A 115,343-nucleotide genomic window follows, 5' to 3' on the forward strand; every position below is an offset into this window, starting at 1 on the left:
TTCATGAACAGCTCCCCAAAGAACGTCTGGAAATTGTCATTAACAGGCTAAATGGAAATGAGAGAAAACTGACATTTTCACCAAAGGGCGCACGATACGATATTCTTTGTAAGGAGCTAAGTGAATATGACAATACTTGCGATTGATACATCCAATTTAACACTTGGAATTGCTTTAGTGAGAGATGGAAAAGTGATAGCTGAACATCTCTCACATCTGAAAAAAAACCACTCCATTAGAGCAATGCCAGCAATTGTTGAATTGCTTAAGGAGTGCGGCTTACAAACAGCTGATTTAACTAAAATTGTTGTGGCTAAAGGTCCTGGATCTTATACAGGCGTACGGATCGGTGTCACAATTGCAAAAACGCTGGCATGGTCTTTGCAGCTTCCGGTTGCAGCCGTTTCCAGCCTTGAAGTGTTAGCCGCAAACGGTCGTTATTTTTCTGGTCTGCTTTGTCCGCTTTTCGATGCAAGGCGCGGGCTAGTTTATACAGGATTATACCATTATGAGGAAAGCAACAAGTTGATTGCTTTAGAAAACGACCAAAATATTTTGTTTGAAGCTTGGCTACAAAAGCTTAAAAAAATAGACAAGCAAGTGTTGTTTCTCGGTCATGATACAGAAATCTATAAGGAAATGATTGAACAAATTCTCGGTCAACAAGCGATGATTGCAGAACCTGCTCTTCAGCTTCCTCGTCCATCTGAACTAGCTTTAATTGGAGAGCTTAAAGAACCTGAACCCGTACATGGCCTCGTTCCTAACTATCTTCGTTTGGCTGAAGCTGAAGCTTTATGGCTGGAAAAACAAAAGTAACGGGTGAAGTGATATGATTATAAGGGATATGAGCACGAAAGATTTAGATCAAGTCATTAAAATTGAACAGCACTCGTTTCCAACCCCGTGGAAAAAGGAATCGTTTTATCATGAGCTTCATCATAATATATATGCTCATTACCTTGTCATTGAAATCGAAGAGCAAGTCATCGGTTATTGCGGAATTTGGATTGTGTTGGATGATGCACAAATTACGAACATTGCCATCACACCCGCATATCGAGGGCGCTCCTATGGAGAGACTCTTTTAATGGCTGCTATGAATCGGTGTCGAATAGAAAAGGCGGAACAGCTTTCTCTTGAAGTCAGGGTGTCCAATCATATTGCACAAAGATTATATCGAAAACTCGGTTTTCAACCCGGGGGAATTCGTAAAAACTATTATAGCGATAATGGAGAAGATGCTTTATTAATGTGGGTGAATTTGAATGAATCATAAAAAAGACTTATATGTACTTGGAATTGAAACTAGCTGTGATGAAACTGCTGTTGCGATTGTAAAAAACGGCACGGAAATCATTACGAATGTCGTTGCATCACAAATTGAAAGCCATAAACGTTTTGGAGGAGTAGTGCCAGAAATTGCTTCAAGACACCATGTAGAACAAATCACCATTGTGCTTGAGGAAGCTCTATTAAAATCAGGGATGTCCTTTAATGAGATCGATGCGATCGCGGTAACAGAAGGACCTGGGCTTGTCGGTGCGTTATTGATTGGGGTAAACGCTGCGAAAGCACTTAGTTTTGCCCACAATATTCCACTGGTAGGTGTTCATCATATCGCAGGCCATATTTATGCTAATCGCCTTGTAAAGGAACTATGTTTCCCTGCACTGGCTTTAGTTGTCTCAGGAGGGCATACTGAACTTGTTTATATGAAAGAACACGGATCATTTGAAGTAATTGGGGAAACGCTTGATGATGCTGCAGGTGAAGCATATGATAAAGTGGCTAGGACGATGGGGCTACCTTATCCTGGCGGTCCCCATATTGATAAATTAGCTCAACAAGGAACTGCAAATGTACCATTGCCTCGGGCTTGGCTTGAAGAAGGCAGTTATCATTTCAGCTTCAGTGGATTAAAATCGGCGGTGATCAATACGCTTCACAATGCATCACAAAAAGGGGAGACAATCTCACCAGAGGACTTGTCGGCTAGTTTTCAAGAAAGCGTCATTGAAGTGCTCGTCACCAAAACGGAACGCGCTGCAAAAGCATTTCATGTCAAACAGATTTTGCTTGCCGGGGGAGTCGCTGCAAATAAAGGGTTAAGAACAGCGCTTGATCAGACATTTTCCAAATACACGGATATTGAGTTATTAATTCCGCCCCTTTCATTATGCACAGACAATGCGGCTATGATTGCAGCTGCAGGTGCTGTGGCGTTTGAAAAAGGAATAAGAGGAAAATATGATATGAATGGCCACCCTGGCTTGGAATTGTTTTCTTACTAGACTTTACAGCTGATAAAAGTAATTAACATTTTATTCACATCTATCCACAGACCTGTGTATAACATTAAATAACCTGTTATATAGACCTTTTTAACCTGTTGATAATGTGCATAAATATTATATTTTTTGTGGATAATGTGGGTAAATCGTTTTCATTCTTGTAAATAGAGCTTTTGTTTTGTGGATAACAAAAAACCGCTTCGGAATGTATGAAGCGGTTTTTTGAATTAATCTGTTGAAAGTCCTTCCCATTCAGCTAATAACTGATCAAGTTCCTCATTCAGCTGTTCATTTTCGGAATTGATTTCTTGAACCTTTTTATGATCTTGAAATACATCTGAATCACATAACAATTGTTCATTTTTCTCAATTTGTTCCTCAAGGTTGGTGATTGTTGATTCGATTTCTTCAATGCGACGTTGCCGTTGTCGTTCTTTTCTCTTCCACTCTTTCTCTTCTTCATAACTTCGTTTTGAACTAGTTTTTTCGGTACTCGTTTGTTTGTGGACATCTGTCTTTTGTTTTTCAAACTCTTCGAGTTCAAGCTGTTGGGCTTTTTTTTCTGTGTAATAATCATAGTCTCCTAAGTATTCTTCTGCTTTTTCAGATGAAAGCTCAAATACCTTTGTCGCGATACGGTTGATAAAATAACGGTCATGGGACACGAATAAAATTGTACCAGGGTAATCAATCAGAGCATTCTCTAATACTTCTTTACTGTCTAAATCAAGGTGGTTTGTCGGCTCATCCAGAATAAGAAAATTAGCTTTTTGAAGCATGAGTTTTGAAAGAGCAAGCCTAGCTTTTTCTCCACCACTTAAAGCATGCACTGGCTTTAATACATCATCCCCAGAAAACAGAAAATTCCCTAAACATGTTCGAATATCTTTTTCATTTAACTCAGGATAATCATCCCAAAGCTCGTCCAACACACGTTTTGAAGAAGTAAGTGCAGCTTGTTCTTGATCATAATAGCCGATTGAGACATGTGAACCTGTTGAAATTGTTCCTGAGACAGGTTTTAGTCTTTGAATCAGTGTTTTTAAAAGAGTTGATTTACCAATACCGTTCGGACCGACGAGTGCCACGCTTTCTCCGCGGGTAATATGAAAGTTTAATGAGCGAAGGATCGGCGGCTGATTTTGATAACTGACTGTTAAATCTTGAACTCTTAAAACATCGTTTCCGCTTTGTTTAGAAATTTCAAATTGAAAGGATGCTGATTTTTCATCGCCGAGCGGTTTCTCCATCACATCCATTCGTTCGAGCTGTTTTCTCCTACTTTGTGCTCGTTTTGTTGTTGAAGCTCTGGCTAAATTCCGCTCAACGAAATGTTGGAGTTTGGCAATCTCGTCATGTTGTTTTTCATACAACTTCATTTCCCTTTCAAGCTGTTCGGCCTTAAATTGCAGATAAGAGCTATAGTTTCCTTGATATTTTTTGCTTTGTGTACGGGAAATCTCGTAAACTTGTGTAACGACTTTATCAAGAAAATACCTGTCATGAGAAACGATTAAAATGGCGCCGCTATAGTTTTGTAAATATTGTTCCAACCATGTTAATGTATCAATGTCCAAATGGTTTGTCGGTTCATCGAGAATAAGGAGCTCGGGTTTTGTTAAAAGCATTTTCCCAAGCGCAAGCCTTGTTTTCTGTCCGCCGCTTAAATCCTGAACTCGAGCAGAGTCATCAAATCCGGCAAAGCCAAGTCCATGAATGATAGACCTGACCTCAGCTTCATATTGATAACCACCTTTATCTTTAAATTCCTGCTGGAGTCTGTCATATGTTTTCATTAAACTTTCTAGCTTTTGGGAGTCGACCGCTGCCATTTGCTCTTCAATCGAACGCATCTCTTTTTCTATTGCTTTCAAAAATTCAAATACTGTTAGCAGTTCTTCTTTTAGAGTCAGCTTCGAATCGAGTCCTGAGTGTTGGTCAAGATAACCTATTGTGAGATCTTTAGGCTTGACCATGTCGCCTTCATCATAAGACATTTGACCAGCGATCATTTTTAACAAAGTTGATTTACCAGCTCCATTCCGGCCAACGATCGCAATTCGATCCCGAGATCTGACTTCCAGTTTTATATTTGTTAAAATTTTATCGGCTCCAAACGATTTTGAGAGCTGATTAACTTGTAAGATCATCATGATATTCACCTCTTGTTTGCTAATTTAAGTGTAGCTTATCGGAAAGCTGTCAGCAAACAATTAAAAGAAGTCTGGAAGAATTTAACCAAAAGAAACAGACAGAATGAAAAAAATAGTGTAAAATCGTTATGAGGAGAGTTATAGATATGAATGAATTTACACATTTCAATGAACAAGGCAGAGCCAGGATGGTTGACATAAGTGAAAAGGAAGCTTCGGTTCGCATCGCTGTAGCTGTTTCAAGTGTAACAATGAGCAAATCGGTTTATGAAAGTATTACCAATCAGCAAATTGGAAAAGGCGATGTTTTAGCTGTAGCCCAAGTAGCCGGTATTATGGCTGCGAAACAAACATCTGATATGATTCCCATGTGCCATCCAATTGCACTAAAAGGAGTCGATATTTCCTTTCAGTGGGAAGAGCAAGAAGTGAAAAGCATTCTGCACATACGATCTATGGTGAAGACAAAGGGAAGTACAGGTGTTGAAATGGAAGCGTTAACTTCAGTTAGTGTGTGTGCGCTGACCGTTTATGACATGTGTAAAGCTGTGGATAAGGGAATGGTAATAGGTCCTACCGCTCTTCTTGAGAAGACGGGTGGAAAAAGTGGTGATTTTAAAAGGGGAAAAGTCGGTATAAATACGGAGGATCACTTATGAACATGGATCATTCAAAAATTCCGCAAGCGACAGCGAAACGATTGCCGTTATATTATCGTTTTTTGAAAAACCTTCATGCATCAGGGAAGCAGCGTGTTTCATCTGCTGAGTTAAGTGATGCAGTAAAAGTCGATTCCGCCACAATTCGCAGGGATTTTTCCTATTTTGGCGCACTGGGTAAAAAGGGTTATGGTTACAATGTCAACTACTTATTGTCTTTTTTTAGAAAAACACTTGATCAGGACGAAATGACAGATGTGATTTTGATTGGTGTAGGGAATTTAGGGACAGCCTTTTTGAATTACAATTTTATTAAAAACAATAATACAAGAATTGCAATGGCTTTTGATATCAATAAGGATAAGATCGGAACGGAGATTGGCGGTGTTCCTGTCTATGATCTGAACAAGCTTGAGGAACATATGGGGGATAACATTCCTGTTGCCATTTTAACTGTTCCTGCTCAAGCTGCTCAATCCATTACAGATCGGCTGGTGGAACTCGGTATTAGAGGAATTCTCAATTTTACGCCGGCTCGTTTGAATGTGCCGGAGCATATTCGAACTCATCATATAGATTTAGCGGTTGAACTTCAGTCACTGGTGTATTTTCTAAAACATTATTCAATGAAAGAGGGAAGCGTAAAATAAAGGAAAGGGGGCTCATTTTTTATGCCGACAATCGGTCCTGGAAGCTTTATTTTAATCGTTGTGGTGGCGCTGTTAATATTCGGTCCGAAAAAACTTCCTGAACTAGGAAAAGCGGCGGGTAACACGTTGCGCGAATTTAAAAATGCAACCAAAGGGTTAGCGGATGATGATACTGATAAAAAGAAAGAGAATCAGTAGGTTAGGGTGACATTAATGAAAGAAAAAGAAATGTCACTTGCACAGCACATCACAGAACTTCGCAGACGTCTATTGTTTATGATTGTCTTTTTTGTCTTGTTTGTCACAATAGGCTTTTTTCTTGCAAAGCCGGTTATCATTTACTTGCAACAGACAGATGAAGCAAAACGGCTTACCCTTAATGCCTTTAAGCTGACAGACCCCTTATTTGTGTATGTGCAGTTTGCATTCATCATTGGCGCAGTATTAACATCACCGTTGTTTTTTTATCAAATATGGGCTTTCATCAGTCCAGGTCTTTATGAAAAAGAACGAAAAGTGACGTTAAACTATATTCCAATTTCGATTATACTTTTTCTGGGCGGGATTGCCTTTTCTTACTTTATTTTGTTTCCGTTTGTTGTTGATTTTATGACAAATATCACCGAGGATCTCCATGTTAATCAAGTCATTGGCATACATGAGTACTTTCAATTTTTATTGCAATTAACATTGCCTTTTGGCCTTTTATTTCAGATGCCTGTGGTCATCATGTTTTTCACAAGGCTCGGGCTGTTGACACCGATGTTTTTAGGAAAGATCAGAAAGTATGCCTATTTCGTTCTCTTTGTCATTGCAGCATTGATTACACCTCCTGATCTTATGTCTCATTTAATGGTATCAGTGCCTTTATTAATTCTTTATGAAGTCAGTATTGCAATTTCAAGAGTATCTTACCGACAGGCTCAAAAAACTGTCATACAGGAAGAAAATCAATCGTTTGCCAATCGTCAAACAAAATAAAGAGCCATCAGTGGCTCTTTATTTTTTACGGTTCAGTTTACTTGATAAGACGAACATTTTAATGGAAATGCTGATATTATAAGCGGCAAACAACATGAGAAGAACTGTGTAGAAAGACCACATATCCCCTGGTGAAGTTGCAGCTAAATAAGTAAACAGCACACCTGTTAACAAATAAATCAATCCCCAAAACATCGGGCTTCTCATCATAAAAATCCTCCAATAATTAATTGCATGTTATCAGCACGTTGTAAAAAATCTTCAATAGGTTCCCGAAACACTTGAACGAGCACGACAAGTGTATTCATGGCAACATGGGCAAAAATAGGAACAATAATTCTGTTTGTTCTAACGTATAAAAAGGCGAAAGTAAAGCCCATCGCTGTATAAATTAAAATGTGGGTAAAATCGAAATGCACAAGTGAAAACATGAAAGAACTGAACAAAGCAGCAATGAAAAAGTTTGTCTTTTCATAGATCACCCCAAACGCAATCTTTCTAAAAATAATTTCTTCCAAAATAGGACCGAGCAAAGAAGAGACGATAACCATTAGCGGCAATGTTTGGATGACTTCCATAATTTTTTGTGTATTTTTCGATTCAGGACTAACACCGAATAAATTCATTTCAATCATTGCAGCAATTGATTGGGCAAACAGGGCGAGGAAAACACCGCCGATCGCCCATAATATTGAAACTCCAGGTGATGCTTTTGGGCGCTTTCTGAGCGTTGTCTTCGGCAACGTCCTCATGATAAGTAGAACGATCACAAGACAGAGTGAAAAGGAGATGACAGACCAGACACCTACCCATGTAAGGTACGTTTTCTGAGACATCTGACCTTTCCCTACTAGCCAGCTAGAAACGAGAAAGGTTATGAATTGCATGCCGACATATGTCAAAATAATATACCAATATTGTTTTCGCAAGCCGTATGTACTCCTTTTTTAAAGTATTAAAACAAACTATTTTTTTATTGTAACACACTCTTTTTAAATTATAGGCTAATAAAGAACACTAAGAAAATTGGCATTATGAAAATTTTTCATGCTTATCACTTGAAATTGCCTGAGAGATTATTTATTATAAGAGTTGTGTTAGCACTCATTGGGTGTGAGTGCTAAAATTACATATGAAAATATTGAGGAGGTTGTTTCATTGTTAAAGCCATTAGGTGATCGCGTTGTCATTGAGCTCGTTGAGTCTGAAGAAAAAACTGCTAGCGGAATCGTACTTCCTGACTCCGCAAAAGAAAAGCCCCAAGAGGGTAAAGTGGTTGCTGCCGGTTCAGGCCGTGTATTAGAGAGCGGAGAGCGCGTTGCGTTAGAAGTCAAAACAGGCGACCGCATTATCTTCTCAAAATATGCTGGTACCGAAGTGAAATATGAAGGTGCTGATTACTTGATTTTACGTGAAAGCGACATTTTAGCTGTTATTGGCTAAGCCATAAATAAATCTTTACACAATCTTGAGGAGGTTTGAAAAACATGGCAAAAGATATTAAGTTTAGCGAAGAAGCACGCCGTTCAATGCTCAGAGGTGTAGATGCATTAGCGGATGCTGTAAAAGTGACTTTAGGACCAAAAGGACGCAATGTTGTTCTTGAGAAAAAATTCGGTTCTCCATTAATCACAAATGACGGTGTAACAATTGCCAAAGAAATCGAACTAGAAGATGCTTTTGAAAACATGGGTGCGAAGCTAGTTGCTGAAGTTGCCAGCAAAACGAACGATGTTGCCGGTGACGGAACAACAACAGCAACAGTTCTTGCTCAAGCGATGATTCGCGAAGGCTTGAAAAACGTAACAGCTGGTGCTAACCCTGTGGGCGTACGTAAAGGGATTGAGCAAGCTGTTTCTGTAGCAATTGAAAACTTGAAAGAAATTTCTAAACCGATCGAAGGCAAGGAATCAATTGCTCAAGTTGCTGCAATTTCTGCAGCTGATGAAGAAGTTGGCAGTCTGATTGCTGAAGCGATGGAACGCGTTGGAAACGACGGTGTGATCACAATTGAAGAATCAAAAGGATTTACAACTGAACTTGAAGTTGTGGAAGGTATGCAATTCGACCGTGGCTATGCTTCACCTTACATGGTAACTGATTCTGATAAGATGGAAGCAGTTCTTGATAATCCTTATATCTTAGTAACAGACAAGAAAATCACCAATATTCAAGAAATCCTGCCAGTACTTGAACAGGTCGTTCAACAAGGAAAACCATTGCTTCTGATTGCCGAAGATGTTGAAGGTGAAGCTCTTGCAACACTTGTTGTCAACAAATTGCGTGGAACATTCAATGCAGTTGCTGTAAAAGCTCCTGGATTCGGTGACCGTCGTAAAGCGATGCTTGAAGACATCTCTATTTTGACTGGTGCAGAAGTGATTACAGAGGATTTAGGTTTAGATCTTAAATCAACTGAAATCAGCCAATTAGGACGCGCTTCTAAAGTTGTTGTTACGAAAGAAAACACAACAATTGTTGAAGGTGCTGGCGAATCGGAAAAAATTGCGGCTCGCGTCAACCAAATCCGTGCTCAAGTTGAAGAAACAACTTCTGAGTTCGACAAAGAAAAATTACAAGAGCGCCTTGCAAAACTTGCTGGCGGCGTAGCTGTCATCAAAGTTGGTGCTGCAACTGAAACAGAACTAAAAGAACGCAAACTTCGCATTGAAGATGCCCTTAACTCTACTCGGGCTGCAGTAGAAGAAGGAATCGTATCTGGCGGTGGTACAGCGCTTGTTAATGTATACAAAAAAGTAGCTGATCTAAATGCTGAAGGTGACGAACTAACAGGTGTGAACATCGTTCTTCGCGCCCTTGAAGAACCAATTCGTCAAATCGCACACAATGCTGGACTTGAAGGCTCTGTTATCGTTGAGCGCCTCAAAAAGGAACAAGTCGGAATCGGCTACAATGCAGCAACTGGCGAATGGGTAAACATGATCGAAAATGGTATTGTAGACCCTACAAAAGTAACACGCTCAGCTCTACAAAACGCAGCTTCTGTAGCAGCGATGTTCTTAACAACTGAAGCGGTTGTCGCTGACAAGCCAGAAGAAAAAGGTGCTGCCGGTGCCGGAATGCCTGATATGGGCGGCATGGGTGGAATGGGCGGCATGATGTAAATAGGGTTTTAAAACCTTGTTATATTAAGGTTTTCTAATCCTATAAAGTATTATTGCCCACTTTTTGCCCACAGTGGAAATATTTAAGTAAGCTTCTCATGAGTTTAGCAAACTTGTGGGAAGCTTCTTTTTTTGGCTTAGTAATATGCAGATAGATCAAGCGATCTTAGTTTATTCTGGAATAAGCTAGTCTCAAAGAATGTGGAGGAGTGAGTTAAGAGTTTAAACCTGAATCTTTTCATGGTTTGTGAAGAACCTCTAAATGATTGCCTTCCTTATCTAAAGCGCCATTAATATAGCGACTACATGACTGAATAAATCCTGAACCAGCTTTTATTTTTGTATCTGTGATATCAAGTATGTAAAAACCAAAGGCACAGTCATTCGGACGGTGCTTCTTTTTATTGCATTGGTGAACCAGACTTTGATGATGTTCGGAAAGGGTGCTCTGCCAATTAGTGAGGATCAAGTCAACACGGTAGCAGATGCTTTGTATTTGGTCGGTTCTACAGTGTTTACGATCGTTACGGCAGTTGTGGCTTGGTATAAGAACAACTATGTGACTAGTAAAGGTAAGCAACAAAAAGAAGTGTTAAAACAAAACGGATTAACAAAATGAGAGGGCTGCCGGTTGGCAGCCTCTTTTAATGGTTGAAAATAAAAAATAGAGGTGACTTACAATGGCGGTATCACTAGAAAACTTGATTGATCGCTCTGTTCGGAATATGGGTTCTGGAATCCATCCAGTTGTAAAAGAAACAGCAATCGAAGTCATCAAAAGGACATATAAAGAGAAAATTTATGTGCAAATGACATCTGGCTATCGTTCTTTTGCGGAACAAAATAAGCTGTATGCGAAAGGACGTACTGCACCAGGGGAGATTGTGACTCATGCTAGAGCTGGACAGTCTAACCACAATTACGGTTTAGCCGTAGATTATGTTTTATTATCCTCAGATGGCAAAACAACGAGCTGGACAGTTAATTCCAAATGGAAAAGAGTCGCTCAAATCGCAAAAGCTTTAGGGTTTGCATGGGGAGGGGATTGGAACAGCTTTAAAGATTACCCACATTTAGAGATGACGGGCGGTTTAACTTTAAGGCAATTACAAGCTGGTAAACGTCCGGTTCTCGTATCAAAAGTAAACAATAAAACACCTGCCATTCCTACATCAACTAAGAAGCAGTCTTCAAAGAAGTCATCTTCCAGTGGCGGTCGTGCGATTGTTAGAACGATTCAGAGTACGTTAAATAAACGCTATAAGTTAAATATTAAGGTAGACGGTTATCAAGGTCCTGAAACATACAAAGCTCTGCTTAAGGGCTTCCAGACCGAATTAAATAAGCAATTTCATGCAGGTCTTGTCGTAGATGGGGAATGGGGACCGAAAACTCGTGCGGCAGTCGTAAATGTTCGTAAGGGAGCGAAAGGAAATATCACTTGGATTCTTCAAGCGTTGTTGATCTGTAAGGGATATGATGTGAATGGGCTTGATTCTATCTTTGGTCATGGACTTGAGAAGGCTGTGAGAGATTTTCAAAAGGCGAATGGTCTGGCTGTGGATGGGATTGCTGGGAGAGTTACTTGGACAAGGTTGTTTGCATGAAAAAAGGCCCTTTAATGGGCCTTTTTATTAGGTATTATTCCTCTTCATCCTCATATAAACTATCAAGAAATTCATTAAAATTGTTAGCTAAAAAAAATACATTATCCATATACTCGCCTTCTTCTATATCATGCATCCATATATATATTTTTCCAAAATAGTTACCTGATATACCTATGCAAATCTGGTTTCCTCCTGAATCATCACCAATTGATAGCAGTTCTTGAGGTAATTCACCTTCTAAAGAATCAAACACACTTGATAACTCATCATATTCAGCGCTTATATTCAGCCCATATAAAGTATTTAATGCACTTTCTCCTTGCTCATCAGAAATCTTAAAAACATTTGGATTAACATCCCCACCATTATATTCAAGTAAAAAATTTTTATATTCTTCTGGTAAAGTTACATTATAGTCATCTTCAAATGTTTTTATATTTTCTAAAGATACCTTCTCATTTTCACTAGTCACTGTAGCCATAATATTTTATTACCTCCCGTGATACTTATTTTTACCATTAATTGTTGATTGTCCTCCAATGTGTCTAAAATCAAGATGTATATCTTTTCTAACAAGAATCATTGTCTTCCCATCTTCATGGTGATGCCATGTATATCCTTTTGGTGGTTGATTTGATTTAGGGACTGGTGGAATTGAATCTTTACTTAAACCAGCCTTCTTGTTAGCAGCTTTAAAATCGTCTTGAGGATTTTTTGGCTTTGCAACTTCTATTTCAACAGGTTTTACAGTTGGATGAAAATACTTTGAGAAATCAGGATATCCATTTGGATAACTTACTGATTCTCCTTTTTTATTAGTATAAGTCCAAGTTCCATCACTATCAATAGAGATATCCCCACCCTTTTTATACCATTTTTCAGGTACTGGTGAGTTCATGGGTTTAGTCTCCATAATTTCTTTAGTAAAGTCATCTAACTTTAACTTTTCACCATTTTTATTAGGCTCATGCTTCTTCGGCTTAGAAGACTCATGAGGATGCTTACCAGAAACGGTTCCAGCACCTTTAGTAGACTCGTGAGGCTTTTCCACCTTGTGACCAGCTTCGTGTGGTTTTGATTTTGGTTGATGCGGAGTTTTGGGATCACCGTCACCATGCTTGCCTTTTTGAACATTCTTGCCTTCGTGTTTTTCGGTCTGGCTGTGGATGGGATTGCTGGGAGAGCTACTTGGACAAGGTTGTTTGCATAATAATACACCCCTTGTCTTCAAGGGGTGTATAGTACTAAATAATATAAATAACTTGTTAAGCTATTCTAGAGGAGACAGGTCATACAAGAGAAATCTACTTTAGATCTATTCAATCTCTATATAATTAGCGTTTTTAATCTTTTCAGACCATACTATTTTTAATTCTTCAGTCTCCTCTATCAAAGTAGCTACGTATCCTGTAATATCTACATGTACTTCATCAGAATCATCTGGTTCGGGATTACCTGGATAGGAATGAACTTCTAGAGTATAGCCTTTTTCCCCTCCAAAACCTTGAATTACTGCTTCAAGCCCTAAAATTGGGGGATTAATGTAGACAGCAGGTACTTCCTCGTAAATATAATCGTCTAAGCCTCCAAATGGTAGTCCTCCAAATAGTTTATCAGATATTATTTTTGCTACTTCGTGTATGTCTTTGTTTGATTTAATCGGAAGTAAACATTTAAAATACGGAAATTTTTTCATTTTAATTCTCCTATTCATCTTCAATTATTCTAGTCCCATTTTTATACTTGGAATTAAATTCTTTCTGTGTGTATATTCGAAAGGTGAATTTATCTGGTCTCCCTCTTTTATCTACTCTTCTTAATCCATCTAAATTGTTTTTCAGTACTTTATCTATTTCTTTTTGCATCGCACTTACATTTTTAATTTCACTACCTGACCTCCATACTGTATCTGGTTCAAACTTTGAAGCTAATTTATCACTAACAATAAAAGCATCGATATCAAAGTCTGTCGGATCAAAAGGAGCATTTCCTTTATGAGGACCTTTTTTCCCTGTAGCTAATGAGCCTCTGTACCCAACTTTAGCATCAGGATCAATCTCTTTTATTTTCTTGACAACAGGACTCATTGTTTTTTTAACAGTGTTCATAATTTCTGTTCTAGTCTGAGGTGTCTTTGGTTTAGAAACTCCTTGAGTATCTTTAGGATGCTTACCAGAAACGGTTCCAGCATTTTTATTAGACTCGTGAGGCTTATCCACCTTGTGACCAGCTTCGTGTGGTTTTGATTTTGGTTGATGCGGAGTTTTGGCATCTCCATCACCATGCTTGCCTTTTTGAACATTCTTGCCTTCGTGTTTTTCGGTCACTTTTCCAGTGCTTTTGGTAGCTTCTTTATTCTTCTCAACCTTTTGAATCTGCTCATGTGACTTCGGTTTTTGTTTATGTGGAACTTTAGGTTCTCCGACATGGTCACCTTTCGGAGTCTTCTTAATGCCGTGCCCACCATGAGCTTTTCCACCTTTAGGACTTGTAAAATGATCAAACGACTTCTTGATGAACTGAATCAGCTCGTGTCCAGACTGCCGTAAAGTAAGTGCATGTATAGGAATTCCTTCTGCTGTGAGGAGTTTCCGAGCAACTGGGTTAGGTAAGTCTCCTATTTTTATGAGTCCTTTTTTGATTAGTTCTCCAACTTCCTTGAGATCCTTAACGACTCTGTTTCCTACGACTATCCCAACGTGTCCAGTACCTTTTGCGACTTTTTTGATTGCCGTTTTTCCAGCGCCTTTTATTCCTTGTTTGATAGCTGCTTTTCCAAACTGGCTTGCTCCTTTTTCAGCGATAACTCCAGCTCTTCCAACTCTAGTAGCCGTAGACGCCCCCTTTGCTGGAAGACCACCTGGCAGGAACATACTAACCAGATTTAATTTAACATATTCAGCATAATGCGTTCGTGAATACAAATCTCCATGTACAAAGTTTTTATCCCATTTTTCTTTTACTTCATCCCAAGAAGCATTCCAGGCTTTTTTATAGGGGAATTCGTATGCCGCTATTGTAGTTTTAATTGGACGCAAAGTAGAATTAGACGCATATTTCCCTAGTGTTAGTACCCCTTGACCAGTATCAATTAAAAAATCAAGTTTGGCCTTTTCTTTGGCAGTAGTGATCTGATATAAAGGATACAAGACACCTAAATATTTTTTAGCTCCCTTATCTAAAGTGGCTTTTGTTGTTGTCTCCTTTACAGCCTCTAAACCTGCTATTATACGGTCGAAGGTTTTGTCAGTTTCATCAGCAATTTTCTCTTTTAACTCATATGCACCAACAGCTGCACCTTTTAACCCTTCACCAACGTTTCCTAAAACAGTCGCCGAACCTGCTACAAAGTTTTTTCCAGCCTCTACTGTATTTTGAACTCCTTGGCCAATCATATCTCCTGCTTTATTTAAAGTGCCTAAAAACGGATTATCCCAAAATTCCTTATCTTCTTTAATTTCTGTTAAACGTTCCTGTTGTTCTGGTGAAAGGTTGTTATAACCAATTTCTTTAGCCATTTTAACATATTCATCAGGGTCAGATACATTTGCAAGCTTCTCTTGCAACTCTGCAATTCTGCGGGCTTCTGCTTGCTCTTTTTTCGCATTAATATATGTAGTCGCTTGTTTGTCGGTTTTAATTGCTTCTTTATATAACTTATTCGAGTGAAAAGCCTTCTTATCAAAATACATAGGAGAAGCGCTTTTTCCATTACTTGTGGCTTCCATCAATGCTGATAATTTTTTGGAGACACTTTCAGCTTCAGCCAATGCTTGTGTGTATTCGCCTGTCAAAGATTCATCCAGATCGTCTACAGCATCAATTGCATTTTCCCGAGTTGTTTGTGCTTTTGACATCTCTACTGTGTAATTGTGGTCAGTCCACTTATCCAGATCAACGATGTCGCTCACTCGGTCTATGATCCGATCCATGCTACTCTTGAGAGAGTCAACGATTTGATCGGATTTTTTATCTGCATTTTTTAATTCAGTCTTTAAAAAAGACATTTCAATGTACGAATCGGGCAATTTTTTCGCTTCGATATCACCAGAAACCCCATTAAAAAACGAGATCTGCATATCGGCAAGAGTGATCCAACTGTCGACAACCTCAGCCTGTCCTCTAAAAAACTCTTTAATGTTATCTGCGCCTTTTCCTGTGAAATCATCACCTAAATCTGCCACTCCAAGACAGGCTGTTTTTAGCGTCTGAAGTTTCTCTTTTAGGTTTTTATAATCTTTTTTACGTTGATCGGCTCTTTCAACTAAAGTACTGGCTTCAAAAACTTTAGCTGAACTGTCTAACTCTTTGTCTTTCTTTTTCTTGTCCGCCATCACATTTTCCTTTCAGATAGTTATTTTTTTAAACAACATCATAAAAATACAATCAGTTAAAATTTTATCATGTTAATGAAAAGGGTGGCGGTGAAATATTGCTATTCTAAGAAAATGAATCTTTAGGATTAGGATATTATTCCTATTATAATTGGTTGGAATTTTTAGAGATTTCTAACGTATTATCATCAAATAGACGGTCATATTTCCAAAAGATCAATCATTGTTCATCAAATCAATGAAGGTTTTATTCGAGCGTATTGTTTTAAGAGCCGACAAACAAGGACGTTTACAACTGAAAATATCCTTGCTGTTTCTCCTGCGGTTCAGAAAAAAGTTGTTTGGAGAGTTTCTTAGGAGCAGGGGATCACTTACTTGTAAAGTTGATTTTGGCGGGCTAGCTCATTGCAAAAAAACGTACTTTGCATTACCATAAAGACATAATTAGGATTATCTTCTAAAGAAATTAGAAATTACTAAAATAAAAAAGAAGACCTGACTACTGGAACAGTCGAGTCCAGTGTACAAAGTGGCCCATCAAAGGGCTGACTCAAAAGTTTGGTTTTAAAAATAGACCTTTCCCTTAGAGTTCTGGGTGCTAGTATTCTAAGTTACAATAATAATGCCAATGTAAAGGGCGCTAAAATTAGAGTTTTAAGAAACCCTTTTAACTGCGGAAAGATACCGTTATTGGGAAATAAAGGGAGATGTTTTATGAAGCTGTTAAAAATATCTCTAGTTATAATCTCTTTGGTAGGTATTTCAATTAGTATCTATACATTATTTTTTGATTCATCTCATTCTACTGGACATATTACATTTCCCTTGATGGGGTTACTGTTGGTAATATTAATAGCTATGATTATAAAGAATAAGAAAATGCAGTAAGTAGTAAAATTAAAAGCCTGTAAGGGCTCTTTTTTTGTTTTATTTTAGAGTCTTGAATTGGTTCGGCGGTCTGTGAACGGTAAGCGGACCGAAGGGAGCATTAAGGAGTTGATAGACTCACACACCCGCTCTTGGCACTGAACAAACAACCGTTTAGAGGCTCGAGGGAAGGTCTATTTATCTTTCTTTGACAACACGGCAATCAACATGCCGAAAGCAATCATTAATGAGATTGTTTCAAATGTTGCCATGGTATCCCCCTTTCCAAGGGTAGGGGATGAGCCAGCTTTCTTTGAGTGAGCCAAGACTTTGTACATTGAATATTTTTTACCCATCATTTAATTTGGTCACAAAATCGGTCACGTTTTAGTAATTCTATTATGTATATCTCCGAAATCAAATTACAGTTAGAGACAATTTATTACGAGAAAGATTAGTTTTCGAATAAGAACATAGGTTCGTGAGTATTCTCAATCTATGGGCGGCATGATGTAATTAAACGGATAAACCCCTTGATCTACCAAGGGTTTGACCGTTGATTTCATCTGAAATGCTCAAAAAAATAACATTTCTTTATGAAATCCCGATATTGAGGATGTTTCCGAAAGTCTTCTGGACTTTTTGTGAAGCATCTTCTTTCATTTTTGCCGTAACATGTGTGTAAATTTTCATTGTGGTTTTCATATCATCGTGTCCCACTTTTTTCATGATGGTTGCTAAATCAACACCGGCTTCAGTCAACATACTAATGTGTGTGTGTCTAAAAATATGGGTTGTTACATGCTTCTTAATAGATGTTTTTTCAAGTATTCTTTCCATACGTACAACTATGTTTTTTTGTAAGAATGGATAGCCATTTTTTCTTGCAAAAACAAAATTTCCATCGTAATATTCTTCTTTGATACATGATCGCTTTCTTTTCTTTTGTTTCACTTGAAATCTTTTTAGCATTTCTATGACTTGTTTTTCGACTTCAATTTTACGAATTGAACCAGCAGTTTTAGGAGGAGTCAATTCATATTCTTTCATATTGTTACTTTCTGAATAGATGGTTTTGGTTATCCGAATTTCTTTTGTTTGAAAATTTATATCTGACCATTTGAGGGCACATAACTCACCTGAACGCATGCCGAAAAATGCAAGTAATATTGGTAATTCAACTATTGGATTTCGATCATTTCTTTCGGCAGGAAGGAAAGGATTAAATTTACCCTTGTTGGAAAACATAGGATCAATCAAGAAATTTTGACCGCCGTATTTTACAGTTAATGTAGGATTTCGTATTTGCTGAATACTCATTTCTTGCTCTTGTTAATTGAGAAGCATTTTGCTCTTCTAATGGTTGGGTCTCCTGAGGGCTTCCGCAAGTAGCTAATAAGGCACTCATCAGAAGCGCTGTCATTGTAAACATAAATGTCTTTTTAAATTTCTTCATATTAATAAAACTTCATTTCATAAATTTAATAACTATTTTTCATTTAAATACACAACATAATGAAACGAATTGTCTCTTCTTCTATGTTCTGCATCGGCTGAATAATAAAACCACCAGCAGCTTGAATCGTAAAGTTCGGATTTACTTGTACACCTACAGCAACAGTGAGGGGACTTGATCTGAATGCAGCAGGCGAGAGGTAAAATCCTCACTGTTTTCACCCGATGCAAGGGGAACCTAGCAAAACAGCCATGCATGTGCATGGAAAATGAAACATAATCTCTCACTTTTCCCTAGCATTTGCATCAACCAGGATGGTCCCAATTAATCCGCCGCCATTCAATTTTTCTCTTTTTTGCATAGAGCCAAGTATAACTCCTGCTGTCATAGAACGTCCTAGAACCACAGAAACAACTGGTAGCATATCGTGTCGGCGTCTTACTTCTTCTATTGTTTTTGATGTAATTGCAGCATATGCGCACACTTTGTTTATTGTGAGCAATGGCTTTTACTAAATAGTCTTTCATCTTGATTTCTTTCTATAATAATGTTAATCTTTTGTTTTTAATTTACGAACTTTTTCAGGTGTTACATCATTTAAATGAGGATCCACTATCTTCATTCCTGAAAAAGTTTGGAGAACTTGTCCTCGGATGGCACTTAAATAATCTTCACGAAGCCTTTGTTGCTCGACTTTTTCTGCATATGTTAACCCTTCTTCACGCTGCTTTTTCGCTAATATATTAATTCGTTGTAACAAGTCCAACACGTTTTTTTCACCGTCCTAATTGATTTTAAATTTATTCAATAATTTGAGTATGGAAGCAACGTTTCATATGGTTTAACATTGTTTTTCCCAGGTCAGTAAATGTTGCTACCCCTCGTTTATGAATGGCTGTTTTGAATCCTTCTGCGTCTGCTCCTGCAACTGTTAAAAAGTCACAAATATCAGTCGTTACCCCAACAGTATGGACCTTTCCTACTCCTAAACTTTTTAAAGTTTCAGCCAAATCCGTTTTGAAAAATGCATTATAGTTCGTTTTAGGTTTATAAAATACATTTTCATGATTCTTATTATCTTGAAACCAATCATATAAATCTCCGTACAATTGTTGCCCGTCTGTACCTACAATATTGTGAGGTGGCCACAATTCAAAATGTGGGTCATTTTGTTGGTGTGCATCCATTGATACGACAACTACATTTCCCTCAGCTAAAAAACTTGTTGCCAAATCCTTAATATAAGGCACTATGTCTTGTGCTGGCTTACGAACCGTTAATGTTCCATTATCAGATACAAAATCATTACTCATATCAACAATTAATAAAGCTTCTTTTGCCATTTTAAATCGACTCCCAAAATTAATTATTTTGAAACTACCTTCAGAGCCATTAAATCTACTTTATCTAAACATAAAATATATTTTCCTCTTATAAGGGTACAGTTTTTCGATTGTGTTTTTTTACTTTTTCTATATTTTTCATTTTGTTGTTCCAGCAGACCTGACTTAAACTCACAGGATAATCAGCTGGATTTAAAGTACGTTTATACTCTTCCCATAAAAGGTCTAATTGTTGTTGGGCAAAGGATTGAATCTCTTGGACTCTTGGGCATTCATACACAAGTGTGCCATGGTTGAAAATAACTTTGTGTAAGTCCTTGACCGTAAAATTAGTGACAAATTTTCCAATATACGTGTGTACAGGATGAAACATGTGAAGTTTTCTTCGTATAATTGTTGATAATGCGGTATACCCTCTTTAATCCTGGTGTGGTTACTTTTTCCGGGCTTGCCGAGATTTTAATCGTATCGGCCATCTTTCCGTTGTCATCTTCAATGGAGACCAATTTGTACACGGCACCTAATGCCGGTTGATCAAAGGCGGTTATGGCTTTAGTACCGATTCCATATGCATCAATTTTGGCTCCTTGCGCGTTTAAGTTCATAATGGTAAATTCGTTGAGATCGTTATAAGCATATATTTTTGTATCAACAAATCCTGCTTGATCTAATAACTTTCTTGCTTCTTTGGAAAGGTAAGCCAAATCCCCACTATCTAGACGAATACCTGCAAAATTTATGGCGTATTGGCTACTTTGATTGCCGTAGGAACACCTGATTTTAGCGTGTCATAGGTATCCACTAAGAAGACACAATTTTTGTGCTATTTTGCATATTTATGGAAAGTGGTGTATTCATCACCATAAGCTTGAACAAAGGAATGGGCATGTGTTCCGGAGACAGGAAGCCCGAATAGTTTTTCCGCCCGAACATTGTTTGTGCTAGAGAAACCTCCAATATAGGCAGCTCTTGTACCCCATAATGCAGCATCAAATTCGTGGGCACGCCTTGTACCGAATTCTAAGATGGGTTGGTCACCCGCGACTTGTTTGATTCTAGAAGCTTTGGTTGCAATGAGTGTTTGATAGTTTACGATATTTAATAAGGTCGTCTCAATGAGTTGTGCTTCGATACGAAGAATTGGTTCGTTGCCAAATACAACTTCCCCTTCTTTCATAGCATGAACTGTTCCTGTAAAACGTAAAGTTTGCAAAAAGTCAATATAGTCTTCTTTATAGCCAAATTCTTTTAAATAATCTAAATCGCTTTGAGAAAAATGAAACGTTTGCAGATATTCAATGATTCGTTCCAATCCAGCAAATATTGCATACCCGTTCCTAAAGGGTAGTTTTAATACAGCTTTTTTAGTATGAATGTTGTCTTCCAAATAGGCTTCTGCCATATTGATTTGGTACAAATCCGTGTGTAGAGCGAAGCTATCATCCCTAAACTTGTTCATAACACTTTTCCTCCTAAGCCAACAAAATTCATTTGGACTTGTTCACGATAAGTAGATAATCACGAATTAGTTTCACTACTTTTACGTAAGAGATCTTTTGCAAAGGCCACAAGTCGATGCGCTTCTTCAGTCCGAAGAAAATTCACATCTAAAGCATCAGGACCCAGACGGAAGCGATCCAGTGCATCAGCATCCTTGAAAATCTGATATAGCAGCACGACCCGTTCACTTAAACTAGATGACTTTTTAATCTCTGACAAACCAAGCGAATCATCTTGATCATGATAATAGGTGATGTAGTAGATCCCTGCGTCATAAGGTAAATCGTGCTCACGGCAATAATCTTTGTAATACTCTGCCGCACGACTACCATGTCCTTTATCAATCCCAATAGATTTATCAGCAATGACATCTGGAATGTAAAGCTCTCTCCCTTTATTAAAGGTAATATAGGTAGCATTTTCTTCCGAGTTAGTTAAATTCATAAACGGGGCTTTAATCAATTGATTTCTTGCACCTACGCCTAATTCCAGTAGGACTAATTTCTTACCATTAGCATTCTCGATAAAATTTCTATAAGCCTGAAAGCTGGCTTGCCATGCCTGGCCCTTTAGAAAATTCTGATCGACTTCGACATGAACTTGCATGGTGCCACCACATTCTGGGCATTTAGGAATAAGGTTTGAAGGAACTTTTCCATTTTCTTGGTTTTGGGCCATTTTGCTCAATATTTCGTCGCCTTGGTAAATTTGATTATGGCAACCATTAGAACATTGCAAATACCGACTATTGCCCTATCTCTATGTAACATATGCATGCATAAGTAAAAAACCACGCTGATTGTATTAGCGTGGTTGTTGATAGAGTTCAAAGATAACTGGAAACAGAATTATGGGAAATAATCCTCCGACAAATGATACCCTTGAGAAACTTTAACCAGCAACAAACATTCCAATAATGTCTCCTCCAAAGTACCATCAAAGCTGATTATAATTTATTAATCTGTGTATATGCACTGCAAGATAGGCTAATTCCTCTTTCGGAATGGCTTTTCCGTTAACTTGTTCGATATAGTCCTTAATTTTAAAAGCACCAGACATTGCCTCTGGATATAAGTTAGCTAAATGCTCGAAAAGCAGATTATCTTTTTCATCTAACATTTTATCTGAATAAAAACGTTCTACGAAAAATTTCACATGAGTTATAAAACGGGTATAATGAATGTTTTCATTATCCGTGTTGATATTGAAAGTATATCGTACCAAATTAACAATACTTCCAATCATTTTAGCATATCTCATGGCATCTTTAGATGATTCAGCTTGTTGCCCCTGAGCATTAATTAAATGGAAAGCGATATTTGCTGCTTCTTCAATTGGTAAATTAATTTTAAGTTTTTCGTTCATTAAGTTTAATGCGAACTCACCTATTTTAAATTCTTCAGAATAATAATTTTTGATTTCCCAATAAACCCGATTGGTGATATTTATGGTTTTATTATATCTTTCTACGGCAAAATTCAAATGGTCCATTAACATAAAATAGATACTTGTATTAAGCTTCGTATTAAGTTTTTCCTCCGCATAAGTTACGATTTGCTGGGTGAGTTCTGCAAATACTGGAGGAATAGCATCCAGTAATCCTAGAAACTCTTTAGCTTTTATATTTTCAATAGGTATAAACATTTGATCAACTTGGTGTTCTTTAATGATATTACCCGTCTTTTGACCATAACCAATCCCTTTACCAATAAGAATGAACTCTTTTTTTTGTTCATCCTCTACTAATACAACGCTAGAATTTAGCACTTTTTTGATTTTACGCAACGTAATCACCTTTCTTCCTACGTAAAAATTTTTCAATATATTTGTTTGTTACTTTATATTTAGGAAAAATAAGAAATCACTCATCCAGCTTTATGAATTAAATAATAATAACGAAAGGTACATAAAAATTAAAAAAATAAGAAGTGAAAATAAAATAGAAACAAATAATATAGAATGATTAGACGGAATAAACAGTCCCTCCTGAATTTCCTTTCTTTTCCTTGTGTATTGGATAGTTGACAAGACACAAGTTATAAAACCAATAATACAAGCAAAAATTCCTAGAAATATCGCTAGAGTATTTATAGCAGAATCAGTACTGATTCTAATTGTAAAATGTAAAGAAGTTGTTAAAAAACCAACGCCCGTTATTGATATAGCGGTTCGAATCCATGCTAAATAAGTTCTTTCATTTGCCAAATGCTGCTGTGCAAATTTTACACTTTTTTCTGCTTGGTCATTGCTTATTTTTAAAGCGTTCATAAGCAAGTAATACCTCCTTTTTTAAGGCGACTTTCAAAAAATAAAGTTTTCTTTTTATAAAGGAAAAAATGTAGCCACTAACCAAGTAAAAAAACCCGAACTAGTAGCTACATAGCCAATCATATTATTCTAGGTCTTCCCCATTGGTTTCAATGACTTTTTTATACCAATAAAAAGAATCTTTTTTAATTCGTTTAAAGGTTCCTTTTCCATTATCATCTACATCTACAAAGATAAAACCGTATCTTTTTTTCATTTCACCTGTACTAGCAGCAATTAAATCAATCGGTCCCCACATTGTATAGCCCATAACAGGAATTCCGTCAATAACAATTGCTTTCTTTATCTCTTTAATATGCTCTCGTAAATATTCAATACGATAATGGTCATGGATACTTCCGTCATCTTCTACCTTATCAACTGCTCCTAATCCGTTTTCTACGATCATTAAAGGAATCTGATAGCGGTCATATAAAAGATTTAATGCATAACGTAGTCCCATGGAGTCAATGGTCCATCCCCAGTCAGTAGTTGGAAGATAAGGGTTTTGGTAGCCTGTCTTCACACCATTTAACCCTTCAAAATTTAAATTAGTTTTCTTTCCAATCACGTGAGTTGCATAATAACTAAATGATAAGAAATCTACTTTTCCTCTTAGCAATTCATCTAAATCACCGTCTTGAATAGGTAGGACGATTTCTCTTCGTTCAAATTCTTTTAGTTTATATGCTGGATAGTAACCACGACATTGAACATCACAATAAAACAGCATTTTGTGCATAAAATCAGTAACTGTCTGCATATCTTCCGGGTCAGGACTATTTGGGTATGCAACGTGTCCAGCATACATCATTCCTACCTTATTGTTTGGATCAATTTCATGAGCCAGGAGTACAGCTTTAGCACTAGCCAAAAATTGATGGTAGGCAGCAGTCATCCTCGTCTGTTCATCATTTGACTGGATTCCACCAGCCATCCAAGGCTTTGTAGACATGACGTTAATCTCATTAAAAGTTAGCCAATATTTTACTTTGCCTTTATATCGGTTATACAGAGTTTGACAGTAACGGATATAGAAATCAACAACTTTTCTATTTTCCCATGAGCCATACTTCAGTAAACCTAATGGTGTCTCAAAATGCGAAATGGTTACTAAAGGCTCAATCCCATATTGGTGGCACTTATCAAAAACCTCATCATAAAATCTTAATCCTTCTTCATTTGGTACGTCCTCATCCCCGTTTGGAAAAATCCGTGACCAGTTGATTGATAACCGATAACATTTAAAACCCATTTCAGCAAACAATGCGATATCTTCCTGAAAGCGATGGTAATGATCAATCGCATTGTGACTAGGATAGTATTTCCCTTCTACCACACCATCTGTAATTTCTCTAGGAACACCATGTTCACCTGTTGTCATTACATCTGCTGTACTTAGTCCTTTACCTCCACTGAGATAAGCACCTTCAACTTGATTTGCAGCAGTTGCACCACCCCATAAAAAGTCCTCCGGAAATCTTTTTGTCATCTCTCTAATCTCCTCCAATTTAATTTCTTATCGAGCTGTTATGAGCAATAACGCATCATCCATACCAACATTATCTAAATTAGTTACTTCTACTGTGTATTGATCATGATTGGTAACTACGACTACCGTCGTTGGGTCAAATCCTTCTTCAACAATCTTATCTAAATCATATTTAATTAGTAAATCTCCGGCCTTTACCTCATCTCCAACCTTCACTAGAGATTCAAAATGCTTGCCGCCTAGTTTGACTGTATTTATGCCAATATGGAATAATATTTCTGCTCCATTCGCTGTTTCCAAACCTAATGCATGATTAGTATTAAAGACCATTTTAATTTTTCCATCAACCGGTGCATATAATTCCCCTTTAGCAGGAATGACTGCAAAACCATCACCCATTACCTTACTAGAAAATACCTCATCTTTCACTTCTGTTAGAGGGATTGCTTTACCGTTTACAGGTTGTTGAATCGCAACAGCACCGTTCACTTGTTTTGTTTCATATTCATCATTTCCCGGTTCTACACTTGACTGCTTCCAGAAAAAGAAAGTAAGAACAAATGATGTAACAAACGAGATTACTAGTCCAATAAGAGCGTAAATAACATTCATTCCGTTATTTGGATCAATGAACATAGAGATACTTGCAATACCTGGTGTTACTAAAGTGAAACCAGCTAATCCAAAGAAACCGACAAAAAGACCACCAATTAAACTAGAAGCAATAACAGTTCCTAACACTCTTTTATTTTGCAAGGTAATACCATATAAAGCTGGTTCGGTAATCCCAAAAAATGCGGAAATTCCACCTGAAAGAGCTACTGATTTCTGTTCTGAATTCTTTGTACGAAGTGCTACTGCTAGTGAAGCACCACTTTCAGACATATTGTGAGCTAATAATGCAGGTAACATTAAAGCTTCCTTACCTAAACTAGCTAACGAAGAAACTGCATAAGGTGTTGTTGCTTTATGCATTCCGATTGCTACCATAAATGGTAATGATGTTGCTAGTAAGCCTACTGCAATCCAACCTACGTTATTGAATAAGAATAAAATAAGATTAGTAAACCATACTCCTAAAGTAAAGCCAATTGGTCCTAGTACTAGCAATGTAATCGGTACAGTGAAAAGAAATGACATCATTGGTATAAAGAATACTCTAATTGCTTTTGGTGAGTACTTAGTGAAAAACTTTTCCATAAATGAATAAAATATAACACCTAAAATTGAAGGAAACATTTGTGACGAATAATTTACATTAGTTATATCGAATGACAAGAAAGTTGCACCTTCAGCCATTAAAGTGATCATATTCGGGAATAACAGAATACTCATCGCAGAGGCTGCAACAATCGTATTTACTTTCAATTTCATTGCAGCTGTTATAGCTACTAAGATAGGAAGGAAATAATAAACAGAATCACTAATATACCGTAGAACTAAATAAACATGACCTTCTGGACTCATCAATTTTAAAGCAGTTAATAAAAATAGGATTGACTTTAAAATACCTGCACCCGCCATTGCTGGAATTAGTGGTTGGAATACGCTTACAATAAAATCCAATACAGTAGCACCGATTTTACGTTTATCTTTTGGTTTATTATTAGTTGAACTGCTTGAACCGAAATTACCCATTTGATTTAACTGATCATATGCTTCAACTACATCACTACCTATAATAACTTGAGTTTGTCCGCCTGATACTACAACCTTCAGTACGCCCTCAGTTCCTTCTAATTTCTCAATTTGTACTTTTTTATCATCTTGTATTGTAAAACGTAATCTTGTTGCACAATGTCCTAAGTGAACCACATTCTTATTACCGCCAACATATTTTAAAATGTCAGTTGCTAGCTTTTTGTAATCCATTTTAGATTCTCCTTTATATGATTTAATGCGCTTACATTTCGGCCGAAAATATAAGCAACAAAAAAGACAGGACCCCTAAAAAACAATATAATATATTGCCTTTTATGGATCCTGCCTGCATGACCAGTAACATGTCCGGTTATAATTATTTACTTGTTAACCTGATTATATTACCTAAAATAATAAATTACAAGAAAAAATTAATAAAAATCCTAAGGATATATTTGCTAATTCTAACTCCGTTAATATATTAAAGCTATTGAATAATAATTTTACAAAGCTCCAAATAAATTTATTTTTTAATTTAAGCCTTTATTTGTCGAATGATGTCATGAACATCTACAAAAGATCTTTGCTCAATAATTTTTCCTTCAGAAATACGTAAAAGTATCATAAGAGAAAATCTAGCTTCTTTTCCAGTTGTAGGGACACCGGCAAATGAAATACCAGTATGTTTTCCTTCAAAGATAAAATAAGCGGCTACAAGATCTCCTTCAGCTACCATTTCTACAATCGGCATTTTAAATCCTGGGAACGCATCAAAGTTTTTCTTTTCTGATTCTATAAGACCTTCTACACCTGGAAACGGGGTATCAATTTGTGGATAAAATACATAGTCTTCATGGCAGAAATCTTTAAGTGCATCATAGTTCTCTTCTTCTATCGTTTCAAAAAAACGGCGAACTAATTCTTTATTCGCTTCAACTGACATAATAATCTCTCCTTACGATTGTCCGTTTTCACCTAAAATGTGTACGATTCACCGTCATCCGGTACTAACACATTAGACATTCCTTTTTCATTGATAAAACTCTTTAATTCTTCTCTGGACAATCCCCAATGGTTTACTGCTTCCATATGAACTGCAATGATTTTGGAGTTAGGAGTAGCCTTAACCAACTCATACACATCTTCTTTTCCCATGATCAGAGAACCACCCACAAGGAATTGATTATCTCCTGCATTGACCACAATGATTTCCGGTTTGTGTGTATCAATGATTTCTTGGACTGCTTCATACCATACTGTATCACCAGTAAGATATAATGTTTTCTCAGTTGTATGTTTGAAGACCACACCACACACTTGACCAGCATGCTCTAAGATTTCTCCCCTGCCGTGCTCGCCTTTTGTTTTAATCAATTGGATATCTTCAAAAACGGTATCCTCTTGTAAAACCTCTACATTTTTGAAACCAGCGTTTTGAATTTCTGTCGCATCTGCATCATTTTGGGCAAATATTTTTATTTCTTTTGGCAATGCTTCTTTAGCAGCATCATCCCAGTGGTCAGGATGCAAATGAGTGACAATGACAGCATCAATATTAGATATAATATTGTCAATGGATGTCGGTAAGCTTACCAAAGGATTATTTTGGTCTTCCCTTGGTGCAGGGGGTAAACCAACACCAGTTCCAAAAGGTGGCATAGTCCCTTTTTCCGCTAACATTGGATCAATCAAAAACTTTCTGCTTGCAAATTCTACAATCGCTGTTGCATTACGAATGTGATGTATATTCATAATCATTAACTCCTATTCTTTTGTTTGATTTGAAGCACTCTTTTAGTTTAAACTATGAACAACTAACAAATACATGGACTAAAAAAAGTCTTTCGGCAGTTTCACTTTATTAATGAAAGGATTATTAAAATGTTAGATAACACGGATATGGATATCCTTGATGAACTATCCAAGAACAGTCGTATCACGATGAAAGAATTAGGTGAGAAAGTCCATTTGACTGGACCAGCTACTTCAGCCAGAGTTGCGAAATTAGAGGATAGTGGAGTTATTAAGGGATATACCATTAAAGTAAATCAAGTCAAGTTGGGATTTTATATACATGCTTTTCTAACTATCATTACACAAAGCACTAACCATCAACCATATTTATCATTCATCAAAACTCAAGAACAATACCTTGTACGTAACTATAAAATCAGTGGAGATGGTTGTTATCTCCTTGAATGTAAATTTCCATCCAATGAATTGATGAATAAATTTTTGGAAGGGTTAAACGAGTATGCAAATTATAAATTATCGATTGTTATTGATAATTTATAAATTAATAAAACAGTGAGTTTGTGAAGAAATTTACTTAAACAAACAGGTGCGTTAGTTAAAAAAGGAAACGGGCTTGCGTAATTGCTTGCCCGTTTTTTGCGTTAACTAACATCATAAGCCATGTTAATAAGGCGTTTAGCCTTTTCAATATCTTCACCGTTAGAAATCGTTACCTCAGTAGAATATAAATATCTTTGTGAAAAAGGTATTGAAGATATTCCAGACTTAACTAAACATATAAAATCAGTTTTTAAATTTCAAAATTAAAATTGATATCAGGGGAACAGCGAGCCAGGCGAAAACACCGCAGGAGTCTCGCAGTTCCCCTTGGTTCATTTTGATAAAGGGCTTTTTAAACAGATCCCGTTTACATTTCCTAATTTAAAATCCACTGTAGTATCCAGAACTAGATTTACCGCCATCTAAGATCTCCTTATATAAGGAGTTTGCGACTTTTGGAAGCAGGAAAAGATTAATGAATGGAAAGCCATCTACAAGAAATTGGACTAGTGAGAAAAACAGGATAATAGAATGGTAAAAAAACTGAAGTATAATGGAAAAACTATTGTCGATCATCTTTGTTTATAGAGAGAAAATATTCTATCCTGCTACAGGCGAACATTTAAAAGGTTGGCATGGGGAAGCTATAGAAAAAATGCTTTAAAATTTAAAAAAAGGAGAGCCCGATATGTATAAGATTTGCATGAAAATAATACCAGATAATAAACTGAATAAATATGCGGTACCTTTAAGAAAATATACTAATCTAGGTATTTCACAAATTAAAAACAAAATAGAACACAACGAAGTTCTTGCTGAAACTCATGCAAAAGACTTTGATGAACTGGAGAAGTTAAAAGAGTTAATAAACAAACTTTTAGATTTGGGTGCAAAAGTAAAAATATTCGATAATGATATATATGGAGAAAGAGATTATAATTATCAAGAAATTTCCTACGAAGAGTTTAATAACACCATCAATCGTTTAAAAGAAATTGCAGAAGATTTACAGGATTATGATGATGCTATAAGTGATGAATAGTAAAATAATTATCTTGAAGCGTGAAAGTGCTTTCGCTGATTTTCTAATAGCCTTTTTAGTAAAATGAAATTACCAGACCACATTTACGAAAGAATGATGTTGATGTGCTATCATCATAACACACAAATGAACTTCTGCCACAGACAAAGAAAAAACAGAACTTTCAAGCCTTATGACACTCGTCAAATTCAAGTGTGAACAACTAATTCCAGAACATCATACGACACATGTAGTAGAGGAAATGGTCAAAGCTGTTCATGATGAGCAACTGTTTTCACATTATACTGGTGTTGGAGAAGTTCGTTTCATCCGAAAATGATGCAAAATCATCTTGTTCGGTTATTCCCAAAAAAGAAATTTATAAAAAAACATCTCTGCCATGTTGAGTAGTTGAAAGAAGCAATAGAGAAAGCAGGAATATCAAATGGGTTATTCTGTAATGGAGGGATTAGTAATGTTAACTGATAACAGACAAATTATTGTTCAATTAGAATCGCATCGTCTTTGGGTTGAAACTATTGGAAAACAAGGAAAAAAACTAAGTATAGATGAAATTGATTTACGAAATTTGGATTTGTCAAAATGCCCATTAGACCAAGCACATATTACAGATTGTATATTTGATGGTATGAATTTAAATAATAAAGATTTTTCTTCATCTTTATTATGTTCATCCACTTTTATAACTGCAAATTTAGAAGGAACAGATTTTTGTAAATCTAACGTTTCATATGCAGATTTCACGAATGCTAATATTAAAACTGCTAGACTTGCTGATAGTGAATGTATTGAGACAGTTTTTGTTAAAGCAAATTTATCAGACGCTAACCTAGTAGGTGGTCTTTTTAATGAGACTGATTTTCGTAATGCAAATTTATCTCATGCTGATATACAATTAGCTACGTTTGAAGGGGTCTTACTAAAAGGATCTAAATTATCTGGTATTCAAGGACTTAAAGAGGCTTTTATAAAAAGTATAAATATCGGAACGATTGAGCAACCAATAATTCTAGAAGGTGAAGATGCTAGAGGATGGTTACAAGACAACATTATGAAATAGAATTATAAAATAAAATAAAATAAAATTGACATTGACAACCTCTTATTTTTAATGGCTTATTCCAATTGAATGAGAAGGAAAAAGCTTAAACTAGCAAAAGTGGACTAATTTCTTAGAAAAAGCCCAAACTCACAAGAGCTCATTTTGCTTTATGTCCAAAAAATGCAGAAGTACAAATAGACTACACTGGGCTTTAAAGATGAATAGATTCAATTACATAACCTCTTTGCTCCACAGATGCGTTTGCAATAATTCCTATAAGTGCGCTTACAGCAGGCTGGACATAATTTTATTCAATTCATCAAGAAGAAGTTTTCCGTAATAAACGGCCTATAAAGTTAGATTTACAATTATTAACACTTAAACTTCCTCATGAACTAATTCAAAGGTTGAGAAGAAAAAAGAAATCACGAAAAACACGAATGCTCAAAAAGACAAGCATAGTGACGGAGATTCCAAAACTGCCGCAAAGGAGGTTCTATTTATTGGAACCTATATTTAGTGATTTTATAGTACATGAAACAGTTGATGAAGATGTTATTTTAAAATATAAGGATAAACTTCCAAAAGAATTAATACAAGCATGGAGAAAATACGGTTTTGGCAGTTTGGTAAATAAATTTTTAAAAGTTATTAATCCAGACGATTATTTAGATATTTTAGAGAAAAGTTATCAAAGGTATGAACAGGCAATTCCTATTTTTACAACCGCAATGGGTGATATTATAGTATGGGAAAAAGATAAGTATGTAAATTTATTAAATTTTAGGAAAGGATATGTCAATGTTGTTTCATCTGGATTTGAATTCTTTTTAGATGACTTAAAAGATAATGACTTTATGAACGATCAATTAATGTGGAAGCCTTATCCTGAAGCGATTAGTAAATATAGTCCCCCTAGCTATGACGAGTGTTTTGGATATACCCCTTTATTAGGATTAGGCGGAATTGAAAAAGTTGATAGTCTAAAAACGGTTAAACTAAAAGAACATGTATTAATGATCACTGAATTCGCGGGTCCTATAGAATGACAAAGAACCCAAATTTCAGTTAAAGTAAACAATGAGTAAATCAAAAACTAAACTGGAAGAGATTTTTTCCTGTTTTTTGACATTACATGTTTTTTATCATGTAATGATCAACTTTTAAACATAACTAAGGTTCTTACCGGACGATATTTTATTTTCTGAAAAAGAAGGGGAGTGAAAACAATATAAAATGCAGACAATCTCAGCAATTTGATTGTGAAGATTAATATGTCTCGTCAGCAGCATGAGCCGGAAAGGAAACTGTTACGACAATGCGTGTATCGAATCCTTTCATGACATCCTGGTGCGAGCTAAGGTTACATTGAGTTTTTCTACAATTCCAAGCGGATTCATTCGACACCTAAAGAGTTTGAGAGAATGTAGCGTTATCCCGCATCTTGGCTTTTAAAAAAGCCCTTAAAGAGTAGGGTGAATTACTGGGAGGCAACAGTTAGATCGAGTCATTTATAGAGCGGAAATTATTCACTTAAACCGAGATAGCTGCAGAATGAAACGTCGATCCTCTATCGTGGATCTTTCTAAGCCTCCTTATTTTCAGTGAAACTGGAGGCGGAAGGAGAAATTAACGCATCCATAACGCAAATAAACAAAAGATCTAATGTCCGACGTAATCAGTTCCTACAGAAGGGGTGTTTTAACTAGAGGGTGCCATTCAATATCAGAAATTTCCTTGACTTATTCCTCATACATCACTGAACCGATGAAAAAGAGTTTATTGCCAGCAAGCTTTCCTTCACTAACAATGTCACTATATTCAAAATCATATAATAGTATGGCAACGTTGTAATATTCCGATAACACTTGGCTGTAGAAACTCTCAAGCTCATGGATGATGAGGTGAGAATATGACGCATTTTTTAATAATTCCGATAGTGAAGATGAAGAATATTGACTAAAGATACACTCTAATAACTCTTGGTTGTATTCAATAAAGTCTATTTTAAAATCAGTCATGAAAATAGATTCTATTCTGTCACCGTTTTCGTCATATTTTATATCTACATATTTTTTAAATATATCTACATCATTACAATTACCAATCCAAACTGATACAGATCCGGGACTTTCCAAGCTAAATCCCTCCTTTCCTTCAGGTAGAATCGTGTAACCATTATAAATCAGCCCAAAGTAGTGTGACGATCTGATTTGTTTATATGTAGTCAGAACCATTCATCTTGCTGATTTATGGTTCATACAGTACGGTGTTTATTTGCCGTAATTTAAATTGAAGAATAGTGGAGTTCCAACAGTTGTTGTAACTCCACTATTTTGATCAATCCTCTTTACAAACAACAGGAACCCAAAGCTCATGTTTCGGTTTATGCTTTGGCGGGTAATAGCATTCGATACAGGGGAAGTCGGCTAGATCGTAACTAGAAGTAGGAAGCCATTCAGAATATAAACGTTTCCATGCTTCTACTATATTCGGAAAAACGGCCCAAGTGTTGTGGGAAATGACCATGCTCTCCATATCGCTAGGAATGTTACCATCATATCGTATTCCCATAAAATAAGTAAATTCTTCGTCTGTTATGGCTGCTTCTTTTCCGCAAACCCCCAGAAGGCTTTCAAGTGTACATTTTGGATTTTCCCAGGACATATCAATTAGTTTTTGCATAAAGCCATCCTTTTTGGCAGTATTCCAAAGTGTAGGAATCGTTTTAAATGCTTTGTTCGTTTTTACTGGAAATCCTTTTCCGATTAGTTTTAACTCAAAATCAAGATTTTCAATTCTATACTCCATTTCAATGTCTCCTTTTATCGAAATCTGAAAGGATATTTTTGGAAATGCTTTTAGCTGTATTCCTTTATTGCGAGCTTCGGAGGGTTTTAATCCAAGCGTTTTTTGAAAAGCACGTGAAAATGAGTCGGCAGAATCATATCCATATTTCACCCCGAGGTCAACAATTCGAATATCGCTTTTTTGTAATTCAAACGCTGCAAGTGTTAGGCGCCTGCGTCTAATATATTCTGAAAGCGGTATTCCTGATAATGCTGAAAACATCCTTGAAAAATGATACTCCGAACATAAAGCGGCTTGTGCTAGCTTTTTGTAATCGATTTCGTTATCAAGATGGTCTTCAATGTAATCTAATGCGTTGTTCATTCGCTCTAGCCAATCCATAATTGTTACTCCTTTCAATATCTAATATAAAGAAAAAGGATGTTTTCTGTCCGACATTTCCTGTCCAAAGATGTCGGATTTTCATTCCAATAGCGTATTCTATGACCTTAAGTGTGTTTCCTTCTTTTATCACCTTTTTAAAATTGAAAATATGTTTTCTCAGTAAAAGCAGGATTAGCGGGGTGTTTTAGTGAACCTTTTAGCTGTGAAGTCTAAATATGCAAGTTAGTATGATCTTGCCTTAATTGTGAAAAATAATAATTAAATTCTACTTGATAAGGAGGGTAAATGAAAAATGGGTGAATACTACCGTAAAACATCAGATGAAGTAATAAGACTGTTAAAAGTAACAAAGGATGGAATAAGCTCTGATGAAGTGGATAAAAGAAGAGAACAGTACGGTTTTAACGAACTTGCAGAAGCAAAGAAAAAGAGCACACTACAGGTCTTCTTAGAACAATTTAAAGATTTCCTTGTCATTATTTTAATCGTAGCCGCTGTCATATCGGCTTTCCTTGGAAAAATTGAAAGTGCTGTTGTCATTATGGGGGTTGTTATTTTAAACGCAATCCTTGGCACCGTTCAGCATGTGAAAGCAGAGCAGTCGCTCAACAGTTTAAAAGCTTTATCATCTCCAAATGCGAAAGTATTTCGGGATGGACAGAAAATGGAAATTCCCTCAAGAGAAGTGGTAGTAGGAGATATCCTTCATTTAGATGCTGGTGATTTCGTGCCGGCAGACGGAAGGATTATCGAGAATCACAGCCTGCAGGTTAATGAAAGTTCTCTGACAGGTGAGTCTTTGGCAGTTATTAAAGAAATAGAACCTATAACTGAAAAAGATGTATCATTAGGTGACAAAAAGAATATGGTCTTCTCTGGAAGTTTTGTAACGAATGGACGAGGTGTTGTGGTCGTAACCGATATCGGAATGAAGACTGAAATCGGAAAAATAGCCAATCTATTAGAATCAGCAGAAGAAAAGAAAACTCCTCTTCAAGTCACATTAGATCATTTCGGAAAAAAATTAGCAGTGATTATCATCATCATTGCTCTCCTTATTTTTGGACTTGATATCTTTAGAGGGCGTGAGATTGTAGATTCCTTTATGTTTGCTGTTTCTCTTGCCGTAGCAGCGATTCCAGAAGCCTTAAGTTCGATCGTGACGATCGTTCTTGCATTTGGAACACAGAAAATGGCAAAGGAAAATGCCATTATGAGAAAACTGCATGCTGTTGAAAGCCTTGGCAGTATCTCAGTCATTTGTTCTGACAAAACAGGAACCTTGACACAAAACAAAATGACGGTGCAGCAAGTATATGTCGATCAAACAGTCATTTCTCATGAGCAGCTAAACCAAGAAGATGCACTACATAAAAAGCTTATTTTGATGGGATTGTTATGTAATGACTCTGTGACAGCAGATCAAAGGGAAATTGGTGATCCAACAGAAATTGCCCTTGTCAATTTTGGCGAACGATATCAATTCGATGAGTTAGAAGTAAGGAAACAATACCCTCGTTTAAAAGAGTTACCATTTGATTCTGACCGTAAGTTAATGAGTACAGTTCAACAAATAGAAGGGAAATATCTTCTGATGACAAAAGGGGCTCTTGATGTACTTTTGTCACGGATGATCAAAATCGAGACATCGTCAGGGGTTGTTCCTTTTACAGAGGAACATAAAAAAGAAATTGAGAAAGTAAACGAGGATTTTTCAAAAAATGGTTTACGTGTTCTAGGTTTTGCTTATAAAGAAGTGGATGAAGGACAAGCTGTTCATTTCGATGATGAGAGGGATTTAACATTTGTCGGTTTGACAGCAATGATGGATCCACCAAGACTTGAATCAAAAGAGGCTGTAGAGAGTTGTATTTCAGCTAAAATTAAACCAGTCATGATTACAGGGGATCATAAGATAACAGCATCTGCAATTGCAAAGCAAATTGGAATATTAAAGAGTGATACAGAAGCGATTGAAGGTATTGAATTAGAAAAAATGCCAGATGAAGAATTAAAAGAAAAGGTTGAACAAATTTCCGTTTATGCTCGTGTATCACCAGAACATAAAATTCGAATTGTGAAAGCTTGGCAGGAAAAAGGAAATGTTGTGGCGATGACAGGGGATGGAGTCAATGACGGTCCTGCTTTAAAGCAAGCTGATATTGGGATTGCCATGGGCATTACAGGGACAGAAGTAGCTAAAGATGCGTCTGCAATGGTTTTAACCGATGATAACTTTTCAACAATTGTCAAAGCAATTTCGAATGGAAGAAGTATATACGCAAACATAAATAATGCGATTCGTTTTTTATTGGCGGGCAACACAGCTGGAGTATTAGCAGTATTATACGCTTCTCTGTTAGCATTGCCTGTACCTTTTGCACCTGTTCATCTTCTGTTTATTAACTTATTAACCGATAGTTTACCGGCTATTGCGCTAGGGCTTGAGCCGCATAATCAAAATATCATGAAAGAAAAACCAAGAGATATTAATCAACCTTTGTTAAACAAATCATTTGCCTTATTAGTTGGAGTCGGTGGGCTGTTAATTGGGATATCTACCTTAATTGCTTTTCACATTGGCTTGCAAACTGGTGACGAGATGGTGGCAAGCACAATGGCATTTGCAACCTTATGTTTAGCAAGATTGTTTTATGGATTTAATGCCAGATCAAAACAATCTATTTTTAAAATAGGTGTGTTCACGAATCAGTATTTATGGTTTTCTGTCATTATTGGCGTGATCCTGTTAATGCTTGCTCTATTTGTTCCAGGCTTAAGAGGTATATTTGAGACTGCTTTATTATCTGGAACCCAATTATCCTGGGTGATTGGATTAGCGTTAATGCCGTTAATCATCATTCAACTATACAAGATTATAAAAAGGTAGTCATAAAGGGGCTGTCCAGTAAGTTGATTTTTGACTATTGGACGCCCTTTTCACGTTTAACAAATGGAGCTGTCTAAAAAGTCCTTTTTCAACATAAATCAGGAGGCTCGCGGATCGCCCGCGGAAAGCGAGCAAATTCCCCAATTTTTATTCATCCACACGACTTTCAGGACAGCCTCGATCTTGAATCATAAGTTTTAACAATTTTACTCTTTTCAGACAACCCCTTTATTCATTTTGTAATAAACATAGGTAAAAAAAAAAAAAGAATTTTACTAAACATATAAGAAATACAAGGAAACTCGTAATAAGTTTAGTAAACATAACTTAAAAATAAGTAAGAAAACGCAAATTTATTAGCTAAATATTTAAAATCAAGTTGAATGAAAGCGCTTTAAGTGCTATAATCAATTTGTAAGTTTTAGTTAACATAACTAAACAAGGAGGGGAAAATGGCTACTATTAGAGAAATAGCTGAAAAAGCAGGTGTTTCAACCGCAACTGTTTCACGGCTGTTAAATCATGATCCAACTCTTTCAATTACTGAAGAAACGAAAAAGCGCGTCTTAGAAATAGCTGCGGAGCTCCAATATAAACCGACAAGAAAAAAGAATAACCAGAATTTAAAAAGGTCAAGTTTAAAAGAATACAGGATAGGTGTTATTTTATCTACTACTGAAGAGGATGAACTGAATGATCCTTATTTTCAACAGATTCGCTTAGGGATTGAACAGGCATGTAAGCAGTTTTCTCTCACAATTGGCAGTTTACTTAGAATTAAAAGGGACCAGCCTTTTCCCGATTTAAATGAGCTCGATGGTCTTATTGTTGTTGGCTCAGTTATTACGGAGGATATAGCTCATTATTTTTATAAAAATGAAAATATTGTGTTTGTTGACAACTCTAATCCCTGCAAAGGCTATGATCTAGTCAACATTGATCTTGAGGAAGCAACGATTGAAGTTATGAATACATTATTCAACTCTGGTCATAAAACAATTGGCTATATGGGAGGAGAACAAACTGTTAAATCGATTGCTGGTAAAACAGACATTGAAGTCGATGAAATTCGAAAAGCAACATTTATAAAGGTTATGCAAGAAAAAGGTTTGTATAATCCGAAACATGTGTTAACAGGTGACTGGAATCCAAACAGCGGTTATCAGTTAATGAAAGAATTGATTGAACGCGGAGACTTACCAGATGCAATGATCATTGGAAGTGATCCGATGGCAATTGGGGCTATTCGAATGCTAAATGAAACAGGTATACGAGTACCAGAAGATTTATCAGTGATTAGCTTCGATGATATTGAAAGCGCTGCCTATTTAAACCCACCGCTATCTTCGGTAAAGATTTATCCCGATGAATTAGGTAAGTCAGCGGTGAAACTTCTTGCAGATCGTATTTTTTATAACCGCACAATTCCGGTGAAAGTAATCCTTGATACAAAATTGATTTTACGGGAAAGCAGTCGTAATCCTCAAACTTCGCAATAACATATGTAGCCTGAACGATTAAAAAAACTTTCAAAATTATAGGAGAGTGGATACGTTGAAAAAAGTAGTTTTTTTATTATTGATCGTCATCCTGGCTTTCACAGGTTTAACAGCATGTAAAAAAGACGGCGCTTCAAAAGACGGAAAGGTAGAAATTGAATTTTTCCAATACAAAACTGAAGCAAGAGGCACGTTTGATAAGCTCATTGCAAAATTTGAAAAAGAAAATCCAGAAATCCGTGTTGTCCAATCTAATCCACCAGATGCAATGACAGTATTAAAAACAAGAATTGCTAAACGGGATATGCCTGATGTTATTGGGATGGGGGCAGATGTAACATTAAAAGAATTAGTTGATGCAAAAGCGCTTGCAGATATGTCGGATAGCCCTGCGCTTGACGGTATACAGCCAGCTTATGTGCAGATGGTGAAAGATGTCTCCGGTGCGAAAGAAGTTTATGGCATACCATATGCAACAAATGCAGTAGGTGTCATATATAACAAAAAGATGTTCAAAGAAATGGGGCTTAAAGTGCCTCAAACATGGGATGAATTGATTGCAACAGCAGAAAAAGTTAAAAAATCCGGGAAAATTCCGTTTTATTTCACATTTAAGGATGCTTGGACAACCCTTCCTTCTTATAATGTCCTAGCTGCAAATACGCAAGGGGAAGACTTTTTCGAAAAACTCCATGCAGGTGAAACATCATTTTCTAAAGGACATCAAGAAGCAACGAATAAATACTTGAAGTTGCTTGAATACGGCCATAAAAATCAAAATGGTAAAGCTTATAATGATGGGAACACAGCGTTTGCAAACGGTGAATCGGCTATGTACCTGCAAGGGATCTGGGCAATTCCTGAAATCAAAAAAGCAAACCCGAATATTGAACTTGGGGTTTTCCCATTCCCTGTCACAAACAAGCCAGGTGAATCAAAAGTCGTCTCAGGTGTTGATTTGCTTCTTGCAACTGCAACAACTACAGAACATCCTGAAGAAGCGAAGAAATTTATTGAATTTTTAACGACTGATAAAGTAGCAAAAGAGTATCTCGCTCAGCAAAATGCATTTTCAGCTAAACAAGGATTAGTACAGAAAGATCCTTCTGTTGAAGGATTGAAAGAAAGCTTTAAAAAAGGAGCAGTTGTTGATTTCCCTGACCATTATGTTCCATCAGCAGTCGGATTAGATAAACTGCTTCAAGAATTTGTGAAAAAACAAGATTCAAAAGCCTACCTGAAAAAAATAGATGCTGAATGGGAAAAAGTAGCCGATCGCAAATAACGATAATCTAACAGGAACCGTGAAGGAACCGGTTCCTGTTATTTTTAAAAAAGGAGATGACACACATGGCTCTGAAGCCTTTTTCAATAAGTGAGCCTGCCGATCCAGCCGCTGTAAAGAAAAAGCCTTTTAATAAAAAGAATATCTATTTTTATTTAATGACATTGCCGGCTGTTTTATTATTTGCAATATTCCATACGTTTCCGGCACTTCAGGGTGTGTACTATTCTTTTACAAACTGGGATGGTATTAGTTTTGCCTATGATTTTGTTGGGCTTAAAAACTACATGAACTTATTTAAAGATACAAATATATTGAATTCTTACTGGTTTACGTTTAAGTTTGCGGTGCTGTCGACCATCTTAGTCAACGTTTTAAGTCTTGTCATTGCACTAGGGTTAAATGCCAAGATTAAAGGAAGAAACTTTTTCCGCGGTGTGTACTTTTTACCGAATGTATTAGGTGTACTAATTGTTGGATATATTTTTAATTATATTTTTGCTAATGTGATTCCAAAAATGGGTGAAACGTTAAATATCGGATTTTTATCAGTTAACATCTTAGGTAGTGAAAGTACAGCGTGGCTCGGAATTGTCATTGTAACGGTCTGGCAGGCTTGTGCCTTTAGCGTGATTTTATATTTGGCCGGTCTTCAAACAGTGCCAGGTGAATTGTATGAAGCTTCAAGCCTTGATGGTGCTAACAAGTGGCAAGAATTTTGGAAAATAACCTTTCCGATGATCGCTCCATTTTTCACGATAAACATGGTGTTGTCAATGAAAAACTTTTTAATGGTGTTTGATCAAGTACTTGCACTGACAGGCGGAGGACCGGGACGTGCAACTGAATCGATTTCTGTTTTAATTTACAAAGGCGGTTTTGGCGGTGAATTTGCATATCAATCTGCAAACTCAGTCATCTACTTTATTGTTATCCTTGTAATTTCAATCTTTCAAATTAAAGTGCTCCAAAAAAGGGAGATGGATATGTAATGATAAAGAAAACAAACTGGACAGCAACATCTTTGATTACTTTAGGATCATTATTTATTTTGTTCCCTCTTTATATAGCGATTTCTATCGCTTTAAAAACACCGCAAGAACTTGCAAAGTCGCCTTTTTCACTACCGACAGGGCTTCATTTTGAAAACTTTGCAAAAGCGATAGAGGCAACTAATTTTTTTAATGCTTTTACAAACAGTGTGATCATTACAGTTGTGACCGTTGTCTTTACCATCCTAACAAATTCAATGGTTGCATATGCAATTGCTCGTAATATGCATCGCCGCATATTTAAAATTATGTATTATTATTTTGTTGCTGCTCTATTTATTCCTTTCCCAATTATTATGCTACCACTTGTCAAGCAAGTGTCACTGTTTGGGATGGACAATCCAGGTGGCTTGATTTTCTTGTATATCGTGTACGGGGCTGCCTTAAATATATTTATTTATGTCGGCTATATACGTTCTATCCCACTGGAACTGGAGGAAGCTGCAATAGTAGACGGGTGCAGTACATGGGGCGTATTTTGGAAGGTGATTTTTCCACTTTTAACACCAATTAATGCGACAATTGGAATTTTAACTTGCTTATGGGCATGGAACGATTTTCTTCTGCCGCTCATTATCTTAAGTGATCAATCTGATGCAACATTACCGCTTGTACAGTATATTTTCCAGTCTGAATTTGGTGCAGATTACAACTTGGCTTTTGCTTCATATTTGTTAGCATTGTCGCCGATGGTGATTGTCTATATTTTTGCTCAAAAATGGATTATTGGCGGCGTTGTACGCGGTGCAATCAAGTAAAGAGTGAGCTGCCGAGGTCAGTGTGTCCCGGCAGCTTTTTAAAAATAACCTATTGAAAGAAGAGGGAAAAATGAGTATTGAATTCACAGCATCTACAAAAACATTTCATTTAAAAGCGGGAAACACAAGTTATGTCATGCAGATTGTCAACGAAGGTTTCTTAGCTCATCTATACTGGGGTCGAAAAGTAAGCGATTACCGTTTTGCCAACCACCTGCAGTTTAAAGATCGCGGATTTTCTGGAAATCCATATCCCTCTCAAGACCGTACCTTTTCTCTTGATACATTGCCGCAGGAATTTCCTGTGTATGGAACGACTGATTATCGTGCGCCGATTGTGCAGGCACAGCTTGAAAATGGGACAACAATTACTGATTTCCGCTATGACTCACATCAGATCATCAGTGGAAAACCGGCTCTTGAAGGGCTTCCAGCGACATATGTAGAATCAAACGAAGAAGCATCTACATTAGAAATTGTGATGACAGATTCGCTTTCCAAAATGAAAGCGGTTCTGTCCTATACAGTCTTTGAAGACCGCAATGTGATCACTCGTTCTATTCGTTATATCAATGAGGGGACTAAGCCTTTTCGCCTACTGCGTGCGATGAGTACTAGTCTAGATTTTCGAGACGCTGATTTTGATTTTCTGCAACTGACTGGAGCTCATGAACGGGAACGTCACATCGAGCGTCAGCCGCTACGTTCTGGTACACAGTCTGTTGAAAGTCGCCGCGGAGCCAGCAGCCATCAGTTTCATCCATTTATCGCGCTCCTTCGAAAAAACGCAGATGAGCAGAACGGTGATGTGTATGGTTTTAGCTTTGTGTACAGTGGAAATTTTTTAGCACAGGCAGAAGTCGATCCATTTCAAAATACGCGTGTAACGATGGGGATCAATCCGTTTGATTTTGCCTGGAAACTTGAAGCAGGAGAATCGTTTCAGGCGCCGGAAGTCGTGATGGTCTATTCTCATGAAGGTCTTGGCGGCATGTCAAGAACGTATCATGACCTGTACCGCACACGCTTGGCGCGTGGTCAATTCCGTGATAAAGAAAGACCGATTTTAATTAATAACTGGGAAGCGACTTATTTTGATTTTAATACTGAAAAAATTGAAGCGATTGCCCGAGCTGGAAGTGAGCTGGGAATTGAATTATTTGTATTGGATGACGGTTGGTTTGGCAAACGGGACGATGATAAATCCTCTCTTGGTGACTGGTTTGTGAACAAGCTAAAATTGCCAAATGGTTTAGCAGATTTAGCGAACCGCGTGCGAAATATGGAAATGGAGTTCGGCCTTTGGTTTGAACCAGAAATGGTTTCGGTGAACAGTGATCTGTACCGTCAAAATCCCGACTGGTGCCTTCATGTGCCAAATGCAACCCGTTCAGAAGGGCGCAACCAGTTAATTCTGGATTTTTCGCGTGATGATGTATGTGAATACATTACAAAAGTAGTCTCAGACATTTTAGCCAGTGCGCCAATTACCTATGTCAAATGGGATATGAACCGCCATATGACTGAAATTGGTTCAGCTCTTTTGCCGGGAGACCGTCAAAGGGAAACTGCACACCGTTATATGCTGGGGCTCTATAAAGTGATGGAGAAAATAACTACTTCATTCCCGCATATTTTATTTGAAAGCTGCTCTGGTGGGGGCGGGCGGTTTGACCCAGGTATGCTTTATTACATGCCGCAAACATGGACAAGTGATAATACAGATGCCGTGTCACGCTTGAAAATACAATATGGGACAAGCTTAATTTATCCAATCAGTTCAATTGGCGCCCATGTCTCTGCTGTTCCAAATCACCAAGTAAACCGGATAACATCCCTGAAAATGCGCGGAGATGTAGCTTCCTCAGGTAACTTTGGGTATGAGCTTGACCTTACCAAGTTGACAGAAGAGGAAACAGAAGAAGTGAAACAGCAGGTGACCGATTATAAAAAGATCCGTTCACTTGTGCAGTTTGGCGACTTTTACCGTTTGCTTAGCCCATTCGAAGGCAATGAAACAGCCTGGCTGTTTGTGAATAAACAAAAAACCGAGGCGGTGGTATCCTACTTCCGTGTACTGAATGAACCAAATGCTCCGTTCCGTTCATTTACACTGGCCGGACTTAATTCCGAAACAAATTATCATATAGAAGAAACCGGCGAGGTCGTTGGAGGAGATGAATTGATGTATGCAGGTATTGCTATTCCTGCAAGTATAAGCGGTGATTTTCAAAGTCTTGTATGGCATTTAAAAGAGGTAAAAGCAGGTGAATAAAGTGCTGGAACAAAACCACGAGTTATACGGGCGGGACATCGAAAAAGCTGCAAACAGTTGTTATCGTCTTGGATATCATATGATGGCTCCAGCCCGTTGGATCAACGACCCAAATGGATTGATCCACTGGAACGGTGAATATCATGTTTTTTATCAGCATCATCCATTTGATGTGAAGCCTGGCTATATACACTGGGGTCATATGAAGAGCAAGGATTTGGTTCATTGGGAGCACTTGCCGATCGCAATTGCTCCAGATAAAGCATATGACAAAAGCGGTTGTTTTTCCGGAAGTGCTGTCGACAATAATGGTGTGCTAACACTGATTTATACAGGACATGTGAATGATGACGGTGTTATTACAGAAACACAGTGTATTGCTGAAAGTAGGGACGGCATTCATTTTACGAAGCATCAACAAAATCCGGTTATTGCAATTCCTCCGAAGGGTGCTTCCCATGATTTCCGTGATCCAAAAGTGTGGAAACATCGTGGTAAATGGTATATGGTTGTTGGCAGCCAAAAAAATAAACTAGGCAATATTCATTTATATGAATCAGACGATTTGCTTTCATGGAGAGATCGTGGTGCCATTGTAAAAAGTGATGGAAGACTTGGTTATATGCTTGAATGTCCAGATTTTTTTGAACTGGAAGGCAGGCATGTACTGGTGTTCTCACCACAGGGTGTGGAACCCGAAGGAGATCACCATCAAAATTTATATCAAACAGGAACGCTCATTGGAAATTTTGCTTACGAATCAGCTCATTTCAACCACGGTGAATTTACCGAACTTGATAGAGGATTTGATTTTTATGCAGCCCAGACATTTAAAGATGATAAAGGCCGGCGTATTCTCTATGGATGGATGAACATGTGGGAAGCAGAGATGCCAGAGCAGGCACATGGCTGGGCAGGAGCGCTTACCATACCGCGTGAACTGACGTTTCATTCATCAGGACAATTACTCATGAAACCAGTAGAAGAATTACAAATGCTCCGCCATGAAAAATTATTGGCAGAATCAATGATTGTTTCAGGTGTAAAAAAACTGAACTTTGCGGGTGACCGGCTTGAAATAATTGCGGAATTTGCCAAAAAAACAGCTTCTTCATTTGGTTTAAATGTTCGCTGTTCGGAAGATGGACAGGAAAAAACCGTGCTTCGCTTTGACACAACAGAAGGAAAAATAATTGTAGACCGAAATCAAGCTGGTGAAGGAGAAGGTGGGATTCGGAAAGCAAAAATTAGCAGTCTTGCTACCATTAAACTGCAAATTTTTATTGACCGGTCATCTGTGGAACTGTTTGTGAATGATGGAGAAACAGTCATGACGAGCCGGATTTATCCGAAAGCTGGAAGTATTGGTGTTGAAGTATTTGCAGAAGGCGGAGAAGCAGACTTGCTTTCTTTGGAAGCCTGGTCATTAAAGGATATTTGGAACAGTAAAAATACGGTCTGAAAAATCCCTCTAAAAAGTCCTTTATCAACATGAATCAGGGGGAATTCGCCCGCGGAAAGCGAGCGAATTCCCCCATTTTTATCATCCATACTGCTTTCAGGACACCCCCTTCTTTCATTTTGCGAAAAGATCATCAAAAAATCATGTAAAAAGAAAACATTTTAGTTATAATGCAAGAAAGGTAGAAAAGTTTTCATGTGTGAAAGAAGGATATATCATCATGGTTAATACGGTGCTGGAAGATTTAAGAGCAGATTGCAGTAAATGTTTTGGATTGTGTTGTGTAGCTTTACCATATGCGAAATCTGCAGATTTTGCTGTTGATAAAGATGGAGGAACTCCTTGTCAACATTTACAGTCAAATCATCAATGTGTCATTCATAGTGATCTAAGACAAAAAGGATTTCGGGGTTGTGTTGCATATGAATGTTTTGGTGCAGGCCAAAAGGTGTCACAAGTTACTTTCGAAGGGAAAGATTGGCGACAACATCCAACCTTAGCAAAAGACATGTTTGCTGTCCTTCCGATCATGCAGCAACTGCACGAGATGCTTTGGTATTTACAAGAAGCATTATTAATAAACGCAGCTCAAGAGATTCATCTTGATTTGCAGGACATCTTTGAAAAAACGGAACAGCTTACACAACAAAGCAAAGAACAAATTTTAAAAATAAACGTATCTGAACATAGAGCGCAAGTCAATGACTTGCTAATAAGAACAAGTGAACTAGTGCGTGTCAACACACTTCATAAAAAATTCCCGAAAAATATCAGTCGGGGTAGTAACCTTATCGGTGCTAATCTAAAAGGATATGATTTGAAAGGTGCTCATTTTAAGAGGTGCACTACTGATCGCTGCTGATCTTAGAAATGCCGATCTTAGAAAGGCTGACCTCATTGGTGCAGACTTTAGAGATGCTGATCTCAGCGGCGCAAATCTTACTGACAGTATCTTTCTTACACAAGCGCAAGTAAACGCGGCAAAAGGTGATCACCATACAAAACTGCCGTCTTCTATAAACATCCCTTATCATTGGCGAGAAAAATGAAAATGGGGCGTCCAATAAGTCAATTTTTTGACAATTGGACGCCCTTTTCACGTTTTATTGGATAGTTTCAACTTTTCATAATTTAGACAATAAATAATACTAAAGTACTACAATTCGATATATCTTATTGACTATTATTTCAAGTGCAACTAAAATAATATAGGTATTAAAGACTATTATATAAGAGGAGACATAACAAGTGAAAATCAAAACTAAACTCCTGCTATCATATTTGATATTTGTATTCATGTTTATATTATTAGGTATATTCTCGAATTTTTCAGTTGTGCATATTAATAAAAATGGTGAAAATATGTATAATGATCGACTGGTACCTGTTATAGATCTTACTAAAATAGTAGAAAAATCAGGTAATATCAGGATACAAATGGTTCAAGCGCTTTTGAGAAAAGACAGTTCTTTAACGGAAAACGCATTAAAGGATTTAAAAGATATTGATCAATTAATTGAGGGTTATCAAAAAGCCAATTTCTCCGCATCAGAAAAGAAGGTTTTTGAAGAGTTTAAATCAAAATGGGGAATTTTTGCTCAGAGAGTCCAAAATAATGCGTCATTGATGAAAAATGACAATTTTAAAGAGGCAGACAAAGGGATTAAACTTGGCAGAGATGAATATAATGCTGCAAACAATGAACTGAAAAAGTTAATCGATACGAAAAAGCAACTTGCAGAACAATTAATGAATGATAATAGAAACACTTTCCATATCATTCAGACGATATTAGTCATTAGTATTGTTGCCGCTATTGTCATTGCAATTGCTGTCTCTACTAAGATTGGAAATAAATTTGCCCGTTCTATTCGGACTGTTGTCGATCGCGTTTCAAAAATATCTGATGGTGATTTAACTGGAGAGAAGATCTTCGTTCAATCAAAAGATGAAATCGGAGAATTAACAGCAGGAATTAATGTGATGCAAGCCAACTTAAATACTCTTGTTGTTAATACTGCGCAAACGAGTGAGCAAGTTTCGGCCTCAGCCGAGCAGCTTAGTGCAGCAGCTGAACAAAGTACTCGTACGACAGAACAAGTAGCAACCATTTCTCAGAATTCAGCTGAAGGCGCTGAAAAGCAATTACAAAGTGTAAGCAAAGTATCTAGCGTCATTCACCAATTGTCTGATTCTATTCAACACATTGCATCAAATAGCAAGGACGTACTCACCATTTCAGGAAAAGCAAATGAAGCAACAGTGAATGGCTCTAAAACAGTTGATCATGTTGTTCAACAAATGTCTGTCATTTCTAAAATAGTAGAAGAACTATCTCGTTTACTATCAAATCTAAATCAAAAATCAAAGCAAATTGGAAACATTACAAATATCATCACGAATATTTCTGAGCAAACCAATTTACTAGCATTAAACGCAGCAATTGAAGCTGCAAGGGCAGGCGAGCATGGTAAAGGTTTTGCAGTTGTTGCTGATGAAGTAAGGAAATTAGCAGAGGAGTCAACACAATCAGCTGTTCAGATAACTGAGACTTTAACAGAAATTCAATCAGAAACAAGTCATGCGGTTATTTATATGAAGGATGGAACGGAAAAAGTCAATGAAGGCATCACGCTTTCAAATGAAGTAAATCAATCATTTCAAAATATTCAGGAGCTCATCACATCTGTATCTTTAAGAGTTCAAGAAGTCTCCTCATCAATTCAAGAAATGGCTTCTGTCAGTCATCATATCGTAAAAAGTTCAGAGCAAGTGAAAGAAATTGCAGAAACGAGTGTTCTAGCAAGTCAAGAAAGTTCAGCCGCATCTGAAGAACAATTAGCGACAATGGAAGAAATTTCGGCATCAGCCCAAGCCCTATCAGGCCTAGCAGAGAATTTACAATCGATGATATCCACATTTAAAGTCTAAAACACTTTTTCAAAAGCTTGATTTCCTTCTTTTAAGGGAATCAAGCTTTTTTACTTTTTACTGGAAATTAGCCATCCTAAATGGGAGAGTGAAGAATGATCATGGAAAGGATCAGCGGGTTTAGATCAACAGATAAGTTGATTATTCGGAATGCTTCTCTTTAAATATCATACCGATGATAAACATAACAATAAAAAATACAGTAAAACAAAGAATCAGACGAACAAATTCTGTTAAAAACCAATTATTAGCTATGTTTAAGTCATCTGTTACTTGTAAGGTCGCAAATGCAATAAAAAACGGCAGAAGACAATCTTTATAATTTTTCATTTTTATCACCTTTTTAGAATATGAGTAAATTAGACTAATTATAAAACAATATTATACCACGGTTTTTAGAAAAGTATATATGATGGAAATTTTAAGCAAAGGAGGAAAACTAAAATAATAACGATTAAACAACTTCACAAAGATGAAAAGATAAACCAAATGGTAGAATTATGAACTTGAAGTGTTAAAAAAACTGCAGATTGTGAGTTAGCTAAGAGTGAGAGAGATGCACTCAAATAGCAAATCAAACAGTATATTCAATCAACATATGGTGCGGTTTTTGTTGTGATAAATGAACAAGAAACAAGATTTGGTGAGTGATATGGTATATGGACAAATAGATGAGGTTTATGTGGCACCAGAATATCGCAGACAAAAAATGGCTAAACATTTAGTGGATGATCTAATCGATTGGTTTGATCATAAGGCGGTTTCTTTCATTCATGTACAAGTTGATTTGGAGAATGAATCAGCTTTGCGTTTTTGGGGAAAATAGGCTTAGAAAAAGAGTTTATTGGTGCTATCGTAAAACAAACCATTCTTTTGTTGCTCGAGAAGCTTGCATGATATGAAAACAGTATCGTACTAGACAACAGTTGCCACAACAAGGCTTGAAAAAAAATCTATCAAGATATGGTAAGACAGAATCGCATGTGAACCTTAGGGAAAACGATGTATGAAGATAGAGCGAAGCTTTACAGATTCAAAACAGCTGCACCGCTTCGCTACTGCCGGTTCATGTGAAACGAATGGTGACAGCCGCCTCGAGGTCTTTTCCAGCTGAAACAGGTGTCATGTCTGTTTTTTAGTTTTTTCATTTAACAGTTCTTTTAGCACGACAGCGTGATTATGACGTTCATCTTTTGCGCCATAAAGGAGGATAATCTTTTTCTCAGTAGCTAATTCGATTAATTCGTTCAGCTTTTTCTGTTTCTCATTGTCTTGCATGATTTCAGCCTGATAGATTTGTTTAAATTCTGTGAATTTTTGTGGCTCATGATTGAACCACTTTCTTAATGATGAACTTGGTGCAAGATCTTTCATCCATTCATCAAGATTTGCCTCATCCTTAGATATCCCTCGCGGCCAAACACGATCAACTAAAACGCGATGACCTTTTAATTGGGAATTGTTTTCGTAAATTCGCTGCAGAACAATTGTCAACATCATCACCCCGCTTGCTTTTATTTGCTTATATCATAAAACACAGTGATGGACATTTTCAAAGATTTCAATAGAAAGTTGACGAATCGTTTAAAAATTAGTATCATTACAAATATAATAAATATATTACAAAAATATTACAATGTGAAATTTTCATTACAAATGGTAGTATGAATAAAGGAGTATGATGATGAAAAAAGCAATGGCCATGTTAGGAGTTTTTGGAGTGCTGATCGTTTTCTTCATATTTGCAATCAATATGTTCTCACAAATAAATGCTTCGCAAAATCAAAAAGCTGATGTTCAAACGGAAATTTATAAAAACATAAATTCTTTGTCATTTCCAACATTCAGCCATTTAAAACGTGAGAATTTAAAGCTCGTCAATGATGAAGTGGAGCTGCATATGAAAGATTCTTACCATCATTATCGGTCGTTGAAGAATAATATTAACAAGAAAAAACAAGAAACTATTTATGAGACATCTTATAAAGTAAAGTTTAATGATGGAGAAAAACTAAGCTTTTTAATATATGATTATCAATTACCTGATGGGTCACGCGGTGTGTTTAGTGTTGCTGGTTACAATTATGATTTCAAAAAACAAAAACGTATCAAATTGACAGACCTTTTAAATACTCAAGAAAAAATTGAAAAAGCAAAAAATGATATTTTTATTTATATCCATGAACATCCAGAACAATTTTATTCAGGGCTTAAAAAGAGCGACATTAGATTAAATGACAATACAGCTTTTTATTTTACTAATGATGGAATCTCGGTTGTTTTTCAGCAGTATGAACTTTCATCGTCTCCTAACGGAAACCAAGAGGTGAAGATTTCATATTAGTTTATAGTGAGTCTTTAGGTTTGTAAAAATGTTTAAAGCGTTCAAATGAACGCTTTTTTGATATAAAAAAAATAGGAAAAAATATATTTGTTTAAATTTTCTTTTAAATGTAAAATAGCACTTGAACTTTATTAAGCAAAAAGGGGAGATAAAATGGTTCAAAAATGTAAGCGTTTACTAATATGTTTGTTGTTGCTTTCTTTTGTGTTTCCTGTATCGAAAACATCTGCGGCGAGCCAAAATGGTACGATTATGCAATATTTCGAGTGGTATTTGCCTAATGATGGACACCATTGGAAGCGTTTGCAAAAAGATGCTGGTCATTTATCTGATATTGGCATAACCGCTGTGTGGATTCCCCCAGCTTATAAAGGAATTTCTCAAGCTGACACAGGATATGGTCCGTATGATTTGTACGATTTAGGCGAGTTTTATCAAAAAGGGACGGTACGAACAAAATATGGCTTGAAATCAGAACTTCAGTCAGCGATCGGGAGCCTTCATTCGCAAAACATTCATGTCTATGGTGATGTTGTCATTAATCATAAGGCTGGTGCTGATACGACAGAAGATGTAAACGCTGTCAAAGTTCATCGGGGAGACCGTCACCATGAAGTTTCTGATTCACATCAAATTAAAGCTTGGACAGGATTTCATTTTTCAGGACGGGGTAACACCTACAGTGATTTTAAATGGAATTGGCATCATTTCGATGGAACAGATTGGGATGAGTCTCGCAAACAAAACAATATTTATCGGTTTCACGGACATGGGAAAGGATGGGATTGGGAAGTCTCTAATGAAAATGGCAATTACGACTATTTGATGTATGCAGATATTGATTATGATCATCCTGTTGTTGCGGAAGAAATTAAAAAATGGGGAACATGGTATGCGAACGAACTTCAATTAGACGGTTTCCGGCTTGATGCAGTTAAACATATAAAATTCTCATATTTGCGTGATTGGGTGAAATCTGTGAGAACATCAACTGGTAAAGAAATGTTTACGGTTGCTGAATACTGGGAAAACAACCTTCATTCAATTGATAACTATTTGAAAAAAACCGACCATAATCACTCTGTTTTCGATGTTCCGCTTCACTATAATTTGCATGCAGCATCAACACAAGGCGGCTCATATGATATGCGTCAGCTTTTAAAAGACACAGTTGTTGCCAAACATCCGACAAAAGCAGTTACATTTGTGGAAAATCATGATTCACAACCTGGACAGTCACTCGAATCAACTGTTGAAACATGGTTTAAACCACTCGCATATGCTTTCATTCTCACAAGGGAGTCCGGTTATCCACAGGTATTCTATGGTGATATGTATGGGACGAAAGGTTCCACATCAAGGGAAATCCCTGCACTGAAAAACGAATTAGAGCCAATTTTAAAAGCGCGTAAACACTATGCGTATGGACCACAGCATGATTACATGGATCATCACGATCTGATCGGCTGGACTAGAGAAGGTAATCAATCGGTTGCAAAATCGGGGTTAGCCACCCTCATCACAGATGGACATGGCGGATCAAAATGGATGTATGTCGGCAAACAGCATGCAGGTGAGTCATGGTATGATATGACTGGAAATCGTTCTGATGTAGTGACTATCAATTCCGATGGTTGGGGACAGTTTCATGTGAATAGTGGATCAGTTTCAATTTATGTTGAAAAGTAAACATAGTGAATGGCGGATTTTCCTAAAGGAAAGTCTGCTTTTTTTTTTACGCTCTCTTTCATTGCTTATACTATAATGATTGATAATGACAAGAGAGGTGGGGTTAAAGTGGCAACTTTATCAGATGTTGCGAAAAAAGCAAATGTTTCTAAAATGACAGTATCACGAGTGATCAATCACCCGGAGACCGTAACAGATGAACTGAAAAAACTCGTTCACTCTGCAATGAAAGAACTGAATTACATTCCTAACTATGCGGCAAGGGCACTCGTTCAAAATAGAACACAGGTTGTAAAATTCTTAATTCTTGAAGAAATGGACACGACAGAACCTTATTATATGAACTTATTGACCGGAATCAGCCGGGAGCTGGATCGCCATCATTATGCATTACAGCTTGTCACTCGAAAATCTCTCAACATTGGTCAATGTGACGGGATTATTGCAACCGGTCTAAGACGTCCGGATTTTGAAGGTTTGATTAAGGAGTTTGAAAAGCCGGTCGTCGTATTTGGACAGAATGAAATGGGCTATGATTTTATTGATGTTCATAATGAAAAAGGAACTTTTATGGCAACTCGACACCTGTTAGGGCTAGGGATACGGAATGTTGTCTTTTTTGGCATTGATTTAGACGAACCATTTGAACGTTCACGAGAAAAAGGCTATATAAAGGCAATGACAGAAAAAATGGGGCAGATAAAAATTCATCATGTGGAGAATAGTTCTAAGAAAAGTGAAAACTGTGCTTTGAAAATGTTGACGTCTGAAAATGAACGAACTGCGGTTGTCTGTGCTTCTGATCGAATTGCGATTGGCGTGATCCGTGCGGCACAGGCTCTTGGAAAAAGAATCCCGGAAGATGTGGCAGTTACCGGTTTTGACGGTGTTTTTCTTGACCGGATCTCTTCACCGCGATTGACAACTGTCCGTCAGCCTGTCGTTGAAATGGGTGAAGCATGTGCAAAAACTTTGCTGAAAAAAATCAATGAAGCTGGAGCTTCTCAAGGGAATCAGTTTTTTGAGCCTGAGTTAATTGTGAGAGAATCGAGTTTGTGAAGCTAACATTCTGTTACCGTTAACAATCTAAAAACGATTGTTCCTGTTACATCGGCATGATAATTTCAATTTGTAAGCCGAAAAATGAACAGGAGGAGACAAAATGGAATATGCAGCAATTTACCACCAGCCTTTTAGTGCTTATGCTTACTCATATGATGGGGATACAGTGCACATCAAGATTCGCACAAAAAAAGCCGACGCAAATCAAGTACGCTTGATTTGGGGAGATCCTTATGAGTATGTCACAGAAAAGTGGATATCGAAAGAACAACAGATGAAAAAGATAGCCTCAACAGAATTACATGATTATTGGTTTGCGGAGGTAAAACCGCCATATCACCGTTTACAATACGCTTTTGTTGTACGCGGAACTGATGAAAAAGAGGTTTTTTATGGAAGCTCAGGTGTTTATCCATATCATCAGAAAACGCTTGCTAATATCAATTTTTATTTTAAAGTTCCGTTTGTTCATGAAGTTGATACATTCAAGGCACCTGAGTGGGTAAAATCAACTGTTTGGTATCAAATTTTTCCAGAACGATTTGCAAATGGAAGGGATGATTTGTCACCTGAAGGGACCCTGCCGTGGGGAAGCAAAGATCCTGATATTGATGATTTTTTTGGCGGGGATTTACAAGGGATTATAGATAAGCTTGACTACCTGGAGGATCTAGGTGTTAATGGCATTTATTTGAATCCGATTTTTTCTGCCCCTACGAATCATAAGTACGATACATTGGACTATTATTCAATTGATCCGCATTTTGGAGATGAGGAGATTTTTCGGACATTGGTCAAACAGTTTCACAAGCGGGGCATGAAAATCATGCTTGATGCGGTTTTTAATCACATTGGAAGTGCTTCACCTCAATGGCAGGATATCGTGAAAAACGGTGAGAGTTCACGCTTTAAAGATTGGTTTCATATTCATTCTTTCCCTGTTAAAGAAAACAATTATGACACGTTTGCATTTACCCCTGAGATGCCAAAGTTAAATACCGCCAATCCAGAAGTGCAGTCCTATTTATTAGATATTGCTTTATATTGGATTCGTGAATTTGACATTGACGGCTGGCGTTTGGATGTAGCGAATGAAGTTGACCATGCATTCTGGAAAAAATTCCATCAAGTCGTCTTGGCTGAAAAGCCTGACCTTTATATATTGGGAGAAATTTGGCATCAATCTGATCCATGGCTGAAAGGAGACGAATTCCATGCAGTCATGAATTATCCTTTTACAGAACCGATGCTAGAATACTTTGCCGATCAAGTGATACCAGCTTCACAAATGGTACACCGTTTAAATGGACATTTACTGAGTGGGATGGAGCAAGTGAATGAAGTGATGTTTAATTTACTTGACAGCCATGATACAAAACGGCTTTTAACAAGATGTCAGCATAATAAGAAAAAAGCCCAGTCTTTATTAGCATTTATGTTTGCTCAGAAGGGATCACCATGTATTTATTACGGAACAGAAATCGGGCTGTCTGGTGAAAATGATCCGCTTTGTCGAAAATGTATGGAATGGGATGAAGCCAAACAAGATCAAGAAATGCTGTCTTTTATGAAGCGATTAATCGCCTTACGGAAACAGGAAAATGAAGTATTTACACATGGGGCGCTTGTCTGGAACCAGATCGATGATCAAGCTGATTTTATTAGTTTTTCAAGAGTAACTGATAAAAAAAGACTGATTTATTTCTTTAATCAAGGGAAACAAGATCGTTATATCAATTTGGAAGATTTAGAGATTGGTGAAAATGAACACGTTGATAATCTGTGGACAAATCAATCTGAGATGATCACGGTTCATCCAGATGAATTTGTCATATTAGCTGTGACGGACGCTCCATAAATTCTGTTACCGGTAACATTCTTGAAGATATTGTAACCGCTTTCTGATTGGGGCTACAATCGAAATAGATCCATAATAAAAGGGGGAAAAGATGATGAGACATGTTAAAAAGGTTTTCGCTTTATTATTAGTGGCAATTCTTACATTTGGAATGGCTGCTTGCTCCAGTTCGAAGAAAACAGGAAGTTCTGATGGGAAAAAGGTCCTCACCGTTTCTGTAGAAGAGAAATATAAGGATTATATTGAAAAGATTAAAACGGATTTTGAAAAAAAGAATGATGTGACAGTTGAAATTGTTGAGAAGCCGATGTTTGACCAATTAGAAGCCCTCCCACTGGATGGACCGGCCGGAAATGCACCAGATGTTATGCTTGCTGCTTATGACCGGATCGGCGGTCTCGGACATCAAGGTCATTTACTTGAGATGAAACCATCTGATACAAAAAACTTTGGTGACAAAGAAATGAAGCAAGTGACAGTGGATGACAAAGTATATGGTTCTCCGCTAGTCATCGAAACACTTGTTTTATATTACAACAAAGATCTCTTAAAAAAAGCACCAACAACATTTCAAGAGCTTGAAAGTTTAACAGATGATAAACGATTTGCTTTTGCCTCTGAAAAAGGAAAATCAACAGCATTCTTGGCAAAATGGACTGATTTCTATATGTCTTATGGCTTATTGGCAGGCTATGGCGGATATGCCATTGGTGATAATGGTTCAAATCCAGAAGACATTGGAATTAATAATAAAGGCTCTGTAGAAGGTGTCGAATATGCGATGAAATGGTTTAAAAACCATTGGCCAAAAGGTATGCAGGACAATACAAGCGCTGCCAACTTTATTCAACAAACATTTATAAAAGGTAAAGCAGCAGCTGTTATCGATGGTCCTTGGGCAGCAGCTGAATACAAAAAAGCGAAAGTGAACTATGGTATAGCTAAAATTCCGACATTGCCAAATGGAAAAGAATATGCGCCATTTGCTGGCGGAAAAGGTTGGGTCGCATCAAATTACACAAAAGAACCTGAGTTAGCTAAAAAATGGCTTGAATATGCTTCAAATGAAAAAAATGCTTATGCTTTCTATGAAGAAACAAATGAAGTACCTGCTCATTTAGAGGCACGTAAAAAAGCGGGTAAGCAAAATAATGAATTGGCGTCAGCTGTTATTAAACAGTATGAAACAGCAACACCAACCCCGAATATTCCAGAAATGGCGGAGGTTTGGAAAGGTGCAGAAAGCTTAATATTTGATGCAGCTTCAGGAAAAAAATCAGCACAGCAATCAGCAGATGATGCCGTAAAAGTCATTAAAGAAAATATTAAAGAGAAGTATACAAAATAACAGGCGGGTTAACGTCCGGAAGAATAGAGGGCGAACAAAATGAACAACGATAAAATAGTTGCAAAACAGAGTCGAAAAGCAATGTTTTTATCCATCATTCCGGGAATTGGCCAGATCGTCAATCAACAATTATCAAAAGGGTTGTTTTTTCTAATCATTACAGCATTGTTTGCTGGAGAATTAGCGGTTTTCGGAATTGATGCATTAAGTGGTTTGGTCACATTAGGAACTGTTGCAGGGCAAGATCATTCATTGTTTTTATTGATTGAAGGTACATTGCAATTGATTGTGACAGTTATTTTCCTCATGTTCTATATCTTTAATATTTATGATGCTCGCAAAATCGCAATGATGAAGGCGGCCGGATTTGAAATCAATACATCGGCTAAGGATATCATCAGAAATGCCGGGGATAAAGGTTTTCCATATTTATTTACCTTGCCCGCTTATATCATGATGGTGTTTGTCATTATTTTTCCGGTGTTAGTGACCCTGTTCATTGCATTTACTAACTATGATTTTTATCATATCCCACCCAATAACCTGATTGATTGGGTTGGTTTCAAAAACTTTGCAAATACCCTTTTGCTCGGTTCTTATCGTGAGACATTTGTTGGTGTACTAGGATGGACGCTCATTTGGACGATATTTGCAACAACATTGCAAATCGGTCTCGGAATTTTGATTGCGCTTTCCGTTAATCAGGATTTTATTAAAGGCAAGCGAATCTTCCGAATTATATTCTTGCTTCCATGGGCAGTACCAGCTTTTATTTCGATCATGAGCTTTTCCAACATTTTTAACGACAGTGTCGGCGCGATTAATGCACAGGTCATTCCGCTATTGAATCACCTGCCATTTATCGATTTGCCAGCGATTGCGTGGAAAACAGATCCGTTTTGGACGAAGACTGCTCTGATCATGATTCAGGCTTGGTTAGGCTTTCCGTTCATTTATGTGATGGTCACCGGTGTGCTTCAGGCGATTCCAGGTGAATTATATGAAGCAGCTAAAATTGACGGTGCTTCAGCTATTCAGCGTTTTAAACATATTACAATGCCAATGATCTTATTTGCGACTGCTCCGGTGATGATTACCCAGTACACATTTAATTTTAACAATTTCTCTATTATTTACTTGTTTAATGAAGGAGGACCGGGAAGTGCCGGAGCTGGTGCTGGTTCAACCGATATTTTAATATCGTGGATCTATAAACTAACGACAGGCACATCACCGCAATATTCAGTTGCAGCGGCCGTGACCCTCTTGATTTCAATTATTGTCATGGGAATCTCTCTGATTGCCTTTAAGAAGTCAAATGCCTTTGGCAATGAGGAGGTCATGTAGATGAAAAATATGTTCAAAAATGCCAGGACCGCCCGGATGGTTAATCAAATTTTGATCTATTTGTTTATGACACTATTAAGCATCATCATCATCTATCCTATTCTGATTACTGCATCATCAGCATTTCGACCAGGGAATGTGGCAGCCTTTGTGCTCGATTTTTCAGGCAGCTGGACATTAGAACACTTTAGAGAGTTGTTTGAAAAGACATTTTATCTGAATTGGTACGGCAATACATTGATCATCGCCATATCAGTCATGGTTCTTCAGGTTACAATTGTCACATTGGCTGGTTACACGTATAGTCGATATCGTTTTGCAGGCAGGAAAAATAGTTTAATATTCTTTTTAATTATTCAAATGGTGCCGACAATGGCTGCACTAACTGCATTTTATGTTTTGGCCATGTTAATCGGTGCACTTGATCAATATTGGTTTTTGACAGCGCTCTATATTGGCGGTGGTATTCCAATGAATACATGGTTAATGAAAGGATATTTTGATACAGTGCCGCGGGAAATTGATGAAGCAGCGCGAATTGATGGAGCGGGACATTTGCGAATCTTTGCATCTATCGTTCTCCCTCTTGTCAAACCAATGCTTGCTGTACAAGCGCTTTGGGCATTTATGGCCCCGTTCGGTGACTTTTTACTTGCAAAATTTTTGCTTCGTTCACCAGAAAGACTGACAATTGCCGTTGGGCTTCAGTCGTTTATTTCGAACCATCAAGAGCAAAAAGTAGCCTTGTTTGCAGCCGGTGCAATCCTTGCTGCATTGCCAATCTGTCTCTTGTTCTTTTTCTTACAAAAGAACTTTGTGTCTGGTTTAACAACTGGCGGAACGAAGGGATAATCATGGGAACACTGCAAATGACAAATGAAAGTCTTATCATTCGCTATGTGAAAACGATGGTTTCACCATCAAGAATATATCAATACCGCCGTACATTCAGTTGGCTGCATATCACCTTTTTGTTTGTTTTTTTAACGGCTTGTTTAATGGTACCGTTTTCGATCTCAATGATGAAAATCGATCATTTTCAAATGAAGTTTTTACTTCCGTCAACTATTGAAAAGATCGATCAAAGATTTGCTGAACAATTGAGAGTTTACCAGTTGCAAAATGGTGAACTAAAGGGCAGTAACGGCTTCTATCAAACTGAAAAGGGGACAATGTTGGCCATTGATATGAGCCAGAAGTTCAAAACGACTGGTGAGAACGGCCGAATCAAAGTGAACGGCTATGATCAAGCAATTATATTTCAGAAGGATCATTTTATCATGAGCGATCAAAATGGTACTGGTTTTTCTATCGGTTATGGCAAGAAGGATATAGAGATGAAACATATGAATGCTAGCAAACTAAAAGCGTTTATCGCAGAACGATGGCTTGCTCAATATAAGCCGCTTATCATGGTGTTAACGCTTTCCTTGATCTTAGTGAGTCAGCTGTTTTTAACAGGGTGTCTTACTGGAGGGATATGGATCACGAAAAAATCAAAAATGTCTGGCATCAAGTCTTTACGAGAAGCAGCTGCAATAGCAGTCGGTGTTTCGACAATCCCCATTTTTGCAGCGGTAGTGAGCGGTTTGATTCATTTTGATTTGATCACGATGCTGTTGATTCAATCTTTTGGCATCATTTTAATGATCTCGTTTACATTCAGATACTTTTTTACAACTCGTAAATCATCACAAGGAGGAAGCCATGACAATTCAACGGCTATTTGACATTGACAAATGGAAAATCAAAACGAATACATTTGACCATCAACATAAACGGTTGCAAGAAAGCCTGACTTCTCTAGGTAATGGCTATATGGGGATCAGAGGTAATTTTGAAGAGAGCTACTCTGGTGACAGCCATCAAGGAACATATCTTGCAGGAGTTTGGTATCCTGATAAAACAAGGGTTGGCTGGTGGAAAAATGGTTATCCTGACTATTTTGGAAAAGTGATCAACGCGATGAATTTTATTGGAATTGATGTTTATATAAATGATGAAAAAGTTGATCTTTATCAAAATAAAATTGAATCTTTTGAGTTAGAACTGAATATGAAACAAGGAATTTTAAGGCGCAGTGTTGTGATTCGTCTCAGTGATCAAACGATCAAAATCACGTCTGAGCGCTTTCTCAGTCTGGCGGTGAAACAGCTTTGTGCAATTGATTATCAGGTGGAGTGTTTGACAGGTGAGGCGAAGGTAACACTTGTCCCTTATTTGGATGGCAATGTTGCAAATGAAGATGCCAATTACGATGAGCAGTTTTGGCAGGAGATTGAAAAAGGGGCTGACCATCACACAGGTTATTTGATGACAAAAACGATTGAAAACCAATTTGGAACACCACGGTTTACCCTTTCTGCTAGAATGGCCAATATAACAAACGGGTTTGTGAATGAAAGTTCTGAAACGGCTGCCATGTATGTGGAAAATCGCTACACATACTACATTAAACCGGGAACAACGGCTTCGTTGAAAAAATATATCATTGTCACGACATCCCGTGATTTTCAGGAATCAGAGCTATTAGCAAGCGGTCAGGAACTGCTGAAACATGTTCTCGAGCAGGGGTATGAGCAAGTCAAGCAACATCATATAGATAAGTGGAAGGAAAGATGGCTAAAAGCAGATATCGAAATTAATGGAGATGACGAGCTTCAACAAGGCATTCGTTATAACATTTTCCAATTATTTTCGACTTATTATGGTGATGATTCCCGCTTGAATATTGGTCCAAAAGGATTTACAGGTGAAAAATATGGGGGAGCCGCTTATTGGGATACCGAGGCATATGCAGTTCCGATGTATTTGTCCGTTGCTAGTCCTGAGGTTACAAAAAATTTGCTTTTATATCGTTACAACCATTTAGAAGCTGCTAAACGCAATGCTGCCAAATTAGGATTAAAAGGTGCACTTTATCCAATGGTCACTTTTGTCGGTGATGAGTGCCACAATGAATGGGAGATCACCTTTGAAGAAATCCACCGAAATGGTGCAATCGCGTATGCCATTTATAATTATGTGAATTATACAGGCGATCGTGACTATATGAAAGAATATGGTATTGATGTATTGGTCGAGATCAGCAGGTTTTGGGCGGATCGTGTGCACTTTTCGAAACGAACTGGCAAGTATATGATTCATGGTGTTACAGGGCCAAACGAATATGAAAACAATGTGAACAACAACTGGTACACAAATTTAATGGCTGTGTGGACAATTGAATATACTTTAGAAAATCTTCGTGAACTCTCGGTGGAAAAGTCTAGTAAGTTGGCGGTTCAGGAAGAAGAAATAGCATTATGGCAAGATATTATCAAACGAATGTATTTCCCTTACAGTGAAGAGCTAAAGGTTTTCGTTCAGCATGATACATTTTTAGATAAAGAATTGAAAATGACAGATCAATTGAATTCGAGTGATCGTCCACTTTATCAGAATTGGTCTTGGGATAAAATTCTTCGATCCAACTTTATAAAGCAGGCTGATGTACTGCAAGGAATTTATTTATTCAGTGATCGTTTTACAATAGAAGAAAAACGGCGGAATTTTGAATTTTATGAACCGATGACCGTTCATGAATCAAGTCTTTCACCGTCTGTACATGCTGTTATTGCAGCTGAGCTTAAGAAGGAAGACAAAGCGGTTGAACTGTATAAGCGTACAGCTCGTCTTGATCTTGACAATTACAATCATGACACAGAAGATGGGCTTCATATTACATCGATGACTGGCAGCTGGCTTGCGATCGTCCAAGGGTTTGCAGGAATGCGAGTCTGGAATGAACAACTCTCATTTGCACCATTCCTACCGAAAGACTGGGATCGTTATGCATTTAAGATCAATTATCGAGGGCGTTTAATTAAAATTAGTGTCACTGAAGAAAAAACAGTTTTTGAACTATTGAAAGGAGAACCGTTAAGCATCACTGTCTTCAATGAATCGATAGAACTGAACAACAGCTATGAATGGAGGAAGCTTGATGAGTAATTGGTGGAAAGAAGCTGTCGTCTACCAAATCTATCCGCGCAGTTTTTATGATTCAAATGGTGATGGATTTGGCGATTTGCAGGGAATCATTCAAAAACTGGATTATATTAAATTACTAGGAGCGGATGTCATTTGGTTATGCCCGGTATTTGATTCGCCTCAGGATGATAACGGTTATGACATTCGCGATTACCGAAAGATGTACGAAAAGTTTGGGGCAAACAAGGATATGTTTCAATTAATTGATGAAGTTCATAAACGCGGGATGAAAATCATCATGGATTTAGTTGTCAACCATACATCAGATGAACATTCATGGTTTGTCGAAAGCCGTAAATCGAAGGATAGTCCGTATCGCGATTATTATTTTTGGAAAGATCCACAACCAGACGGCTCAGAACCGAACAATTGGGGTTCGATATTTTCAGGTTCGGCATGGGAGTTTGATGAGCTGACAGGACAGTATTACTTACATTATTTTTCGAAAAAACAGCCTGATTTAAATTGGGAAAATGAAGCTGTCCGTCAGGAAGTTTATGATTTGATGAAGTTTTGGATGGATAAAGGTATTGATGGCTGGCGAATGGATGTAATTGGTTCGATTTCTAAACACATTGATTTTCCAGAATATCAGACACCTGACAACCGCCGTTATATTGTGGGAGATTATCATGCGAACGGTCCCCGTCTCCATGAGTATATACAGGAGATGAATCAAAAAGTTCTTTCCCGCTATGATTGTATGACAGTAGGAGAAGCGAATGGCGCGGATATTGATGTAGCTAAAAAATATACCGACCCATCCAGAAACGAATTAAATATGGTCATTACATTTGAACATATGGATATTGATACAGAGTGGAATTCACCAAATGGGAAATGGCAAGTTAAACCGTTCGATCTGATCGCTTTGAAAAAGGTGCTGACCAAGTGGCAAACGGCTTTAATGAATCATGGCTGGAATAGTTTATATTTTGAAAATCACGATCAGCCGAGGGTCATCTCCCGCTGGGGGAATGATAACACCTTGCGGAAGCAATCTGCCAAAGCATTTGCGACTGTTCTTCACGGGCTGAAAGGAACGCCGTTTATTTATCAAGGTGAAGAAATTGGAATGGTTAATACTGATATTCCGCTTGAATTGTATGATGATCTTGAAATTAAAAATGCCTATCAGGATTTGGTTGTTCAACATAAAACGATAACAGAGGAAGACTTTATAAAAGCTGTTTCCAAAAAAGGAAGGGATCATGCTCGAACACCGATGCAATGGAATGACAGTGAACATGCAGGATTCACAGTAGGAACACCTTGGTTGCCGGTAAATCAACGCTATAAAGAAATCAATGTAAAAGAGGCGCTCGCTGACTCTGATTCGGTTTTTTATTACTATCAGAAACTCATTCAATTGCGAAAGCAACACAAGGTAATGGTGTACGGAGATTATCAGCTGTTACTGGAGGATCATGCGCAACTATTTGTATACATCCGTAACTACCAAGGAGAAAAGCTGTTGGTGGCAGCGAATTTGTCAGAGGAAACCGCTTCTATTGAAGCTCCTCCACAATTAATGAATGTGCAATGGAAAGTCCTTCTTTCCAACTGTTCTCGACAACACGCTGACATAGAAGGCTTATGTTTAGAGCCTTATGAGTCATTCATTTGGATCAGCACATCAGAGGATCTGATGTCATGAAAGCCGTTATATTTGATTTAGATGGTGTCATAACAGATACAGCTGAATATCATTTTCTTGCATGGAAAAGGCTTGCTGATCAATTAAATATTCCGTTTGATCGGGATTTTAATGAAAGGCTCAAAGGAATCAGTAGAAGTGAATCACTTGACATGATTCTTGTTCACGGTCATGTGTCAGCTAAATATTCAGAAGAGGCTAAACAGAATTTAATGGACGAGAAAAATCGCAATTATCAACAGCTGATTCAAACTTTAACACCAGACGATTTATTGCCAGGAATCCGTCAGCTGCTCTCTGAACTGAAACATCAACAAATCAAACTGGCCTTAGCATCAGCCAGCCGCAATGCTCCAACGATTTTAGAATGCCTGGAGATCATGGGTGATTTTCATACCATTGTTGACCCAGAGACGCTTGCGAACGGAAAGCCAGATCCAGAAATATTTTTGACGGCTGCTAAACAATTAGGTGTATCTCCAATTGACTGCATAGGTATAGAAGATGCTGAAGCAGGGATTGCTTCAATTACATCTGCCGGAATGTTTGCTGTTGGCGTCGGAAACAAACAATCTATGGCTGCTGCTGACCTCGTTGTCGAGGAAACGTCTGATTTGTCATTTGCATTATTAGATAAAGGGATGAAACAGTGGCGGGAGAAAAGAAATAAAATAGAATCATAAAATGATGAAAGGCCACCATTTATTTGACAGAGGTGGTCTTTTTTCAAACGATAAAAAAGGGTGTTTTCGCTCATACCGAAGCATGCCTTTTCAAACATGAAGCGTTCAACAACCTGCCGCTCGGTCTCCTTTTCTACTTAAGAAAACAATCTGGCGGTGGGAATTCAGTTAATTGCCACTATATTTAATAATGACTGAAGAAGAACTTCATATAGAAGCGATTGAAAAACTGACAGCTTATTCAGAAAAAGGGAATCCGAGTACCTGGTGTCATTGGAAAACCCACAATTGCCGAGGCTTTTGCGGTTGCGTGGGAAATACCGAAAAAAATACATATGAAAAACAAAAGCTTTATAAACTGGACAAAGTGAGCAAAGTTATGACATACAGTTCAGGTTTTAAAAAAAGCCAATTACCAAGGTCTAGAGCTGGTCACAGATTGGATATGTTCATTTCGCAAAGACTCATTATATGATATGAGGCAATTGAACGAAATCAAGCAAAAAGGATTGCATCTCAGGGAATTGAGAATTCTTCATGCGGTCTCCCTGTTTCAATGGTATAAAAAGCAAGACTGACTCAGGATTGGGTATCGCAGTCAATCTTGTCTTTACTCCACAGAATCGTCGTCGAAAAGGTTATGCTTTATCATGTGTGGCAGCTTTCAGTCAAGCATTCTTAGACAGAGGGATTGTATTTTGTTGCTTGTTTGCAAATACTGATGACTGATAGCTGAAGGGGTTGTATATCGTTTTACTGGTACGGTCACCTGATGTATTGTTATTTATATCCAAGTTTATATCATTTTTTAAACAACCGTGTAATATTTGCACTTTAACCGTAAACAAACTGTAAAGTAGAATTCCCAAAAAACCAGGTATAATCTAAACTATCAAAATAAATCCCAACCTGGAGGCTATTTATTTTATGAAGAAAATACTATTTTCCGTTTTAATTTTAGCAGCAAGCATCCTCATGTCATTCCATTTCACAGATCATGCTAGTGCTAAAGTTAAAAAAGTCAGCGGCTACATTACATGGTATAATGGAGTTGGAAAAAGAGGCGCTGACGGAAAAAGACTCGGTCATTGGGACTGTGCAACAAAAATGGGTTTTGATGTTCCGAGAAAAGGTACGAAAATTAGAGTATATTCAAAAGCGAAACCGAAAAAAGTGATTACAGTATATAAATACGATGTTGGCAGAATGCCTCGTGGCGCTGTGTTGGATGTAAGTCCGCGAGCATTTAGAGCTTTAGGTTTCTCAACAAGCAAAGGGAAAATTAAAGGACATTACTACTATAAAAAATAGACGAAATGGAGCAAGAAAATCTTTCTTGCTTCTTTTTGGTGGAGATTAATATGAAAAAAAGAATGGTATATTTATTTGTTGCGGTTGTGTTGATTGCTGGCGGGATAGTGGCTGTCCGTTTTTTTGATTCAAAGCACAGTGAACCAGAAAAAAGCAGTCAAAGCAGTGGTACAGATCTGCTTGTTGCGATAACCGATCAAAAGCTTATGACTTCATATTATGAAAATCAAGACATACTCTACAAAGAAAAAATGACAGGCTATCCGGGGATGGCTCTTGATCAGAAAGATCGCTTACTTTATTACACAAATACTGATAACAATGTGAAACGTCTGATTAGACTGAACCTCAAATCAAGCGAAAAAACGACTCTATATTCAGGTGAGATGGATATTGATGAGTTAAGTCTATCAAAAGATCGGTCAACACTTTTTCTGCGCCGCATTCCCTCGGATCGTGAGAATTTTCAGCTAGCATCATTTAATTTGAAAAAGAAAACATTTTCTTCAATCTATCCAGAAGCAAAAAATAAAGATGAAAACGTTAGTTTCTATCAATACAATCGTGAAAAAAATCAATTTATTTTATTGCATTATTCAATGAAAGAAGATCGTCAAAAAACAAATGAGGCGAATGAAAAGGGGATTTTACCAGAACCGACGGATATGCGGATTTCACTGGCTGATCAAAAAGGCATCCAGCATATTAAAACAGTAGCGAAATATGTTAATGATATCGGAATTTCACCAGATGGGAAAACAGCAGTTTTTACTGAGACCATTGACGATGGTAAGAAAACGGTTATGACGATGATGGATAATAACAAAAAAACATGTCGAACTGTAATATCTGATCAAAAGGCGTTTACATTGATCGACTCAGCTTTACCGCAGTTCTCAAAGGATGGAAAGAAAATCTTCTTTCTTGCTGAAGCAAAAGATGCGAAGATCATTAAAGATGAGGAAGAAAATGAAGCGAAAGTAAGGACGATTTACTCTTATGATCGCGACACAAAAACAGTGAAAAAAGAGTGGGAAAAGCCAGATGGGATCATCAATAGCTTCAAAGTTTTGAACTGACAAAAAAAAACGGGAATGCATATCCTTGCTGTTTTTGGCATATTTTTAAATGTTAAAAGCCGATGATGATGATCAATCGGCTTTTAATCATCAGTCAGCACTTTTTTCTCCGGCATTTAAATCGATCATCATGTTCATTAGAACAGTTTTTTGGTCTGCATTTGAAGCGGTTATCATCTGAATGCCAATTTCTTTGGCGGGAAAGCCGGGCAACCTCTTTCTTCCGAGCAGGGCTATAGGGATCGTAGTCCTCATAATCATACATATGGGTTAACCACCACCTTTAATGTGTTAAGATAATTTATTATTATTGGCTTGAATTTGCTTGGGCATGTTATGATATTTGTAAGCCAAAAAATAAAGGATTATTTACTAATTTAACTAAATTTATATAGTATCAAGTGTATTGATGTTCGGTTGATAAATGCCCCAAATCAACTAAAACAAAGGAGAGTACATATGAACATAAAAAAAGAAATGTTGTCATTGTTAAAAACACTTGTTATTGCTGCGGTTATCATTGCTGGTATCCGTTATTTTCTCTTTTCACCATCAACCGTTTTGGGAGAGTCCATGTCACCAACTTTAGAAGACGGCAATATGGTGATGATTAGTAAAATTAGTGAGATTAAGAGGTTTGATAAAATCATTTTTGAGGCACCTGATGCTGACGAAAATTATGTAAAAAGAGTGATCGGTGTTCCTGGAGATTCGATTAAAATGAAGGATGATGTTCTTTATGTTAATGGAAAAAAGTATGATGAACCATATTTGAAAAAATCCAAACAAAAACTAATAGGTGATGAGCGTTTAACCCATGATTTTACATTGAAAGACGTAACGGGAAAAGAAAAAGTGCCGAAAGACAGCTATTTTGTGATGGGAGATAACCGCGGAAATAGCAGAGACAGCCGCGTCATCGGATTTATCTCAAAAGATTCGGTAATCGGCAAAGTCGAATTTCGCTATTTTCCATTCAATGAAATCGGTGGAATAGAATAGGATTGAAGGTCAATTAAGATTGCACACTCTTAATTGACCTTTTTTCGTAAATCGGAGGTGTTAGCGTTGGGGAGTCTTTGTGATATCAAGGGGGCGCATCATATCATAATCTTCATGCTCCAAAATGTGACAATGCCATACATATCTACCGCTATATGGACTAAAATTAGCCATAATACGTGTAACAGATCCTGGGGGAACTTTCACAGTATCTTTCAGCCCTCTTTCATTAGGAGGAGGGGGAGTGGCGGGTCCTGTGAAAACAAGCTCTCTATTTTCGCGGAATCTGTCCATGTCAAATGGCCGGCTGTCAAGGATGCGAAACTGAACGAGATGTAAATGAATCGGATGGATCCCTCTCCCTGTATTAATAATCGACCAGATTTCCGTTTTTCCAAGTGCCGGCGTCTCAGTTACAGGATCACTCCACTTCTTATTGTTGAGAAGAAAAACGGGTCTTCCATATTGATCACTGTCTGCTCCCAATGTTAATTTTCTGATCCCATGAACCTGTTGTTTGTCAAAATAAGGGCGTTTTCTTAATACTTTCGGAATTGAGCTCATGTCTTTTCGTTTCAATGGTTTCAAGACGCGAAATTGCATAATGTACGCGTCGTCACGATCTGGATCTGCTTCTGTTTCCTGTACGCCGCAGCCGAGGCGGTTTTTGAGTGTAATGGTTTTACCTTCTATATTTGAAAAATCAACAATCACATCGCAGCGCTCAGCCGGGGCGATTGTCAGCGACTGGGCTTTTACTGGGTGATTTAAAAGACCCCCATCTGATCCAATTTGCTGAAAGATGAGTCCGGAATCGAAATAGAGCTCATATATTCTTCTGTTCGAACCGTTTAGAATACGAAACCGGTACTTTCGCGGCTCGACTTCAGCATAGGGCCAAACTTTCCCGTTTACTAAAATGGTATCCCCGCAAAAACTAGGGATGATTGATGGATCAGGCAGATTGGTTGAAGGGTTGTTATTAGGTTGACGGGGATATAACAATGAACCATCTTCACGAAAAGATTTATCTAGAATGAACAAAGGAATTTCATATTCTTTTTTCGGCAAGTTTAGTGATTGTTCTTCCCTGTCACGGATAAAATATAACCCAACCAATCCAGCATAAATATTCAGTCTTGTAATGGCCATGGCATGATCATGGTACCAGAGAGCAGTTGCATCTTGATCATTGGGGTATTCAGAGATTTCACTTTTAAAATAGGGCCCTGTTTCTTTAAAATCCTTTGTAAACCATGCCTCAGGATAGCCATCACTGTCGGCTGGTGTTTTCCCGCCATGCAGATGTACGACTGTTTTGACGCCATCTACATGGTGGTTGTCATGAATCGTATGATCAATTGGGAGAAAGTGACGATCTGGGAGTTTATTCATCCATTTCACTGCGATCAGTTCATGTTTTTTCACTTCGAATGTGGGACCGGGAAAACATCCATTATATCCGTAAAGCCGAGTAGGCGGGAGATCGCGATGGAGTTTTTGATAACATTCTTCCATCGTCACTTCATAATAGCTTTTGCTGCCTAATCTTTCGTGCGGTATGAGCACTTCAGGAATGGGGAGAGGATCAACAAATTTTTCAAGTTCCATGATTCACCTGTCCTTTTTTGTTCTGATGATGAAATAATTAGTACATTATAGTACAGGATGACCAGTTAGGTTCCTTTAGCAGTCAAGAGGAAAACCGCTAATTGTCTCAAGGAGAAGTTTTTTTCCTTAGATAAAAAAAGTTCCTTTCCGACTATATTTCTGCCATAAGTGAATCATGTTTCTATAGACTTACTCAAGTTTTACTTTGTATGATTAAAAGGCGAAAACATGGATGGGAAAGGAAGCTTTTTTATGGAACGGTATGACGAATTAAAAAAAGGAGAAACAGGCGCATGGGTCAGTATCGTGGCTTACCTTGTGCTATCAGCTGTTAAGCTGATCATCGGATATGTTTTTCATTCTGAGGCTCTCCGGGCAGATGGACTTAATAACACAACAGATATCATGGCTTCTTTAGCGGTGCTGATCGGGCTTAAAATTTCACAAAAACCGCCTGATGAAGACCATCCATACGGTCATTTTCGTGCTGAGACAATTGCTTCACTGGTTGCATCATTTATCATGATGGTTGTCGGGCTTGAGGTTTTATATCGTTCAGGAGAAATGCTCTTTCACCCAAGGGTGACAACTCCGGATATGATAGCAGCTTGGACAGCGGCAGGCAGTGCAGTCATCATGTTCTTAGTTTTCATGTACAATAAAAGGCTCGCCAAAAAAGTAAACAGCCATGCTCTTTATGCGGCTGCCGCTGATAATAAATCAGATGCGTTTGTGAGTATTGGAACATTTGTAGGTATTTTTGCTTCACAATTTAATCTGATCTGGGTGGATACAGTTGCAGCTTTTGTCATTGGGCTTATCATTTGCAAAACGGCATGGAATATTTTTAAGGAAGCTGCCCATTCCTTAACAGATGGTTTTGATATTAAAGATATTTCAAAATACAAAAAAACAATTCAAGAAGTTCCAGGTGTTGGACGGCTGAAAGATGTAAAAGCACGTTATTTGGGAAGTGCAGTACATATTGAGGTAGTCGTTGAAGTGCAGCCTGACATGAATATTGCTGAAAGCCATGAGATTGCTGACGAAATCGAAAGAAGAATGCAGCAAGAACATGCCATTATCCATTCTCATATTCACATTGAACCTTATCATAACGAGAAATAAGCTTTTCTAGCTTTCAAGCAGAATAAGTGTAAGGGTGTGCCCTTTGTTCAAACAACCAATTCATAGGATGGTGTGTTTTACTCGCCATCTATATATGATCAATCTATGCCAAAAGTGTAGAAAAAGTAGTCAGTTGTTTATTTTCATAACGGATAACCGCGGAGAAAAACTTGTCTTCGTGGTTTTTCTGCATACTTTTCACATCGATTATCCAATGATCTCCTTTAGAAGAAATCAAAATAAAAAGTCTATTTTCATAGGTTAGTTGTTTTCTACGGACAGATCGTTTATTGTAAAGTAAAATAGACTTCGAATCGCTCACAATGAGGAGGAAGAGGATGGCTTACCAAGAAACACTTCACCCTACTTTGGGAAAAGTAGCCGATAATATTGAAAAAGTAATGGTAGGAAAAAAAGACATCGTGGTATTGAGCTTGACCGCCATTCTTGCAAACGGGCATGTGCTGTTAGAAGATGTGCCTGGCGTAGGAAAAACAATGATGGTTCGGGCTTTAGCCAAATCAACAGGTGCTGAATTTAAAAGAATTCAGTTTACACCCGATTTACTGCCTTCAGATGTAACTGGAGTTTCGATATATAATCCAAAAACACTTGAATTTGAATATCGATCAGGTCCGATTATGGGAAATATCATTTTAGCTGATGAAATTAATCGTACATCACCAAAAACTCAATCAGCCCTGCTTGAAGCAATGGAAGAAGACAGTGTGACTGTAGATGGAGTAACAATGTCGCTTGGCAGGCCTTTTTTTGTAATGGCGACACAAAACCCAGTTGAATATGAAGGGACATACCCGTTACCTGAAGCACAGCTGGATCGTTTTTTATTTAAACTTCGCATGGGTTATCCAACAGTTGCAGAAGAACTTGAAGTGCTTGACCTTCAGGAAAAAAGACACCCGCTGTTAGATATCGAGTCCGTTATTACAAAGGACGAACTAGCAGGTTTTCAAAAACAAGCAGAAACGGTTTACGTAGATGTATCGATTAAAGAATATATCGTTCAAATGATTCAAAAAACGAGGCATCATTCTGATATTTATCTCGGGGTTAGCCCGAGGGGATCGATTTCTTTAATGAAGGCGGCTCAAGCGTTTGCCTTTTTATATAACCGCGATTATGTTATTCCAGATGATATCCAATATTTGGCGCCTTTTACCCTTGCACACAGAATGATATTACGTCCAGAGGCCAAATTTGAAGGAAAACATCCGGAAACGATTCTTCAAGACATTATCATGGATACAAAGGTCCCAATGGAAAGGCCGAAAATGAAATCATGATAGCTCGTATGATGTATGGATGGAAGCTTCTCGTTTTAGCAGCTCTGCCGATTGCCTTGTTCAGTTATGCAATGTTTCAAGGGGGATTTGTCAGCTGGTTTTTATTTTATGCTTTTCTCCCCTTTGTTTTGTACGCCATCCTGTTTGCTTTTTATCCATTAAAAAAAATAACGGTAAAGCGGCAATTGAGTCAGAGCCAGTTTAAAGCCGGTGAACAATTAGAAGCCGTAATCATTTTAAAAAGAAAATTCCCCTTTCCGCTTATGTTTGTAGTTGTTGAAGATTGTTTGCCAAACTCGCTCTTAAAGAGTGACAAGATGACGAGAGCAAAACGAGTTCTTTTCCTATGGTTTCAAAAGGAAGTCAGGGTAACTTATACAATCAAATCGATTCCAAGAGGCAAGCACCACTTAAAAGCAGTTAGACTTCGCAGCGGTGATCTGTTAGGGCTGCTTGAGAAAGAAGTGTATATACCGCTTGAGACTTCTTTGCTTGTTTTTCCGTCTTATCAAGATATCAATTATATTGGGAAATCCGGGAGTTTTGATGATCAAGTTGGGACCATTTCCGATATTCAGCAACAACACAGTGTCTTAGTTTCAGGAATTAGAGAATATCAGCCAGGTGATCGTTTTTCATGGGTGGATTGGAAAACGTCTGCACGGCGGAACCAATTAATAACAAAGGAATTTGAACAAATGAAAGGGCATGATTTACTGATTTGGCTTGATCAGTCTCCTTCCATTGTTTTCGAAGATATGGTGATGTTTACAGCGTCTATTGTACGATCCGCTTTAAAAAACGGGATTAGTACCGGGCTTGTTTCTATCGGGAAAGACCGCCATGTTTTTCCGGTCTGCTATGGTGATGATCATTTGAAAAAGCTCTTCTACCATTTGGCACTTGTTGATTGTAATGCTGTTGAACCGTTTGATCAACAGCTTGAGAGAGAATTGAAACTGTCGTCCAATATGAGAGACACTGTTAAATATATTGTGACAGGTAGCATCACACCTGAGTTGTCACAGGTTCTAGAACAAACTTTAAGAAGTAAGGCAATTAAGCTATTTTTAATCAAAGGAAAAAACGATTCATTTTTAAAGGATGAGCAACTGCTTATACAACATTTGAAAGTGCGGGGAATTGAAGTGAATGTATTTGCTGAAAATCACTTTTCTCAAGCTTTTGCGAAAGCGAGGTGAAGATGATGATGTCCGGGAAAATAGGCGATCGGGTCGGTTTGCTATTTTTATATGCACTAACATTTTTGCTGCTATGGGAATGGCTTCGTCCGTTGCAATACTTTACAAATACGGGTCATACCGCCTATTTTATTATATTTATCGCACTTGTTTTTTTGCTTACATTTTTTGAGATTCCTTGGTTCGTTAAGTTTCCATTAGGTCTTGGTTTTATTTTATTTGCTCTCCATCAAATATTTTACACAGATTCTCTGTTTTCTGTTTCATGGATCGGTAAGCTAGCGAAAGAATTCAATCAGAATGGTTCTTTCATTATTTCAGGGATGTGGAAGGAAATGTCGCCTTTGTTTAGGTCAATGCTCTTTTTTGTCCTACTTTGGCTGCTTGTATATCTTCTCCATTATTGGGTCATTTATCAGCGGAGAATTTTCTTTTTCTTTATCATGACGATTGTCTATATTACTGTTCTTGATACATTTACCCCATTTGATGCATCATATGCCATTGTTCGAATTATGCTGTTCGGTTTTCTGCTGCTGGGGCTTCTCTATTCAGAACGGGTAAAGGAAAGTGAGAATTATAAATTTTCCAGATCGCTGTTTATGAAATGGTTTGCGTTTCTACTATCCATGACAGTTATTTCAATTTGTATTGGAGCTGCTGTACCGAAACCAGACCCGATCTGGCCAGATCCGGTACCATTTATTAAAAAAACAACAAACAGCGATTCTGATCGTAAAGATGGGAGTCAAGTTGGTTATGGTACAAATGATCAAACACTTGGAGGTCCTTATAAAACTGATGATTCTTGGGTGTTTACATGGCAAGGAGAGGAAAGAAGCTATTTCAGAGCAGAGACAAAGAGTTATTATAGTGGGAAAGGCTGGATTGAAGATGAGGAAAACGGCTCAACTTACAAAATAGAGAATGATAAACTTCATTATCAATGGTTTGAAGAAGGTGTTAAAACAAAAACCCGCCATATAAAACTCGATATGGATACAGAATATCGCTATAACCATGCGCTTTATCCAATTGGAACAAGCAAAATTAAATTAAATCATTCTTCTATACCTCTTCAGATGAACAATCATACAGAGAGAATTGGTCCTTTTGGAAAAGCGGGAGCAAATGTCAAAAACCTTGAAAGTTATACATTAGTCTATGAATCACCTGATTTTAATGTGAATGATCTTCAAAACATTAGTATGAGTTCTGAAGAAGAATGGAGCATTAACCATAAAAAATATTTACAGCTTCCCAGCTCTCTTCCTAACCGAGTCCGAAAACTCGCCAAGGATTTGACACAGAATCAAGACAATGTATATGACAAAACAAAAGCGATTAAAGATTATCTACAATCACCTGACTTTTCCTATGAAACAAAAAATGTCGCTGTTCCGAATAAAAATCAAGATTATGTCGACCAATTTTTATTTGAAACAAAAAAAGGATATTGCGATAATTTTTCATCAGCTATGATTGTTTTATTGAGGGGTGCAAATATACCTGCTCGTTGGGTAAAAGGTTACACTTCAGGAGAGTATGCCGGAACAACAACCGATGGAAAAAATCAAATTTATGAAGTAACAAACAACAATGCTCATTCTTGGGTCGAAGTGTACTTTAAAGGTCAGGGTTGGGTTACATTTGAGCCGACAAAAGGTTTCACTAGTCCTGAAAACTTGCATAAACAAACTCATGCTCAGAAAAAAAATGATACGGATGCAGCTGTTTCAAAAGAAATTGAAAAAGAGAAGAAACAAAAGATAAACCAAGATGAAAAAAAACTCAAAAAAGAACAAAATAAACAACCAAATCAAAAAGATTTTGTTTCAAAAGAAACCGCACAGGCTCATACAACGATTAAACATCAAGATTTCAATCGTTTTCTCTGGATTGGCGGAGCGATTCTGTTCGTTTTCATTGCCGGGGCAACAGTAAGTCTTTACTTTACACGTGCAAGATGGATACCGCTGGTTATTGTTGCGAAGCTGAAACACCGGCGCGATGAGACGGTCTTCTTCAAAGCTTATGATGCATTGCTTCACCAACTGAGTCGAAAAGGCATGAAAAGAGGAGCGACCCAAACCCTTCGGGAGTTTGCGGCTGAAGTCGATGCTCACTATCACAATTGTGAGATGACGGATTTAACTTTGCGCTATGAAAGGGTTCTGTATCGAAAAGAAAATGCTCAAGAGCTTTGGGAACATTCAGTAGAGTTATGGGAAAATTTAATTAAAAGAAGATAGTCTTGACCGCTTTCTATCCTATTGTTAGAATTAGTGAATATTAAAAACCTTTGCTGGCAGCTCAGTCTTTCATACTGATGCGACCCTGCGAATGGGGGCAGGACCCGTATGTCCGCCGCCATTTTTTCTGTGCAAAAGACAATTTGATAAAGAGGTGACACCATGACAAAGTTAGTTAATGAAATGATTCTCGTATTGGATTTTGGAAGCCAATATAATCAGCTGATTACTCGCCGTATCCGTGAATTTGGTGTGTACAGCGAACTTCATCCGCATACATTGTCGGCTGAAGAAATCAAAAAAATAAATCCGAAAGGAATTATTTTGTCAGGCGGTCCGAACAGTGTATATGATGAAGGGGCTTTCCGCTGTGACGAAAAGATTTTTGAGCTGGACATCCCTGTGCTTGGGATATGTTATGGTATGCAGCTTATGACCCATTATCTAGGGGGAAGAGTGGAAGCAGCAAGTCAGCGTGAGTACGGTAAAGCCAATATTCACATAGAAGGTGAACCAGATCTGTTTATGGATCTTCCGAACGAACAAGTCGTTTGGATGAGTCATGGTGATTTGGTTGTTGAAGTTCCAGAAGGATTTACCGTTGATGCAACAAGCCATCATTGTCCAAACTCAGCCATGAGCAATAAAGATAAAAAGTGGTACGGTGTGCAATTCCACCCTGAGGTTCGCCATTCTGAATATGGTAATGATCTACTGAAAAACTTTGTTTTCGGTGTCTGTGGCTGTGTCGGCGAATGGTCAATGGAAAACTTTATCGAAATTGAAATGGAGAAAATCCGCGAAACAGTTGGAGATAAACAAGTTTTATGTGCACTAAGCGGCGGTGTTGATTCCTCTGTTGTCGCTGTCTTAATCCATAAAGCAATCGGAGATCAGCTCACTTGTATATTTGTTGATCATGGTCTGCTTCGTAAAGGTGAGGCAGAAGGCGTCATGAAAACTTTTAGCGAAGGTTTTAACATGAACGTGATCAAAGTGGATGCAAAAGACCGCTTTTTGAACAAGCTGAAAGGTGTTTCAGATCCTGAGCAAAAACGAAAAATCATTGGAAATGAATTTATCTATGTATTTGATGATGAAGCGGACAAGCTGAAGGGAATCGATTTTCTTGCACAGGGTACGCTTTATACCGATATTATTGAGAGCGGTACAGCAACAGCGCAAACGATTAAGTCACATCACAATGTTGGCGGACTGCCTGAAGACATGCAGTTTCAACTGATTGAACCATTGAATACACTGTTTAAAGATGAAGTTCGTGCACTTGGAACAGAGCTTGGTATTCCTGATGAAATTGTTTGGCGCCAGCCTTTCCCTGGTCCTGGTCTTGGCATTCGCGTTTTGGGAGAGATATCCGAAGAAAAGCTGGAAATCGTTCGTGAGTCAGATGCAATTTTACGTGAAGAAATTGCGAAAGCCGGACTTGAACGTGATATTTGGCAATACTTCACCGTTCTCCCTGATATCCGCAGTGTCGGTGTTATGGGAGATGCCCGCACATACGATTATACAATCGGTATTCGTGCCGTCACTTCGATTGATGGTATGACATCTGATTGGGCAAGAATCCCATGGGATGTGCTTGAAACAATTTCAACCCGGATTGTTAACGAAGTGAAACACATTAACCGTGTGGTTTATGATATTACAAGCAAGCCGCCTGCAACGATTGAGTGGGAATAATAGAAGGAGAGCTGAAACCCCTTTGTTTACAAGGGTTTCGGCTCTTTACAACTTAGATACAGGAAGAAATGTCTATCTCAATCCTAGTTTAGCTAGTCAAGGTGTAAAAGGTTCGGTCACAAATGCTTTAGCTTTGGTATTATCACAAACAAATTTTATATCATTATTTTTATAAAAGGATTTTCATAGATAAAAGCCAGTTTTGTAGAGCTTTATTTAGAGTAGGCATATTTAGCAGTTGATTTTTAGTATTGGGATGTTTTTTAACCCTTTGTAATCCCCATTTTATAACCATTCGCGAACGTATTTATTAATCACAACTGGGTCATTATGACCATTTAATTTTTGAACACAAACTTTATTCCTTTGGTAAAAAAGAACAATATGGTTTAACTACATTTCTATACAAAAAGCTGTGAATTGTAGACACATCCACTCTATTTGAGACACTTTTTCCAAGTCTTTGTAAAACTGTTTCAACAACTGTATTTGTATAAGTAATACAAGCAATCTTCCTCATACGTTCAAGCCTTTCAGAATTCTGTATTACATTTTTGATATGATTTACCAATAATTCAGTTTTCCCCGCAGCAGGACCAGCTTCTACCTTAAAATCATGTTCTATTTCCAATTTCGTCTGAGCATCAATAATCATATTATTCACACACCCATTGAATTGCATTTGCTATATATTTTGGCACTATAAAATCTTGATATTCATCCTGTCCCTTTAATTCCAAATTATCTTTCAATACCGAGGCTAATTCTAGAGCATTTTCACCTTTACCTATGGAATTTAAATATCTAGAAGCTATCAGTGCTTTCTTTTTGTCATCTTCTTTCCAATCGTCACCTATATTTCTTAAAGAATCCAGATATCTTTCAATGGCTATTTCTTGACTTGGTCGGACAAATTCACGCCAAAACACATTATTCAAACCGCATTATGCCATTAAAAATGATTGACTCCAGCACCGTGCCCTTAAATCTAACCCATCATCCGTGGGCTGAATTCCGTAAAACAAAAGCCGGTGTGAAGTTGCATTTGCGGCTTGCGTTTATGGAAAAAGGGATCTCGTATCCTGAAAAGGCTGTGATCACAACGGCAAAGGAACATGACCGCGGTCAGCTTGAGGTCATGGTGGACGAAGGAATGCATGTATGTGTTTGACCGTGGTTATTTGGACTATGAGCGCTTTGATCGCATGACGGACGATGGCTACTTTTTCCTTTCTAGACTACGGAAAATTTGCGATTTTAAACTACCTAAAGAATCTTCTGTTTTATCCGATCAAATGGTCTTGATTGGAACACCTCAAAACCGTGCAGAGAACTACTTTCGACGGATAAAAGTGCTTGATTCCAAAGGGAATGAGCTTCAACTGATCACCAATCGATTTGATGTAAGTGCCGAAGACATTTCACAGATGTACAATCGAATTGTTTTTTAAGTGGATAAAACAGCATCTCCGTATCAAAAAGTTCTATGGTCAAAGTGAATGGGCCATCCCAAACCAACTATTTATTGCCTTAATTGTCTTTTGCCTGCATGTTCTCGTTCAAATCGAAACGAATAGCAAGCGGAAAACCTTGCAAATTAGCCGTTATTTGAGGGCTGCATTGTGGAAGCCAGCGCATATTTGGTTACGAAAGATTGAAGGAAAAACGATTCCTTAATGGATATTGTCGTTGTCGCAACTGTCTAAATGTAAATAAAAACCAAATGGGTGTATCCACCTTTAATTGGGTAGTCACCTTTTTGGCTCTAAATTCCAATAAGTTAAGTTCTGAACATTCAAATAATATTCATGCAACACTAATGCTCTATTCTCTAAAAGTAATCTACTAATTATTTACTTCTTTCGACCTATTATCGTATAGTATTAGGTAATATTCAATTAGAGTGAGATTGAATCTTTTTATTTTATTATTTTGAACATAGGTGGCGATTTTAATGGGCTTCTTGAGTTTGAGAAAACTTATCAAAGAAACTGAGATTGATAAAGGATTTTTTAGAAAGATTGGGTTTAGAGTTTAAAAAAATAAGTGAAATATGAACAATAGTACACAAGAGTATTAATAGACAGTCTTATCATCATGCTAATCAATATGTTATAATTAACAATAGGTAATATTAGCAAGGAGTTAAATTATGTTTAAAACTAAGGGAGATAGACTGGAATCATTGATTCAATACGTTTATCAAGTACTATCAGAGTTTGCTAATAAAGATATTGAAGTCAAGAACAAGCACAATATAGTTGGTAAATCAGGTGTAACACATAATATAGATGTCTATTACCAATTTGAGCTAAATGGTATCACTCATAAAGTAATCTTTGAGTGCAAGAATTGGAATAGTAAAGTCTCCAAAGAAAAAGTATTAGCTTTAAAATCAATTTTAGAAGATATTCCTAATTCAGTGGGTGTAATGGTAGCCCCTAAAGGCTATCAAAGTGGAGCCAATAAGTTTGCTGAACATCACGGAATCGAATTGATTTCTGGAAGTGAAGAGTCTTTACTTGTCGCAGTAATTCAGAAGCGCTTACAGGTGGTGCTACCTGACGAATCAGTCATTGGTGAACCTTTTTATTGCTTAATGGAAAAAGGGGATAGTGGACAGGTAACTGGTACATATATTCGAAATATAGATGCAGATGGTAAGCCGTTTTTGATTTTATATTTTTCTAAAAAAGAAGCAGAAGAGAGTGGTACAAATTTTAATTCGTTCGTAAGAGGTATAGATAAAAAACATCTTACAATACTATGTGATTATAGCGACAACTTAGGGTTAAATTTGGCTATAAAACAATTCATGAGTACTGATGTACTTGGAGTAGAATCTAAACTTATAAGAGACTTTTTTCTTTAACCAAAAAAGACGCTTCAATTGAAACGTCTTTTGTAGAAGATATCAAATATTTATAGTGATAACTCAAAACAGTGATTTGCATTTATTGCATTAAAATCGCATTGTTTTAATTTTTTTATATCATTTTATATGAGTTTATGATGTTAGCCTGATAATTGGACACAGAGAATAGAGATTTTTATACTGAAACTAATAATTTCTAGGAGTGTCCAAAATGAACGGAAAAAGATACGATAAAGACTTTAAAATCTATGCTGTTAAGATGGTTGTGGAAGATGGAAGAGAGGTAGCTGAAGTTGCACGAGAGCTAGATTTAGTTCATCAAACCTTGCATAAGTGGGGGGATAAGTATAAGGAAGAGCAGGAGGATGCCTTTGTAGGAAGTGGGAATCTTAATCCCAAGGATCAAGCTAATTATGAAAAAGATAAACGTATTCGTGACTTGGAAGAGGAAGTTTCCATTTTAAAAAAGGCTATGGGCATCTTCGCAAAAAACCAGAAGTAATTTATGACTTCATCGAAAAACACCGACACGAGTTCCGTGTAGCGAAGATGTGCGAAGTATTAGGTGTTTGGAAAAGTGGTTATTATGACTGGAGGAATCGAGATAAATGTGAGCAGAAAAAGCGTAGAGAAAAGCTAACAGCCGAAGTGAAGCGTGTTTATATGGAGTCCAAGAGAAGGTTGGTTGTATTTAGCTACGATCATGGACTTATTTTCAAGGAGAATCATCGGTTGGGAAATGAGTAGACGTATGACGAAGGAATTGACCATTACAGCTTTGAAACGGGCGATAAACCAGCAGCCACCACAGAAAGGGCTTATTCACCATTCCGATCGAGGTAGTCAATACGCAGCGTATGACTATCAAGCAGTTCTACGAGACTATAAGATTACGACAAGTATGAGCAGAAAAGGTAACTGTTACGATAATGCATGTATTGAATCTTTTCACAGTGTGATCAAGAAGGAGCTCATATTCCATCAGAAGTATCAAACACGAGCAGAAGCAAAAAGAAGCATATTTGCCTATATCATGACTTTTTACAACTACAAACGTATTCATTCATCTATTGGTTATTTATCACCGATAGCTTATGAGAAAAAGTATGCGCAAAAGTGAATACAACTGATAGAGTAGAAGTTTAGTTACCTCTTAATTCCTTCTATTAAGAGGACAGCAAGCGAAGCGCTGCAGCCTTGACAATAATTTAATATTTTAAGTGTCCAATATCTTGACATAGGTCCATTCAGGGTTTGGTCAGTAACAAAGGCTTTCAGCCACAGAGAAAACCACTCGTGATAACGGGTGGTAATTACTCCAACGGAGTTTTATCTAAGTCACATCATTATATTATATTCATATGGTTTCTCAACTAATTATAGGAGTCTGAAGTTAGTAGATAATAAAATGTTATGATAAAAACATTCTTTTAGCTTTTTCTGAGGGAACGGGGCAAGAACCAGATTTTAAAATTCTTCTTCTGTTAGTTGCTAAGATTTTATACACTCTGTCCCTTAGTTGCTTAGGGATTAATTTAAATATTAGTAACGGCTTAAAAATCCAATTTGATTCTGCGAGCAGATTTATGATAGAACTTGAGTGTAGATATTCTTTATTATTTGATATAAAGATCATGCTATCGATGTCTGGATCAAGTACCACATTCTTTCGTGTCCAATTACTATGAAAATCTGTAATGTATAGCTCTTTATTTATATTAATACGAACAATAAACCTTATAAACCGACTACATACATTGCATTCACTGTCATATATAAGCACCTTCATAAAAATATTCACTTCCAATAATTTTTTTAAAATAATAAATATATAATCATAATAATTCAGATATTGTAGATACAAGGGAAAGAGTCATAATAACTAGAAAAATGCTAAATAAGATTGCTCGCTCTTTCCTTAAAACAAAACATGTAAACAAGACAACAAAACTAAACTTAAATAAAAATTCAAGATAATCATTACTATAAATATAATTTATTGCCATTGAAGTTAGAGCGATAACTGCTAAAGGTTTCTTTGCTCGTGCTAAAAAACCTCGCCATCCAGTTTCCTTTACTTTCCAGGATCCCAGAAGGTTTTCCACATCAATAGATGTGCTTGGTAGGAGATGTTGCGTATCTATCTTCACATACGCTGGTTGAAGGTAAGGAGCGGCACCCTTCAAAGACTCCTGTCCCCAATAAAAGGCTCTATCATTAATCTGCAGAGGTTCAATTGCTCTGGATCTACCTTTACTGTCGCCATATGCAGGCATAAGTTCGATTTCGCTATCTCGGGAGAAAACAACCCGCTGTCCTTCTGTTTTACCAAAATATTTTCCCCACCGCATAGTTCGCAAATCGCTATATAAAAACCTTAGTATATGATGTTTTCGCAGATTAGCCATGCTTACATCAACAGCAAGCCACCCCTCATCCTCTAAATATATTTCATTCCACGCATGGCCATTCATTTTTCCAAAAGACCAACTTCCAAATAAAGTTCTTGTGGGAATTCCCAGGGATCTACACAAGGAAGAAAATAAAAAGGAAAACTCAGCACAATCTCCATTTTTAAAACGAAGGAAGGATTCTACTCCTCTGCTCTTAGGAGGATACTTATACTTATAATTGGTGACAATATATCGAAAAATCGCCTTTGCTTGATCTCTTTTATTATTTATCCCCATTGTAATATCCCGTGCAAGATCTAACGTCTTTTTATTAACAGGTGAAAGAATCGTATCTCTTAAATAATATGCTTTCTCTTCCCTGCTTAAAGGTATCATCACCCCTTTTGAGGTATACCATTCTCGTGTATATTGAAAATGTAATGTGTCATTTTTATGTAGAATGAAGTAACCTAGATTGTCACCAGTAGGCAGTCTATGTAGTTGAGTTGGTTTTAATGTAGCGTAGTCCAATCTTTCAGGGATAGGGAGCCAAAGTTCTATTGTTTGATCTAAGGAGTTTTTATAAAAATAATTGACAAGAATCGGATTTTTCCTCATTTCATTTCCTCTCCCTTATTAATATTTTCATTATATTTTATTTCACTAGAACGTTTTTGAAGTAGGGAGTATTACTTGTTTTTTCTCTGGTTTCTTTATTTTATTTCTAATGTAAATATAAATATTCTTGTAATCTTTATCGCTAATAAGTATCGTATCTATTAAAATTATAGTTAGAGAGAAAGTTATCAAGCCCATTACTACTGCAATTCCTAAATGTAAAATGACAAGTAAGATAAGTGCTATATATTTTGTTATCTTGTTAAAAAGTAAGAAGGGAAATGCTACCTGCAAAAGAATAGTAAAATAGGTAGAGAAGACTATTAAAAAATCAGATGAAATAATGATATCGCTTATCCAGGGCAAGTTAAACTCTTGGACTTGCAAGATATAGTATATTGCAGTACCATTTTGCCAAAGCTCTCCCATTACTTTATATAAAGATGAGTTTAGATATAAGATACATAATTGCACAATTATGGCTAAAACCCCAAAGTTGTGGATGATATTTAAGTAAAAATTATTTCTAAATCTCCCCTCTTTTTTTATCATTTTATCTACAGATAGATATTTATTAGTTTTAATAAAAAACATATAAATTAAAGTTATTGCCATGATATTATCTCCACCATCTAAAATTACGGTATTTTGCTGGTCAAGTGAATAAATAAATATAAAATTGAGGATGGTAACAATTCTAGTTTTATAACCAACTGTAAATAAAATGGCCGTTAAAATACCTAAATGAAATATTATCTCAAAATAAACTATAGAATCTCCTAAACTATATAAAGTAAAAGGCTTTAGTTGTTCTGAGTAATCTGTTTGAGACATGCCATTTGGTCCCCATATAAAATGTCTCTGTCTATAGTTTATAGCGTATGTATATAAAATTATTAAACCAAACCCTACCCTTAAAATACTTGCTCCAATCAGAGACTTTTTATCTGAAGCTAGCACCATAATTTTTTTAAATAACAATACTATCACCCGCTTCTTTTAATTATAGTATTTCTCCCAATCATATGTAATATAAGTTTGTTTTCTTTCGTAATCTTGATTGTTTCGCTTAGAAAACGGTATAGGTTCTGTTCTTAACACTCTAACTCTCAACTCTTCTATATTTTGGTTTTTAAAATAGATTTCTGCGTAATGCTGCCCAAGGTTATATAACATTTGTATGCCGTCTTTCTGATAATCAGTTAATTCTTTATCTTTATTGTTCTGACTCTCTAAATGTGGATTTTCCATTGATTTTTTAAGTTCTATTTTATTCATTAATTTATCTTCATTTACTGTTTGCATATAAGCACCCGTTCCAAGTCTTACTAATGTATTTATAGGTGAAATTCTATTTTTGTGATTTGCATCGTATAATGGAGTTGAAATATCAATCCAACTAGATTCTTCGCCGTTCTTATCTCGCACTTGAACATTAACATATGTGTCCCTAGATAAAGGGTTTGGAGCAAACAATTGCCAGTTTTGTGCGAAAAGAGGATGCATATATGCAAGTATAGGTGCATTAATTTTATTTTTAATCGGATTAAATGGAAGGACATATAAAGCAGTTAAAGAGAAATGGAAAACAAATAAAATACATATCACAATAAAGAAAACTTTTTTCATTTTTAACATTCTCTCCTCTTTACAAGGAGCCTCATAGTGAGGTAGAGGCCCCTTATTATGTTCTTCATTTTAATATCAGTCAAATATTACCTCTGCGTTTTCTGGTACATATTCAGACTTTGTGGATGAACCTGTAGCTTTTTTGTATGCATCCGCCCCTGCGGCACCTAAAAACCCTGCACCAAAGGCTGCAGATCCCCACTTAGCTACTTGACCGGCAGCTTTTACTCCAGCTTGAGCTACTCTAGCAGCTTGTCCAATTGCAGCAAGTGCAGGTAGGTACTCTGGTTCCAATACAGATGATTCTTTAGCATTTTCAAAGTTCACCCGTTCAATTGGCTGAACCGTTGAAGCAGAAACTGAGGATACACCAACAAATGCACAAATAAGAATTAGGCTAATAGCTATTAACCTTTTTTTCATTTCTAACCCTCCTTTTTACTAAAAAATTAAATTATGTATTTATCTGGGTGTTAATCTTTATATTACCATATGTTGATGATCAATACAATGAATTATCTGAAAAAACAAAAATATAAACATACTAACAATAGTAGAAGTGAAGGAAAGTCGAACAGCCCTCAGGACAAGAAACCGTATTAAAAACCGACCAACTTCACACCCTTATTTGAATCAGTTTAGTATGTTGGATCCGCGAGATCGTGTATAAGAAAATAGAATCGATAAGGCTCTGTGAAGGCTTCTAAGGTTGGTTAAAAAGGATGAGGAAGCTAAATGAAACATGTAGGGCGCCTTAACATCAGTATGGGCAAAAGTACAATCGTAATTTATAATTCTAATCGGCGATGTGAGTATGAGGGCGATCTTCACCATACAAGCCCGGCTTTTGAGTCATTCAAAGAAATATTAGATCAATTAAAGGTTCAAGATGAGCAAGCTCCTGAAATTATATTGAAGCAACTGGATTTTATTGTGCATCGTTAGAACGATTCTTTCAAATCGAAGGGTATGCCTATTATAAAATCAATACATTTAGAAGCAACTTTTCAATGGCTTATGCGCCGGCATAAAACGGATATCAACGATGCACATCAGCTAGAAGACATTTTTAAACGGAACGTCGCCAACATATCAACAAGATGAGACATAATAAATCTTCTTGATATTGAACACTTACTCTTTGGAGAAGTTGTTTTCGTTCTGGCAATGGATTCATACCCAAATGGTAACCATTCCACTATCGGCTTTTTTGTTCCTAGCATACACTCAATTGTTGTACTTTTTCCTGCACCGTTTGCACCAAGTAAACCAAACACCATCCCTTGTTTTATGTAGAGATTCAAATTTTTAACTACTGGCAACCCATTATAAGTCTTAGTTAACTGATCCACACGAATGACATCTAGCATACATATTTCCTCCTTTAATCTTGTTCACATAAAAAAATAACACCAGTCAGAAGGCTGGTGTTAAATTGTAAGCTTTATTAAAATCTGTTTTTCATATTTTGCAGTTGAATCATCATAATCTGCGCGTTGTTCTCAGCTTTATTCAATGAATCGATTAACTTATCGCATACTGATATAATTTCCTCATTCCTTGTGGGAGTATGAAGCACTTCTTTTAAGTTTGCATTTGGGTGTGAGGACAATGCATTGAGCATACGTAAAATTGACTCAAGAGAATAATTTGCACACCGGAGAGAACGAATTATTTTTAATTGCCTTATATCTCTATCACTATAAATACGATAACCATTTTCTTTCCGTTTAACAGATAAAAGACCATTCATCTCCCAATTTCTAAGTGTGTCCATAGAAATATGAAGATATTCGGAAACTTCTTTTCTTTTCATGGATAGTTTATTTATTGTTGATTCACCATCTAAAAGCCGTTTCACTATGTCTATGGCTTCTGCATGATTTCGTTCTTCTTGTAATTGTAATCTATATTCTTGGGTAAGTTGTAAGGCCTTATCGTAATCATTTGATGCTGCCGTTTTGACCATATTGATAATCTTTTTTCTTAATCCATTTTGAAGCACTTCTACTTGGAAAGCAAGTCGAGCAAGTTTGAGTTGCTCTAAATGAAGATCAGTGAAAATTCGATAGCCATTTCCTTGACGTTCAGGTTTTGCAATAAGACCTAAATCTTCATAGAGTCGAACTGTATTGGGATGGACTCCAATTATTTTAGCAATTTGAGCTGTTTTGTAACTTTTCATGGTTCAATTCACCTCAACACTACTATCTTAACACCGATTAAAAGTCTGGTGTTTTAATGGAGAGTTTGCACTTGGTTGAAGCCGTTATTTTCTGTGGTAAGAAAGGTTTAGTATTTCTGAACACATTATTGGGTGGTGGATCTTATCTGTCCCTCTTCATCAACTACCGTACCAAGATAAAAAGGTAACTCATAACTCACTAACACTATAATTATCGCATTTCTTAACCGATTAAAGTCTGTTGCTCCAAAGTAAGTGCCTTTCAAGCCTGGTTTTAAGAAAAATGACTCACATGTAGATGATGTGGCAAAGTCAGTCGACTCATCATAATTGACATGGTAAAATAGTCCTATAATAAATGTTGTGTAGTAGGAGAAATAATGGGCATTTTATTTTTGTTGATCTTATTTTGTTTCATTATTATTGTAGTTATCACAATCTTTTCAGGCAGTTGTTTTCGTTTGCTTAAAAAAATGCCGGTCTTGAAAAGAATTGCTTTCATAGGATGTTTGTTTACCATATTGCACATCAGCATTTTTTATATATCAGCAGTAGGGAGCGACTCATCTGTTGACTTGAGAAATGAAAGTTTAGCAAACCTGAAAATTGGTCAGGAGATAAAAAGTGAGCATCAATTTGTGAAAAAGTACGATGTAAAGGAAGAGGGGACAGTTGTTCTGTCTGAAAAAGGAAAAATAGATCCGAATCTACTCGTTACAGTAGATAAGAAAAAAAGCATTGTTGCGCTCACCTCTGAGGGGAAAAAATATACAACTTCTAAAGGAATTCAAGTAAAAGATACCTTTCAAAATGTCGTGAAGACATATGGTGAAGATTATAAAGACCTTTGGTTTGTTGAAGGATATGAATCAGGCATTCAATATCAGGATAAACAAAACGATCTTTTATTGGAGTTTTATTTCATTGATAACAAAGTAGCTTTAATCAAATTGGAAGAATCGTAATTTTGAGACTTTTAGAAGAAACTTGTGGAAAGTTCGTAAAGATCCGGAAATACAACGAACAAATCGGACATTATGATGAATAATGTTCGTTTTTTATATTGTACTATCGGTTAGATGCTGTTACAATACAATAGTAAATTATAAAAAAACTTGTCGTATAATCATGGGGATATGGTCCATAAGTTTCTACCAAGCTGCCGTAAATAGCTTGACTACGCTTGTATATATGATTTGAGATATAATATATCTTTTTTTCAGTATACAAAAAATCGTCAGTCAAGCGTCCCGTTTCATTGGGGCGTTTTTTGTTTAAAATTTAAGGTTTTTGAAACAATAAAAACGACAGTACATTGAGAGGAGTCTACCATTTTGAAGCGTTACTTTCAGTTTAATGAATTGGGTACGAATTATCGAAGAGAAGTGATTGGCGGACTTACGACTTTTTTATCGATGGCATACATATTGATCGTCAATCCGCTGACATTGTCTTTAGCTTCTATAGACAATTTTCCTGATGCATTGCGAATGGATCAAAGCGCCGTCTTCACAGCAACAGCTCTTGCGGCAGCAGTTGGCTGTTTTACGATGGGGATCTTGGCCAAGTATCCGATTGCACTTGCACCAGGAATGGGTTTGAACGCGTTTTTTGCTTTTTCCGTTATTTTAAACATGAAGATTCCATGGCAAACAGCTCTTTCTGGTGTCATGGTATCAGGACTGATTTTTATTGTGTTATCTTTGTCTGGGTTACGGGAGAAAATTATCAATTCGATTCCGTTTGAGCTCAAAATGGCTGTCGGTGCAGGGATTGGGCTGTTTATTGCTTTCGTCGGACTGCAAGGCTCACACCTCATTGTCAGCAATCCAGGTACAATCGTGGCGCTTGGTGATGTGCATTCAGCACCTGTTCTTCTAACTGTGTTTGGATTAGCTGTGACAGTGATTTTAATGGTGTTACGTGTTAACGGCGGTATTTTCTTTGGAATGCTAATAACAGCCGCTGTTGGTATGATATTTGGTTTGATTGATGTACCGGAAAAAGTTGTTGGGGCAGTTCCGAGTCTTGCACCAACATTTGGACAAGCATTGTTCCATTTTCCTGAAGTATTCTCAATGCAAATGCTAATTGTCATTTTAACGTTTTTATTTGTTGATTTCTTTGATACAGCCGGTACATTGGTTGGAGTTGCTTCACAGGCTGGTTTGATGAAAGATAATAAGTTGCCGCGTGCTGGACGTGCATTGCTTGCTGATTCAACTGCAACTGTCGCAGGAGCGATCCTTGGGACATCGACAACAACATCTTATGTCGAATCTAGTGCAGGGGTAGCCGCTGGGGCACGCTCCGGTTTTGCCGCAGTTGTTACAGGTTTACTGTTTTTATTGTCACTATTTTTCTCACCAGTTCTCAGCGTGATTACCTCAAATGTGACCGCGCCTGCTTTAATTATCGTTGGTGTCTTGATGGTTGCCAATCTCAATAAAATCGAATGGAGCAAATTTGAAACAGCAGTACCGGCATTTTTAACGATGATCGCGATGCCGCTGACGTACAGTATTGCGACAGGGATTGCCATCGGTTTTATTTTCTATCCGATTACAATGATTTGTAAAGGTAAAGCAAAAGAGATCCATCCGATCATGTACGGACTGTTTGTCGTTTTTGTTCTCTATTTCATTTTCTTAAAATAAAAAAGTGAAAAGCTCTGTTCATTCACACGGACAGAGCTTTGTTTTGTTCCATATTATAAGAGTGGAACATTCACATTCTATCTTCCGTCATATATAACAACTAAGGGTTTTACTTGACTGTTTCACATGACTTGGGTAATTTATAAAGTGCATTTCATTTATGTGAAAGCTGCTCAAAAAGAATGGGAGTTGCTTATATGATGGACGAAAAGTATAAAAAAAATCATAAGGATATAGAGCAAGAACCGGCATCAAGAATGTCGAGAAATTCACGGAAAACAAAGAAAAACCAAGAACCTGTGACATTCGCTGCGAAAGTCAAAATGATTTTCGCGATTGTCATTGCGGCTTTGGTTCGTTACTTCAGCTATGTACTGGATGTTTTAAAATCCCCAGTTCGCATCGTTGAAGAGTATGATCGAAGTTATGTTAAGTATGCCGTAATATCTATGATGCTGATTGCTGTCTTTTTTTCGCTTGGCAATTTTTATCAGTTACTGGCGGGGCGCGGCAGAATTCTTGGGTTTGGCGTATCTGTTCCATTCTTTGAAGTGTTTTTTGTCGTGTTTCTGTACTGTATGATCTTTATGTTTACAGTGGCGGCAGCGATCTGGGCCGTATCAAGATTTATGATGACTTATAAAATAACGCTTGCTGAAACAGTGGCAAAGTACGGGTCACTTTTAGTGCCATTTATCATACCAGCGGCACTGTGGATGGTATTTGCGATTGTCAATTTTACGGTCATGACAGTGATTCTTTCCATTTTAATGTTTCTAGGTCTGACATTTGCGTCATTCACGATGATTCAATCCATTTATGAGCAAACTGAAAAAAGACGGGCTGATTTAATGTACTGTGTTTTTAGTGTGCTGTTGATTGAGTTGGTGTTTGTCGGTGTGACTTGGAAGTTTATCGCTGGTTATCTATTGTCTTCACTGATTCCTGTTTAAGGGTAAATAAAAAGGCGTTCAATCATGAGCGCTTTTTTATTTAGTATGATTAGCATCTTTTTGGTTATCAATATGATATCGATTATTTAATAAAGGAGAATAACAGAACTCATGACAAAGCCGAAGAAAAAGCGGTTTGAAGTGACGGAAGGGGAAACAATCGATACCGTCCTCAACCAAATGCAAAAAGAAGGATATACGCCGGTGCGCCGAATGGAGGAACCGGTGTTTAAAGAAAAAGAGGAGAATGGTACAATTCAAGTGATTCCCTACGGAAGAAAAATAATATTTGAAGGGAAATTAAGCTAAAACCGAACATTAAAACAACAAAAAACAGTATTGTTCGATAATGTCGTTGACATTCTCGAAGTCCGTTGTTAAGATAAACATGACATGAAAACACGAACCTCATATAATCTTGGGAATACGGCCCATAAGTCTCTACCCGATGACCGTAAATCATCGGACTATGCAGGAAAGTGAACAATAAACTGACATGGAAATCGTGAGAAGCGGACAACTAATGATACACGCGCCATGCCCGGTTTGTGTTGCTTCCTAATTATGCAATGCAAACCGGGTTTTTATTTTGGAAAACTAAAGGTGGGACATAAATATGCAGCCTCTTGTAGGTGTGATTATGGGTAGTACATCTGATTGGGAAACGATGAAACATGCTTGTGACATCCTTGAAGAATTAGAGATTCCATTTGAAAAAAAGGTTGTTTCTGCTCATCGAACACCTGAATTGATGTTTGAGTATGCAGAAACAGCAAGAAAACGAGGTTTGAAAGTGATCATTGCCGGAGCAGGAGGCGCAGCTCACTTGCCAGGGATGGTTGCTGCTAAAACGACGTTACCTGTGATCGGTGTGCCGGTTCAGTCAAAAGCATTGAACGGGCTTGACTCATTATTATCGATCGTGCAAATGCCGGGCGGTGTTCCAGTGGCAACGGTTGCGATTGGAAAAGCCGGTTCTGTCAATGCTGGATTGCTTGCGGCGCAAATACTTGCTGCCTTTGATGAGAAGCTAGCTCAAACATTACGTGAACGAAGAGAAAAGGTAAAAGAAACCGTTTTGGAAAGCAGTGATCAGCTTGTCTAAACAGATTTTCCCGGGAAAAACAATCGGTATCATCGGTGGAGGCCAACTTGGTAAAATGATGGCGGTCGCTGCTAAACAAATGGGCTATCATGTAGCCGTGGTTGATCCAGTTCCAGCATCACCTTGTGGTCAGGTTGCAGACCTTGAAATTACAGGAGCTTACAATGATCAAGAAGCGATTCAAAAGCTTGCCGAAGTGAGTGATGTCATGACCTTTGAATTTGAGAATATCGATTATGATGCCCTCAAATGGCTTGAAGTCAATGCTTATTTACCTCAAGGAAGCGAGCTTTTACTGTTAACCCAAAACAGGGAGACAGAGAAAAAAGCGATTGAAGCTGCAGGCTGTAAGGTGGCTCCATACAAAATCATACATGAGCAGACCGAGCTTGTAACAGCTGTAGCAGCGCTTGGGCTTCCGGCTGTTTTGAAAACATGCAGCGGCGGATATGATGGAAAAGGTCAGTTTGTGATCAAAGAAAAGGCACAAATCAAAGAAGCGGCAACACTTCTCCAACATGGAACTTGTATTTTAGAAAGCTGGGTTCCTTTCAAACTGGAGTTATCAGTGATTGTCACTAGGTCAGTATGCGGTGAGATTGCTGTCTTTCCAGTCGCAGAAAATATTCATAAAGATAATATTTTGTTCCAAAGCATTGTTCCAGCGAGAGTTCCCGGTGCCATTCAGGAAAAAGCAACCGCTCTCGCTGTCAAGCTTGCCGAAAAGCTTTCACTTGTCGGGACACTGGCCGTTGAATTGTTTCTGACTGAGGATGGTGAATTGCTCGTCAATGAGCTTGCACCACGCCCGCATAATTCAGGCCATTACACGCTTGATCTTTGTGAAACAAGCCAGTTTGAACAGCATATTCGTGCCATCTGCGGATTGCCGCTTGGTAAAACAGACCTTTTAAAAGAAGGGATGATGGTCAATCTGCTTGGCGATGAAGTGAACATCATTCAAAACGAGCCGGATATTTTAAAAGAAGCAAAACTTTATATTTATGGAAAGCATGAAATGAAACCAGGACGCAAAATGGGACATATCACATTTGTAAGAAAACCTGATCAAGACTGGATCAAGCAGATAACTGAAAAGTGGACGGAGGAAGAAAAACATGATTGAACGTTATTCAAGACCGGAAATGGCTGCAATATGGACGGATAAAAATAGATTTCAAGCTTGGCTTGAAGTAGAGATACTTGCTTGTGAGGCATGGGCTGAGCTTGGCATTATTCCGAAAGAAGATGTCAAAGTCATCCGTGAAGATGCGTCATTTGATATTAATCGGATATTAGAAATTGAACAGGATACTCGCCATGATGTTGTTGCCTTTACCCGCGCTGTCTCTGAAACGCTTGGTGAAGAAAGAAAATGGGTTCATTATGGTTTAACATCAACAGATGTTGTTGACACTGCTCTTTCTTATTTATTAAAACAGGCAAATACGATTTTGCTCAATGATCTTGAGAGATTTATTGACATATTAAAAGAAAAAGCAAAACAACATCAATACACGGTCATGATGGGACGAACACATGGTGTGCATGCAGAACCGACAACATTTGGGTTAAAACTTGCCCTTTGGTATGAAGAAATGAAGCGTAACCTAGAACGCTTTAAACAAGCAAAAAAAGGGATAGAAGTTGGCAAAATCTCCGGTGCTGTTGGAACATATGCCAACATCGATCCGTTTGTTGAACAGTATGTTTGCGAGAAATTAGGTTTGCAACCAGCTCCAATATCGACGCAAACATTACAGCGTGACCGGCATGCTGATTATATGGCTACTCTTGCATTGATTGCGAGCAGCATTGAGAAGTTTGCTGTTGAAATCCGCGGACTGCAAAAAAGTGAAACACGAGAGGTTGAAGAGTTTTTCGCCAAAGGACAAAAAGGTTCCTCAGCAATGCCGCATAAACGAAATCCGATCGGATCAGAAAACATGACAGGAATGGCCCGAGTCATCCGCGGCTACATGATGACTGCGTATGAAAATGTGCCGCTTTGGCATGAACGCGATATTTCCCATTCTTCTGCAGAACGAATTATTTTGCCTGATGCCACGATCGCACTAAACTATATGCTGAACCGTTTCGGCAATATCGTCAAAAACTTGACCGTTTTCCCTGATAATATGAAGCGCAATATGGATCGCACACTCGGACTGATCTACTCCCAGCGTGTCCTGCTTGCTTTAATTGATACCGGGATGACTCGCGAAGAAGCATATGACACTGTACAGCCGAAAGCGATGGAAGCTTGGGAGAAACAAGTGCCATTCCGTCAACTTGTTGAAGCTGAAGACAAGATTACATCCCGTCTTACTCCTGAGCAAATCAATGATTGCTTTGATTACAATTACCATTTGAAAAATGTTGACTTTATCTTTGACCGTTTAGGTTTGTCATAAAAAAAGGGTCGCTTTGCCGACCCTCCACTATAAAAATATTTCCAAGATTCAGTATAGGAGGCATTCCGTGAATATTGTGAAAAACGAACTTTTATATGAAGGAAAAGCTAAAAAGATTTATCGGACGGAAGATGACCGTGTTCTGCTTGTTGAGTACAAAGATTCTGCGACAGCTTTTAATGGCGAAAAGAAAGCTGTGATCACTGGAAAAGGCCGTTTAAACAATGAAATTTCCAGCATCATTTTTACAAGGCTTCATGAGAAAGGCATCAATAATCATTTTATTAAAAGAATATCGGAAACAGAGCAACTGATTCAAAAAGTGAAGATCATCCCCCTTGAAGTCGTTGTCCGCAATGTTGTTGCCGGAAGTATGTCAAAACGGCTCGGCATTCCTGAAGGTACTGAATTGAAACAGCCGATTATCGAGTTTTACTATAAAGATGATCATCTTGGTGATCCGCTTATTACAGAGGATCACATTTGGCTCTTAAAAGCGGCTGAGCCTAACCAAGTGGAAAACATCAAAGCGATTACTAAACAGGTCAATCAACAACTGCAACAACTGTTTGCAACATGCGGTGTGAAACTGATTGATTTCAAGCTGGAATTCGGGCTTGATCAAACTGGGGAAATTCTGCTGGCTGATGAAATTTCTCCTGATACGTGCCGGCTTTGGGATCAAGAGACGAACGAAAAGTTAGATAAAGATGTGTTTAGAAGGAATTTAGGCGAATTAACAGATGCGTACGAAGAAATTTTCAATCGACTTGGAGGCATGTAATATGTACAAAGTGAAAGTGTATGTCAGCTTAAAAGAAAGTGTTTTAGATCCTCAAGGAAGTGCTGTACAGCATGCACTGCATAGCATGTCTTACAAAGAAGTTCAAGAAGTGCGGATCGGGAAATACATGGAACTCACAATTGAAAAATCTGATCGTGATCTAGATGTTATAGTGAAAGAAATGTGCGAAAAACTGCTAGCAAACACCGTCATAGAAGATTACAGATATGAGGTTGAGGAGGTTGTCGCACAGTGAAATTTGCCGTGATTGTGTTGCCGGGTTCTAACTGTGATATCGATATGTTTCATGCCGTCCAGGATGAACTTGGTGAAGAAGTAGAATATGTCTGGCACACGGAAACAAGTCTTGATGAATATGACGGTGTTTTGATTCCGGGCGGTTTTTCATATGGCGATTATTTGAGGTGTGGGGCGATCGCTCGCTTTGCCAATATTATGCCGGCGGTCAAACAAGCGGCTGAACAAGGAAAACCTGTCCTTGGGGTTTGCAATGGTTTTCAAATCTTACAAGAGCTCGGTCTTTTGCCAGGAGCAATGAGGCGCAACAAAGAGTTGAAATTTATTTGCCGTCCGGTTGAACTGATTGTCAACAATGACCAAACACTGTTCACTTCCTCTTATCATAAAGGTGAGGCGATTACAATTCCAGTTGCCCATGGTGAAGGAAATTTTTATTGTGATGAAAAAACGCTTACTTCCTTAAAAGAAAACAGCCAGATCGTGTTCACGTACGGTGCGAATATTAACGGAAGCGTTGCTGACATTGCCGGTATTACCAATGAAAAAGGCAATGTGCTTGGCATGATGCCTCATCCTGAGCGAGCTGTCGATTCTCTTTTAGGAAGCGCAGATGGTCTTAAATTGTTTCAGTCTATCGTGAAAAATTGGAGGGAAACTCATGTCACTACTGCTTGAACCAAGTAAACAACAAATTAAAGAAGAGAAGCTCTATCAACAGATGGGTGTCAGTGATGAAGAGTTCGCCATGATCGAAGCGATTCTCGAAAGGCTCCCGAACTATACGGAAATTGGGATTTTCTCAGTGATGTGGTCAGAGCATTGCAGCTATAAAAATTCTAAGCCCATTTTGCGCAAATTCCCGACAAAGGGTGAGCGTGTTCTCCAAGGGCCTGGAGAAGGTGCCGGAATCGTTGACATCGGCGACAATCAGGCGGTTGTCTTCAAAATCGAGTCACACAACCACCCATCAGCGATTGAGCCTTATCAAGGTGCTGCAACAGGTGTTGGCGGCATCATTCGTGATGTCTTTTCAATGGGCGCGCGTCCCATCGCTGTTTTAAACTCTCTTCGGTTTGGTGAACTGACTTCACCGCGTGTGAAGTACTTGTTTGAAGAAGTAGTTGCCGGTATTGCCGGTTATGGAAACTGTATCGGGATTCCAACGGTCGGCGGAGAAGTGCAATTTGACAGCTGTTATGAAGGAAACCCGCTCGTCAATGCCATGTGTGTCGGCCTAATCAATCATGAAGACATTAAAAAAGGGCTGGCAAAAGGTGTCGGCAATACAGTCATGTATGTCGGAGCAAAGACAGGTCGTGACGGTATTCATGGTGCAACCTTCGCATCAGAGGAAATGTCTGATGCTTCAGAAGAAAAACGCTCCGCTGTTCAAGTCGGTGATCCATTCATGGAAAAACTGTTGCTTGAAGCATGCCTTGAGGTCATCAAGTCTGATGCACTTGTCGGTATCCAAGATATGGGGGCGGCTGGACTGACAAGTTCAAGTGCGGAAATGGCTTCTAAAGCTGGTTCAGGAATCGAAATGAACCTTGATTTAATTCCGCAGCGGGAAACGGGGATGACAGCGTATGAAATGATGCTGTCAGAATCTCAGGAACGAATGTTATTAGTCATTGAGCGTGGCCGTGAACAAGAGATCATTGATATTTTTAATAAATATGATCTTGAAGCCGTTGCTGTTGGTCATGTTACAAATGATAAAATGCTGAGACTTCTCCATCAAGGTGAAACAGTTGCTGAGCTTCCAGTAGATGCATTAGCAGAAGAAGCACCTGTTTATCATAAACCTTCAAAAGTCCCGATGTATTACAAAGAATTCCAAGAAATGACCGTTCCTGCTCCAAAAGTGGAGAACGTCAAAAAAACACTGCTTTCCCTCTTGCAACAGCCAACAATTGCCAGCAAAGAATGGGTTTATGATCAATATGATTATATGGTCAGGACAAATACAGTTGTTGCACCAGGGTCAGATGCTGGTGTCCTTCGAATTCGCGGGACGAACAAAGCACTTGCTATGACAACAGATTGTAATGCCCGTTATTTATACCTTGATCCAGAAGCAGGCGGGAAAATTGCTGTTGCCGAAGCGGCACGTAATATCGTTTGCTCTGGTGCTGAACCGCTAGCTGTTACCGATAACCTCAATTTTGGCAACCCAGAAAAACCGGAAATTTTTTGGCAAATTGAAAAAGCGGCTGACGGTATTAGTGAAGCATGCAATATTCTTGGGACACCGGTGATTGGTGGAAATGTGTCACTTTATAATGAATCAAACGGAAAAGCGATTTATCCAACACCTGTCATTGGAATGGTCGGCTTGATCAGTGACCTAACACATATTACAACACAACATTTTAAAGCAGCCGGTGATTTGATTTATGTCATTGGTAAAACCCTTCCTGAGTATGCCGGAAGTGAGCTGCAAAAGCTGACAGAAGGAAATATTTATGGGAAAGCTCCTCTAATAGATCTTGCAGTAGAACAAGCACGGCAAAAAATATTGTTGGAAGCCATTCGCGCCGGTTTCATTCAATCAGCTCATGACGTCTCTGAAGGCGGTCTCGCTGTAGCCCTTGCAGAAAGTGTGATGTCAACAGAAGGTCTTGGTGCATCTATGATCTTTAATGGAGAACCTGCGTTACTATTTAGTGAATCACAATCACGTTTTGTCGTATCTGTGAAAAAAGAAGATCAGCTGGCTTTTGAAAAACTGGTGACAGATGCTATCTATCTTGGTGAAGTCACAGCTGATGAGATGTTCACCATTCAAAGTCAAGAAGGACAACAATGGATTCATGCGCAGACGAAAGAGCTTGAAAGCGCATGGAAAGGAGCTATCCCATGCTTGCTGAAATCAAAGGCTTAAACGAAGAGTGCGGCGTATTTGGAATTTGGGGACATGAAGAAGCTCCGCAAATCACCTATTACGGATTGCACAGCCTCCAACATAGAGGACAGGAAGGTGCAGGTATTGTTGCGACTGACGGCGAAAAGCTGTCAGCCCACAAAGGCCAAGGTTTGATTACGGAAGTGTTTCAAAATGGTGAGCTTGAGAAAGTGACAGGAAGAGGAGCAATCGGTCATGTCCGTTATGCGACGGCAGGCGGGGGCGGTTTTGAAAATGTTCAGCCGCTTCTGTTCCGTTCACAAAATAACGGAAGCTTGGCGTTGGCGCACAACGGCAATTTAGTGAATGCTACACAGCTCAAGCAGCAACTTGAAAACCAAGGCAGCATTTTTCAAACGTCCTCTGATACAGAAGTGCTTGCCCATTTAATTAAGCGAAGCGGTCATTTCGCATTAAAAGACCAAATCAAAAACGCTCTTTCCATGTTAAAAGGTGCTTACGCTTTCTTAATTATGACGGAAACAGAAATGATTGTAGCGCTTGATCCGAACGGTCTCAGACCTTTATCAGTAGCCATGTTGGGTGATGCTTATGTCGTTGCTTCAGAAACTTGTGCATTCGATGTCGTAGGGGCAACATATTTACGAGATGTAGAACCTGGAGAAATGCTGATCATCAATGATCAAGGAATGCAATCCGAGCGTTTTTCCCTCAATATCAACCGTTCGATGTGCAGTATGGAATATATTTATTTCTCAAGACCTGATAGCAATATTAATGGGATAAACGTCCACAGCGCACGGAAAAACCTTGGTAAAAAACTTGCGGAGGAATCAGGAATTGAAGCTGATGTCGTGACAGGTGTTCCTGATTCCAGTATTTCTGCGGCGATCGGTTATGCTGAAGCAACAGGTATCCCTTATGAACTTGGGTTGATTAAAAACCGCTATGTCGGTAGAACATTTATTCAACCATCTCAGTCACTGAGAGAACAGGGCGTAAGAATGAAGCTATCCGCTGTCCGCGGTGTTGTCGAAGGCAAACGTGTGGTGATGGTAGATGATTCGATTGTCCGCGGTACGACAAGTCGGCGGATTGTGACTATGCTTAGGGAAGCGGGAGCGACCGAAGTACACGTCAGAATCAGTTCTCCGCCAATCTCTCATCCGTGTTTTTACGGAATCGATACATCCACACATGAAGAACTGATTGCGTCTTCACATTCTGTGGAAGAGATCCGTCAGGAAATCGGAGCTGATACATTGTCATTTTTAAGTATTGAAGGTCTTCTTTCTGGAATTGGCAGAACATATGAAGGAGAAAATTGCGGTCAATGTATGGCATGTTTCACAGGGAAATATCCGACAGAAATTTACCAAGATACTGTGCTTCCTCATGTGAAAGAAGCTGTTCTGACTAAATAAATGTAGCTGGTCATAAAGGGCGGTTTCGAGAAATGCTGCGGCCCTTTTCAGTTTGAATGGAGTGATTGTGATGTCTGAAAGCTATAAAAATGCCGGAGTCGATATTGAAGCAGGCTATGAAGCTGTCAAGCGAATGCAAAAACATGTTGAACGGACAAAACGACTCGGTGTGATGGGCGGACTTGGCGGTTTTGGCGGAATGTTCGACTTATCAGAGCTCCCATACAAAAAGCCTGTACTTGTATCAGGAACAGATGGTGTCGGTACAAAGCTAAAGCTTGCTTTTGCGATGGATAAGCATGATACGATCGGAATTGATGCGGTGGCGATGTGTGTCAATGATGTCCTTGCTCAAGGGGCAGAGCCGCTGTTTTTTCTCGACTATTTAGCCGTCGGAAAGGCAGATCCGGTCAAAATTGAAGCGATTGTAGCGGGTGTTGCAGAAGGCTGTACACAGTCAAGTTCAGCACTGATCGGTGGTGAAACGGCAGAAATGCCTGGGCTTTACACTGAAGATGAATATGATATTGCTGGTTTTTCTGTAGGTGTTGTTGAAAAAGATCAAATCGTAACAGGTGAAAACATTTGTGAAGGACATCTATTAATTGGACTCTCTTCAAGCGGTCTTCACAGTAATGGTTTTTCGCTTGTCCGAAAAATCCTTCTTGAAGAAGCAGGTCTTACTCTAGAGCAAACATATGCTCCGTTTACCCGTCCGCTTGGTGAAGAGCTGTTACAACCGACAAAGATTTATGTCAAACCAGTATTGGAAGCAGTCAAATCAGGAAAAATCGATGGAATGGCACATATTACAGGTGGCGGATTTATCGAAAACCTCCCGCGGATGCTGCCTGCTAGTTTAGGTGTGGAGATCGATAATGGATCTTGGCCGGTTCCTGCGATCTTTCCGTTTATTCAAGAAAAAGGCGAGCTGACATCTGAAGAAATGTTTAATGTCTTCAACATGGGAATCGGCTTTGTCCTCGCTGTAAAAGAAGAACATATGTTAGATGTCATTCAAACGCTCGAACAGCAAGGGGAAAAAGCATATTTAATCGGCCGAGTGAAAAATGGAAATGGTGTGACGTTTGGCGGTGCAAGACTTTCATGAAAAAAATTGCGGTGTTTGCATCTGGTAGTGGAACGAATTTTCAAGCCATCTTGCAACAATTGAAAGAAGAGAACTGGAATGCCGAAATCGTACTTGTCGTTTCTGATAACCCTCAGGCAAAAGTTCTCGAAAGAGCTGAAACAGCGGGTATTCCGTTCTTCGCTTTTGAACCAAAATCTTTTGAGAATAAAGCGGAATTTGAGCGGACAATCGTTGAACAACTTCACCATCATGGAGCGGAATGGCTTGTGTTGGCCGGTTATATGCGGCTGATTGGTGATACTTTGCTATCAGCCTACAGAAACAAAATCATTAACATTCATCCATCACTGCTCCCGGCTTTTCCGGGACTTGATGCGATTGGACAGGCGTACAGAGCGGGTGTGAAAGTTGCGGGAATTACCGTCCATTTTGTTGATGAAGGAATGGACACCGGACCGATTATCGCTCAGCGTGCACTTCAAGTAGAAGTCAATGACACATTGACAACCCTTGAAGAAAAGATTCACAAACTGGAACATCAGCTTTATCCCCAAGTTATTAAAGATATTCTTGAACTAAATGGCAGAGGTGAAAAGAAATCATGATCAAACGTGCACTGATTAGTGTGTCTGATAAAACAAATATTGTCCCTTTTGTTAAAGAATTAACAGCTCTTGGCGTTGAAGTCATTTCAACCGGGGGAACGAAAAAATTACTTCAAGAACATGGTGTTGATGTGATTGGTATTTCTGAAGTAACCGGTTTTCCAGAAATAATGGATGGCCGTGTCAAAACACTCCACCCGAACATTCATAGCGGACTTCTTGCTGTCAGAAGTAATGAACATCATATGGCACAGCTTCATGAACAAGACATTAAACCGATTGACCTGGTCATTGTCAATCTTTATCCATTTAAAGAAACGATATCAAAAGCAGGCGTCACATTTGAAGAGGCCATTGAAAATATTGATATCGGCGGTCCAAGCATGCTTCGTGCCGCAGCGAAAAACCATCAGGATGTTACAGTGATTGTTGATCCTCACGATTACAGCCCGATTCTTAGCGAAATCAAAGAAACAGGTGATATTTCACTTGAGAAAAAACGTGAGCTTGCGGCAAAAGTTTTTCGTCACACAGCTGCTTATGATGCCTTAATCGCTGATTATTTAACAACTGTAACAGGTGAAAAAGAGCCTGAGCAATTCACCGTCACATTTGAGAAAAAACAATCGCTCCGCTATGGAGAAAACCCGCATCAAGAAGCTGTCTTTTATCAACATGCACTGCCTGTCACCGGCTCAATTGCAAGTGCCAAACAGCTTCATGGTAAAGAACTGTCATACAACAATATTAAAGATGCTGATGCAGCACTGCAAATTGTCCGCGAATTTCAAGAGCCGGCGGCAGTTGCTGTCAAACATATGAACCCTTGTGGCGTCGGAGTCGGCAAAACGATTGCAGAGGCATTTCATAAAGCATATGCTGCTGACCAAACATCGATTTTTGGCGGTATTATCGCACTGAACCGTGAGGTCGATCAAGCAACTGCTGAAGTACTTAAACAAATCTTCTTAGAAATTATCATTGCCCCTTCATTCAGTAATGAAGCACTTGAGATCTTAACGATGAAGAAAAATCTTCGTCTGTTAACACTTGATGTTGATCAGTCTCTCAAAAACGAAAAACAGTTGACATCTGTTCAAGGCGGTCTGTTGATTCAAGACCTTGATACGCATGGCTTTGAAGATGCTGACATCTCGATTCCGACAAAAAGAGAACCGACTGAAAAAGAGTGGGCTGATCTAAAACTGGCTTGGAAAGTCGTGAAACATGTCAAATCAAACGCGATCGTACTGGCGAAAGATGATATGACAGTCGGTGTTGGTGCGGGACAAATGAACCGTGTCGGCTCTGCGAAAATTGCGATCGAACAAGCAGGTGAGAAAGCATCAGGCAGTGCACTTGGTTCTGATGCCTATTTTCCAATGCCTGATACAGTTGAAGAAGCTGCAAAAGCAGGTGTGACCGCAATCATTCAACCGGGCGGTTCGATTCGTGATGAAGATTCGATTCAAAAAGCGGATGAATACGGAATCGCCATGGTGTTCACCGGAATTCGCCATTTCAAACATTAAAGGGGGGAGCCATGTGAATCTATTGATTATCGGTAGAGGTGGCAGAGAGCACACACTCGCTTGGAAAGCGGCACAAAGTCCACTTGTCGACACTGTTTATGCAGCACCAGGAAATGATGGGATGGCAGGGGTTGCGACCCTTGTTGATCTTGATGAAGGCAACCATCAGGGACTTCTTCAATTTGCAAAGAACAACAATATCGGTCTGACCATCATTGGTCCTGAAGTTCCGTTAATAGAAGGACTTGCCGATCAATTTACAAAAGCGGGATTGAAAGTATTCGGTCCAACAGCAAACGCAGCGGTGATCGAAGGCAGTAAACAGTTTGCCAAAGATTTAATGAACAAATATCAAATCCCAACAGCTGAATATGAAACATTTACATCATTTGAAAAAGCACAAGCTTATGTTAAGCAAAAAGGAGCGCCAATTGTCATTAAAGCGGATGGACTTGCCGCCGGAAAAGGTGTGACAGTTGCTCTGACAGAGGAAGAAGCGATCCGGTGCCTGCACGATTTTCTTGAAGATGCAAAATTCGGTGATGCCAGCGCATCTGTTGTTATTGAAGAATTTTTAAGTGGTGAAGAATTTTCTCTTATGGCTTTTGTCAAAGGGGAAAAAGTTTATCCAATGGTGATTGCTCAAGATCATAAAAGAGCGTTTGATGGAGACAAAGGACCAAATACAGGGGGGATGGGCGCATATTCGCCGGTTCCGCAAATCTCTCAAGCAGTTGTTGATAATGCCATCAAAACCATTTTAGAACCTGCCGCACAGGCGATGGTCAATGAAGGACGTCCATTCACAGGTGTCTTATATGCCGGTTTAATGTTGACAGAAGACGGTACAAAGGTAATTGAATTTAATGCCAGATTCGGTGATCCCGAAACACAAGTCGTCCTTCCGCGCCTTGAATCAGATCTTATCCAAGTGATGCTTGACCTCTTGGAAGATCGCAAAGTCGAGTTGAAATGGAAAAATGAAGCGGCCGTCACGGTTGTGTTAGCATCTGAAGGATACCCGGAAAATTATCAAAAAGGTACACCAATCGGCACTTTACAGTCTGATCTGGAACAGACCGTCGTCTTTCATGCCGGAACGAAAAAAAACGCTGACCAGTATGTGACAAATGGCGGTCGCGTTGCCAATGTCACAGCATTTGCCGCTACATTTCAAGCAGCACGTGAAAAAGCATATCAAGCGGTTAAACAAGTTGAAAAGCCCGGGTTGTTTTATCGGACCGATATCGGTGTCAGGGCATTCAATCGTTAAAATGAAAAGAGGTTGCATTGCACCTCTTTTTTTGTTGTAGCTTTATATTTTGTTCAGATCATTCTATACGAATAGAGAGCATATTCAAAAGATGTGAAAGATCGATAAACTAACTGAAGCCAATATACAGAAATACAGAGCATACCCCGACAAAAAAGAACGAGAACACTACCTAAAAGACATTGGGGAAAAACAATAAATGGAACTTATATTGCATTCTAATATTCTTAAATACCCCTAAAAAGTGTACATAATATACAGTTTGCAGGACTATTAACATATAAAAATGCAACTAAAACATGGTCTTTGCAAGCTAAATCCTCATAAAAGAATAAAAGCAGGCAATCTGGCCTGCTTTAAACTTGTAAAGCCATAAAAATCGACTTTATCGTTAACTTTTTGTTAAAATAAGAAGAGAAACAAGTGTAAGCTCACAAGGCGTTTTAAAATTGTAGAGCTGTTGTCAGTCTTGTGGAAAACGTTTTCAAGACTCGTCAATAAGGTGTTCATACAGTTTTACGAATGCCTGTTGATTTCTGCAGACAAAGATGTGCATTTATTGATGATTTGTTTCGCTTTTTTGGTCTTGTTCCATCGCATTTTGACATAAGTATGTGGCAGGGCAAAATCTTAGAATACCTGAGCCAGCTTTTAGAGCTCCCATAAACATGCACATCAGTGTCATCTTGCACCAAGGTTTTCTGACAAGCTTTGCTGTTGCTGCAGACAAAATCGTCAGCCCACAGGCAATGCGTAATACAGCGTCAAACAGATCAATATTTTGTTTCATTATAATTCCTCCCTTCAACATTTTCAAAAAATTGTAACGATTTGGGAATGTGTGGCAATAATAAATGTGTTAACATGGGATCACTACAAGTAAAGGAGAGTATGTGAATGATTGAACGCACCCTAAATTGGAAAAACAAACACATCAGGTCGCAAGTTGATGTCGTCAGTTCAAGGATGCTGCCAACGCTCCTTTTAAAAAATGCATTTGTACTGAACCCGTATTTAAAGCAATGGATTTACGCAAATGTTTGGATCCATCATGACAGAATTGTTTATGTTGGTCGTGAACTTCCTGCATCAGCTGTTAAACATACGATAGATTGTGAAGGTAAATACATTGTACCTGGCTATATAGAACCGCATGCGCACCCTTTTCAAATTTATAATCCCCAAACATTAGCGGAACATGCATCACAATTTGGAACAACGACATTTGTGAATGATAACCTGTTTTTGCTTTTGCATTGCGGAAAAAAGAAAGCGTTTACGATATTGGAAGAGTTAAAAAAACAGCCTGTTCACTATTTTTGGTGGTCAAGATATGATCTGCAGACAGAAGTGTTGGATGAAGATCATATTCTTTCGATCGATTATCGAAAGCATTGGGGAGAACATCCTGATGTCATTCAAGGAGGAGAAATGACTGGCTGGCCTCGTCTTTTGGATGGAGATGATTTAATGTTGCATTGTATGCAATGTACGAAAAAGAGAGGGAAGCGAATTGAAGGTCATTTTCCGGGCGCATCTCAGAAAACACTGACAAAGATGAAGCTGTTTGGTGCAGATGCAGATCATGAAGCAATGACAGGTCAAGAGGTGTTGGAGCGGCTTGAACTGGGGATGTATGTTGGATTAAGAAACTCTTCAATCCGCCCCGATTTGAGAAAAATTCTACAGGAGCTTCATCAAGAAGGCTTTCATTATTATGACCATATGTTTTATACGACAGATGGTGCCACACCTCATTTTTATAAGGAAGGCATGACAAATAAGCAAATAGAGATTGCCATTGAAGAAGGTGTCCCAACAATTGATGCTTATAATATGGCGACATTCAACATTGCAAAATACTATCAGCTTGAAGACCTTCTTGGTGTGGTTGCCCCTGGACGATTTGCAACATTTAATATTTTAGAAAGCCCTGACAACCCGACTCCGCTCACAGTCGTGGCAAAAGGAGAGGTTTTAAAAGCAAACGGTATTGACCAACAGATGTTTTCAGAGCCTGAATGGAAAAAGGGAGGTCTTGTCCCGCTGAAGCTTTCATATGATTTAACGATGGATGATCTGCAGTTTTCTATGCCGCTCGGTTTGAAAATGAGGAATGCCGTAATTATGGAACCATATACAATTCAGATTGACAATTCTATTGATCAGTTATCTTTTGAGCATGATGAAAGCTATCTTGCTCTTTTTGATAAAAAGGGAAAATGGCGTGTCAACACAATGCTAAAAGGCTTTGCTACCCATGTTCAAGGTTTTGTCAGCTCTTATTCAACAACGGGTGATCTGCTTGTCATCGGCAAAAATAAACAAGACATGTTACTCGCGTTTAAACGGATGAAAGAAATTGGCGGCGGTATTGTTTTGGCGGAAAACGGAAAAATACTTCATGAGATTCCTCTTCATATTAGTGGCGGCGCATCAATTGAGACGTATAAGACAGTGCTTGAAAGGGAAGAAACGTTAAAAGAACTTCTTTTTGCGAGAGGGTACATGTTCAATGATCCGATCTATACGTTATACTTTTTGCAGAGCACACATTTGCCTTACATTAGGGTGACACCTAAAGGGATCTTTGATGTAATGAAAAAAACTGTACTCTTTCCATCGATAATGCGTTAAAATATAAAAGAGCAGGGGTTAATATTTGATGAATCGATATGTAAGAGTGCTGATTTACAGTGTTTGTGTTTTTTTACTTGTTTCATGTGCCAATCGGGAAAATAAAAGCAATGTCTATCCACTGACAGGAACCAACGCAGAAAAAGCTGCTGTCGAACGGCCAATGGCGGTGATGGTGAACAATCATCCGAAAGCACGGCCGCAGTCTGGATTAAGCAAAGCAGATGTTGTGATTGAAGCCCTTAGTGAAGGATCGATCACCAGATTTTTAGCGATCTTTCAAAGCGAAATGCCAGAAGTGGTCGGTCCAGTGAGAAGTGCTCGTGAGTACTTCATTGAGTTGGCGCTCGGGTTTAATGCTCTGTATGTTCATCATGGTTGGAGCCCAGGTGCTAGGGAAATGCTTGAAGGCGGTGCTGCTGACTATATTAATGGTCTGAATGATAATGGCAGTACATTTTGGAGAGCAGATTTTCGAAAAGCTCCCCATAATTCGTATACTTCATTTAAAAACATAAAAAAAGCAGCTGATGACAAAGGGTATGCTCTCGAATCCGATACAGTACCACTATCTTTTCAAGCAGATGAGACAACACCTGATGAAGCGCCTGCCTCGGTTCGTTTCAATTATGGAACGAATCAGGTGAAATATCGTTTTGATCAGAATGTGAACGGGTATGTGAGAAAGTCTGATGGTGTTTTAACAACAGATATGGAAACTGAGAAACCGATTGTTCTGCAAAATATTTTAATCGTAGAAGCAGAACATCACATAAAAGATCATAAAGGAAGACGGAACATTGACCTGCGTTCTGGTGGAAAAGGATTACTTCTTTCAGGCGGTCAGCTATATCAAGTGAACTGGAAAAATGAAAACGGCCGTATTTTACCAGTTAAGGACGGGAACATCGTTCCTTTTGTCCCAGGAAAAACTTGGATCAATATCATTCCTGATCTCAGAGAGGTTTCGATTAGCAAAGGAGAAGGTGTGTAACAATGCAGATTGATAAACTACGCGGAAAAGAGCTTGACCAGCTTTTTCTTTCTATTCTATCATTGAAAGATCTTGAAGAGTGTTATCGTTTTTTTGATGACCTTTGTACGATAAATGAAATTCAATCACTGGCTCAGCGGCTCGAAGTTGCAAGAATGCTCCGCGAAGGTAACACATATCATAAAATCGAGTTGGAAACAGGGGCAAGTACAGCAACTATTTCCAGGGTGAAACGTTGTCTAAATTATGGTAATGATGCTTATACAATGGCACTCGACCGTGTAAAACAAACGGAATCATCTTCATAATGTTTCTCTAGAAATATCGCTTGGCTTTAAATGTCCAAGCGATTTTTTTTTGTCTATTGATCGTTTTTAAAAAAGGTGGGGAATTTGTTATAATGTTTAAATGGAAAGAACGATTGGAGGAGCTTTTTTCATGTATGATGTTACCGAGTGGAAGCATGTCTTTAAACTCGATCCCCATAAAGAGATAACAGATGAGCAGCTTGAACAGCTATGTGAATCTGGCACAGATGCAATTTTGATTGGCGGAAGCGATCATATTGCAGAAGATGATGTATTGCGATTGATGTCAAAAGTTCGGCGTTTTTTAGTTCCGTGCATTCTCGAAATTTCGACAATTGAGGCGATAGTGCCGGGGTTTGATCTTTATTTTATCCCGACTGTTTTGAATAGTTGTGATCGGAAATGGATCGTTGGTCTTCATCAAGAAGCGATGAAAGAATATGGAGAGTTGATCTCACCAGAAGACATCGTTGTTGAAGGCTACTGTATTTTAAATCATGACTGCAAAGCAGCGGCGTTAACAAATGCCGATACAGCGCTGGAATTAGAAGACATAAAAGCATATGCAAGAATGGCTGAACATCTTTTTCATTTGCCGATTTTTTATTTGGAATATAGCGGAATGTTTGGAGATGTGGAGATCGTTAAGCAAACAAAAGCTGTGTTAAACAACACGACTTTGTTTTATGGCGGCGGAATTACCAGTTATGAAACAGCGGTTAAAATGCTCGAGCATGCCGATGTCATTGTTGTTGGAAATGTGATTTATGATGATTTTAAAAAAGCATTACAAACCGTTAAGGTTGTTAAAAAATAAAACAAATTCGTTTATAATAGAACATATGTTTGAGAAAAGGCGGTGAGCAGTGTTGAATGGTATGCGTGACCAATTATTAAAGGGTTTAAATCGTGTTCAGCAAGAAGCGGTTAAAACGACGGATGGACCGCTTTTAATTATGGCTGGAGCAGGCAGTGGAAAGACAAGGGTTCTAACGCATCGGATCGCTTACTTAATGGTGGAAAAACGCGTAGCTCCGTGGAATATTTTAGCGATTACTTTTACAAATAAGGCTGCCAGGGAAATGAAAGAACGTGTTGAACAGATTCTGGGGCCGGAAGCAGAGGATATTTGGATTTCGACTTTCCATAGTATGTGTGTCCGAATCTTGCGAAGGGATATTGACCGAATTGGGATCAACAGGAATTTCTCAATTCTTGATAGCTCTGATCAGCTTTCAGTTATTAAAGGAATCTTGAAAGAACGAAACATCGATCCGAAAAAGTTTGATCCGCGCAGTATTCTTGGATCGATCAGCGGTGCGAAAAATGAACTGATCGACCCTGAGGAATATGAGAAAACAGCAGGCGGCTATTTTGAGCAAGTTGTCAGTGATGTTTACAAAGACTATCAGAAAAAACTGCACAAAAATCAATCGCTTGATTTCGATGACTTGATTATGGCAACGATCCGCTTGTTTGAGAGAGTTCCTGAGGTTCTAGAATATTATCAGCGCAAGTTTCAATTTATTCATGTTGATGAATATCAAGATACGAATAGGGCGCAATATTGGCTTGTCAAAAAATTGGCGCAACGTCTTGAAAATATTTGTGTTGTCGGTGATTCCGATCAGTCGATTTATAAGTGGCGCGGTGCCGATATCACAAACATCCTCTCTTTTGAAAAAGATTATCCAAATGCAAGTGTCATTTTTTTAGAACAAAACTACAGATCGACAAAACGGATATTGAATGCAGCGAATGGTGTGATTGGGCACAATGCCAATAGAAAGCCGAAAAAACTTTGGACAGACAATGATGAAGGGGCAAAAATTTCTTATTTCAGAGGAGATAATGAATTTGCCGAAGGACAATTTATTGCTGGGAAAATTCAGGAACTGATCAGATCAGACAAACGTTCTCTTTCAGACATTGCCGTTTTATATCGGACAAATGCCCAGTCCCGTGTCATTGAGGAAACACTGATGAAAGCGAACATTAACTATCAAATGGTCGGTGGTACGAAGTTCTATGACAGAAAAGAAATTAAAGATTTGCTTGCATATTTAAGGCTTGTCGCAAATCCTGATGATGATATCAGTTTTGCGAGAATCGTCAATGTACCGAAACGAGGAGTTGGGGCATCTTCTGTTGAGAAGATTGCGGCATATGCAGGATTAAATGACTTGTCACTGTTTGAAGCGCTCGGTCAAGTCGATTTTATCGGACTTAGCGCAAGAGCAGCAAACACTTTAGATGAGTTCAGACAAATGATTGAACATTTAACAAACATGCAAGAATATTTAACAATTACCGAATTGACTGAAGAAATTCTTGAAAAAACACAATACCGCGAGATGCTGAAAGCAGAAAAATCACTTGAAGCGGAAAGCCGGCTCGAAAATATTGATGAGTTTTTGTCTGTGACAAAGAACTTTGAACAGCAAAGCGAAGATAAATCACTCGTTGCTTTTTTAACTGATTTGGCACTTATTGCCGATATTGATCAGCTTGATCAAAAAGAAGAAGAAGAGGGGCAGGATGCCGTCATTTTAATGACACTTCATGCTGCTAAAGGGCTGGAGTTTCCGGTCGTCTTTTTGCCGGGGTTAGAAGAAGGAGTATTTCCGCACAGTCGTTCATTGATGGAAGAAGCGGAGATGGAAGAAGAGCGGCGTCTTGCATATGTTGGGATTACGAGAGCGGAAGAGGAGCTCTATTTATCAAATGCCAAAATGCGAACGTTATTCGGTAGAACAAATATGAATATGGAGTCAAGGTTTATTGCGGAAATACCAGACGATTTATTGGACAATCTAAATGAAGAGAAGAGTCTGAAAAAACCGTTTGCCAAAAAAACAGAACGGAGAGGAGCGGTCATGCGACCGTCAGTCCCGTATAGTAAATCAGGTGCTGATGAAATCGGTTGGACTGTTGGTGATAAAGCTTCCCACAAAAAATGGGGTGTTGGTACGGTTGTCAGTGTCAAAGGCTCAGGAGAATCTACAGAGCTTGATATCGCTTTTCCTAGTCCAATCGGGGTCAAACGTCTTCTTGCGGCCTTTGCGCCAATTGAAAAGCAATAATCGCAGATTGAAAGGACGAAATCAATGGAAAAAGAAGTGGCAAAACATCGTGTAGAACAACTGCATGCACTCATTAACAAATACAACTATGAATATCATACACTTGATGATCCTAGTGTTCCTGATTCTGAATATGACAAACTGATGAAGGAGCTTATTGCGATTGAAGAAGAGTTTCCAGAGTTAAAAACACCTGATTCTCCTTCACAGCGAGTCGGTGGCGCCGTGTTGGACGCCTTTCAAAAAGTACAGCATAAAACACCAATGCTCAGTCTTGGCAATGCATTTAATGAAGAGGATCTGCGCGACTTTGACCGCAGAGTCCGTCAGGCAGTTGGTGATGTTGACTATAATGTTGAATTGAAAATAGATGGACTTGCTGTTTCATTGCGTTATGAAAACGGCGTATTTGTAAGAGGTGCGACAAGGGGAGACGGAACAACAGGTGAGGATATCAGCGAGAATCTGAAAACGATCAGAAACATTCCTCTCAAAATGAACCGGGATTTTTCAATTGAAGTGCGAGGAGAAGCGTTTATGCCGAAACGCTCCTTTGAACAGTTGAACAAAGCGAGAATCGAAAGAGAGGAAGAACCATTTGCCAATCCGCGGAATGCTGCTGCTGGTTCATTAAGACAGCTCGATCCGAAAATTGCAGCGAAACGAAATCTCGATATTTTCGTCTACAGTATAGCGGAGCTTGATGAAATGGGTGTGGAAACGCAAAACGAAGGGCTCGATTTTCTCGATGAACTCGGATTTAAAACCAATCATGAACGAAAAAAATGTTCAACGATCGAAGAGGTGATCGTGTTCATTGAAGAGTTGAAAACAAAGCGAGCCGATCTATCCTATGAAATTGACGGGATTGTCATTAAAGTCAATTCGCTCCATCAGCAAGAAGAACTAGGCTTTACGGCGAAAAGCCCGCGTTGGGCAATTGCCTACAAATTTCCGGCTGAAGAAGTGGTTACAACTTTACTAGACATAGAATTAAGTGTTGGTCGGACAGGGGCGGTGACACCGACAGCGATTCTGGAACCTGTCAAGGTGGCAGGAACGACCGTTCAAAGAGCGTCCCTGCATAATGAAGATTTAATCAAAGAGAAAGATATTAGACTGTTTGACAAAGTCGTCATTAAAAAAGCCGGTGATATCATTCCTGAGGTCGTGAATGTACTTATCGACCAACGTACTGGAGAAGAAAAAGAATTCAATATGCCTGAGGATTGTCCGGAGTGCGGGAGCAAGCTTGTCAGAATTGAAGAGGAAGTTGCACTTCGCTGCATCAATCCTAAGTGTCCGGCACAGATTAGGGAAGGCTTGATTCACTTCGTTTCTCGTCAAGCGATGAATATTGAAGGGTTGGGAGAGCGGGTAATTGCCCAACTGTTTCGTGAGAATTTGGTTCATACTGTCGCTGACCTTTATAAACTCTCGAAAGATCAACTCATCAATCTAGAACGAATGGGAGAAAAATCGTCGGACAACTTATTACAGTCGATTGAAAAATCAAAGGAAAACTCTTTAGAACGGCTTCTTTTCGGACTTGGTATCCGATTTATTGGTGCAAAAGCCGCGAAAACACTGGCACAGCATTTTGAAACACTTGACAGTCTCCAGCAGGCTTCAAAAGAAGAATTCATTGCAGTTGATGAAATTGGCGAAAAAATGGCTGATGCCTTAGTGACCTATTTTCAAAAAGAAGAGATGTTGAACTTATTAGCTGAATTGCAACAGCTTGGGGTCAACACAGAATATAAAGGTCCGAAAAAGATCAAAGTGGAAGATAGTGATTCCTACTTTGCTGGTAAAACGATCGTATTGACTGGAAAGCTCAATGAATTATCGAGAAATGATGCCAAAGCAAAAATTGAAGCACTTGGAGGCAAAGTGACCGGCAGTGTAAGTAAAAAAACCGATTTAGTGATTGCTGGTGAAGCAGCAGGGAGTAAACTAGACAAGGCGAGCGAACTTAACATAGAAGTGTGGGACGAAAAAAGATTGATCAGTGAGCTAAAGAAATAAGAGGAGTGTTTTCTATTGAAAAAGACATTATGTTTGGTTTCTATGGTGGGGATTCTGATGCTCTCTGCCTGCGGACCGAATTTTGGGGGCGAAGAGGAGCAAGAGATGGTTCAAAAGACGCAAAAGTCAAAAGAAAAAGCGATCATCCCCAAATACAACATCTCTGATTCATATTACAAAATGGTTCTTCCGTTTAAAGCTGGAAAAGCGCGGGGATTAACAACCGAGCGTTTGAATACGAGGCTTGATATTGATGAATTTGAAACCGGTATGATGCGTCTGGCACAAGATTCTTATCCAACAGATGATTATCTTTTTCAAGAGGGGCAATATCTAGACGAGGATACGGTGACAAGTTGGCTGGCTCGGAAAAAGACAGGATCTGATTTGGAAAAAGAAAAGAAAAAAGATAAAGATTTTAAAAATCTCGGTTTGAATCCGGCACTATCTGGAAGTGGTTCAAAGGATAAGCAAAATAAAGATAACCCGATTTATCTTGCCCATATGCTTGAGCACAACTATCTTGTCCGTAAAGACAAGGATACGATTGAGCTTGGCGGTGTAGTGATTGGTCTCGCACTTAACTCAGTTTACTATTATCGAGAGGATGTCGGCGAGCCGCAAAAAGAAGTAATGATCAGTGATAAAAAACTGAAACAAGAAGGCGAAAAGATCGCACAGGAAGTGGCGAAACGTGTTCGCAACAAGGACAGCTTAAAAAACATACCGCTGACGATTATCCTTTACAAACAAGCGCCAAAATCGTCCATCGTTCCTGGTAACTTTATTGCCAAAACGGATGTCAAAGCAGGTACAAGTGAAATAGGCGACTGGGATAATATTAACGAAGAATACGTTTTCTTTCCATCTGATGAAGGAAAGGAAAAACATCAGGATGACTGGGAACTATTTAAACGTTTCAAAAATAAAGTGGATTCCTATTTTCCAAACTATACTGGAGTCGTAGGCACAGCTCTTTATAAAGATGATCAAATGAAGACCATGAAAATTGATATCCCGATGCAGTTTTATGGGAAAAGTGAAGTCATTGCCTTCACACAATTCCTGACTGGTGAAGTGATGGATTACTATGGAAAAGGCGATCTGAATGTCGAAATCAATATTAAATCATCTGAAGGTCAAGAAGCTGTTATCCTGAAAAAACCAGGTGACAAAGAACCAACTGTTCATATTTATGATAAATAAGTTTTAGACGGGGCTGTCCAATAAAGTGGACGCCCTTTTCACGTTTAACAAATGGAGCTGTCTAAAAAGGACTTTTTAGACAGCTCCTTCTTCATTGACGAATTTAAAGAGTATCACATTTAACCCCAACAACACCGTCGATTGCTTTAATATCATAATAAACGTCAGTCACATAACGCTTCTTATGTACCATGACTTTCGTTTCCATAATCGGAAAATCCTTTTCACGCATATCATCGATACGGACGGAATGAATTCGAATCTCCTTTTTTTTCATTTCCTTCAGGATATCTGTCATTTTATGTTTATCAGATAATGACATGCGAACTCGTATTTCTTTTTCCTGCAATCGGTTCGGACCGATTTTGCCAACAAACCATGGCAAAAATTCAACACTGACTAAAATAAAGGCAAGACTAACAAACGCTTCTTTATAAAAGCCGGCACCGATTGCCACTCCTAGACCTGCTGCACCCCAAATCATCGCAGAAGTGGTAAGACCTGAGATGACATCATTGCTTTTTCTTAAAATCACACCGGCTCCGATAAAACCAATTCCAGAAATAATCTGTGCTGGCAGTCGTAACGGATCCATCATAATTCTGTTTGATTTTGGAAAATGGTATGCCGCATCAATGCTGATCATTGTTAATACACATGAACTGATCGCAATGACAATACAGGTTTTTAAGCCGAGCGGCTTATTTTTTAGTTCCCTTTCAAGACCGATGACCATGCCGATTAATGTTGCTATCCCTAGCTTCATAAATGTAGCAAATTCGATATGCCAATCCATGTCTCCACCTCCCCCCTTTACAGAATATGTTACATCATATTTGCCGGAAAAACGTAATGAAATGCCTAAAAGGATATGAAAAGCCGCCAAGAAACGCATCCTTGGCGGCTTTATCATGCCATTAAATATTAAAAAGTATGTTGTTTTCCATGTGTTTGTTCCATTTCTTCAAATAGATCTGTAGCTTCTTTAGCCGGTATACTGCTGACTAGACTGACAATAATAATCGTAGCCAAGCTAATGAAGAACCCAGGAATCAGTTCATAGATACCTGTTTTATCCTTCAGGTCAGCGATGATCCAGATTAATACGGTAACAGCTCCTGTAATCATCCCTCCTAAAGCGCCCCACTGGTTCATTCGTTTCCAGTATAAGCTGAGGAGAATCGCTGGTCCAAATGCCGAACCAAATCCAGCCCAAGCATAACCGACAAGATCAAGGATTGTATCATTCGGATTTAAAGAGAGTAGAATGGCGATGACAGCAACGAGTAACACACTAAGCCGTCCAACGAAAACAAGTTCGCGATCTGTTGCTTTGCGGCGGAAAAATGTTCGGTAAAAATCTTCGGTCATGGCACTTGATGTCACCAAAAGCTGAGACGATACCGTACTCATAATGGCTGCGAGCAATGCAGAAAGTAAAAATCCAGTGATCAATGGATGGAACAATACTTTTGAAAAGACGATAAAAATCGTTTCCGGGTCTTTAAGGGTCGCACTTGTATTATGAACATAAGCTACCCCAATTAAGCCGACAAGCACTGCTCCGAGTACGGAGATGATCATCCAGCTCATCGCAATGCGGCGTGCTGGTTTTAGCGCTTTTACAGATGATATCGCCATAAATCGGACGATAATGTGCGGCTGC

Annotated in this window: 106 protein-coding genes, 7 pseudogenes and 2 riboswitches (2 of these 115 cut by a window edge); of the genes and pseudogenes, 76 read left to right on the top strand and 37 right to left on the bottom strand. The window is 38.2% G+C overall.

What is annotated here, in order from left to right:
* The 4 genes in view from tsaE to tsaD are tightly spaced (at most 13 nt apart) and all read left to right on the top strand, a layout consistent with a single transcriptional unit that may run on beyond the window.
* Nucleotides 1–146, top strand: partial view of a tRNA (adenosine(37)-N6)-threonylcarbamoyltransferase complex ATPase subunit type 1 TsaE gene (tsaE, locus tag HOO54_RS05315; protein WP_172293143.1) — the 3' end only. It extends 331 nt beyond the left edge of the window; 146 of the gene's 477 nt are visible here — the last part of the coding sequence; its start codon lies off the left edge, out of view; the stop codon is at nucleotides 144–146.
* Complete coding sequence (tsaB, locus tag HOO54_RS05320; RefSeq protein WP_172293146.1) at nucleotides 127–819, top strand: tRNA (adenosine(37)-N6)-threonylcarbamoyltransferase complex dimerization subunit type 1 TsaB; 693 nt, start codon at nucleotides 127–129, stop codon at nucleotides 817–819. The genes tsaE and tsaB overlap by 20 nt, the downstream gene beginning before the upstream one ends.
* A gap of 13 nt (nucleotides 820–832) precedes the next feature.
* Nucleotides 833–1,279, top strand: coding sequence for a ribosomal protein S18-alanine N-acetyltransferase (gene rimI, locus HOO54_RS05325; RefSeq protein ID WP_253907621.1), 447 nt, complete (start codon nucleotides 833–835; stop codon nucleotides 1,277–1,279).
* On the top strand, nucleotides 1,269–2,294 hold the full coding sequence (tsaD, locus tag HOO54_RS05330; protein WP_172293148.1) for a tRNA (adenosine(37)-N6)-threonylcarbamoyltransferase complex transferase subunit TsaD: 1,026 nt from the start codon (nucleotides 1,269–1,271) through the stop codon (nucleotides 2,292–2,294). Before rimI ends, tsaD begins: the two co-directional genes overlap by 11 nt.
* 227 nt (nucleotides 2,295–2,521) lie before the next feature.
* On the opposite strand, the gene HOO54_RS05335 is transcribed toward tsaD, so the two are convergent.
* The gene (locus HOO54_RS05335) at nucleotides 2,522–4,447 is read right to left on the bottom strand and encodes an ABC-F family ATP-binding cassette domain-containing protein (RefSeq protein ID WP_172293150.1); all 1,926 of its coding nucleotides are present in this window, start codon (nucleotides 4,445–4,447) and stop codon (nucleotides 2,522–2,524) included.
* A gap of 146 nt (nucleotides 4,448–4,593) precedes the next feature.
* Between HOO54_RS05335 and moaC the strand changes: the two genes are divergently transcribed.
* The 4 genes from moaC to tatC are packed head-to-tail and all read left to right on the top strand — an operon-like array spanning nucleotide 4,594 to nucleotide 6,737.
* Complete coding sequence (gene moaC / locus HOO54_RS05340) at nucleotides 4,594–5,106, top strand: cyclic pyranopterin monophosphate synthase MoaC (protein WP_172293152.1); 513 nt, start codon at nucleotides 4,594–4,596, stop codon at nucleotides 5,104–5,106.
* The gene (locus HOO54_RS05345) at nucleotides 5,103–5,756 is read left to right on the top strand and encodes a redox-sensing transcriptional repressor Rex (protein ID WP_172293154.1); all 654 of its coding nucleotides are present in this window, start codon (nucleotides 5,103–5,105) and stop codon (nucleotides 5,754–5,756) included. The genes moaC and HOO54_RS05345 overlap by 4 nt, the downstream gene beginning before the upstream one ends.
* A gap of 21 nt (nucleotides 5,757–5,777) precedes the next feature.
* Nucleotides 5,778–5,954: a twin-arginine translocase TatA/TatE family subunit gene (locus tag HOO54_RS05350; protein ID WP_172293156.1), complete on the top strand. Its 177-nt coding sequence runs from the start codon at nucleotides 5,778–5,780 to the stop codon at nucleotides 5,952–5,954.
* Nucleotides 5,955–5,969: 15 nt separating this feature from the next.
* The gene (tatC, locus tag HOO54_RS05355) at nucleotides 5,970–6,737 is read left to right on the top strand and encodes a twin-arginine translocase subunit TatC (protein ID WP_172293158.1); all 768 of its coding nucleotides are present in this window, start codon (nucleotides 5,970–5,972) and stop codon (nucleotides 6,735–6,737) included.
* Nucleotides 6,738–6,755: 18 nt separating this feature from the next.
* Here tatC and HOO54_RS05360 read toward each other — a convergent pair whose 3' ends face one another.
* The gene (locus HOO54_RS05360) at nucleotides 6,756–6,944 is read right to left on the bottom strand and encodes a YdiK family protein (protein ID WP_253907751.1); all 189 of its coding nucleotides are present in this window, start codon (nucleotides 6,942–6,944) and stop codon (nucleotides 6,756–6,758) included.
* Nucleotides 6,944–7,666: a CPBP family intramembrane glutamic endopeptidase gene (locus HOO54_RS05365; RefSeq protein WP_172293162.1), complete on the bottom strand. Its 723-nt coding sequence runs from the start codon at nucleotides 7,664–7,666 to the stop codon at nucleotides 6,944–6,946. The genes HOO54_RS05360 and HOO54_RS05365 overlap by 1 nt, the downstream gene beginning before the upstream one ends.
* Nucleotides 7,667–7,895: 229 nt before the next feature.
* On the opposite strand from HOO54_RS05365, the gene groES reads away from it, so the two are divergent.
* From groES to HOO54_RS05385, 4 genes are all read left to right on the top strand, one after another.
* A complete protein-coding gene (groES, locus tag HOO54_RS05370) occupies nucleotides 7,896–8,180 on the top strand; it encodes a co-chaperone GroES (protein WP_152850215.1) in 285 nt (94 codons plus the stop codon).
* A gap of 44 nt (nucleotides 8,181–8,224) precedes the next feature.
* Nucleotides 8,225–9,862, top strand: a complete 1,638-nt coding sequence (gene groL / locus HOO54_RS05375) for a chaperonin GroEL (protein WP_172293164.1) — start codon at nucleotides 8,225–8,227, stop codon at nucleotides 9,860–9,862.
* Between the two features lie 352 nt (nucleotides 9,863–10,214).
* Nucleotides 10,215–10,481, top strand: a complete 267-nt coding sequence (locus tag HOO54_RS05380; RefSeq protein WP_172299369.1) for a phage holin — start codon at nucleotides 10,215–10,217, stop codon at nucleotides 10,479–10,481.
* A 61-nt stretch (nucleotides 10,482–10,542) separates the two neighbouring features.
* The gene (locus tag HOO54_RS05385; RefSeq protein WP_172293166.1) at nucleotides 10,543–11,469 is read left to right on the top strand and encodes a peptidoglycan-binding protein; all 927 of its coding nucleotides are present in this window, start codon (nucleotides 10,543–10,545) and stop codon (nucleotides 11,467–11,469) included.
* A 34-nt stretch (nucleotides 11,470–11,503) separates the two neighbouring features.
* Here the strand turns inward: HOO54_RS05385 and HOO54_RS05390 are convergent, their stop codons facing one another.
* The 17 genes and pseudogenes from HOO54_RS05390 to HOO54_RS05465 form a co-directional block, all read right to left on the bottom strand.
* Entirely contained in the window at nucleotides 11,504–11,953 is a 450-nt protein-coding gene (locus HOO54_RS05390; RefSeq protein ID WP_172293168.1) for an SMI1/KNR4 family protein, read from the bottom strand.
* 9 nt (nucleotides 11,954–11,962) lie between these two features.
* The gene (locus tag HOO54_RS05395) at nucleotides 11,963–12,523 is read right to left on the bottom strand and encodes an HNH endonuclease (RefSeq protein ID WP_309244860.1); all 561 of its coding nucleotides are present in this window, start codon (nucleotides 12,521–12,523) and stop codon (nucleotides 11,963–11,965) included.
* 264 nt (nucleotides 12,524–12,787) lie between these two features.
* Nucleotides 12,788–13,168: a hypothetical protein gene (locus HOO54_RS05400; RefSeq protein WP_172293170.1), complete on the bottom strand. Its 381-nt coding sequence runs from the start codon at nucleotides 13,166–13,168 to the stop codon at nucleotides 12,788–12,790.
* A 10-nt stretch (nucleotides 13,169–13,178) separates the two neighbouring features.
* Nucleotides 13,179–15,806 (bottom strand): ribonuclease YeeF family protein, encoded by a 2,628-nt coding sequence (locus HOO54_RS05405; protein ID WP_172293172.1) that lies wholly within the window; start codon nucleotides 15,804–15,806, stop codon nucleotides 13,179–13,181.
* A 1,061-nt stretch (nucleotides 15,807–16,867) separates the two neighbouring features.
* A complete protein-coding gene (locus HOO54_RS24885; RefSeq protein WP_309244861.1) occupies nucleotides 16,868–17,032 on the bottom strand; it encodes a putative holin-like toxin in 165 nt (54 codons plus the stop codon).
* A 235-nt stretch (nucleotides 17,033–17,267) separates the two neighbouring features.
* Nucleotides 17,268–17,840: pseudogene (locus tag HOO54_RS05410) on the bottom strand (site-specific integrase); the annotation flags it as partial.
* 572 nt (nucleotides 17,841–18,412) lie between these two features.
* A complete protein-coding gene (locus HOO54_RS05415) occupies nucleotides 18,413–18,613 on the bottom strand; it encodes an Hsp33 family molecular chaperone HslO (RefSeq protein WP_309244898.1) in 201 nt (66 codons plus the stop codon).
* A 66-nt stretch (nucleotides 18,614–18,679) separates the two neighbouring features.
* Nucleotides 18,680–18,898, bottom strand: coding sequence for a DUF896 domain-containing protein (locus HOO54_RS05420; protein ID WP_172293176.1), 219 nt, complete (start codon nucleotides 18,896–18,898; stop codon nucleotides 18,680–18,682).
* Between the two features lie 31 nt (nucleotides 18,899–18,929).
* Nucleotides 18,930–19,472, bottom strand: a complete 543-nt coding sequence (locus tag HOO54_RS05425; protein WP_172293179.1) for a cysteine hydrolase family protein — start codon at nucleotides 19,470–19,472, stop codon at nucleotides 18,930–18,932.
* An 88-nt stretch (nucleotides 19,473–19,560) separates the two neighbouring features.
* Nucleotides 19,561–20,931: pseudogene (locus HOO54_RS05430) on the bottom strand (nicotinate phosphoribosyltransferase).
* A gap of 59 nt (nucleotides 20,932–20,990) precedes the next feature.
* Entirely contained in the window at nucleotides 20,991–21,659 is a 669-nt protein-coding gene (locus HOO54_RS05435) for a hypothetical protein (RefSeq protein ID WP_172293181.1), read from the bottom strand.
* A 249-nt stretch (nucleotides 21,660–21,908) separates the two neighbouring features.
* Nucleotides 21,909–22,757, bottom strand: coding sequence for a PRD domain-containing protein (locus HOO54_RS05440; protein WP_172293184.1), 849 nt, complete (start codon nucleotides 22,755–22,757; stop codon nucleotides 21,909–21,911).
* A 90-nt stretch (nucleotides 22,758–22,847) separates the two neighbouring features.
* Nucleotides 22,848–23,240 (bottom strand): YidH family protein, encoded by a 393-nt coding sequence (locus tag HOO54_RS05445; RefSeq protein WP_172293187.1) that lies wholly within the window; start codon nucleotides 23,238–23,240, stop codon nucleotides 22,848–22,850.
* A 124-nt stretch (nucleotides 23,241–23,364) separates the two neighbouring features.
* Complete coding sequence (locus tag HOO54_RS05450) at nucleotides 23,365–24,771, bottom strand: glycoside hydrolase family 1 protein (RefSeq protein WP_172293190.1); 1,407 nt, start codon at nucleotides 24,769–24,771, stop codon at nucleotides 23,365–23,367.
* 27 nt (nucleotides 24,772–24,798) lie between these two features.
* Nucleotides 24,799–26,643 carry a beta-glucoside-specific PTS transporter subunit IIABC gene (locus HOO54_RS05455; protein WP_172293192.1) on the bottom strand — a complete coding sequence of 615 codons (1,845 nt, stop codon included), beginning with the start codon at nucleotides 26,641–26,643 and terminating at the stop codon, nucleotides 24,799–24,801.
* 304 nt (nucleotides 26,644–26,947) lie between these two features.
* A complete protein-coding gene (locus HOO54_RS05460) occupies nucleotides 26,948–27,355 on the bottom strand; it encodes an ester cyclase (protein WP_172293194.1) in 408 nt (135 codons plus the stop codon).
* A gap of 32 nt (nucleotides 27,356–27,387) precedes the next feature.
* The gene (locus HOO54_RS05465) at nucleotides 27,388–28,164 is read right to left on the bottom strand and encodes an MBL fold metallo-hydrolase (RefSeq protein ID WP_172293196.1); all 777 of its coding nucleotides are present in this window, start codon (nucleotides 28,162–28,164) and stop codon (nucleotides 27,388–27,390) included.
* Nucleotides 28,165–28,293: 129 nt separating this feature from the next.
* Here HOO54_RS05465 and HOO54_RS05470 point away from each other — a divergent pair, with 129 nt between their 5' ends.
* The 6 genes and pseudogenes from HOO54_RS05470 to HOO54_RS24105 form a co-directional block, all read left to right on the top strand.
* Nucleotides 28,294–28,707: an Lrp/AsnC family transcriptional regulator gene (locus tag HOO54_RS05470; protein WP_172293198.1), complete on the top strand. Its 414-nt coding sequence runs from the start codon at nucleotides 28,294–28,296 to the stop codon at nucleotides 28,705–28,707.
* A 688-nt stretch (nucleotides 28,708–29,395) separates the two neighbouring features.
* On the top strand, nucleotides 29,396–29,749 hold the full coding sequence (locus HOO54_RS05475) for a hypothetical protein (protein ID WP_172293200.1): 354 nt from the start codon (nucleotides 29,396–29,398) through the stop codon (nucleotides 29,747–29,749).
* A 172-nt stretch (nucleotides 29,750–29,921) separates the two neighbouring features.
* Nucleotides 29,922–30,068 carry a hypothetical protein gene (locus tag HOO54_RS05480; RefSeq protein ID WP_172293202.1) on the top strand — a complete coding sequence of 49 codons (147 nt, stop codon included), beginning with the start codon at nucleotides 29,922–29,924 and terminating at the stop codon, nucleotides 30,066–30,068.
* Between the two features lie 135 nt (nucleotides 30,069–30,203).
* The gene (locus HOO54_RS05485; RefSeq protein ID WP_172293204.1) at nucleotides 30,204–30,809 is read left to right on the top strand and encodes a pentapeptide repeat-containing protein; all 606 of its coding nucleotides are present in this window, start codon (nucleotides 30,204–30,206) and stop codon (nucleotides 30,807–30,809) included.
* A 485-nt stretch (nucleotides 30,810–31,294) separates the two neighbouring features.
* Entirely contained in the window at nucleotides 31,295–31,840 is a 546-nt protein-coding gene (locus tag HOO54_RS05490) for a T6SS immunity protein Tdi1 domain-containing protein (protein ID WP_172293206.1), read from the top strand.
* 235 nt (nucleotides 31,841–32,075) lie between these two features.
* Nucleotides 32,076–32,221: pseudogene (locus tag HOO54_RS24105) on the top strand (IS3 family transposase); the annotation flags it as partial.
* Between the two features lie 312 nt (nucleotides 32,222–32,533).
* Here HOO54_RS24105 and HOO54_RS05495 read toward each other — a convergent pair.
* The gene (locus tag HOO54_RS05495) at nucleotides 32,534–32,929 is read right to left on the bottom strand and encodes an immunity 22 family protein (protein WP_172293208.1); all 396 of its coding nucleotides are present in this window, start codon (nucleotides 32,927–32,929) and stop codon (nucleotides 32,534–32,536) included.
* 202 nt (nucleotides 32,930–33,131) lie between these two features.
* Nucleotides 33,132–33,983, bottom strand: coding sequence for an AraC family transcriptional regulator (locus HOO54_RS05500; protein WP_172293210.1), 852 nt, complete (start codon nucleotides 33,981–33,983; stop codon nucleotides 33,132–33,134).
* 295 nt (nucleotides 33,984–34,278) lie between these two features.
* Here HOO54_RS05500 and HOO54_RS05505 point away from each other — a divergent pair, with 295 nt between their 5' ends.
* The 10 genes and pseudogenes from HOO54_RS05505 (at nucleotide 34,279) to HOO54_RS25115 (ending at nucleotide 48,138) form a co-directional block, all read left to right on the top strand.
* Nucleotides 34,279–36,876, top strand: coding sequence for a calcium-translocating P-type ATPase, PMCA-type (locus HOO54_RS05505; protein WP_172293212.1), 2,598 nt, complete (start codon nucleotides 34,279–34,281; stop codon nucleotides 36,874–36,876).
* 452 nt (nucleotides 36,877–37,328) lie between these two features.
* Nucleotides 37,329–38,375: a LacI family DNA-binding transcriptional regulator gene (locus HOO54_RS05510; RefSeq protein ID WP_172293214.1), complete on the top strand. Its 1,047-nt coding sequence runs from the start codon at nucleotides 37,329–37,331 to the stop codon at nucleotides 38,373–38,375.
* A gap of 55 nt (nucleotides 38,376–38,430) precedes the next feature.
* Nucleotides 38,431–39,660 carry an ABC transporter substrate-binding protein gene (locus HOO54_RS05515; protein WP_172293216.1) on the top strand — a complete coding sequence of 410 codons (1,230 nt, stop codon included), beginning with the start codon at nucleotides 38,431–38,433 and terminating at the stop codon, nucleotides 39,658–39,660.
* Between the two features lie 158 nt (nucleotides 39,661–39,818).
* Nucleotides 39,819–40,652: a carbohydrate ABC transporter permease gene (locus HOO54_RS05520; protein ID WP_253907753.1), complete on the top strand. Its 834-nt coding sequence runs from the start codon at nucleotides 39,819–39,821 to the stop codon at nucleotides 40,650–40,652.
* Nucleotides 40,652–41,470 carry a carbohydrate ABC transporter permease gene (locus HOO54_RS05525; protein ID WP_172293220.1) on the top strand — a complete coding sequence of 273 codons (819 nt, stop codon included), beginning with the start codon at nucleotides 40,652–40,654 and terminating at the stop codon, nucleotides 41,468–41,470. Before HOO54_RS05520 ends, HOO54_RS05525 begins: the two co-directional genes overlap by 1 nt.
* Nucleotides 41,471–41,540: 70 nt before the next feature.
* Nucleotides 41,541–43,745, top strand: coding sequence for an alpha-galactosidase (locus HOO54_RS05530; protein WP_172293222.1), 2,205 nt, complete (start codon nucleotides 41,541–41,543; stop codon nucleotides 43,743–43,745).
* On the top strand, nucleotides 43,738–45,207 hold the full coding sequence (locus HOO54_RS05535; protein ID WP_309244862.1) for a glycoside hydrolase family 32 protein: 1,470 nt from the start codon (nucleotides 43,738–43,740) through the stop codon (nucleotides 45,205–45,207). Before HOO54_RS05530 ends, HOO54_RS05535 begins: the two co-directional genes overlap by 8 nt.
* A gap of 220 nt (nucleotides 45,208–45,427) precedes the next feature.
* Nucleotides 45,428–46,256: pseudogene (locus HOO54_RS05540) on the top strand (pentapeptide repeat-containing protein).
* Nucleotides 46,257–46,455: 199 nt separating this feature from the next.
* A pseudogene (locus HOO54_RS25110) lies at nucleotides 46,456–47,196 on the top strand (MCP four helix bundle domain-containing protein); the annotation flags it as partial.
* Nucleotides 47,191–48,138, top strand: coding sequence for a methyl-accepting chemotaxis protein (locus HOO54_RS25115; protein WP_301539298.1), 948 nt, complete (start codon nucleotides 47,191–47,193; stop codon nucleotides 48,136–48,138). The pseudogene HOO54_RS25110 and the gene HOO54_RS25115, both read left to right, overlap by 6 nt.
* 141 nt (nucleotides 48,139–48,279) lie before the next feature.
* On the opposite strand, the gene HOO54_RS05550 is transcribed toward HOO54_RS25115, so the two are convergent.
* Nucleotides 48,280–48,468, bottom strand: coding sequence for a hypothetical protein (locus HOO54_RS05550; RefSeq protein ID WP_172293226.1), 189 nt, complete (start codon nucleotides 48,466–48,468; stop codon nucleotides 48,280–48,282).
* A 292-nt stretch (nucleotides 48,469–48,760) separates the two neighbouring features.
* Between HOO54_RS05550 and HOO54_RS24110 the strand changes: the two genes are divergently transcribed.
* Nucleotides 48,761–48,964 (top strand): GNAT family N-acetyltransferase, encoded by a 204-nt coding sequence (locus tag HOO54_RS24110; RefSeq protein ID WP_253907622.1) that lies wholly within the window; start codon nucleotides 48,761–48,763, stop codon nucleotides 48,962–48,964.
* Nucleotides 48,965–49,260: 296 nt separating this feature from the next.
* Here the strand turns inward: HOO54_RS24110 and HOO54_RS05560 are convergent, their stop codons facing one another.
* On the bottom strand, nucleotides 49,261–49,632 hold the full coding sequence (locus HOO54_RS05560; protein WP_172299375.1) for a DUF488 domain-containing protein: 372 nt from the start codon (nucleotides 49,630–49,632) through the stop codon (nucleotides 49,261–49,263).
* A gap of 190 nt (nucleotides 49,633–49,822) precedes the next feature.
* On the opposite strand from HOO54_RS05560, the gene HOO54_RS05565 reads away from it, so the two are divergent.
* The 15 genes from HOO54_RS05565 to lepB all read left to right on the top strand — a co-directional run bounded on the left by HOO54_RS05565 (nucleotide 49,823) and on the right by lepB (nucleotide 67,550).
* Nucleotides 49,823–50,482: an RsiV family protein gene (locus tag HOO54_RS05565; RefSeq protein ID WP_172293228.1), complete on the top strand. Its 660-nt coding sequence runs from the start codon at nucleotides 49,823–49,825 to the stop codon at nucleotides 50,480–50,482.
* 153 nt (nucleotides 50,483–50,635) lie between these two features.
* Entirely contained in the window at nucleotides 50,636–52,171 is a 1,536-nt protein-coding gene (gene amyS, locus HOO54_RS05570; protein WP_172293230.1) for an alpha-amylase, read from the top strand.
* Between the two features lie 108 nt (nucleotides 52,172–52,279).
* Complete coding sequence (locus HOO54_RS05575; protein ID WP_172293232.1) at nucleotides 52,280–53,230, top strand: LacI family DNA-binding transcriptional regulator; 951 nt, start codon at nucleotides 52,280–52,282, stop codon at nucleotides 53,228–53,230.
* 103 nt (nucleotides 53,231–53,333) lie between these two features.
* A complete protein-coding gene (locus HOO54_RS05580; protein ID WP_172293234.1) occupies nucleotides 53,334–55,091 on the top strand; it encodes a glycoside hydrolase family 13 protein in 1,758 nt (585 codons plus the stop codon).
* A gap of 94 nt (nucleotides 55,092–55,185) precedes the next feature.
* Nucleotides 55,186–56,439, top strand: coding sequence for an extracellular solute-binding protein (locus HOO54_RS05585; protein WP_172293236.1), 1,254 nt, complete (start codon nucleotides 55,186–55,188; stop codon nucleotides 56,437–56,439).
* 39 nt (nucleotides 56,440–56,478) lie between these two features.
* On the top strand, nucleotides 56,479–57,786 hold the full coding sequence (locus HOO54_RS05590; RefSeq protein WP_172293238.1) for a carbohydrate ABC transporter permease: 1,308 nt from the start codon (nucleotides 56,479–56,481) through the stop codon (nucleotides 57,784–57,786).
* Nucleotides 57,787–58,638, top strand: a complete 852-nt coding sequence (locus HOO54_RS05595; RefSeq protein WP_172293240.1) for a sugar ABC transporter permease — start codon at nucleotides 57,787–57,789, stop codon at nucleotides 58,636–58,638.
* A gap of 2 nt (nucleotides 58,639–58,640) precedes the next feature.
* Complete coding sequence (locus HOO54_RS05600; RefSeq protein WP_172293242.1) at nucleotides 58,641–59,516, top strand: DUF1189 family protein; 876 nt, start codon at nucleotides 58,641–58,643, stop codon at nucleotides 59,514–59,516.
* On the top strand, nucleotides 59,494–61,779 hold the full coding sequence (locus tag HOO54_RS05605; protein WP_172293244.1) for a glycoside hydrolase family 65 protein: 2,286 nt from the start codon (nucleotides 59,494–59,496) through the stop codon (nucleotides 61,777–61,779). Before HOO54_RS05600 ends, HOO54_RS05605 begins: the two co-directional genes overlap by 23 nt.
* On the top strand, nucleotides 61,772–63,475 hold the full coding sequence (locus HOO54_RS05610; RefSeq protein ID WP_172293246.1) for a glycoside hydrolase family 13 protein: 1,704 nt from the start codon (nucleotides 61,772–61,774) through the stop codon (nucleotides 63,473–63,475). The genes HOO54_RS05605 and HOO54_RS05610 overlap by 8 nt, the downstream gene beginning before the upstream one ends.
* Nucleotides 63,472–64,158: a beta-phosphoglucomutase gene (gene pgmB / locus HOO54_RS05615; RefSeq protein ID WP_172299377.1), complete on the top strand. Its 687-nt coding sequence runs from the start codon at nucleotides 63,472–63,474 to the stop codon at nucleotides 64,156–64,158. Before HOO54_RS05610 ends, pgmB begins: the two co-directional genes overlap by 4 nt.
* Before the next feature lie 927 nt (nucleotides 64,159–65,085).
* Nucleotides 65,086–65,469 carry a septal ring lytic transglycosylase RlpA family protein gene (locus HOO54_RS05620; RefSeq protein WP_172293248.1) on the top strand — a complete coding sequence of 128 codons (384 nt, stop codon included), beginning with the start codon at nucleotides 65,086–65,088 and terminating at the stop codon, nucleotides 65,467–65,469.
* A gap of 50 nt (nucleotides 65,470–65,519) precedes the next feature.
* Nucleotides 65,520–66,548: a hypothetical protein gene (locus HOO54_RS05625; RefSeq protein ID WP_172293250.1), complete on the top strand. Its 1,029-nt coding sequence runs from the start codon at nucleotides 65,520–65,522 to the stop codon at nucleotides 66,546–66,548.
* A 49-nt stretch (nucleotides 66,549–66,597) separates the two neighbouring features.
* Nucleotides 66,598–66,729, top strand: coding sequence for a hypothetical protein (locus HOO54_RS24685; RefSeq protein WP_301539273.1), 132 nt, complete (start codon nucleotides 66,598–66,600; stop codon nucleotides 66,727–66,729).
* A 278-nt stretch (nucleotides 66,730–67,007) separates the two neighbouring features.
* Nucleotides 67,008–67,550, top strand: a complete 543-nt coding sequence (gene lepB, locus HOO54_RS05630; protein ID WP_172293252.1) for a signal peptidase I — start codon at nucleotides 67,008–67,010, stop codon at nucleotides 67,548–67,550.
* Nucleotides 67,551–67,610: 60 nt separating this feature from the next.
* Here the strand turns inward: lepB and HOO54_RS05635 are convergent, their stop codons facing one another.
* Nucleotides 67,611–69,161, bottom strand: coding sequence for a multicopper oxidase family protein (locus HOO54_RS05635; RefSeq protein ID WP_172293254.1), 1,551 nt, complete (start codon nucleotides 69,159–69,161; stop codon nucleotides 67,611–67,613).
* Nucleotides 69,162–69,413: 252 nt separating this feature from the next.
* Between HOO54_RS05635 and HOO54_RS05640 the strand changes: the two genes are divergently transcribed.
* The 5 genes from HOO54_RS05640 (at nucleotide 69,414) to guaA (ending at nucleotide 76,751) form a co-directional block, all read left to right on the top strand.
* On the top strand, nucleotides 69,414–70,289 hold the full coding sequence (locus HOO54_RS05640; RefSeq protein WP_172293256.1) for a cation diffusion facilitator family transporter: 876 nt from the start codon (nucleotides 69,414–69,416) through the stop codon (nucleotides 70,287–70,289).
* A gap of 338 nt (nucleotides 70,290–70,627) precedes the next feature.
* Complete coding sequence (locus tag HOO54_RS05645) at nucleotides 70,628–71,593, top strand: AAA family ATPase (protein WP_172293258.1); 966 nt, start codon at nucleotides 70,628–70,630, stop codon at nucleotides 71,591–71,593.
* 8 nt (nucleotides 71,594–71,601) lie between these two features.
* Nucleotides 71,602–72,795: a DUF58 domain-containing protein gene (locus HOO54_RS05650; protein WP_253907623.1), complete on the top strand. Its 1,194-nt coding sequence runs from the start codon at nucleotides 71,602–71,604 to the stop codon at nucleotides 72,793–72,795.
* A 2-nt stretch (nucleotides 72,796–72,797) separates the two neighbouring features.
* Nucleotides 72,798–75,047, top strand: coding sequence for a DUF4129 domain-containing transglutaminase family protein (locus tag HOO54_RS05655; protein WP_483861909.1), 2,250 nt, complete (start codon nucleotides 72,798–72,800; stop codon nucleotides 75,045–75,047).
* Between the two features lie 162 nt (nucleotides 75,048–75,209).
* Nucleotides 75,210–76,751: a glutamine-hydrolyzing GMP synthase gene (gene guaA / locus HOO54_RS05660; protein WP_172293264.1), complete on the top strand. Its 1,542-nt coding sequence runs from the start codon at nucleotides 75,210–75,212 to the stop codon at nucleotides 76,749–76,751.
* Between the two features lie 358 nt (nucleotides 76,752–77,109).
* Here the strand turns inward: guaA and HOO54_RS24115 are convergent, their stop codons facing one another.
* Nucleotides 77,110–77,406: a UvrD-helicase domain-containing protein gene (locus HOO54_RS24115; RefSeq protein ID WP_253907624.1), complete on the bottom strand. Its 297-nt coding sequence runs from the start codon at nucleotides 77,404–77,406 to the stop codon at nucleotides 77,110–77,112.
* 1 nt (nucleotide 77,407) lies between these two features.
* Entirely contained in the window at nucleotides 77,408–77,680 is a 273-nt protein-coding gene (locus HOO54_RS05670) for a hypothetical protein (protein WP_253907841.1), read from the bottom strand.
* Here HOO54_RS05670 and HOO54_RS05675 point away from each other — a divergent pair.
* From HOO54_RS05675 to HOO54_RS05685, 3 genes and pseudogenes are all read left to right on the top strand, one after another.
* Nucleotides 77,620–78,428: pseudogene (locus HOO54_RS05675) on the top strand (IS4 family transposase); the annotation flags it as partial. The gene HOO54_RS05670 and the pseudogene HOO54_RS05675 overlap by 61 nt on opposite strands.
* A gap of 475 nt (nucleotides 78,429–78,903) precedes the next feature.
* A complete protein-coding gene (locus HOO54_RS05680) occupies nucleotides 78,904–79,623 on the top strand; it encodes a restriction endonuclease (RefSeq protein ID WP_172293266.1) in 720 nt (239 codons plus the stop codon).
* A gap of 214 nt (nucleotides 79,624–79,837) precedes the next feature.
* Nucleotides 79,838–80,746, top strand: a pseudogene (locus HOO54_RS05685) (IS3 family transposase).
* 291 nt (nucleotides 80,747–81,037) lie between these two features.
* Here HOO54_RS05685 and HOO54_RS25120 read toward each other — a convergent pair.
* The 5 genes from HOO54_RS25120 to HOO54_RS05710 form a co-directional block, all read right to left on the bottom strand.
* Entirely contained in the window at nucleotides 81,038–81,415 is a 378-nt protein-coding gene (locus HOO54_RS25120; RefSeq protein WP_172293268.1) for a thiol-disulfide oxidoreductase DCC family protein, read from the bottom strand.
* A 46-nt stretch (nucleotides 81,416–81,461) separates the two neighbouring features.
* Nucleotides 81,462–82,637 carry a transglutaminase-like domain-containing protein gene (locus HOO54_RS05695; RefSeq protein ID WP_172293270.1) on the bottom strand — a complete coding sequence of 392 codons (1,176 nt, stop codon included), beginning with the start codon at nucleotides 82,635–82,637 and terminating at the stop codon, nucleotides 81,462–81,464.
* Nucleotides 82,638–82,682: 45 nt separating this feature from the next.
* The gene (locus HOO54_RS05700; RefSeq protein WP_172293272.1) at nucleotides 82,683–83,618 is read right to left on the bottom strand and encodes an HTTM domain-containing protein; all 936 of its coding nucleotides are present in this window, start codon (nucleotides 83,616–83,618) and stop codon (nucleotides 82,683–82,685) included.
* Between the two features lie 18 nt (nucleotides 83,619–83,636).
* Nucleotides 83,637–84,275, bottom strand: a complete 639-nt coding sequence (locus HOO54_RS05705) for a DUF5819 family protein (protein ID WP_172293274.1) — start codon at nucleotides 84,273–84,275, stop codon at nucleotides 83,637–83,639.
* Between the two features lie 66 nt (nucleotides 84,276–84,341).
* Nucleotides 84,342–84,689, bottom strand: coding sequence for a hypothetical protein (locus HOO54_RS05710; protein WP_172293276.1), 348 nt, complete (start codon nucleotides 84,687–84,689; stop codon nucleotides 84,342–84,344).
* 312 nt (nucleotides 84,690–85,001) lie between these two features.
* Here HOO54_RS05710 and HOO54_RS05715 point away from each other — a divergent pair, with 312 nt between their 5' ends.
* Nucleotides 85,002–85,211, top strand: coding sequence for a hypothetical protein (locus HOO54_RS05715; protein WP_172293278.1), 210 nt, complete (start codon nucleotides 85,002–85,004; stop codon nucleotides 85,209–85,211).
* A gap of 107 nt (nucleotides 85,212–85,318) precedes the next feature.
* Here the strand turns inward: HOO54_RS05715 and HOO54_RS05720 are convergent, their stop codons facing one another.
* Both HOO54_RS05720 and HOO54_RS05725 read right to left on the bottom strand, forming a co-directional pair.
* Nucleotides 85,319–85,636, bottom strand: a complete 318-nt coding sequence (locus HOO54_RS05720; RefSeq protein ID WP_172293280.1) for an ATP-binding cassette domain-containing protein — start codon at nucleotides 85,634–85,636, stop codon at nucleotides 85,319–85,321.
* A 77-nt stretch (nucleotides 85,637–85,713) separates the two neighbouring features.
* Entirely contained in the window at nucleotides 85,714–86,451 is a 738-nt protein-coding gene (locus HOO54_RS05725; RefSeq protein ID WP_172293282.1) for a MerR family transcriptional regulator, read from the bottom strand.
* A gap of 521 nt (nucleotides 86,452–86,972) precedes the next feature.
* On the opposite strand from HOO54_RS05725, the gene HOO54_RS05730 reads away from it, so the two are divergent.
* The 16 genes from HOO54_RS05730 (at nucleotide 86,973) to purD (ending at nucleotide 103,421) form a co-directional block, all read left to right on the top strand.
* On the top strand, nucleotides 86,973–87,416 hold the full coding sequence (locus HOO54_RS05730; protein WP_172293284.1) for a hypothetical protein: 444 nt from the start codon (nucleotides 86,973–86,975) through the stop codon (nucleotides 87,414–87,416).
* Between the two features lie 133 nt (nucleotides 87,417–87,549).
* A riboswitch (purine riboswitch) is annotated at nucleotides 87,550–87,651 on the top strand.
* Nucleotides 87,652–87,785: 134 nt separating this feature from the next.
* Nucleotides 87,786–89,108 (top strand): NCS2 family permease, encoded by a 1,323-nt coding sequence (locus HOO54_RS05735; RefSeq protein WP_172293286.1) that lies wholly within the window; start codon nucleotides 87,786–87,788, stop codon nucleotides 89,106–89,108.
* Nucleotides 89,109–89,305: 197 nt separating this feature from the next.
* On the top strand, nucleotides 89,306–90,061 hold the full coding sequence (locus HOO54_RS05740; protein ID WP_172293288.1) for a hypothetical protein: 756 nt from the start codon (nucleotides 89,306–89,308) through the stop codon (nucleotides 90,059–90,061).
* Between the two features lie 111 nt (nucleotides 90,062–90,172).
* Entirely contained in the window at nucleotides 90,173–90,370 is a 198-nt protein-coding gene (locus HOO54_RS05745) for an NETI motif-containing protein (protein ID WP_172293290.1), read from the top strand.
* A 79-nt stretch (nucleotides 90,371–90,449) separates the two neighbouring features.
* Nucleotides 90,450–90,551, top strand: a riboswitch (purine riboswitch).
* A gap of 126 nt (nucleotides 90,552–90,677) precedes the next feature.
* The gene (gene purE, locus HOO54_RS05750) at nucleotides 90,678–91,166 is read left to right on the top strand and encodes a 5-(carboxyamino)imidazole ribonucleotide mutase (protein WP_172293292.1); all 489 of its coding nucleotides are present in this window, start codon (nucleotides 90,678–90,680) and stop codon (nucleotides 91,164–91,166) included.
* On the top strand, nucleotides 91,159–92,292 hold the full coding sequence (gene purK, locus HOO54_RS05755) for a 5-(carboxyamino)imidazole ribonucleotide synthase (RefSeq protein WP_172293294.1): 1,134 nt from the start codon (nucleotides 91,159–91,161) through the stop codon (nucleotides 92,290–92,292). Before purE ends, purK begins: the two co-directional genes overlap by 8 nt.
* The gene (purB, locus tag HOO54_RS05760) at nucleotides 92,285–93,580 is read left to right on the top strand and encodes an adenylosuccinate lyase (RefSeq protein WP_172293296.1); all 1,296 of its coding nucleotides are present in this window, start codon (nucleotides 92,285–92,287) and stop codon (nucleotides 93,578–93,580) included. Before purK ends, purB begins: the two co-directional genes overlap by 8 nt.
* A gap of 67 nt (nucleotides 93,581–93,647) precedes the next feature.
* Complete coding sequence (purC, locus tag HOO54_RS05765; protein ID WP_172293298.1) at nucleotides 93,648–94,364, top strand: phosphoribosylaminoimidazolesuccinocarboxamide synthase; 717 nt, start codon at nucleotides 93,648–93,650, stop codon at nucleotides 94,362–94,364.
* Between the two features lies 1 nt (nucleotide 94,365).
* A complete protein-coding gene (purS, locus tag HOO54_RS05770) occupies nucleotides 94,366–94,620 on the top strand; it encodes a phosphoribosylformylglycinamidine synthase subunit PurS (RefSeq protein ID WP_172293300.1) in 255 nt (84 codons plus the stop codon).
* Nucleotides 94,617–95,300 (top strand): phosphoribosylformylglycinamidine synthase subunit PurQ, encoded by a 684-nt coding sequence (purQ, locus tag HOO54_RS05775; protein WP_172293302.1) that lies wholly within the window; start codon nucleotides 94,617–94,619, stop codon nucleotides 95,298–95,300. The genes purS and purQ overlap by 4 nt, the downstream gene beginning before the upstream one ends.
* Nucleotides 95,284–97,512, top strand: coding sequence for a phosphoribosylformylglycinamidine synthase subunit PurL (gene purL / locus HOO54_RS05780; protein WP_172293304.1), 2,229 nt, complete (start codon nucleotides 95,284–95,286; stop codon nucleotides 97,510–97,512). Before purQ ends, purL begins: the two co-directional genes overlap by 17 nt.
* Entirely contained in the window at nucleotides 97,488–98,918 is a 1,431-nt protein-coding gene (gene purF / locus HOO54_RS05785) for an amidophosphoribosyltransferase (RefSeq protein WP_172293306.1), read from the top strand. Before purL ends, purF begins: the two co-directional genes overlap by 25 nt.
* Nucleotides 98,919–98,988: 70 nt before the next feature.
* Complete coding sequence (purM, locus tag HOO54_RS05790; protein ID WP_172293308.1) at nucleotides 98,989–100,029, top strand: phosphoribosylformylglycinamidine cyclo-ligase; 1,041 nt, start codon at nucleotides 98,989–98,991, stop codon at nucleotides 100,027–100,029.
* The gene (gene purN / locus HOO54_RS05795; RefSeq protein WP_172293310.1) at nucleotides 100,026–100,616 is read left to right on the top strand and encodes a phosphoribosylglycinamide formyltransferase; all 591 of its coding nucleotides are present in this window, start codon (nucleotides 100,026–100,028) and stop codon (nucleotides 100,614–100,616) included. Before purM ends, purN begins: the two co-directional genes overlap by 4 nt.
* Nucleotides 100,610–102,148 carry a bifunctional phosphoribosylaminoimidazolecarboxamide formyltransferase/IMP cyclohydrolase gene (gene purH / locus HOO54_RS05800; RefSeq protein ID WP_172299379.1) on the top strand — a complete coding sequence of 513 codons (1,539 nt, stop codon included), beginning with the start codon at nucleotides 100,610–100,612 and terminating at the stop codon, nucleotides 102,146–102,148. Before purN ends, purH begins: the two co-directional genes overlap by 7 nt.
* A gap of 13 nt (nucleotides 102,149–102,161) precedes the next feature.
* The gene (gene purD / locus HOO54_RS05805; protein WP_172293312.1) at nucleotides 102,162–103,421 is read left to right on the top strand and encodes a phosphoribosylamine--glycine ligase; all 1,260 of its coding nucleotides are present in this window, start codon (nucleotides 102,162–102,164) and stop codon (nucleotides 103,419–103,421) included.
* Between the two features lie 556 nt (nucleotides 103,422–103,977).
* Here the strand turns inward: purD and HOO54_RS05810 are convergent.
* Nucleotides 103,978–104,211 (bottom strand): YgaP family membrane protein, encoded by a 234-nt coding sequence (locus HOO54_RS05810; RefSeq protein WP_172293314.1) that lies wholly within the window; start codon nucleotides 104,209–104,211, stop codon nucleotides 103,978–103,980.
* Nucleotides 104,212–104,318: 107 nt separating this feature from the next.
* On the opposite strand from HOO54_RS05810, the gene HOO54_RS05815 reads away from it, so the two are divergent.
* The 7 genes from HOO54_RS05815 (at nucleotide 104,319) to HOO54_RS05845 (ending at nucleotide 113,677) form a co-directional block, all read left to right on the top strand.
* Nucleotides 104,319–106,058: an adenine deaminase C-terminal domain-containing protein gene (locus HOO54_RS05815; protein WP_172293316.1), complete on the top strand. Its 1,740-nt coding sequence runs from the start codon at nucleotides 104,319–104,321 to the stop codon at nucleotides 106,056–106,058.
* 28 nt (nucleotides 106,059–106,086) lie between these two features.
* Complete coding sequence (locus HOO54_RS05820; RefSeq protein WP_172293318.1) at nucleotides 106,087–107,052, top strand: DUF3048 domain-containing protein; 966 nt, start codon at nucleotides 106,087–106,089, stop codon at nucleotides 107,050–107,052.
* Nucleotides 107,053–107,054: 2 nt separating this feature from the next.
* Complete coding sequence (locus tag HOO54_RS05825; protein WP_172293320.1) at nucleotides 107,055–107,360, top strand: YerC/YecD family TrpR-related protein; 306 nt, start codon at nucleotides 107,055–107,057, stop codon at nucleotides 107,358–107,360.
* A 130-nt stretch (nucleotides 107,361–107,490) separates the two neighbouring features.
* On the top strand, nucleotides 107,491–108,177 hold the full coding sequence (gene pcrB, locus HOO54_RS05830; RefSeq protein ID WP_172293322.1) for a heptaprenylglyceryl phosphate synthase: 687 nt from the start codon (nucleotides 107,491–107,493) through the stop codon (nucleotides 108,175–108,177).
* Nucleotides 108,178–108,238: 61 nt separating this feature from the next.
* On the top strand, nucleotides 108,239–110,443 hold the full coding sequence (pcrA, locus tag HOO54_RS05835) for a DNA helicase PcrA (protein WP_375335824.1): 2,205 nt from the start codon (nucleotides 108,239–108,241) through the stop codon (nucleotides 110,441–110,443).
* 24 nt (nucleotides 110,444–110,467) lie between these two features.
* Nucleotides 110,468–112,471 (top strand): NAD-dependent DNA ligase LigA, encoded by a 2,004-nt coding sequence (ligA, locus tag HOO54_RS05840; protein ID WP_172293324.1) that lies wholly within the window; start codon nucleotides 110,468–110,470, stop codon nucleotides 112,469–112,471.
* Between the two features lie 15 nt (nucleotides 112,472–112,486).
* Complete coding sequence (locus tag HOO54_RS05845) at nucleotides 112,487–113,677, top strand: CamS family sex pheromone protein (protein WP_172293326.1); 1,191 nt, start codon at nucleotides 112,487–112,489, stop codon at nucleotides 113,675–113,677.
* 103 nt (nucleotides 113,678–113,780) lie between these two features.
* Here the strand turns inward: HOO54_RS05845 and HOO54_RS05850 are convergent, their stop codons facing one another.
* Both HOO54_RS05850 and putP read right to left on the bottom strand, forming a co-directional pair.
* A complete protein-coding gene (locus tag HOO54_RS05850; protein ID WP_172293328.1) occupies nucleotides 113,781–114,473 on the bottom strand; it encodes an MgtC/SapB family protein in 693 nt (230 codons plus the stop codon).
* Between the two features lie 128 nt (nucleotides 114,474–114,601).
* Nucleotides 114,602–115,343 carry the 3' portion of a sodium/proline symporter PutP gene (gene putP / locus HOO54_RS05855; protein ID WP_172293330.1) on the bottom strand. Its footprint extends 743 nt past the window's final position, so 742 of the gene's 1,485 nt are visible here — the last part of the coding sequence; the start codon falls outside the window, past its right edge; it ends in the stop codon at nucleotides 114,602–114,604.

The organism is Bacillus sp. WMMC1349 (assembly GCF_013155385.1).
In the GTDB taxonomy this organism is placed as follows: domain Bacteria; phylum Bacillota; class Bacilli; order Bacillales; family Bacillaceae; genus Bacillus.

Coding starts and splice junctions, on each gene's coding strand:
- HOO54_RS05565 (WP_172293228.1), top strand. CDS start 49,823: ATGAAAAAAGCAATGGCCATGTTAGGAGTTTTTGGAGTGCTGATCGTT.
- HOO54_RS05475 (WP_172293200.1), top strand. CDS start 29,396: ATGTATAAGATTTGCATGAAAATAATACCAGATAATAAACTGAATAAA.
- HOO54_RS05625 (WP_172293250.1), top strand. CDS start 65,520: ATGAAAAAAAGAATGGTATATTTATTTGTTGCGGTTGTGTTGATTGCT.
- HOO54_RS05820 (WP_172293318.1), top strand. CDS start 106,087: ATGAATCGATATGTAAGAGTGCTGATTTACAGTGTTTGTGTTTTTTTA.
- HOO54_RS05715 (WP_172293278.1), top strand. CDS start 85,002: ATGAAACATGTAGGGCGCCTTAACATCAGTATGGGCAAAAGTACAATC.
- HOO54_RS05605 (WP_172293244.1), top strand. CDS start 59,494: ATGACAATTCAACGGCTATTTGACATTGACAAATGGAAAATCAAAACG.
- HOO54_RS05390 (WP_172293168.1), bottom strand. CDS start 11,953: ATGGCTACAGTGACTAGTGAAAATGAGAAGGTATCTTTAGAAAATATA.
- HOO54_RS05655 (WP_483861909.1), top strand. CDS start 72,798: ATGATGATGTCCGGGAAAATAGGCGATCGGGTCGGTTTGCTATTTTTA.
- HOO54_RS05465 (WP_172293196.1), bottom strand. CDS start 28,164: ATGAATATACATCACATTCGTAATGCAACAGCGATTGTAGAATTTGCA.
- HOO54_RS05610 (WP_172293246.1), top strand. CDS start 61,772: ATGAGTAATTGGTGGAAAGAAGCTGTCGTCTACCAAATCTATCCGCGC.
- HOO54_RS05470 (WP_172293198.1), top strand. CDS start 28,294: ATGTTAGATAACACGGATATGGATATCCTTGATGAACTATCCAAGAAC.
- HOO54_RS05585 (WP_172293236.1), top strand. CDS start 55,186: ATGAGACATGTTAAAAAGGTTTTCGCTTTATTATTAGTGGCAATTCTT.
- HOO54_RS05550 (WP_172293226.1), bottom strand. CDS start 48,468: ATGAAAAATTATAAAGATTGTCTTCTGCCGTTTTTTATTGCATTTGCG.
- HOO54_RS05460 (WP_172293194.1), bottom strand. CDS start 27,355: ATGTCAGTTGAAGCGAATAAAGAATTAGTTCGCCGTTTTTTTGAAACG.
- HOO54_RS05745 (WP_172293290.1), top strand. CDS start 90,173: ATGACAAAGCCGAAGAAAAAGCGGTTTGAAGTGACGGAAGGGGAAACA.
- HOO54_RS05725 (WP_172293282.1), bottom strand. CDS start 86,451: ATGAAAAGTTACAAAACAGCTCAAATTGCTAAAATAATTGGAGTCCAT.
- HOO54_RS24115 (WP_253907624.1), bottom strand. CDS start 77,406: ATGATTATTGATGCTCAGACGAAATTGGAAATAGAACATGATTTTAAG.
- tsaB (WP_172293146.1), top strand. CDS start 127: ATGACAATACTTGCGATTGATACATCCAATTTAACACTTGGAATTGCT.
- HOO54_RS05600 (WP_172293242.1), top strand. CDS start 58,641: ATGGGAACACTGCAAATGACAAATGAAAGTCTTATCATTCGCTATGTG.
- HOO54_RS24885 (WP_309244861.1), bottom strand. CDS start 17,032: ATGATGGGTAAAAAATATTCAATGTACAAAGTCTTGGCTCACTCAAAG.
- HOO54_RS05590 (WP_172293238.1), top strand. CDS start 56,479: ATGAACAACGATAAAATAGTTGCAAAACAGAGTCGAAAAGCAATGTTT.
- HOO54_RS05645 (WP_172293258.1), top strand. CDS start 70,628: ATGGCTTACCAAGAAACACTTCACCCTACTTTGGGAAAAGTAGCCGAT.
- purL (WP_172293304.1), top strand. CDS start 95,284: ATGTCACTACTGCTTGAACCAAGTAAACAACAAATTAAAGAAGAGAAG.
- HOO54_RS05850 (WP_172293328.1), bottom strand. CDS start 114,473: ATGGATTGGCATATCGAATTTGCTACATTTATGAAGCTAGGGATAGCA.
- HOO54_RS05580 (WP_172293234.1), top strand. CDS start 53,334: ATGGAATATGCAGCAATTTACCACCAGCCTTTTAGTGCTTATGCTTAC.
- HOO54_RS05530 (WP_172293222.1), top strand. CDS start 41,541: ATGAGTATTGAATTCACAGCATCTACAAAAACATTTCATTTAAAAGCG.
- purM (WP_172293308.1), top strand. CDS start 98,989: ATGTCTGAAAGCTATAAAAATGCCGGAGTCGATATTGAAGCAGGCTAT.
- purF (WP_172293306.1), top strand. CDS start 97,488: ATGCTTGCTGAAATCAAAGGCTTAAACGAAGAGTGCGGCGTATTTGGA.
- HOO54_RS05480 (WP_172293202.1), top strand. CDS start 29,922: ATGACACTCGTCAAATTCAAGTGTGAACAACTAATTCCAGAACATCAT.
- HOO54_RS05455 (WP_172293192.1), bottom strand. CDS start 26,643: ATGGATTACAAAAAGCTAGCAACTGACATTTTAAAATATGTTGGCGGT.
- HOO54_RS05345 (WP_172293154.1), top strand. CDS start 5,103: ATGAACATGGATCATTCAAAAATTCCGCAAGCGACAGCGAAACGATTG.
- HOO54_RS05520 (WP_253907753.1), top strand. CDS start 39,819: ATGACATTGCCGGCTGTTTTATTATTTGCAATATTCCATACGTTTCCG.
- HOO54_RS05360 (WP_253907751.1), bottom strand. CDS start 6,944: ATGAGAAGCCCGATGTTTTGGGGATTGATTTATTTGTTAACAGGTGTG.
- HOO54_RS24110 (WP_253907622.1), top strand. CDS start 48,761: ATGAACAAGAAACAAGATTTGGTGAGTGATATGGTATATGGACAAATA.
- rimI (WP_253907621.1), top strand. CDS start 833: ATGATTATAAGGGATATGAGCACGAAAGATTTAGATCAAGTCATTAAA.
- HOO54_RS05485 (WP_172293204.1), top strand. CDS start 30,204: ATGTTAACTGATAACAGACAAATTATTGTTCAATTAGAATCGCATCGT.
- lepB (WP_172293252.1), top strand. CDS start 67,008: ATGAACATAAAAAAAGAAATGTTGTCATTGTTAAAAACACTTGTTATT.
- purB (WP_172293296.1), top strand. CDS start 92,285: ATGATTGAACGTTATTCAAGACCGGAAATGGCTGCAATATGGACGGAT.
- HOO54_RS05650 (WP_253907623.1), top strand. CDS start 71,602: ATGATGTATGGATGGAAGCTTCTCGTTTTAGCAGCTCTGCCGATTGCC.
- HOO54_RS05385 (WP_172293166.1), top strand. CDS start 10,543: ATGGCGGTATCACTAGAAAACTTGATTGATCGCTCTGTTCGGAATATG.
- HOO54_RS05445 (WP_172293187.1), bottom strand. CDS start 23,240: ATGAACGCTTTAAAAATAAGCAATGACCAAGCAGAAAAAAGTGTAAAA.
- tsaD (WP_172293148.1), top strand. CDS start 1,269: ATGAATCATAAAAAAGACTTATATGTACTTGGAATTGAAACTAGCTGT.
- ligA (WP_172293324.1), top strand. CDS start 110,468: ATGGAAAAAGAAGTGGCAAAACATCGTGTAGAACAACTGCATGCACTC.
- HOO54_RS05810 (WP_172293314.1), bottom strand. CDS start 104,211: ATGAAACAAAATATTGATCTGTTTGACGCTGTATTACGCATTGCCTGT.
- HOO54_RS05510 (WP_172293214.1), top strand. CDS start 37,329: ATGGCTACTATTAGAGAAATAGCTGAAAAAGCAGGTGTTTCAACCGCA.
- HOO54_RS05680 (WP_172293266.1), top strand. CDS start 78,904: ATGTTTAAAACTAAGGGAGATAGACTGGAATCATTGATTCAATACGTT.
- HOO54_RS05620 (WP_172293248.1), top strand. CDS start 65,086: ATGAAGAAAATACTATTTTCCGTTTTAATTTTAGCAGCAAGCATCCTC.
- HOO54_RS05635 (WP_172293254.1), bottom strand. CDS start 69,161: ATGGAACTTGAAAAATTTGTTGATCCTCTCCCCATTCCTGAAGTGCTC.
- HOO54_RS05400 (WP_172293170.1), bottom strand. CDS start 13,168: ATGAAAAAATTTCCGTATTTTAAATGTTTACTTCCGATTAAATCAAAC.
- HOO54_RS05505 (WP_172293212.1), top strand. CDS start 34,279: ATGGGTGAATACTACCGTAAAACATCAGATGAAGTAATAAGACTGTTA.
- HOO54_RS05450 (WP_172293190.1), bottom strand. CDS start 24,771: ATGACAAAAAGATTTCCGGAGGACTTTTTATGGGGTGGTGCAACTGCT.
- HOO54_RS05335 (WP_172293150.1), bottom strand. CDS start 4,447: ATGATGATCTTACAAGTTAATCAGCTCTCAAAATCGTTTGGAGCCGAT.
- pgmB (WP_172299377.1), top strand. CDS start 63,472: ATGAAAGCCGTTATATTTGATTTAGATGGTGTCATAACAGATACAGCT.
- pcrB (WP_172293322.1), top strand. CDS start 107,491: ATGTATGATGTTACCGAGTGGAAGCATGTCTTTAAACTCGATCCCCAT.
- purS (WP_172293300.1), top strand. CDS start 94,366: ATGTACAAAGTGAAAGTGTATGTCAGCTTAAAAGAAAGTGTTTTAGAT.
- HOO54_RS25115 (WP_301539298.1), top strand. CDS start 47,191: ATGCAAGCCAACTTAAATACTCTTGTTGTTAATACTGCGCAAACGAGT.
- guaA (WP_172293264.1), top strand. CDS start 75,210: ATGACAAAGTTAGTTAATGAAATGATTCTCGTATTGGATTTTGGAAGC.
- HOO54_RS05500 (WP_172293210.1), bottom strand. CDS start 33,983: ATGGATTGGCTAGAGCGAATGAACAACGCATTAGATTACATTGAAGAC.
- groL (WP_172293164.1), top strand. CDS start 8,225: ATGGCAAAAGATATTAAGTTTAGCGAAGAAGCACGCCGTTCAATGCTC.
- HOO54_RS25120 (WP_172293268.1), bottom strand. CDS start 81,415: ATGAAGGTGCTTATATATGACAGTGAATGCAATGTATGTAGTCGGTTT.
- tatC (WP_172293158.1), top strand. CDS start 5,970: ATGAAAGAAAAAGAAATGTCACTTGCACAGCACATCACAGAACTTCGC.
- HOO54_RS05595 (WP_172293240.1), top strand. CDS start 57,787: ATGAAAAATATGTTCAAAAATGCCAGGACCGCCCGGATGGTTAATCAA.
- pcrA (WP_375335824.1), top strand. CDS start 108,239: ATGCGTGACCAATTATTAAAGGGTTTAAATCGTGTTCAGCAAGAAGCG.
- moaC (WP_172293152.1), top strand. CDS start 4,594: ATGAATGAATTTACACATTTCAATGAACAAGGCAGAGCCAGGATGGTT.
- HOO54_RS05350 (WP_172293156.1), top strand. CDS start 5,778: ATGCCGACAATCGGTCCTGGAAGCTTTATTTTAATCGTTGTGGTGGCG.
- HOO54_RS05815 (WP_172293316.1), top strand. CDS start 104,319: ATGATTGAACGCACCCTAAATTGGAAAAACAAACACATCAGGTCGCAA.
- HOO54_RS05825 (WP_172293320.1), top strand. CDS start 107,055: ATGCAGATTGATAAACTACGCGGAAAAGAGCTTGACCAGCTTTTTCTT.
- HOO54_RS05695 (WP_172293270.1), bottom strand. CDS start 82,637: ATGAGGAAAAATCCGATTCTTGTCAATTATTTTTATAAAAACTCCTTA.
- HOO54_RS05640 (WP_172293256.1), top strand. CDS start 69,414: ATGGAACGGTATGACGAATTAAAAAAAGGAGAAACAGGCGCATGGGTC.
- HOO54_RS05705 (WP_172293274.1), bottom strand. CDS start 84,275: ATGTTAAAAATGAAAAAAGTTTTCTTTATTGTGATATGTATTTTATTT.
- amyS (WP_172293230.1), top strand. CDS start 50,636: ATGGTTCAAAAATGTAAGCGTTTACTAATATGTTTGTTGTTGCTTTCT.
- HOO54_RS05525 (WP_172293220.1), top strand. CDS start 40,652: ATGATAAAGAAAACAAACTGGACAGCAACATCTTTGATTACTTTAGGA.
- HOO54_RS05740 (WP_172293288.1), top strand. CDS start 89,306: ATGATGGACGAAAAGTATAAAAAAAATCATAAGGATATAGAGCAAGAA.
- HOO54_RS05710 (WP_172293276.1), bottom strand. CDS start 84,689: ATGAAAAAAAGGTTAATAGCTATTAGCCTAATTCTTATTTGTGCATTT.
- HOO54_RS05425 (WP_172293179.1), bottom strand. CDS start 19,472: ATGGCAAAAGAAGCTTTATTAATTGTTGATATGAGTAATGATTTTGTA.
- HOO54_RS24685 (WP_301539273.1), top strand. CDS start 66,598: ATGTTAAAAGCCGATGATGATGATCAATCGGCTTTTAATCATCAGTCA.
- HOO54_RS05405 (WP_172293172.1), bottom strand. CDS start 15,806: ATGGCGGACAAGAAAAAGAAAGACAAAGAGTTAGACAGTTCAGCTAAA.
- purN (WP_172293310.1), top strand. CDS start 100,026: ATGAAAAAAATTGCGGTGTTTGCATCTGGTAGTGGAACGAATTTTCAA.
- purE (WP_172293292.1), top strand. CDS start 90,678: ATGCAGCCTCTTGTAGGTGTGATTATGGGTAGTACATCTGATTGGGAA.
- HOO54_RS05720 (WP_172293280.1), bottom strand. CDS start 85,636: ATGCTAGATGTCATTCGTGTGGATCAGTTAACTAAGACTTATAATGGG.